A 113,163-nucleotide genomic window follows, 5' to 3' on the forward strand; every position below is an offset into this window, starting at 1 on the left:
AGGGTCATGTAGTGCAGGCGCTTGCCCAGGCTGCTGTCGATGTTGCTAAGTGCCAGTTCATCCAGCGACATCTTGCTACGCTGGAGGCTGGGGGTGGTTTTCATCTTGAAGGGCGTTCCGCCGACGCCGCTGCCCCCTTCGACAGGATCCCTGGCTTCTGTTGTCGAGTCAGGCAGCTCCAACTGCACGGTAAAACCCTGGGTGATAGAAAAATCCTCGCGCAGGCGTGAGTCGATCTTCAGCCTGACGAACTCATCACGTGGCGCCAGTGACCGATCGAGCAGCGCCTGTGCGCGCTTGAGTGCCGGAATGTAAGCCTTGAGCCGACTCTTGAGTAGCTCGCGTTGGTCCTCTGCTTGTATGCCAAGCCAGGTCGGTAGTTTTTCCGCCAGGTGGCTGCTGTTGTTCTGTTCCACGATCTGCAAAAAGGCCGCTTCGCGGGCGCTGTGTTCAGGGACCTGGAGTTGTTCGAAGGTCTCTTCGCGTAATGTTTTCAGGTGTTCGGCCAGCGTGTCGGCATCGTCGGGGCTGGTATAGGTCGAGCGCAACTGCGCCGCATGCTCCTCGAACTCGGCCTGCTGAAGGCTTAGGCTGTGTTCAAAGGGGTTGCCGGTCAGCTCCTTGAGCATCAGGGCAAGCCGGTCGTCCTGAGGGGCGATGTTGAACAGGGCAGCTTCCAAGGCGTGTCGGGAGGTGAAGCGTTGCAAGGCGCCGCCGGCGCCGGGCCAGTAGACCAGGTAACTGGCGGCGGATGTGGGCAGCGGTTTCAACGCCGTTACGGCAGTGAACACCAGAGGCCCTTTGAGCTCGCTTTCGGTAATTTTTTTCGTGGCATTGGTTTGTTCGGTGACCGAGAGGGTCATTGAATAGGCCGCTACTTCAACAAGGCGGTCTTTGGCCACGGGCGAATCAAGCACGACCTCCAGCAATTTCAGTTCATCGGCGCTGATCTGGTTCAGAGCCTGCTGAATCTGCGCTTCGATTCTCAGCCCCGCCACGCGCGCATTGTAAAGAGCGGTAAATTGGGTGTTGAGGGTCGCTACATCGCTGGGGCGTCTTTCAAGCATGAGGCGTGCCGCAACGGCTGACGCTTGCTGGTGTACCCGCAACTCATCGAGTTGCTGCTTGAATCGCTGCACCTGTGCGTTCCGGTCGGCTGCAGCCGTGGTTTCGCCAAACAGAGTATCCAGGGCCTGGCGTTGTTGCTGAACTCGGGCCTGGCGGTGGCTCAATGGCAGGCTGGCATAGAGCAGGCCGAACTGCGCAAACGGATCGTCCTCAAGTGGGTGGCGCGCTGGCAGTTCAGGTGCCTGTGCAAACAGCGAATGGCTCTGACGCTGTTTATCGAACGCTTCGACAGGCAGCCGCGCCAGGTTGGCATTATCGATTTCGACACCCGGGACAGGCTTGATCGCCTCGCGAAATTGGGCATCGGCCAAGAGGTTAAGCCAGTCGCTGATACCGGTTTGCAGCAGGCGGGTCTTGAGACGGTAGCCAATCGTGGCCAGGGGGTCGAAGTTCGCGGTCGAAAACAGGACCTGTTGGTGAGTGATCAACCAGCGTTCCATGTCCGTGCGTTTGGCGAACGTGCGCCAAGCCGGTTGATGGGCGGGCAAATACACCAACTGGCTGACCGGTTGATCGGTATCCAGGGTTAACACCCATGCTCCAGGCAGGACGAGAGCGTCGGCAGCAGGGCGCATGAGTACGATTTGTTCAGTGCAGATCTTTTCGGCTCCAGGCTCTGCCAGGAGAGGATCGATAATGGCAAACAGTGGGTTGAGCGCCGCGGCGCTGATTGCACCTTGGGCCAACAGCGCTTCGCCAGAGGCCTCGAAGTGGATCTTGTACAGCTCGGTTGCCCTTGCACGGCATGACACAGGCTGGTCGGGCGCGCGGTTGTTCAAAAAGTGCCGGGTCCAGGCATCCTTGATTGCCTGCTCCAGATCCAGCCCTTTGAGTTCATCCAGCACCATGGGCACCGTGTACCCTGAAAGCCGGTGGTTGGACGGTAAGATGAGTTGCCCCTCAGGCACTTGTGTCGTATCCAGGGAGGGGTGCTGCTGCATGTAAAGGCACGCTTCGTTTATAGATAGGATGCTTGATCCCCGCGCCTGAGTGGGCAGGAACTTCAGGGCGGTGCGCTCACCGTCCAGTTGTAAATGCTCCAGGAGCATCTGGTTGACCACTGTGCGTACCGATGGCGTGCCCGCCATCAACTCGCGCATTTCCTTGCAGCAGTCTTGCCAGCGCTGTGTGGCGTCCAGCAGCAGGTTTTCTTCAATATTCGCGGGCGGTAGCAGGAGTGATAATCCGAAATCGTTCAGGTTGACGTCTGGGGTGTCGGTCATGGCAGTGGCTCATTCATAAAAAATGATTAGAGAGCGATCGCCATAATCGGTGGTGGGACATAACTATCGGACGACCGTTGAGCGGCCTTCATCAAACTGTCACGCAACCGTGGCAGCGCGCTTGAACAAACTTCATCAGACTCGCGCTCTACTGGGGTTCTGTGTTTCGGTGTTTTTCATGCGCGTGTTGTTTTTACTGGCCGCTCTCTTATTCGGCCTGCCGTCTCTTGCGGCGTCTCGATGTGATGTCAATGTCCCGACCCAAACGGTCGACCTGGAACAGGTGAGCATCGCCTACCAGAGCATCGGCCGTGCGTCTGACCCTGCCTTGCTGCTGGTAATGGGCCTGGGCGGGCAGTTGATCCATTGGCCAGACGAGGTCGTGGTGGCCCTGTGCGAACAAGGTTTTCGGGTCATTCGCTATGACAACCGTGACGTGGGCCTGTCGACTTGGCGCCAGGCTCCGGCCAGCGCCAACCTGACCTTCGAAGTGCTGCGCTACAAACTCGGCCTGCCGGTGGCGGCCCCTTACACGCTGACGGATATGGCCGACGACGCCCTGGGCTTGATGGATGCCTTGCAGGTGCGCCAATTCCATGTATTGGGCGCGAGCATGGGCGGCATGATCGCCCAGCACCTGGCGGCGATGGCGCCGCAGCGGGTGGAAAGCCTCACGCTGATCATGACCAGTTCCGGCGCCGAAGGCCTGCCGGCACCCAACGCGGCGCTGGTGCAGTTATTGTCGCGACGCAGCGCACCTAACCGTGAGGTGGCGCTGGAACAACAGGCGGATTTGCTCGCTGCGCTGGGCAGCCCGGACGTGAAGGATGATCGCCAGGCACTCTTGCACCAGGCGGCACTGTCTTATGACCGCGCCTTCAACCCCGAAGGCGTCAAGCGCCAGATCATGGCGATCCTCGCCGAACCCAGCCGTGTGCCGTTGCTCAACCAATTGCGCGTGCCGACCCTGGTGGTGCACGGCACCGCAGACCCGCTGTTGCCGGTGATGCACGGCGTGCACTTGGCGGCGCATATCCAGGGTAGCCAACTGAAACTGATTCCTGGCCTGGCCCATCGTTTCCAGGAGGCGTTCAAGGCGCCGTTGCTGGCGGCGGTGCTGCCTTACCTGCAAGCCCATCGCGAAGATGCCGCCCACTGGGCGCAGATTGACCTGGGCGAGCCTGCGAAGGTGCTGTGAAGTTGGTGTATCGTGCAACCTTTATGGCGCACATTAATGCCAGCGAGGTTGCCTACCATGAGTACTCCCCTGAAAATCGATTTCGTCAGCGACGTGTCCTGCCCCTGGTGCATCATCGGCCTGCGTGGCCTGACCGAAGCCCTTGACCAACTGGGCAGCGAGGTGCAGGCCGAGATCCATTTCCAGCCCTTCGAACTGAACCCGAACATGCCCGCCATCGGTCAGAACATCGTCGAGCACATCACTGAAAAATACGGCTCCACCGCTGAACAATCCCAGGCCAACCGCGAGCGTATCCGCGACATGGGCGCTGCGTTGGGCTTTGCCTTTCGCACCGACGGCCAGAGCCGCATCTACAACACCTTCGATGCGCATCGTCTGCTGCATTGGGCCGGGTTGGCAGGCTTGCAGTACAACCTCAAGGAGGCATTGTTCAAGGCCTACTTCAGCGATGGCCAGGACCCGTCCGACCACGCAACCCTGGCGATCATCGCCGAAAGCGTCGGCCTGGACCTCAAGCGCGCCGCCGAGATTCTTGCCTCTGATGAATACGCTGCCGACGTGCGCGAGCAGGAGCAACTGTGGATCTCCCGTGGGGTGACATCGGTGCCGACCATCGTGTTCAACGACCAATATGCGGTGAGTGGTGGTCAGCCGGCTGAAGCCTTTGTGGGGGCGATTCGCCAGATCATCGCCGAGGCCAAAAACTAACGCCAAACACAGATCAAAATGTGGGAGCGGTGCCAGATCAGTCCTGGCCCATCCCTTGCATTACCCCCCTAAAGCCCACCCGGTCTGCGGTTGGGCGCTGCCATTAGGGGTGAAACACTACCTTGAATATTCTCGACCTCGACCACAGCCTCACCGGCCAGGCCCCGATTGCCCGGCGGTTGGCCAGCGGTCGGGCCACGCGCCTCGACCTGCTGGACCTGGGCCCGAAACTGCGTTTGTGGTCCACCGAAAAAACCTGGAAACGCTTTGTCGCGCGTCTGGCCCAACGGCCACGGCCCAGGGACGCACGCCCGGAGATTCTGTTTGTCGGTTCCGGCGACTATCACCACCTTACGCCGGCCTTTTTGGCCGACCTGAAAGAACCCATCAGCGTGATCCACTTCGACAACCACCCCGACTGGGTACGCTTTGCACCCAAGCGCCACTGTGGTTCGTGGGTCAACCGTGCGCTGAAGATGCCGGCGATCAAACGCATCGTTACCCTCGGCCCGTGCAGCGATGACCTGCATAACCCGCAACTGCGCGGCGGTAACCTCGGCGCCCTCAAGCGCGGGCACTTGCAGCTTTTTCCCTGGCAGCACCCGCCATCGAAAGTCTGGGGCCGGGTGGGCGACGGTGCCGGTCACCAGCAGCAGGAAAACCACCTGCACTGGCGCAACCTGGCCGACCTGGATTGGGCAGCATTCCTCGACCAGATGATCGCCAGCCTGCCCACCGAAGCGATCTGGATCACCATCGACAAAGATGTGCTGGCCAGTGAAGACGCCGCCACCAACTGGGACCAGGGCGGCATGCGCTTGACCCATTTGCTCCAGGCCCTGCGGGCATTGGCGGCGCATAAACGCATCATTGGTATCGACGTGTGTGGAGAGTTCGCCGTGCCCGCGTTCAGCAACGCGTTCAAGCGCTGGGAGGCCAAGTCCGACCAGCCACCACCGGAGCGTTGGACCGCGCAGGATTTGCAGCGCAATGCCGCGACCAATGAAGCCTTGATCGACCTGTTTGAGGAGCTGTTCCCGTGACCCTGACTGTAGTGTTGTTGCTGGCTTTTTCCATCGTCCTCGATGTGATTGGTCAGTTGTGTTTCAAACTGGGCGTGGACCGTTTGCCGCAACTCGATGGCGGGTTCCGCCTGCGCGCATTCTGGGGCCAGGTGTTCAATGCGCCATTGCTCTGGGCCGGCGTCGGGGCCTATGTCATCGAATTTTTCGTCTGGCTCGAAGCCTTGTCCCGCGCGCCGTTGAGCCTGCTGTTTCCGCTGGCGGCATTGGCGTATTGCCTGGTGGTCCTGGCGGGCAGAGTGGTGCTCAAGGAAACCGTCAGCCCACGTCGCTGGCTGGGCACGCTGGTGATTACTTTTGGCGTGATGTTGGTGGCGATTGCCGGGAGCCAGGCATGACGACGCAGACAATCGATACCGGCTGGTTGCATGGGCGTGTTGGCACATTGGTGCTGTGGGCACTGTTGATCGCGACCGAAAGCGCCGGGCAGTTGTTTACCAAGGTGGCCGGTGATCAATTGGGGCAGATGGACTTTACCTGGCAGTGGCTGGCTGACGTGGCACGCAACCCCGGGATTCTGGCGGCAATCGCCAGTTATCTCGGCGCATTTTTTGTGTGGATGCTGATCTTGCGGCGCAGCAGTTTGTCCTTGGCGTTTCCGTTGAGCTCGCTGGTGTTTGTGGCGGTGTTGCTCGGATCGTGGTTGGGGTTGGGGGAACACATCAGCGTGTTGCACTGGGTGGGAGTGGTGGTGATTGTGGCGGGGATTGTGTTGCTGGCGGAGGGGGAGGAGAGCTGACTGCTAAAGTGTGGGAGGGGCAAGCCCTCTCCCACATTTCGATTTCCTTATATCAGGCTGATCTGCGCCTGCTTTTTGCGCTGGCTTTTAATCGAAGGTATAGCTGATCGCAGTCTGCACCTGGCCCTGGTTCACGTCACCCGCCTGCTTGACGATGCTGCTCTTGGCCGCCGAGCCCACCAGGTGCACCCAGCTGGCGCTGGTCAACAGGGACCAGTGGGGCGCCAGGGGGAAGGCAAAGCTTTGGCTCAGTGTCACGTTTTGGAAGCCACCGCTGGCGTTGTAGGGCCGAAAGCCGGTAGCGGCGGCTTCGTTGTTGTCGACGCCGAAGAAGGTGTTGGTCTGGCGCGCATCGGCAAAATGCGCGACCAGGCCGCTGCTGCCAATAATCCCACCGCCCAGCGGGTAGCCCAGCTCGCCACCGATTTTACCCAGGGTGCCGCTCTGGGAATGCCCGCCGCCCACGGCCTGGCCCACTTGTGCGTAGACCCGCCAGAAATCGGCCGGGGCGTACTGGACGAAACCGCCGACCTCGGCCATGTCCGACACATTGCGCAAGCCCTGCAACTCGCCGTTGGAAGTACGGCCCGCCAGGTAATTGATATAGGGCCCGGCGGTGATGCCGTGGCTGTTCAGCGCGCTCCAGGTCAGGCCGTCATCGGTGCTCAGGCTGACGTTGCCCCAATCCAGGTCCAGGTAGGGCACGGGCCGGGTTTCGTAGCGGCTGCCGGTGGGGTCGTGGGGCTGATAGCTGAGGCCCGCGCCCACGTCGCCGCTGATGCCGCCTGCCCACGCGGCACTGGAAAAGCTCCACAGCCCAAGTAAACCGGTGAATACAGCAGACGTGATGTTGGACATGATGCGTTTTCCTAAGGTGGGCAGGCGCGCATGAACGCGCGAACCCTCAGGTCTGCGCAAGCACTCATGTTGTTTGTAGCAAGCTACAAAAATTGTAGCTCCCACGACACATTTTCCTCTGAATATTCGGCAAACCCCCAGCCCCGCTGGGCTTTGGCCAGTTGGCACAGTCCCTGCTCTATCCCTTGGCAAGCGCATACAGCGCGCCCTCTAAGGCCCTTTACCTAAAGGAAAGGCAGATGATCAACTGGCATATCGTGTGTGACTTCGATGGGACCATTACCCCCACGGATGTCATCGACAACGTCCTCCAACGCTTCGCAGGCCCCGAGTGGGAAACCATTGAGCAGCAATGGCTGGATGGGCATATCGGTTCACGCGAATGCCTGAGCCTTCAACTGGCGCTGATCAAAGCCACCCCAAGTGAATTGCTGGCGTATTTCGACAGCGTCGAGATCGACCCGGACTTCCCGGATTTCGTCGATCACGTCATGGGCCTTGGCGCCTCCATCGAAGTGGTCAGCGACGGCATCGAGCAGGGCATCGCCCGCATCCTGTCGCGCAACTACGTGACCCTGCTGCCGATCCTGGCCAACCGCCTGCGCCAGGTCGACCAGAACAGCTGGCGCATCGACTTCCCGTATGCCAGCGATGCCTGCCGTGCTGCTTCCGGCAACTGCAAGTGCAAATCCACCCCGCGTAACAAACGCGTGCTGGTGATCGGCGACGGCAAGTCCGACATGTGCGTGGCCTCCACCGCCGACTTCGTGTTTGCCAAGGGCAGCCTCGCCAGGTACTGCGAAGCCAACAACATTCCTCACGCGCGCTTCGACACCTTTGCCGAAGTGCCTGCATTGCTGGCCAAGCTGCCACAAGGCATCGCCGCCAACGCCACCACCTTCAACACCTCTTCTGACAATCAGGAACTCTTCCATCATGTCTGATATCCGTATCGCCACCCCCGAAGACCAGGTTCTCCTGGATAAAGAAGCCAAGTACTGCTCGTACGGCGACACCGTCCACTACATCGAACCGCCGCGTATTTTCAGCCGTTGCGAAGGCTCCTACGTATGGGACACCGAAGACCAGGCCTACCTCGACCTGCAAATGTGGTACTCGGCGGTCAACTTCGGCTACGCCAACCCGCGCTTGAACAACGCGCTGAAAAAGCAGATCGACACCCTGCCGCAAATCGCCAGCCAGTACCTGCACAAAGGCAAGATCGAGCTGTCGGAAATGATCGCGGTCGACGCCAAGAACAAGTTCGGCCTCGACGGTCGCGTGCACTTTAACGTCGGCGGTTCGCAGTCGATCGAAGACTCGTTGAAAGTGGTGCGTAACGCCTCCAACGGCAAGAGCCTGATGTTCGCCTTTGAAGGCGGCTACCACGGTCGTACGCTCGGCGCCTCGTCGATCACCTCCAGCTTCCGCTATCGCCGCCGTTACGGCCACTTCGGCGAGCGCGCCAACTTCATTCCGTTCCCATACCACTTCCGTGGCCCAAAGGGCATGACGAAAGAAGAATACGGCAGCCACTGTGTGCAGCAGTTCGCGCGTTTGTTCGAGACTGAATACAACGGCGTCTGGGATCCGAAAACCAACCAGTGCGAATACGCAGCCTTCTACGTCGAGCCGATCCAGGGCACCGGCGGCTACGTGATCCCGCCGATGAACTTCTACCGCGAACTCAAGCATGTGCTGGACCAGCACGGCATCCTGATGGTGTCCGACGAAATCCAGATGGGCTTCTACCGCACCGGCAAGCTGTGGTCGATCGAGCACTTCGACGTACAACCGGACGTGATCGTGTTCGGCAAGGCACTGACCAACGGCCTCAACCCACTGGGCGGCATCTGGGCCCGTGAAGAGTTGATCAACCCGACGGTCTTCCCGCCAGGCTCCACTCACTCCACGTTCGCCTCCAACCCGTTGGGTACGGCGGTGGGCCTGGAAATGTTCAAGATGACCAGCGAAGTCGACTACGGCGCGATGGTCATGGCCAAGGGCAAATACTTCCTGGAAGGCCTGCAGGACCTGCAGAAACGTTTCCCGATCATCGGCGACGTCGATGGCCTGGGCCTGGCGCTGCGCTGCGAAATCTGCGGGCCGGACGGTTTCACCCCGGACAAGGCGACCCTGGACTACATGGTCGAAGAAGGCATGAAAGGCGACATGGTCGTAGACGGCCAGAAACTCGGGCTGATCCTCGACGTGGGCGGTTACTACAAGAACGTGATCACCCTGGCACCGTCCCTGGAAATCAGCTACCCGGAAATCGACCTGGGCCTGAAGCTGCTCGAGCAATTGCTGGTGCGAGCGACCAAGCGGTGAGTACGTACGGTATTGACCTCGGTGAAGGCGATGCCGGCTTCGTTCTCGGTGACGGTCCGGTCGGGATCCTGTTGATCCACGGCCTGACCGGCACTCCGACGGAATTGCGCCAGGTCGCCAAGGGCCTGGCCAAGGCGGGTAACTGCACGGTGTATGTACCCACGTTGGCCGGGCATTGCGGCGATAACAGCGACCTGCAAGCCACCGGTTGGCTGGACTGGTACGAAGGCGTGCGCAAGACCTTCGTACAGGTCAGGCAACGCCACGAGCAGGTTTTTGTCGGTGGCTTGTCCATGGGCGCGGTGATGTCGATGTACGTGGCCGCCGAACACCCAGGCCAAGTCGCCGGGCTGCTGATGTATTCCACGACCTTGAAGTACGACGGCTGGAGCATTAACAAGCTGGCGTTCCTCACGCCGTTGCTGATGAAGATTCCGTTCGGCGTGCACATCTGCCGCTTCGAAGAGAAGCCGCCCTACGGCATCAAGAACGAGCGCCTGCGGGCTATCGTCGAGCGGCAGATGAAGGAAGGGGAGAGTAGCGAGGCAGGGTTGCTGACCATGGAAGGCATCACTGTGCGCGAGTTGCACCGTATGAATGCCGTGGTCAAGAAACGCATGCCCCAGGTCAAGGTGCCGGCGCTGGTGTTGCATTCCATCGAGGATGACATCACCAGCCGCTGGAACGCCGACTACGTGGAGCGCCACCTCGGCGGGCCGGTGACCAAGATCCTGCTGGATAACTGCTACCACATGATCACCGTCGACCTGCAATACCGGCGCGTGATCGAGTTGAGCGCCGAGTTTATCGAGCAACACGCGGTGCAACTCAATCGTGTGGCCTGATCCGCTTACCTGTAGGAGCGGTGTTGATAAGGAAAAACTGTGATAACCACCCAAGCCTTCCCGACCATCCGGGCTATCCAGCGCGATGCCTGGAACGACTGTTTTCCCGGTGCCCTGGAGGATTGGGATTACTATCTGGCCGTGGAAAACGCCGCGATTGCTGACTTTCAGTGGCGTTACCTGGCGGTCTACGACGATGAAACGCTGGTGGCTGTTGCGGCCGCGTTCATCACCCATTATCGCCTCGACACCACGGTGTCGGGGGCTGGCAAGCGCTTGACCGAGCGCCTGGATCGACTGTGGCCGGGTGCTTTGCAACTGGCGCTGTACGCCATCGGTTCGCCGGTGGCCGAACGCTGTGATGCGGGCGTCGCCAGCCATGTGCCAGCGGCCCGGCGCCCGATGTTGTTGCAGCAGTTGCTGGCGGCTGCGCGTGGCGATGCCGATCAATTCGGTATCGGGCTGGTGGCGGTCAAGGACGCGCCGGCCAACGACCCGCACTGGGCTGACAGCTGCCGCGCCGCAGGCTTTCAAAGCATGCCGAGCCTGCCTACTGGTGTGTTGCCTTTGCCCTACGGTTCGGTGGACGCGTACCTGGGTTCGCTGGGAAAATCCACGCGCAAGGACCTGCGCCGCAAGCTGCGCGCGCCTGGGCCACGGGTCGAGTGGCGCCGCAATATTGATGACGTGTTGCCTGAGGTCATGCGCCTGTATGAAGCCACGCTCACGCGCGCGGACTTGCAGTTCGAGCGCCTGCCCGCCGGTTACTTCACGGGTGTGCTCGAACACCTTCACGAGCGGGCGGTCTGTGTTCTTTACTGGGTGGACGAACGCCTGGTGGCGTTTAACCTGATGCTGCTGGACGAGCATCGGCTGGTAGACAAGTTCTTTGGCCATGACATCGAGTTCAGCCGTGACTACAACCTGTACTTCCGCAGTTGGCTGACCAATGTCGACTACTGTATTGAACACGATATACCGGTGTACGAGTGCGGCCAGGCGGGGTATGCCAGTAAACTGCGCCTGGGGTGCGAGTTCCAGGGCAACAGCCTGTTCTTTCGTCACCGCAACCGGCTGGTCAACGGCCTGCTCAAGCTTGTAAAACTGTTTATTCGACCGGATCGTTCCGACCCTGCCATGGCTGCTGCGATAAGCGAAACCTGATGATCACCAAGACCCGCCAGAAAGCCCGCCCCTTTGCCATTTCGCGTTGGAGCGTCCAGCGCAAGCTGGTGCTGGCGTTCTGGCTGGTCAGCGTTATTCCGACCATGATTGCAGCTGAGTTGGCCGCCACCACGCTGTCGCAGATTTTCGACAGCAACGTGCGTATCTGGCTGCAAGAGTCGACCAAGATCGTCAAGGATGAGATAGGCGACATCCTTCATGACAACGCACGCATGGCCAAGCTGTTCCTGCGCTACACCAGCCCGCCGTCGTCCAAGCAGGCCGCCAAGCATGACCGGCTCACCGCCGACATTGCCGATGCCACCGATATCGACGTGGTGGCGCTGATTCGCACCAGTGACCATAAAGTGGTGTTCAGCACGGCCTCCGATGACATCGTCAGGCAGATCAGCCTGACCAGCAACGCGGTGCTGCAGACTGTGCAAGTCGCCGGGGTGAGCACGGGGCTGGTGGTCTCGACCTTCGAAACCAGCCGTGACGGCGTTGACTATTTGTTGTTGGTGGCCACTTACCTGGACAGCAGCTTCCTTACCAGCGTGGCCGATGTGCATTCCCTCGACCTGCGCCTGTACCTGGCTAACCCGGCGGGTTTTTCCGAGATATTCTCCACCCAGCGCTTCGAGAATCATCCGTCGCGCATTCCGAAAAACGTTGAGGCCGCGCTGCGCAGCACCAAGCAGCCGAGCGAGCAATTCACCAACCAGTACAGCGGTTTGTACTGGCCGATCTTCAATGACGCCGGCGAGTTGCAAGGGGTGATCTTCAGCGGCCTGTTGCGTCATACCAGCCTGGTGGGGCTGGTGAACCAGAGCAACCTGTTCGTGCTGATTTTCCTGCTCAGCTCGGCGCTGTCCCTGGCGGCGGGGCTGCTGGTGTCGCGGCGCCTGACCAAGCCGCTGCGGGACTTGTCCCAGGGCGTGGACGCGGTGATCTCGGGCAGTTACGCCCACCGTGTGGTGGTCACTGGCGGTGACGAGCTGGCGCAATTGAGCAGCACTTTCAACCACATGACCGAGCGACTGGGTGAGTTGCATCACCTCGAGGCCCAACTGCGCCGACGTGATCGCCTGCATGCCCTGGGTGAAGTCGCGATGGGCCTGGCCCACGAAATCCGCAACCCGCTGGGCATCATCAAGACCGCCACCCAACTACTGCACCGGCGCGCCGACTTGGCAGAAACCGACAAGCGCCACTTGGAATATGTCATCAGCGAAGTCAGCCGAATCAACGACCTGATCACCGAATTCCTCGACTTCGCCAAGCCCAACCCGCCGATCCGCGTGCTGCAGCCGGCACGCGCTTTGGTGGAAGAGATCCTCGGCTTCTGCGGCCCAGAGCTGAGCACTCACAACATTGATGCACAGATTGACGACCAGGCGCCTGACGCCACGATCTATGCGGATGCCAAGCAACTCAAGCAGGCTTGCCTCAACCTGATTCTCAACGCCATCGACGCAATGCCCGACGGCGGGCGCCTGACCCTGGGGATTCGCAGCGTGGGCGACAATACGGTGATCAGCATCGGCGACACCGGCCAGGGCATAGCCGCGGATATGGTAGAGCGCATCTTCACGCCGTTCGTCACCACCAAGGCATCGGGCACCGGCCTGGGCCTGGCCAAAGTCTATTCGATCATGGAAAGTCACGACGGCAGCATCGAATGCGCCAGTGAGAAAGATGCCGGCGCCACCTTCAGCCTGTACATTCCGGCTCACGGTGAAGACGACGGCGAGGATGAGGACGGGCATGACGCATAACGTATTAGTGGTCGACGACGAGCCCAAGCTCTGTGATTTGCTGACCCAGGCCTTGAGCCAGAACGGCATCCAGGTGTTCAGCGCGGGCAATGGCCTGCATGCGCTCAAGGTGCTGGGAGATGAGGACATCGACCTGGTCATCAGCGACTGGCGCATGCCGGGCATGGATGGCCCGGCGCTGCTGGCAGAGATCAAGCTGCGCTACCCACAGGTGCCGGTGATCGTGATGACTGCCTACAGCACGGTAAAAAATGCCGTGCACTCGATGCGCAACGGCGCCTATGACTACATCGCCAAGCCGTTCGATATCGACGAGTTGGATATCACTGTGGCCAAGGCCCTGCAATTTCGCGACATCATGCGCGATAACGCCCGCATGCGCGCCGAGCTGGACGAGCACGCGCAGTTCGACAGCCTGGTGGGCGACAGCCCGGCGTTTCGCACGGTGTTGCAGGCCGTGGATTCGGTGCGTGACAGTAGCGCCACCATCCTGCTGACTGGCGAAAGCGGTACCGGCAAGGAAATGGTCGCCCGCGCCATCCACAAGCATGGCAGCCGCGCCGACAAACCCTTCGTGGCGGTCAATTGTGCGGCGATTCCCGAAGGCTTGCTGGAAAGCGAGATGTTCGGCCATCGCAAAGGCGCCTTCACCGGCGCCGTGGCCGACCGGGTAGGGCGTTTCATGCAGGCCGACAAGGGCACTTTGTTTCTCGACGAAGTCGGGGATATGCCCCTGGCGTTGCAGGCCAAGATTTTGCGTGCCTTGCAAGAGCGGGTGATCGAGCCGGTGGGCGACCCTCGGGAGCGCAAGGTCGACGTGCGAGTGATCGCCGCCACCAACAAGAACCTGCTGGACGCGGTGGCCAATAAAGAGTTTCGCGAAGACCTGTATTACCGCCTCAACGTCTTTCCGATTCCGCTGCCGGCCCTGCGCGAGCGTGTGGAAGATATTGCACCCCTGGCCCGACACTTCGCGCAGACCTTGAGCGCGACCGCCGGCAAGCGCATCACCGGCTTCAGCCCCGAGGCGTTGCAGGCCATGGCGGCGTATCACTGGCCGGGCAATATCCGCGAGCTGCAGAACTGTGTGGAGCGCGCGACCATCGTGGCGGCCTCGCCTGTGATCGAGGATATTGATTTGCCGGGGTATCTGTTTGCTTCCAGGCCTGCCGAGGCTGGCGTGACGGCGATTCTCAGCGAAGGCCCGGGCGTGCCACAAGACCTGGATGCGGCGTTGGCGGAAGTGGAGAAAGCCTACATCCTCGCGGCGTTGCAAGAGAGCAATGGCGTGCAGGCCGCGGCGGCACAGCGCATCGGGATTTCCGAGAGGAGCTTCTGGTATCGCCTGAAGAAGCTGGGCATCCAAGTCGACAAAATAGTCCGCTGATGCCGCGTAGCTAAAAAATGTGGGAGGGGGCTGCTCCCGATAACGGTATGTCAGTCAGTACATATTTCACTGACCCACCGCTATCGGGAGCAAGCCCCCTCCCACATTTCTTACCGAGTTGAGTCAGGAGTGGAGGCGAACCCAGATGCTGACCAGGATCGAGGCGGCCATCAACCAGGCCACGGCGGCCACTGCCAGTGACGCTTCGAGCCGCATCCGATCCACCATCACATACAAGGTTGCCAGGTACACAAAATAAGGAATGATCGACCACATCCCAAACACGATGGTGGTCTTCAAATCCTCCACCGAACGGCCTTTACCGACGATGTAATGGGCAATCAGCGCAAAGGTCGGAAACAGCGGCACCAGCCCCGCGATGTAATAGTTCTTGGTCTTGGCCAGCGCCGCCAGGATCAGCACCACCGCCGCGCCCAGGGCGGCCTTCAGAAAAAGATCCATCAGTGACTCAACCCGTATTTCTTGACCTTGTCGAACAGGGTGGTCTTGGCCATCCCCAGTTCCTGGCTGGCCTGGGTCAGGTTGCCGCCGCTGCGTTGCAGAGCGTCAACCAGCAGGTTGCGCTCGAAGGCCTCTACTGCTTCAGTAAAGGCCAGGCCATGGTTGCCGCTGCTCGAGCCGCTTTTCTTGAAGGCGGGCAAGCCCAGGGCGAAGCGCTCGGCGACGTTGCGCAGTTCCCGCACGTTACCCGGCCAGTCGTGGCTCATCAGGCTCGACAAGGTCTGGTTGTCGAGGTCCGGGACGCTGCGGTCGAAGCGCAGTGACGATTGCTGCAGGAAGTGTTCGAACAGCTGCAGGATGTCTTCACGCCGTTCGCGCAGCGGTGGCAGTTCCAGAGTCACCACGTTGAGGCGGTAGTAGAGGTCGCTGCGGAACTGGCTGGCGCGGCTCAGTTCGTCGAGGTCGGACTTGGTAGCGGCGATTACCCGGCAATCCACCGCCACGCTCTGGTTCGAGCCCAGGCGTTCCAGGGTGCGTTCCTGCAGCACTCGCAGCAGCTTGATCTGCAGGTTGATCGGCATGCTTTCCACTTCATCGAGGAACAGCGTGCCTTCGTGGGCATGCTCGATCTTGCCGATGCGGCGTTTGCCTGCACCGGTAAAGGCGTTGGCTTCGTGGCCGAAAATTTCGCTTTCGAACAGGTTCTCCGGCAGGCCCCCGCAGTTCAAGGCGACGAACTGGTGGGAATGACGCCGGCTGAAATCATGCAGGCAGCGCGCGACCAGTTCCTTGCCGGTGCCGGTCTCGCCTTCGATCAGCACGTTGGCCGACGTGTCGGCGACGTTGGCGATCAGTTCGCGCAGGTTTTGCATCGCTGGCGAGCGGCCGATGATGCGGCCTTCCAACGAGTCACGCTCGGCCAGTTGGCGACGTAGCGACCAGACTTCCCGCGCCAGCCCGCGTTGCTCCAGGGCGCGGCGCGCCACGTCCACCAGGCGTTCGGGGGAAAAGGGTTTCTCCATGAAATCGTAGGCGCCGTTGCGCATGGCGCCGACGGCCATAGAGATATCGCCGTGCCCGGTGATCAGCACCACCGGCAGGCTTTTATCCATCGCCTTGAGGCGGGTGAGCAGCTCCAGGCCGTCGATGCCCGGCAGGCGAATGTCGCTGATAACAATCCCGGCAAAGTTCTCGCCGATACGCTTGAGCGCTTCTTCGGCACTGCCCACGCCGACACTGGGTATGTCTTCCAGCGCCAGGGCTTGCTGGCAGCCGAGCAGTACATGGGGGTCGTCTTCGACGATCAGCACGGTGAGGTCGTCGTTCGGGGCTGTAGTGTCTGTATTCATGTCGACTCAGTGTGTTGAGCGCCCACCAGCGGCAGGCTCAGGACAAAGGCAGTACCACCACCGGCCGGGTGTTCCACGGCGAGGTTGCCGCCGGTTGCCGCCGCGAGGCTGGCCGACAGCGTCAGGCCCAGGCCCAGGCCCTGCTCGCCAGGCTTGGTGGTGAAAAATGGTTCGAACAAATGCTTGCGCGTCTCGAGGTCGATGCCATGGCCGTTGTCGCGTACGCGCAAGCGGTATTTGCCGTCGCTGACCTGGCCTTCCAGCCACAGTTGCGGTGCCGGCTGTGCTTGCATCGCATCGAGGGCGTTGCTGATCAGGTTCACCAGGATCTGCTCCAGGCGTGTCTGGTCGATCTGCAATTGAGCGTTGTCGAAGTCACGGTGCAAGGTCAGCGGCAGGCCGTCCAGGCGCGCACCCAGTACCTGGAATGCGGCGTCGACGGCCTTGCCGAGGTTGGCCTCGCCCTGGTCGTCACCGCGCCGGGCAAAGGAGCGCAGGCTGGCGGTGATGCGGCCCATGCGGTCGATCAGTTCGTTGATGGTCTTGAGGTTGGTACTGGCGGTGTCCAGGGCCCCGCGCTCGAGGAAGCGCACGGTGTTGCCCGACAGCGTGCGCAGGGCCGCCAGCGGCTGGTTCAATTCATGGGCGATGCTGGTGGACATCTGGCCGATGGCCGCGAGCTTGCCGGCCTGGACCAGTTCGTCCTGGGCGTGGCGCAGGGTTTCTTCGGCCTGGCGTCGTTCGCGGATCTGGCCCTTGAGCCGTTCATTGCTGGCGCGCAGGTCGGCGGTGCGTTCGGCAATTCGCCGTTCCAGTAGGCTGTTGGCTTCCTGCAAGGCTTCCCGCGCGGCGAGGCGGGTGGCGATGACCTTGCGCCGCTCGTTCCAGGCAATCAGCAAGAAGGCGACCAGGCCAAAGGCGACGGCCACCAGGATGCCCTGGTTGATCGCGGCGCGGCGCAGGTCGTTGAGCGGGGTGAGCAGAGTGAAACTCCACGGCGTGTCATTGAGCGGGCGGGTTTGCGCCAGGTAGCTGACGGCGTGTTCGTCGTTGACCACTTCCGTGTTGGCCGGGAAGGTCAGTTTCTCGGTGCCTTCGTTCAGGCGCTCACGAGCCAGGGGCTCCAGTTCGTTGAGCGTCGCCCAGTAATATTGCAGGCTGTGGGCCAGGCGTTCCTTGGTGTCATCGCTCAGCGGGCGCACGGCCTTGAGGCGGCGGGCCGGGTCGCTGGAGAGGATGATGATGCCGTTCTCGTCACTCACGAAGGCTTCGAGGCGGGCGCGCTGCCAGCGTTCTTCAAGGGCTTCGAGGCGGACCTTGACCACCGCGACGCCGATGATCTTGCCGTGCTCTTCAAGGCCATGGGCCAGGTAGTAACCGGGTTCGCCGTTGGTGCTGCCAATACCGTAGAAACGGCCGGGCTGACCGCGAACGGCGTTCTGGAAATAGGCGCGAAAGGACAGGTCTTCACCTTGGTAACTGTCCGCATCGCGCCAGTTACTGGTGGCCAGCACGCGGCCGGTGGTGTCCATCACGTAGATGGCTCGGCTGCGACTGCGACGGTTTAGGCCTTCGAGGTAGTCGTTGACCGTTTTGCGGGCTTCCTGGTTCGGGTCGGCCAGCAATCGGGAAACGCTCGACTCCAACTCCAGGAGGCTGGGCAGGTAGGTGTATTTGCTCAGTTCGCTTTCGACAGTGCGGGCATGCAGCTCCAACTGGCGTTCGCCGTTGTCGCTGAGGGTGCGGATGCCATAGTACTCACTGACCCAGAAGCCGATATAACCCAGGCCGACCATCAGGGCGATGATCAACGGCGGCAGGAACAGTTGGCGTATCAGACGAGGCTTCACGGCAAGTGATGGCGGCGCGGCGCGATATTGATTGGGGTCGCATTTCATCACAGATGCCTTGGGTCAACCAGAGCTGCCAGCCTGTGTGGTCCAGTGTGGGAGGGGGCAAGCCCCCTCCCACAGTGGCCATGTTTCTACAGTGGGAGCTGTTTAGTACTTAGTGCTGCAGGATTTTCTCAAGGAAGTGCTGCGCACGTTCGGAGCGGGCGCTGATATCGCCGAAGAACTCTTCCTTCGGGCAGTCTTCGATGATCTTGCCGGCGTCCATGAAGATCACGCGGTCGGCCACTTTGCGCGCAAAGCCCATTTCGTGGGTCACGCACATCATGGTCATGCCTTCGTGGGCCAGTTGCACCATCACGTCGAGCACTTCGTTGACCATTTCCGGGTCCAGCGCCGAGGTCGGTTCGTCGAACAGCATGACGATTGGGTCCATGGCCAGGGCGCGGGCAATCGCCACACGTTGCTGCTGGCCACCGGAGAGTTGGCCAGGGTGCTTGTGGGCGTGTGCCGACAGGCCCACGCGGTCGAGCAGTTGCAGGCCCTTCTTGGTGGCTTCTTCCTTGCTGCGGCCCAGCACCTTGATCTGCGCGATGGTCAGGTTTTCAGTGATGGTCAGGTGCGGGAACAGCTCGAAGTGCTGGAACACCATGCCCACGCGCGAACGCAGTTTCGGCAGGTTGGTCTTCGGGTCGGCGATGGAGGTGCCATCGACCACAACGTCGCCCTTCTGGAACGGTTCCAGCGCATTCACGCACTTGATCAGAGTGGATTTGCCCGAGCCGGACGGCCCGCATACCACGATCACTTCGCCTTTTTTAACCTCGGTGCTGCAATCGGTCAGCACCTGGAAGTCGCCATACCACTTGTTGATGTTCTTGATAGAGATCATACGGCAAACCTTTTTTGCAGACGCTTGACCAGCAGCGAGGCGGAAAAGCTGATGATGAAGTAGACGACACCGGCAAAGATCAGGAACTCATTGGAGCGGCCGATGATGTCGCCGTTGGAGCGGGCGGAGTTGAGGAAGTCCACCAGGCCCACGGTGTAGACCAGCGAAGTGTCCTGGAACAGGATGATCGACTGTTGCAGCAGCAACGGCGTCATCTTGCGGAACGCCTGGGGCAGGATGATCAGGCGCATGGTCTGGCCGTAGGTCATGCCCATGGCTTGTGCTGCGGCCATCTGGCCCTTGGGGATCGACTGCACGCCGGCCCGCACGATTTCGCAGAAGTACGCGGCCTCGAACATCATGAACGCCACGACGCAGGAGGTGAACGCGCCGATCGGTGTGTCTTCGCCGGTGATCCAGCGCAGCACGAACGGCACCGCCAGGTAGAACCAGGTGATCACCAGCAGCAGCGGGATCGAGCGGAAGTAGTTCACGTAGGCGCCAGCCACGCGGGACAGCAGTTTGTTGGACGACAGGCGCATGAGCGCCAGGACGGTGCCCAGCGCGATACCGCCAACCACACCCATGACCATCAACTGCAAGGTCATGACCATGCCGTTCCACAGGCCCGGGATAGCGGGGATGATGCCGCTGAAATCGAAGTCCATTATTTACCCCCCACGGAGATCAGGCCGGGCACCGCGACTTTCTTCTCCACTACGCGCATCAGCAACATCAGGCTCATGTTCAGGGTGAAGTAGATCAGCGTGGCCAAGGTGAAGGCTTCGAACAGGTTGGCCGAAAACTCGGCGGTCTGCTTGGTTTGCGCCAGCAGTTCCATCAAGCCGATCAAGGACGCCACGGAGGAGTTCTTGAACACGTTGAGGAATTCCGAGGTAAGCGGCGGAATGATGATGCGATAAGCCTGGGGCAGCAGCACGTACCAGTAGATCTGCGGCAGCTTGAAACCCATGGCGCGTGCAGCGGATTCCTGGCCACGGGGCAGCGCCTGGATGCCGGTACGCACTTGTTCACACACACGGGCGGCGGTGAACAGGCCCAGGCACACCACCACGCTCAGGTAGGCCGAGGTGGTCGGGTTCAGGTCCTGTTTGTACCAGTCCTGCAGGTTCTGCGGCAGCATGTCGGGTACAAGGAAGTACCAGATAAACAGCTGAACCAGCAGCGGCACGTTACGAAACAGTTCCACGTAGCAGGTCGCGATGCCCGATACGATGCGGTTTGGCACGGTGCGCATGACCCCCAGAATGGAGCCCAGCAGCAAGGCGATGATCCATGCCACGACAGCGATGGCAATGGTCCAGCCCAGGCCGGCGATGTACCAGTCGAGATAAGTCTCGCTGCCCACGCCGGTGGACTTGAAGAACACGCCCCAGTCCCAGTTGTAATTCATTAGGGTCTCCCCTCAAGATCGATCGATATACAAGCACCTGCTTGGGAAGATCCTTTCCCGCCTGGCGTTGAATGCCAGGCACACGCGATCGGCTCGAAAACCGCCAGGTCGAGTGTTCCAAATTAAAGCCAGCAAGTAGTAACAGATGCCTGAGGGAGGGTTGGCTCCCTCAGGAATAAGCTTAGTCAGGTATTAGATTTTTACGTCAGGCGCTGGTTTGTCGCTTGGGGTAGCGATCAGCTCCTTGACCTTGTCGCTCATCGGGAAGTTCAGGTTCAGGCCTTTAGGTGGAATCGGGCTTTCGAACCACTTGCTGTAGATCTTGTTGATCTCGCCGGACTTGTACAGGGCGACAATGGCGTCATCCACGGCTTTCTTGAAGTCAGGATCGCCTTTGCGAACCATGCATGCGTAGGCTTCAAAGGACTGCGGAGTACCGGTAATGACCCAGTCGTCCGGCTTCTTGGCCTTGGCTTCTTCACCGGCCAGCAGCGCGTCATCCATCATGAACGCGACAGCGCGGCCGCTCTCGAGCATCTGGAAGGATTCGCCGTGGTCTTTGGCGGAGATGACGTTCATGCCCATCTGCTTGTCGGCGTTCATCGCCTTGATGATGCGCTCGGACGTGGTGCCAGCAGTGGTCACGACGTTTTTGCCTTTCAGGTCGGCAAAGTCAACGTAGGACGGCTTGCCATCCTTGTCTTTCTTGACCAGCAGGCGGGTGCCGATTTCGAAGATGTTGACGGTGAAGTCGACTTGCTGGGCGCGTTCGGCGTTGTTGGTGGTGGAGCCGCACTCCAGATCCGCGGTGCCGTTCTGGATCAGCGGGATACGGGTTTGCGAGGTCACCAGGTTGTACTTGGCTTTCAGGTCGGGTTTGTTCAGGTCTTTTTTCAGTTGTTCAACGACGGCCAACTGAATGTCGTGGGAGTAGCCCACGGGTTTGCCCGAACCATCCGCGATGTAGGAAAACGGAATGGAGCTGTCGCGGTGAGCGAGAGTGATGGTGCCGGAGTCGTTGATTTTCTTCAGTGTGCCGGTGAGTTCGGCGGCGAAAACTGGAGTGCTGATCAGAGCAGCAGCGATAGCTGCGCCCAGGATATGGGGAACGATACGCATCAATACTTCCTCGACATTTGTTTTTTTTATGAAGCCAGGTGAACGGCTCTCTTGTATAGCGAATGCCCGTGACGGCTCCTAAGGCGCCCCAGGCAATCGTCGAAGAGTGTAGAGCATGAGTCGTGCCATACCGAAAATAAAAGGTTAACTTCATGATTTATATGGAGATTAACTTTGTGTTGCAACAAGGGTTTCAGCGTTTAGTCCGGCAAACCGAATAGGGTGTGAGCTCGCGTTCGGAAAACCGAATACGAGATCGCCTGATCCGCAGGCATAAAAAAGCCCCCGCACCTTTCGGTGCGAGGGCTTTTTGGGGCTGGGCGATCAGGCCGCTTCGATCTTGCTACGGTTCTGCTCGACCTTCGACAGGTAACGCTGCACGTTCTCCTGCTCCTGCGGGGTGGTGAACAGGCCAAGCTTGGTGCGGCGCCACAGCACGTCCTGCGGTTGCGTCACCCATTCTTCGGCGCACAGGTAATCGACTTCGCGGGTGTACAGGCCGCCACCCAGGTGATCACCCAAGTCGGTCAGCGATTGAACGCCCTCCAGCAGGCGCCAGGTGCGGCTGCCATAGGTGGTGGACCAGCGACGGGCAATTTCGCTCGGCACCCAGTCGTACTTGGTGCGGATGGCTTCGGCCAGGGCTTCAGGCGTGGTCATGTTTTCGCCGCCGGGCAGGCTGGCCGTGGCGGTCCAACTTGGGCGCATCTGGGTGAAGTACGGCGCCAGTTGGGCCATGGCTGACTCAGCCAGCTTGCGATAGGTGGTCAGCTTGCCGCCGAACACCGACAGGATCGGTGCTTCGCCGGTAGCGCCGGACAGTGCCAGGGTGTAGTCACGGGTGATGGCCGACGGGTTGTCCGACTCGTCGTTGCACAGTGGGCGCACGCCGGAGTAGGTGTGGACGATATCGTCGCGGCTCAGCTGTTTCTTGAAGTGTGCGTTGACCACGTTGAGCATGTAGTCGGTTTCACCTTCGGTAATCGCTACTTTTGCCGGGTCGCCGGTGTATTCGCGGTCGGTGGTGCCGATGATGGTCAGGTGGTTCAGGTACGGAATAGTGAAGACGATGCGTTGGTCTTCGTTCTGCAGGATGTGCGCATGGGCACCTTCGTACAGTCTTGGCACGATCAAGTGACTGCCCTGGATCAGGCGGATGCCGTAGGGCGAATCCAGCTTGAGGTCGTCCCGGATGAATTTGGCCACCCAAGGGCCAGCAGCGTTCACCAAGGCGCGGGCGCGGATGGAGAACAGGCTGCCGTCGGCACGTTCCATGTTCATTTCCCACATGTCGTTGCTGCGATGGGCGCTGATGCAACGGGTCTGGGTGTGGATGTGCGCGCCTTTCTCGCGGGCAGCCATGGCATTGAGCACTACCAGGCGGGCGTCGTCGACCCAGCAGTCGGAGTATTCAAAGCCCTTGGTGATTTCGCTTTTCAGCGGGCTGTCGGCGCCAAACTTGAGGCTTTTGGAACCCGCCAGTTTCTCGCGCTTGCCCAAGTGGTCATAAAGGAACAGGCCGGCGCGAATCATCCACGCCGGGCGCAGGTGCGGGCGGTGTGGCAGCACGAAGCGCATTTGCTTGACGATGTGCGGGGCCTTGGCCAGCAGCACTTCACGTTCGGCCAGGGCTTCGCGCACCAGGCGGAATTCGTAATGTTCCAGGTAACGCAGGCCACCGTGGATCAGCTTGCTGCTGGCCGATGAGGTGTGGCTGGCGAGGTCGTCCTTTTCGCAAAGGAATACCGACAAACCGCGACCGGCTGCGTCTGCTGCAATGCCGACGCCATTGATCCCGCCACCGATTACGGCAACGTCATAGACTTCGGCAAGCGGTGGAGCAGGCAAGGTGGAAGGGTTCATCGGCTAGCCTCGCGATCTTTTTCGTATTGGAATTCGAACATTAATGTTCATTTGCGAAAATGGTAGCTGATAAACGCGGGCACAGCCACCCGACTTCGATTGAAAAAACTCATCGAAGGGCGGGAAAAGGAAAATTTGTGAACATTTACCCGGGCAAGCCCGAGGAAAAGGGCGCGGGGTAGATCGCCTTCGCGAGCAAGCCCGCTCCCACACTCGACCGAGTTCCGGCTTGGGAATTCGGTCAACTGTGGAGGCGGGCTTGCTCGCGAAGGCGCCAGTGCAGACGCCGGAGAGACTACTGGGCTATACGACTTCCAGGCGCACCTTATGGTCATTCAGCAACTGCACCAACGCCGGCACCGGCTGCTGATCAGTCACCAGGCAATCCACCAGACTGATCGGCCCCAGGCGAATCATGGCATTGCGCCCGAACTTGCTGGAGTCCGCCGCCAGGATCACCTGCCGCGCATTGGCAATGATTGCCTGGGAAACCCGCACTTCCTGGTAGTCGAAGTCCAGCAGGCTGCCGTCCTCGTCGATCCCACTGATGCCCACCAAGGCAAAGTCGACCTTGAACTGGTTGATGAAATCGACACTTGCCTGGCCCACCACACCGCCGTCGCGGCGCACGTTGCCGCCGGTGAGCAACACATCGAAGTCGTCCTTGGCACTGAGCATGGTGGCGACGTTGAGGTTGTTGGTGATGATTTTCAGGTGGTTGTGATTGAGCAGCGCACGGGCGATGGATTCGGTCGTGGTACCGATGTTGATGAACAGCGAGGCGTGATCGGGGATTTGCGCGGCAATCGCTTCGCCGATGCGTTGCTTCTCGTCACGCATCTGGTCGGCACGCATGGCGTACGCGGTGTTCTCGACACTGGAGTCATAGGCCGCGCCGCCGTGGTAGCGGCGCAACAGATTGGCGTCCGCCAACTGGTTGATATCGCGGCGGATGGTTTGCGGGGTGACAACGAATAGCTGCGCCATTTCCTCGATGCTGACGTAGCCGCGTTCGCGGACCAGTTCGAGGATTTGTTGTTGGCGGGGAGGCAGATTCATGGGGCGTCCTTTGGGCTGCCATACAAAAGTGGCCCATGATGACGCAGGAATCCGCTCCCTGCCAGTTACAACCCTATCTGGGTCCGGCGCTTGGCTTATTCAGCGCCTTCGTGAGGTTCCCAGTCACGGGTGCGGCTCACCGCTTTTTGCCAACCGGCGTAGAGCTTCTCTTTGGCTGTTTCATCCAGCTGTGGTTCGAATTCGCGCTCGATCACCGCCTTGCCGCGCAACTCGTCCAGGCTGCCCCAGAAGCCACACGCCAGGCCGGCCAGGTAGGCGGCGCCGAGGGCAGTGGTTTCGCGCATTTGCGGGCGCTCGACCCGGGTGCCAAGGATGTCGGCCTGGAATTGCATCAGGAAGTTATTGGCAACTGCGCCGCCGTCCACACGCAGGGCCTTGAGGCGTTCGCCCGAGTCCTGTTGCATGGCGTCGAGTACGTCGCGGGTCTGGTAGGCAATCGACTCCAGGGCCGCGCGAATAATGTGGTCCACGCGTACGCCGCGGGTCAGGCCGAACAGCGCGCCACGGGCATACGGGTCCCAGTATGGAGCCCCCAGGCCGGTGAAGGCCGGGACCAGATACACGCCGTTGCTGTCCTTGACCTTGCCGGCAAAGTATTCGGTGTCGTGGGCGTCGTTGATGATTTTCAGCTCGTCACGCAGCCATTGCACGGTGGAGCCGCCGTTGAAGACCGCGCCTTCGAGGGCGTAGGCCACTTCACCGCGTGGGCCGCAGGCGATGGTGGTGAGCATGCCGTGCTTGGACTTCACCGCCTTGTCGCCGGTGTTCATCAGCAGGAAGCAGCCGGTGCCGTAGGTGTTCTTGGCCTGGCCGGCTTCTACGCACATCTGGCCGAAAAGCGCGGCTTGCTGGTCGCCGGCAATGCCGCCGATGGCGATACCGCTTTTGGTGCGGCCGTAGATTTCGGAGGAGGACTTCACTTGCGGGAGCATTTCCCGCGGAATGTCGAGGATCTCCAGCATCTTCGCATCCCACTCCAGGGTGTGGATGTTGAAGAGCATGGTGCGCGATGCGTTGGTGTAGTCGGTGACGTGGGTCTTGCCGCCGGTAAATTTCCAGATCAGCCAGCTGTCGATGGTGCCGAACAGCAGTTCGCCGTTGCGCGCACGTTCGCGGCTGCCTTCGACGTTGTCGAGGATCCACTTGAGCTTGGTGCCGGAGAAATACGGATCGGTGACCAGGCCGGTGGTGTCGCCGATGTATTGCTCATGGCCGTCGCGCTTGAGCTGCTGGCAGATCTCGGTGCTGCGTCGGCACTGCCAGACGATGGCGTTGTAGATCGGGCGGCCGGTGATCTTGTCCCAGACCACGGTGGTTTCACGCTGGTTGGTGATACCGATGGCAGCGACCTGGTCATGGTGCAGGCCGGCCTGGGCCAACGCCTCGACCATCACCGCGCTTTGGGTAGCGAAGATTTCCATCGGGTCATGTTCTACCCAACCGGCCTGCGGGTAATGCTGTGCAAATTCACGCTGGGCAGTGCACACCACGTTGGCGTCACGATCGAAGATGATCGCCCGGGAACTGGTGGTGCCCTGATCAAGGGCAATGATGTAGTTCTTATTCTGAAGGTCGGTCATGTCAATTGCCTTGGACGAAATAAGGAAGTCAGAAATCAGCCTGGGCCGCGAAGGGCAGTGGACCAGGCTGGCGCTTTCAGGAAATACGAGTCTTGCCGTTGACAGCCGTGTCAGGTGTTTCAGCTATAGCAGGTGCGGCGCTCGGCAGGTGGCGAGCAATCAGCCCGCGATAGGCCGCAGCACCGAGGCATGCACCAACAATCGGGGCGAAAATCGGAATCAGGAAGTAAGGGATATCGCGACCACCAGTAAAGGCCATTTCACCCCAACCAGCGAAAAAGGTCATCAGCTTGGGCCCGAAGTCCCGTGCCGGGTTCATCGCAAAGCCGGTCAGTGGGCCCATGGCGCTACCAATCACCGCGATCAGCAAACCGATCAGCAGCGGGGCCAACGGGCCGCGTGGCAGGCCGTTGTTGTCGTCGGTGAGGGCCATGATCACGCCCATCAGGATCGCGGTGATGACCATTTCTACCAGGAACGCTTGGGCCGTGCTCAGCAATGCGTGGGGGTAAGTGGAGAACACTGACGCCAACTCCAGGCTGGCTTGGGAACCGCGAACCATGTGGTGGGTTTGTTCGTAATCGAAAAACAAGTTGCTGTAGAACGTGTAAACCAAGGCGGCAGAGCAAAAGGCGCCGGCGACCTGGGCGAGAATATAGAAGGGCAGTTTGCGTTTTTCAAAGTCGGCAAAAATGCACAGGGCGATACTGACCGCCGGGTTGAGGTGAGCTCCGGAAATACCGGCACTCAGGTAGATCGCCATGCTCACGCCGATCCCCCAGATGATACTGATTTCCCACAAGCCAAAGCTCGCACCCGCGACCTTGAGCGCAGCGACGCATCCGGTGCCGAAGAAGATCAGCAGCGCAGTGCCCAGGAATTCGGCCATGCATTGGCTCGAAAGTGAAGGCTGTTGAAGAGCAGTTGTCATGGAAAACCTCGATTGTTGTTCTTGTCTGGCGCACTGCCTCAACGGGCGGTTGTGCGATGTTCACCGTGGCTAGGATCCCCATCCTTGGCCGTGGCTTGCTGCTGGCACTCCGATGGCTATTCCTACAGCATTCGGAAACGAAAAAATATAGACAAGAATGACCGCTGTCAAAGGTCGAAAGTGAACTGTCGGTCATTTACTAACTATTGGTATGGTGAATGATCATGGTTGGGGCGCTGCACGTCGGCTGTAGGAGGTCTGTGCTAGAGCGTTTTCGGTAAGCTTGGCCTAGAATTGGCCATCAGTTTGCCTACCCGGAGCCTCTATGACCCCCGCATTGGACCTGTTGAAAAAAGTTCGCGCCGAACATCGTATTCACAGTTATGAACATGATCCCAAGGCAGCATCGTATGGGCTGGAGGCCGCGGAAAAATTGAGCCTCGATCCGGCGCAGGTGTTCAAGACGCTGCTGGCGAGCAGCGAAAAGGGGGAATTGTTGGTGGCGGTGGTGCCGGTCGTCGGAAGTCTGGATTTAAAGGCCCTGGCCCATGCGGCAGGTGTCAAAAAAGTCGAAATGGCCGACCCGGGTGCAGCGCAACGGTCCACCGGCTATTTGTTGGGCGGTATCAGCCCGTTGGGGCAGAAGAAGCGCTTGCGTACGTTTATCGATGAGACGGCGCAGCCGTTTGCGACGATCTTCGTGAGTGCGGGGAGGAGGGGCTTGGAGGTTGAATTGGCCGCGAGCGTGCTGGCTGAGCATACCCAGGCCAGATTCGCGTCGATTGGCCGCGCCTGATTTTCAGCCTTGTGGAGATCCTCATGTGGGAGGGGGCAAGCCCCCTCCCACATGTTTAACCCAGTTTCTTCAGGTAACTGGTTACGCCTGGAACAACACCAGATGCTCGGCAGCCACTCGAATGCCCACCTGCGCCCCGACCTGATGATCGGCATGGCTGGGGAAAATCGACTCCAGCTGTGCACCGGTCGGTAGTTGCAGGCGATACAGGGTGGATGCGCCAAGGAACGTCTTGCCGACAATCCGGGCTTTTAATGCACTGTCCGGTGCGTAGACGATGTCGTCCGGGCGTAGCAAAACATCCACCGCACCGCCGGTAGGCCAGGTATAGGCGCGATTGCCGCGCAGGTCACCCAGTTCGGTGCTCACTGACTCAGGCGAGTTCAAGCGACCACGAATGAAGTAACCCTGGCCGATAAAGCTGGCGACATAGGGGGTTTGTGGTTCGTGATAGAGGTTGTAGGGCGTATCCCATTGTTCAAGGCGACCTTCCTTGAACACACCCACATGGTCACTGACCGCGAAGGCTTCTTCCTGGTCATGGGTAACGAGGATCGCACTGGTGCCTCGCGCCTTGAGGATGTCGCGCACTTCATGGCTGAGCTTGCGGCGCAACTCGCCATCCAGGTTGGAGAACGGTTCATCCAGCAGCAGCAGTTGCGGCTCCGGCGCCAAGGCGCGGGCGAGGGCGACACGTTGTTGCTGGCCACCGGAAAGCTCGTGGGGGAAACGCTTACCCAGGTTCTTCAGGTTGACCAGTTCCAACAGTTCGGCGACCACGCGGTCTTTTTGCGGATGTTTGCGGATGCCGAAGGCGATGTTGTCGGCCACGCTCAAGTGTGGAAATAGCGCGTAGTCCTGGAACACCATGCCGATCCGGCGTTTCTCCGGTGACAGGGTGAAACCGGCGCTGGAGATGATTTCGCCCGCCAGGCTGATTTCACCTTCGTGTACCGGTTCAAAGCCGGCAATGGCGCGCAAGGTGGTGGTCTTGCCGCAGCCCGAGGAGCCGAGCAGGCAGCCGATGTCGCCGGCGTTGAGGTGCAGGTTGAGGTTCTGCACCACTCGTTGGTCTTGATAGCCGCATGCCAGATTGCGTAGGTTCAGCAGTAATGGCTGGCTCATGCGTGGTGGTACGAAGGTTCGACGAGAAATTCCAGCAGGGCTTTTTGCGCATGCAGGCGGTTTTCGGCCTGGTCCCAGGCGACCGAACGCGGGTCGTCGAGCAGGTCGAGGCTGATTTCTTCACCACGGTGAGCGGGCAGGCAGTGCATGAACAGCACGTCCGGCGCAGCCATATCGAGCAGCGCGCGGGTCACCTGGAACGGTGCGAACAGGGCCAGGCGCTTGGCCGTTTCGTCTTCCTGGCCCATGGAGGTCCAGACGTCGGTGCTGACCAGGTGCGCGCCAACCACGGCATCTTTCGGGTCGCGCAGCAGTTGTACACGGCCATCGGCCTTGGCCATGAACTCGGCGCTCGGCTCGTAGCCTTCAGGGCAGGCGATACGCAGGTGGAAGTCGAACTGGATGGCCGCTTCTATATAGCTGTTGCACATATTGTTGCCGTCGCCGACCCAGGCCACGGTCTTGCCCTGGATCGAGCCACGGTGTTCGAGGAAGGTTTGCATGTCGGCCAGCAACTGGCAGGGGTGCAGGTCATCGGACAGGCCGTTGATCACTGGCACGCGGGAGTTGGCGGCAAATTCTGTCAGGGTGCTGTGGGCGAAGGTACGGATCATCACCGCGTCGAGCATGCGCGACATTACCCTGGCGCAGTCGCTGATCGGCTCACCACGACCCAGTTGGGTATCACGCGGCGACAGGAAGATGGCCTGGCCACCCAGCTGGATCATGCCGGCTTCGAATGACAAGCGTGTACGCGTCGAGGACTTCTCGAAGATCATCCCGAGTACGCGGTTTTTCAAAGGCTCAAACAGTACACCGCGGTTACGCAGGTCTTTAAGCTCAATGCCTCGACGGATCACGCTGACCAGCTCTTCGGGCGTGCAATCCATCAGGGAGAGAAAGTGCCTTGCGCTCATCATTAACTACCTTTTTGCAACAGACCGCAGATACTCAAAGCCTTGTTTATTGTGACAACGGGCGAGACCTGCGGCGAAAGCCGCACGGGGCGACGAAATAGGGGGAGGCGCGATATTGACATTAAATGTCGCGTCTTACCAATAGGGCTACGGTTTTTAAGGGTGTTCAAGCAGAGCGCTGATGCGCGTTTGAAGACGATTTCCTGACAGCAGCGGGTCATTTGTACACTGGCGTCGAGACCTTTTGCAATGCGTGCAGGCGCGCCCAGGCCAGGTTACGTCGGTTTCGGAAGGGTGTCGCAAGCTTGAAACATTTGCTCATGCTTAGCCATGGCTTGGCCTATGCCCGCTGATTCACAGCGCGAAGGTTACTGGCGGCTCGGATCGCGGCGACCCATAGTTGTTTCAAAGCCCTTATAAAGAGACTGGCCATGACCAAGACTCTCCATCACCGTGCCTGCCACCTGTGCGAAGCCATCTGCGGCCTGACCCTGGAAACCACCCAAGCCGAAGACGGTAGTCTGGCAATCACCTCGATCAAGGGCGACCCCCTGGACAGCTTCAGTCGCGGGCACATCTGCCCCAAGGCAGTGGCCTTGCAGGATATCCAGAATGATCCAGACCGGCTGCACCAGCCGATGCTGCGGGTGGGCAGTGAATGGCAGCCGATTGCATGGGATGAGGCTTTTACGATGGTGGCCGAGCGGCTGGCGGGCATCCAGGCCCGGCATGGGCAGAATGCGGTGGCGGTGTATCAAGGCAACCCCAGCGTGCACAACTATGGGTTGATGACCCACAGCAACTACTTCCTAGGGCTGTTGAAGACGCGCAATCGCTTTTCCGCGACCTCGGTAGACCAACTGCCCCATCACCTCACAAGCCACCTTATGTACGGCCATGGCCTGCTGCTGCCCATCCCGGACATCGACCACACCGACTTCATGTTGATCCTCGGCGGCAACCCGTTGGCCTCCAACGGCAGCATCATGACCGTGCCCGATGTTGAAAAACGCCTCAAGGCCATCCAGGCGCGGGGCGGTAAAGTCGTGGTGGTCGACCCTCGGCGTAGCGAAACTGCAGCCATTGCAGACCAGCATCTGTTCGTGCGCCCTGGCGGCGATGCGGCGTTGCTGTTCGGGGTGCTCAACACCTTATTTGCTGAAGGGCTGACCCGCGATAGCCATCTGCCGGTCGAAGGGCTGGAAGACGTGCGCCGGGCAATTGCCGGATTCAGCGCCGAGGCCATGAGCCGCCAATGTGCGGTGCCGGCAGAACAGATTCGCCAGTTGGCCAGGGACTTTGCTGGCGCTGACAAAGCCGTATGCTATGGCCGTATGGGCGTCTCGACCCAAGCGTTCGGAACGCTATGCCATTGGCTGGTGCAACTGATCAACCTGGTGACTGGCAATCTGGACCGTGTAGGCGGCGCGCTGTGCACCAGCCCGGCAGTAGACCTGGTGGCTTCCACCAGTGGCGGCCATTTCAACCGTTGGCAGAGCCGCGTGTCCGGGCGCCCGGAGTACGCAGGAGAGTTGCCGGTGTCGGCCCTGGCGGAAGAAATGCTTACCGAGGGAGAGGGGCAGATCCGCGCCCTGGTCACGGTGGCCGGCAACCCGGTGCTCTCGACGCCTAACGGTCGTCAGTTGGAGCAAGCCCTGGACGGGCTGGAGTTCATGGTCAGCATCGACCTCTACATCAACGAGACAACGCGTTACGCCGACCTGATCCTGCCCTCCACCTCAGCGTTGGAAAACGATCACTACGACACCACCTTCAACCTGTTCGCGGTGCGCAATGTCACCCGCTTCAATCACGCGATCCTGCCTAAGCCAGAGGGCGCCTTGCATGACTGGGAGATCTTTGTGGGCCTGGCCAAGGCATTTGCTGCGCAGACCGGCGTGGTGCTCAAGCCTACGCTGCCGCCAGCGCAGATGATCGACTTCGGGCTGCGTGCGGGCGCCTACGGTGATGCATCCAGGCATAAACTGTCGGTATCGATGTTGGCGGATCATCCTCATGGTGTTGATCTGGGCCCGCTCAAGGCTAACCTCGCGGCGCGTTTGAAAACTACGGATGGCAAAGTGCAGTCTGCCCCGGCGGTGATCCTGGCTGATCTGGTGCGCTTCGCCGCGCAGCCGGAGCCGGAGGCCGACGAACTGCTGCTGATTGGCCGTCGCCATGTGCGCAGCAATAATTCCTGGATGCATAACTATCACCGGCTGGTGAAAGGCAAGCCACGCCATCAGTTGCTGATGCACCCTGATGACCTCGCCAGCCGGCAGCTAAGCGACGGCCAGCGGGTGCGGGTGAGTTCACGCATTGGCATGATCGAGGTGGAAGTGCTGGCCAGCCTGGACATGATGCGCGGCGTGGTCAGCCTGCCCCACGGTTGGGGCCATGGCCGTCCGGGTGTACAGATGACGATTGCCAGCCACCAGCCAGGTGCGAGCGCTAATGATTTGACCGACGAGCGGCAGTTGGATGAGCTATCCGGCAACGCGGCGTTGAATGGCGTACCGGTGCGGGTAGCGGCTGCCTAAGGCGCCTGAGTACTGCGCTGGAATTTTGCGTTACAATGCGCCACCGTGCCGACCTGTGAGTCGCAAAGTTCCAGCCGAGGTGTTCCATGGATATCATCGAAACGATCAAAGAGCAGATTGCCAACAACACCATTCTGCTTTACATGAAGGGCGCCCCTAACGCTCCTCAGTGCGGTTTCTCCGCAAAGGCGTCCCAGGCCATCATGCAATGTGGCGAGAAATTCGCTTACGTGGATATCCTGCAAAACCCGGAAATTCGCGCCAACCTGCCTAAGTACGCCAATTGGCCGACTTTCCCGCAGCTGTGGGTAGCCGGCGAGCTGGTTGGCGGTAGCGACATCATCACTGAAATGGCAGCTGATGGTTCGTTGCAAGCGTTGATCAAAGATGCAGCGGAAAAAGCGGCAGCCAAGACTGAAGCTTGATTCGTTTGCAAGAAAAAGCCCCGCTTCTCATATGAGAGCGGGGTTTTTTTGTACATGCGCGCTAAGGGTTATTCACCCATCTGCGACTGCAGGTAATTCTCCAGGCTGACCTTGTCGATCAGGCCCAGTTGGGTTTCAAGCCAGTCGATATGCTCTTCCTGGTCTTCCAGGATATCTTCCAGCAGTTCACGGCTGCCGAAGTCACCCTTGGTTTCGCAGTGGGCAATGGCGGCCTTGAGGTCGCTGTGGCTCTTGCGCTCAAAGCCCAAGTCGCTGCTGATCATTTCCTGGGTGTGCTCACCGATGTTCAGCTTGCCCAAGTCCTGCACGTTCGGCAGGCCTTCCAGGAACAGGATCCGCTTGATCAGTGCGTCGGCGTCCTTCATGGCCTTGATCGATTCTTTGTATTCACGCTTGCCAAGCTTTTCCAGGCCCCAATCGTCGTACATGCGCGCATGCAGAAAGTACTGATTGATCGCGACCAGTTCATTGGCAAGGATTTTGTTGAGTTGCTGGATGACTGAGATGTCGCCTTTCATGACTGGGGTCCTGCCCTGTAATAGCTGTGTATAGGGCGGAGTCTGAGCGGTGAAATTCCTAGTGTCAAACCTAAGTTATTGAATAATAAATGAAAATTAATCGGAATAAGAATGTTTGTGTTCCGCGTCTTGGCGCTAACTAATTGAATTGCGGGCATAAAAAAACCGGACACTGGGTCCGGTTCTTTAAAACGCGCCGATTTAGGCGTGTGTAAATTCTGCTGAGTAGGGGAGCGCGGCCTGGGCTGTTTGCAACTGCGTCAGGGTTTCCCGTACCACTTGCTTGGCGAGGCAGGCACACTTGCCACACTGGCTGGCAACGCCGGTGGTTTCACGCACTTCTTTGTAGCTGCAGCAACCTTCGTAGATTGCTTCGCGGATTTGTCCGTCGGTGACGCCAGTGCAGAGGCAGACATACATAAGGGAGAACCGTCGCGGGTTTAAGGCTTAAGTGCGATGGATCTTAATGTTAACGAGAATGATTGTCAAAATAGTTTCATCAGCAATTTGGCACGTATTCCCCGTGCGCTGACGAACGGTTTTTTCGGTGTATGATGGTCGGTCTTCACGAAGCGTGATTGCGTCATGTTTCTGTCAGCTTTTACAGGCAGGCTCGACCGGTCCTTTTACTTCAATCTTCACCCCTCACATCAGGAGATATCCAATGAGCGTACTCGTCGGCAAACAAGCCCCGGATTTCGACGTTCCAGCCGTCCTCGGCAATGGCGAAATCGTTGACAGCTTCAAACTGTCTGAAGCCATCAAAGGCAAATACGGCCTGGTGTTCTTCTACCCGCTGGACTTCACCTTCGTCTGCCCTTCGGAGCTGATCGCCCTGGACCACCGCATGGACGATTTCAAGGCGCGCAACGTTGAAGTGGTTGCTGTTTCCATCGACTCCCATTTCACCCACAACGCCTGGCGTAACACTGCCATCAATGATGGCGGCATCGGCAAAGTCAAATACACCATGGCTGCCGACATGAAGCACGACATCGCCAAGGCGTACGACGTTGAGTCCGAAGGCGGCGTGGCATTCCGTGGTGCGTTCCTGATCGACGATAAGGGCGTTGTTCGCTCGCAGATCATCAACGACCTGCCGCTGGGCCGTAACATGGAAGAGCTGATCCGTCTGGTCGACGCCCTGCAATTCCACGAAGAGCACGGTGAAGTCTGCCCTGCCAACTGGAAAAAAGGCGACAAAGGCATGAATGCTTCGCCAGAAGGTGTAGCGGCTTACCTGACCGAGAACGCTGGCAAGCTGTAAGCCAGGGTTGAGGCAAAAAAAACCGGCCTGAGAAGGCCGGTTTTTTTATGCGTGGGAGTAGGGGGGCGTTCTCAATTAGTTTCCCCCCCGCGTTGTCGCCTTAAAGCGGGCCAGGCAAGGCGCAGGCCGCTGGGAATGGTTGTTCCCTTTCCAAGGCCTGCAACGCAGCATGGCCCGCTTTAAGGCACAACCCGAAGGGCCGGGCCTGCTGCTGTGCAGGGCTGCGTTGCTCGAAGCTTATTTGGAATGACCAAACCACGCTTCTCGCGCCTTGCCCTGCACAGCAGCAGACCCGGCGCGGGGGGGAAACTAATTGAGAACGCCCCCTAAACCTCAGTCGTTGAAGTCTTCCCAGCCACCCATCTGTTTCCAGCGATTGACGATGCCGCAAAACAGATCGGCAGTCTTCTCGGTGTCGTAGCGGGCCGAGTGGGCCTCACGACCGTCGAAGTCGATACCGGCTGCCTGGCAGGCTTTGGCCAGTACCGTCTGACCGTAGGCCAGGCCGGCAAGGGTCGCGGTGTCGAAGCTGGAGAACGGGTGAAACGGGTTGCGCTTCATGTCCAATCGCGCCACGGCGGCATTCAGGAAACCCAGGTCGAAACTGCTGTTATGGCCGACCAGGATCGCGCGTTTGCAGCCATTGGCCTTCAATGCCTTGCGCACGCCACGGAAGATATCGGTCAACGCCGCTTCTTCACTGACGGCCATGCGCAGCGGATGGTCGAGCTTGATCCCGGTGAACTCCAGGGCAGCGGCTTCGATATTGGCGCCTTCGAACGGCTCGACACGGAAGAAGTGGGTGTGTTCCGGGAACACGAAACCCTGTTCGTCCATGCCGATGGTGGTCGCGGCGATTTCCAGCAAGGCGTCGGTGGCGCAGTTGAAACCACCGGTTTCTACGTCGATGACAACCGGCAGATAACCGCGAAAGCGTTCGGCCATCGGGTGGCGCGAGCCGCCGCCACTGTGCTCTTGTTCGTCGTCGTAATGGTCTTCACTCACTTGCTTTCCTCCAGCAGGCGCCAGCGCAGTGTTTCACCGGCGCGCAGCGGGATAACAGTCAGCTCGCCAAACGGCAGGCTGGCAGGGGCGGTCCAATCTTCACGAACCAGGGTAATGCGGTCGGTATTTGCCGGCAGGCCGTAGAAACGCGGGCCATTGAGGCTGGCAAAGCCTTCGAGTTTGTCCAGGGCGTTGCGCTGTTCGAATGCCTCGGCATACAACTCGATGGCGGCGAACGCCGTGTAGCAGCCGGCACAGCCGCATGCAGCTTCCTTGGCATGCTGGGCGTGGGGTGCCGAGTCGGTGCCGAGGAAGAACTTCGGATTACCGCTGGTGGCGGCATCCAGCAGCGCCACCTGGTGGGTGTTGCGCTTGAGGATCGGCAGGCAATAGAAGTGCGGCCGGATCCCGCCCACCAGCATGTGGTTACGGTTGTAGAGCAGGTGATGCGCGGTGATGGTCGCGCCCACGTTGGCCGAGGCCTCGGTGACGAACTGCACGGCATCAGCGGTGGTGATGTGTTCGAACACCACCTTGAGCGTCGGGAACAGCTCGACCAGGCGGCGCATATGCTCGTCGATGAAGATCTTCTCACGATCGAACACATCCACATCGCCACGGGTAACTTCACCGTGGATCAGCAGCGGCATGCCGATGTCGGCCATGGCTTCGATCGCCGGCAGGATCTTGTCGATACTGGTCACGCCGGAGTCGGAGTTGGTGGTCGCGCCCGCCGGGTACAGCTTGGCGGCATGCACGAAACCGCTGGCCTTGGCCTGGCGAATTTCTTCAGGCTGGGTGCGGTCGGTCAAGTAGAGCACCATCAGCGGTTCGAAGCGGCTGCCTGCCGGTCGTGCAGCGAGGATGCGCTGGCGATAGGCGTCGGCTTCTGCGGCATTGCGAACCGGAGGTACCAGGTTAGGCATGATGATGGCACGGCCAAACGTGCGCGCCACATCGGCCACGGTTTGGGGTAACGCAGCACCATCGCGAAGATGAATATGCCAGTCGTCGGGACGCAGCAGGGTCAGGCGGTCGGACATTGGGGATTCCAGGCGGGTCAATCTGGTGGGAATGCTACCGGAAAAGACTCTTGCAGGCACTCGCTATCAAGTTTTGCCGGATGCGACCGATATCCCCGGGTATGCCTTAACGATGTATGACGCTTTGAAGTGTTGTAGAAACCAGTGGAGCCTCCCGTGCGCCAGCATTATCTAGCCCTGCTCAGTGTGTTCGCCAGCCTGCCTGCGATGGCTCTCACGTTCCAGACGCGCCTGGAGAATATTGAGTGGAAGGTAGAGGGCGACCAGTTCGAGTGCCGCCTGACCCAGCCGATCGCCGATTTCGGTTCGGGTGAGTTCGTGCGCCGCGCCGGCGAGCAGGCGACGTTTCGCCTGAAAGCCTATAACGGCTCGCTGGGCGTGGGTTCGGCGACCTTGTTGGCTGCCGCCGCACCTTGGCAGCCGGGCCGTGCTGATATCAACCTTGGCGCGGTGCGCGTCGGCAGTGGTGATGTCTTGTTCAATAGCTCTCAGGCCCAGGCCGGGCGTCTGTTCACCGGATTGCTCGAAGGGCGCAGCCCGACCGTGCGGCATTACGGGCGCGAAGGCGGTTACTCGGAAATTCGCTTGCTGCCAGTCAAGTTCAACAAGGCCTATAACGACTATCAGTTGTGCACCACCAAGCTGCTGCCAATGAATTATGACCAGGTCAAACAGACAGAAGTCGGTTTTCCAGGTGGTGGCATCGAGTTGGATGCGGCGGCCAAAAAGAAGCTGGACGTGATTCTCGCATTCATGAAAGCCGACCCTACCGTCAATCACATCGAGTTGAATGGCCATTCCGACAACAGCGGCAACCGCTTGACCAACCGCGATATTTCGCGCCGTCGTGGGCTAGCGGTGATGGACTACTTCAAGGCCAATGGGCTCCAGGAGTCGCAGATCACTCTGCGCTTCCATGGGGAAAGCTACCCCCTGGCGCCCAACACCAATGCCGTCAATCGCGCCCGCAATCGTCGTGTGAATATTCAACTTGAGCGAGTGGCTGCCCCCGAGAAACCGGCCCCCCAGGCCACCGCGCCGAATAACCCAGCAGCCACGTCATAGGTGCGACCATCGGTCGCCCACTCGACATAATCTGTCGCTTTATCTTCATTTGCTGTCGCGCCCCTGTAATTTCACGGTTTTGATCGGTAGAATCGACGCCTTTCCGTACAACCCCGTGGAGTGATGGCATGGCCGACGTAAACAAGGTCGTTCTCGCGTATTCCGGCGGCCTGGACACTTCGGTGATCCTCAAGTGGCTGCAGGATACTTATAACTGTGAAGTGGTGACCTTCACCGCTGACCTGGGTCAGGGCGAAGAGGTCGAACCTGCACGTGCCAAGGCGCAAGCCATGGGCGTGAAAGAGATCTACATTGATGACCTGCGCGAAGAGTTCGTCCGCGATTTCGTTTTCCCGATGTTTCGCGCCAACACTGTCTACGAAGGTGAGTACCTGCTGGGTACCTCCATCGCACGCCCGCTGATCGCCAAGCGCCTGATCGAAATCGCCAACGAAACCGGCGCCGACGCCATTTCCCATGGTGCCACCGGCAAGGGCAACGACCAGGTACGTTTCGAACTGGGTGCCTACGCACTCAAACCCGGTGTAAAAGTGATTGCCCCTTGGCGTGAGTGGGACCTGCTGTCCCGTGAAAAGCTGATGGATTACGCTGAAAAGCACGGGATCCCGATCGAGCGCCATGGCAAGAAGAAGTCGCCGTACTCGATGGACGCCAACCTGCTGCACATCTCCTATGAAGGTGGCGTGCTGGAAGACACCTGGACCGAGCACGAAGAGGACATGTGGAAATGGACCGTCTCCCCGGAGAACGCTCCTGACAAGCCGCAATACCTGGAACTGACCTACCGCAACGGCGATATCGTCGCGCTGGACGGCGTTGAAATGACCCCGGCCACCGTATTGGCGACCCTGAACCGGATCGGTGGCCAGCACGGTATCGGCCGTCTCGACATCGTCGAGAACCGCTATGTGGGCATGAAGTCCCGTGGCTGCTACGAAACCCCGGGCGGCACCATCATGCTGCGCGCCCACCGCGCTATCGAATCCATCACCCTGGACCGCGAGGTCGCCCACCTCAAAGACGAGCTGATGCCCAAGTACGCTAGCTTGATCTACACCGGTTACTGGTGGAGCCCTGAGCGCCTGATGCTGCAACAGATGATCGACGCCTCCCAGGCTCACGTGAACGGTGTGGTGCGCCTGAAGCTGTACAAGGGCAACGTGATCGTCACCGGCCGCAAGTCCGATGAGTCACTGTTCGACTCTAATATCGCCACCTTCGAAGAAGACGGCGGGGCCTACAACCAGGCGGACGCGGCCGGCTTTATCAAGTTGAATGCGCTGCGCATGCGTATTGCTGCCAACAAGGGCCGCTCGTTGTTCTGACTATTAGATGCGTTGTGAAAATGGCCTCTTGCTCAAGGGGCCATTTTTTTTGCCTGGATATTGGTGGGCGAGCGTTAACTAGGTGTCAATGTTTAATGGCGTTTAGCATGTGTAAGTTTTCCGTAACTTGAGAGGGGGATTTCTGTTGTTGCCTTTATTTTCAGGGATGAATGATTTTTTACATCTGATGAGGAACTATTTCTGACAGAAAATTCACTCATGTAAGTGCAAGTGGTATGTGAATTGTTGAATTTTCTGTAGGAACTTTGAGTGTGTGTAAAAATGTTAAATGGAACTAACCTAAAGGGCCCGTGCGCGCCACTTTGCGTGCGTCATGATCAGAAGCAAGGGGCATTTCCTGAAAGTCATGTGCGGCACGTTTACCTTTCGTGGCTCATACCCAGGATATTTCACTCAAAATATGTATGCGTCGAGAAAGGTCTGAAAGGAAGCGTAAAGCCACACACCCATAAGTTGGCGATTTTTTGTAGGTTAATTCCTATCTTCTTGTGGGTTGGGTCTCTGCCTGCTGTTGCTCGGGGGGGAATGCTATGCCAACTAGTAATCGACTAGGCTATTGTGCTTGCTCTAAATAATTCGAACAGCGAAATTGGACTTTCTCATGAATAAAGTGCTGATCGTGGATGATCATCCCGTCATTCGTCTTGCTGTGCGCATGCTAATGGAGCGTCATGGTTATGAGGTCGTTGCCGAGACTGATAACGGTGTCGATGCGTTGCAACTTGCACGGGAACATATGCCGGACATTGTCATACTGGATATCGGAATTCCCAAGCTCGATGGCCTGGAAGTTATTTGCCGGTTGGCTTCAACCAAGCAGGCTGTATCGTTCAAGGTGCTGGTTCTGACGTCCCAGGCTCCCGGCCATTTTTCCATGCGCTGCATGCAGGCGGGGGCGGCCGGCTATGTGTGCAAGCAGCAGGATCTCACAGAACTGCTGAGTGCCATCAAGGCGGTGCTGTCCGGCTATAGCTACTTCCCGAACCAGGCGCTTAATTCGGTGCGCTCAACCATGGGCAACGCCAGTGAAGCCGACATGGTCGAGCGCCTTTCGGGGCGAGAGATGATGGTGCTGCAACAGCTGGCCCGCGGCAAAACCAACAAGGAGATTGCCGACGGTATGTTCCTCAGCAATAAAACCGTCAGTACCTACAAGACTCGCCTGCTACTCAAGCTCAATGCCCGCTCCCTTGTGGACCTGATCGAACTGGCCCAGCGCAACGGTCTGGTCTAGGAGGGCTTTGTACCGCACCAACACCCGTGTAACCGGCAGAAAAAAGCCTCCGTCAGGGAGGCTTCCGGTCATTAACGCATCGATCAGAGATCGAAGTCGTAATCGGCCAGCTGTTTTTGCAAGCGTCGCTCTTCCAGAAGATTGTCGATAGTGCGGCGTTTGCTCAAATTGGTCTTGGCCACCTCTGCCACAGGCGCCTCTGGCCCATCGTCATCCGACTCAACGAGGTCGTCTTCCACTTCCAGTTGTTCTTTGCCAGTGCTCATAAGGTTAACTCCGGGCTAAGACTGCCGTTGGGGCTCCTTATAGCGATAATCCGCGAAAGGGTAAAAAAGATTTTTTCAATCGACAGATGGATAAAACCAATGGTCGCTCAATCGTCGGACGTCTTGTCCTTGTATTCACACAGGTCTTCGATCCGACAGCTGCCGCACCGCGGCTTGCGGGCCTGGCAAACGTAGCGTCCGTGCAGGATCAGCCAGTGATGGGAGTCGAGCAAATACGGCTTGGGTACGAACTTCATCAATTGCTTTTCCACCTCAACCACGTTTTTGCCGCGGGCGATACCGGTTCGGTTGCTCACCCGGAAAATGTGCGTATCCACCGCCATGGTCAACTGTCGGAATGCCGTATTGAGTACCACGTTAGCGGTTTTTCGGCCCACGCCGGGTAACGCCTCAAGGGCTTCGCGGGTTTGCGGCACCTCACCACCATGCAACTCCATCAGCAGGCGGCACGTCTCGATCACGTTCTTGGCCTTGCTGTTGTACAGGCCAATGGTCTTGATGTATTCGGACAAGCCCTCCACACCCAGGGCATGAATCGCAGCGGGTGTATTGGCCACGGGGTACAACTTGGCCGTGGCCTTGTTGACGCCAACGTCTGTGGATTGGGCCGATAGGATCACCGCGATCAGCAACTCGAACGGCGAGGAGTAGGCCAGTTCGGTTTTGGGTTCAGGATTGTCTTCGTGAAACCTGCGGAAAATTTCCAGGCGTTTTGCGGCGTTCATGGGCAGAGCGGTTCCTTGCGGGTGGTCTACGTCATTTGGAAAAAAGGATTCGGGCCTGGAGCCTTGCGAGCAATAACCGGGGCAGGATAAACCCGGCAGGTATCAATGTGGAGGCGGCCATGTCGCGTAGCAAGGCCCGGCTCATTCGGAGCGTGGCATATGGGCTTCTACCTGACGCTGTGCCTCGTCCAGTTTGCGTTGCGCTGCGTTCAACTCATCTGCATGGGTGCCCGGTTGGCGTTGTAACTTGCTGAAATCGGCACGGGCGTAGGCTAAAGCGGTTTTCAACTGGCGCAGTTGGCTGTCGATAGGGCGCTTTTCCAAACGCTGCCAAACGGGCGCAGGCTGCTCGGAGGCAGCTTCGGCCTCATGCAGGTTTTGCTCGGCGGCGGTCAGCGCGGCACTCAACGTAGCCAGTTGTTGCGTATCAGCGCTCTGCTCCTGCGCCCTTTTCAACTCGGCGCGACGCATCGCTAGCTGGATCTTGGCGCGCTTGAGTTCTGGGTCCTTGGGGGTTGATGTCGCTGGCGGGCTGCCCACTTCAAGCGTGGCCAGTGCCTGCTCCGCGGCTTCGAATTGTTGTTGCAGGACGATCAGTCGCGACTGCTGTTCAAAGGTCGGAGGGTGACCAAATGCCTTCAAGGATTTGTGCAACTGAGCGCGGCTCATCGCGACAGTGATTTTGGCTTTCTTGATCGCGGCATCCTGAACAACCTGATGGTTATCTACAGGGGTTACGTCCATCGGCGTCGAGCGCTTGGCCCGCGCCAGGCGTTCTGCGAGCTTGTGCTCTTCTTCCCGTTGCAGTCGTGCGTTGCGCTGTTCATAGCGCAGCCGTGCCCGATCACGCTTGAGGCGGCGTTCATGGCGCTCGAGATCGTTGGCCGCCAGGCCACCCACTATTGGCACCACGCTGACCAGTGGGCGCATCTCAATGCAGTCGACCGGGCAGGGGGCGACACACAGATCGCACCCTGTGCACTCGTCGATTATCACCGTATGCATCAACTTGGCAGCACCGACAATGGCATCCACTGGGCAAGCCTGAATGCATTTAGTACAACCGATGCATTCGGCTTCGCGGATATAGGCGAGCTGTGCCGGCGCTTCTCCGCGGCTGGTATCCAGGTCGAGCACCGGTACGCGCAGCAAGTGCGCGAGCCCTGCGATGGTTTCCTGCCCACCCGGCGGGCACTTGTTGATTGCCTCGCCTTTAGCGATGCCCTCGGCGTAAGGCTTACAGCCCGGGTGCCCGCACTTGCCGCATTGAGTCTGCGGTAGCAGCGCGTCGATACGTTGAATGAGGTTCATGCTTTGATCATAGCGTTGACGCCCGGCCCTGTGAGGTGGGCAAGCTGAAAAGCCCCGTCGTTGGAACGGCGGGGCATTTTGCAGGATTTACTTGATGCGTTGACCCGGCTTTGCGCCGCTGTCCGGGCTCAGCAGGTAGATTTCGTCGCCGCCAGGGCCAGCCGCCATCACCATGCCTTCGGAGATACCAAACTTCATTTTCCGTGGCTTGAGGTTGGCGATCATCATGGTCAGGCGGCCATCGAGCTTGGACGGGTCCGGATAAGCGCTCTTGATCCCGGAGAACACATTGCGCTGTTCGTCACCGATATCCAGTGTCAGGCGCAGCAGCTTGTCGGCACCTTCCACGGCTTCAGCCTTGATAATCAGCGCCACACGCAAGTCCACGGCGGCAAAGGCGTCGAAATCGATTTCCGCGGAAATCGGGTCCTTGGCCAGTTCGCCATTACCCGCAGGTGCGGATTGACCGGTGTCGGTCTGGCTGGCAACCAGGTCTTCTTTCGAAGCGTCAGTCATGGCCTGGACTTTCACCGGGTCGATACGGGTCATCAGCGGCTTGAACGCGTTCAATTGATGATTGCTGAGCAAGGTCGCGTGATCGTTCCAGGTCAACGGCGCCACATTGAGGAACGCCTCGGCGTCGGCGGCCAGCAATGGCAGTACCGGCTTGAGGAAGATCACCAGCTGGCGGAACAGGTTGACGCCGGTGGCGCAGATTGCCTGGACTTCAGCTTCCTTGCCTTCCTGCTTGTTCAGCGACCACGGCGCCTTGTCGGCAATCCAGGCGTTGGCGCGGTCGGCCAGGCCCATGATCTCGCGCATGGCACGGGCGAAGTCGCGGGCTTCATAGGCGTCGGCGATGCTTGGCGCAGCCGCCAGGAAGGCGTCGGTCAGTTCTGGTGCGGCATTCTCCGCCACCAGTACACCGGCGTTGCCCTTGTGGATAAACCCGGCGCAACGGCTGGCGATGTTGACGACTTTGCCGACCAGGTCCGAGTTGACCTTCTGCACGAAGTCTTCCAGGTTCAGGTCAAGGTCGTCGACGCCACGGCCCAGCTTGGAGGCGTAGTAATAGCGCAGGTATTCCGGCGACAGGTGGTCCAGGTAGGTGCGCGCCTTGATAAAGGTGCCACGGGACTTGGACATTTTCTGGCCGTTGACCGTCAGGTAGCCGTGTACGGCGATACCGGTTGGCTTGCGGTAGCCCGAGCCTTCGAGCATCGCTGGCCAGAACAGGGCGTGGAAATTGACGATGTCCTTGCCGATGAAGTGGTACAACTCGGCGGTGGAGTCTTTGGCCCAGAACGCGTCGAAGTCCAGCTCCGGCGTGCGGTCGCACAGGTTCTTGAAGCTGGCCATGTAGCCGATCGGCGCGTCCAGCCACACATAGAAGTACTTGCCCGGCTCGTCCGGGATCTCGAAGCCGAAGTACGGTGCATCGCGGGAGATATCCCACTGCTGCAGGCCGGCATCCAGCCACTCGGCGATCTTGTTGGCCACGGCGTCCTGCAGGGTGCCGCTGCGCGTCCAGGTTTGCAGCATTTGCTGGAAATCCGGGAGCTTGAAGAAGAAATGCTGGGAATCCTTGAGCACCGGGGTGGCACCGGAGATGGCCGATTTCGGATTCTTCAGGTCAGTCGGCGCGTAGGTGGCACCGCACTTCTCGCAGTTGTCGCCGTACTGGTCTTCAGTGCCGCATTTCGGGCAGGTGCCCTTGATGAAGCGGTCGGCCAGGAACATTTTCTTGTCCGGGTCGAAATACTGCGTGATCGAGCGTGTGGCAATGTGCCCGGCGTCACGCAGGCGCTTGTAGATCTGGCTCGACAACTCGCGGTTTTCTTCGGAGTGGGTCGAGTGGAAGTTGTCGAAATCCACCAGGAACTCGGCAAAGTCGGCGCTGTGTTCAGCCTTTACATTGGCGATCAGTTGTTCCGGGGTGATGCCTTCCTTTTCGGCGCGCAACATGATGGCCGAACCGTGGGCGTCGTCCGCGCAGACATAAATGCATTGATTGCCGCGATGCTTCTGGAAGCGCACCCACATATCGGTCTGGATGTACTCAAGCATATGGCCAAGATGGATGGAACCATTGGCATAGGGCAGGGCGCTGGTGACGAGGATCTTGCGTGGCTCGGACATGGGGCTCGGCTACTTGATGAAACGGAGGTCGGCCACTATAAAGCGCCGGGAAATTTATTTCACCCCGTGACGCTGTTTCAGAATCTTCCGCGCCGTCGAAAGCATGCCGTTCGGCGGCCGGAACGGTTAGGATAGCCGCCTGTTTCAGTCAGTCTTTTTTCGGGAGTAGCCCATGAGCGCCGTCAATCGCGCAGCGGTGGAAGCCGTTCTTCGCCAGTACACCGACCCTTATTTGAACCAGGACCCGGTCAGTGCCGGCTGTGTACGCGCCATCGAGATCCAGGGCGACCAAGTGTCGGTACAGTTGCAACTGGGCTATGCCGCCGGCCTGTTCAAAAGCGGTTGGGCGCAGATGCTGCAAATGGCCATCGAGGGCCTCGACGGCGTGGGTTCGGCCCAGGTCGACATCCAATGCGTGATCGCGCCGCATAAGGCCCAGGCGCAGATCCCGGGCCTGGCCAACGTCAAGAACGTGGTGGCGGTGGCCTCCGGCAAGGGGGGCGTGGGCAAGTCCACCACCGCAGCCAACCTGGCGCTGGCGCTTGCCCGAGAAGGTGCGCGGGTAGGTATCCTCGACGCCGATATCTATGGCCCAAGCCAAGGCGTGATGTTCGGTATCGCTGAAGGCACGCGGCCGAAGGTCAAGGACCAGAAATGGTTTGTACCCATCGAGTCGCTGGGCGTGGAAGTGATGTCCATGGCCTTCCTCACCGATGACAACACACCGATGGTCTGGCGTGGGCCGATGGTCTCTGGTGCGTTGCTGCAATTGGTCACGCAGACGGCCTGGGGCGATCTCGACTACCTGGTGATCGACATGCCGCCAGGCACCGGCGACATTCAGCTGACCCTGGCACAGAAAGTCCCGGTGGCCGGTGCGGTGATCGTCACCACCCCCCAGGACCTGGCGCTGCTGGACGCCAGGAAAGGCGTGGAGATGTTCCGCAAGGTCAATATTCCGGTGCTGGGCGTTGTGGAAAACATGGCGATCCACATCTGCTCCAATTGTGGGCATGCCGAGCATTTGTTTGGTGAGGGCGGCGGTGTGAAGCTCGCCACCCAGTACGGTGTGGAACTGCTCGCCTCGTTGCCGCTGGCGATGGAGATCCGTGAACAAGCCGATGGTGGCAAACCCACCGTGGCAGCCGAACCCGATGGGCAGGTCGCGATGATCTACCAGGAACTGGCCCGTCACGTGGGCGCGCGCATTGTCCTGCAAGAAGCGGCTGCGCCAGCGATGCCGACCATTACGGTCAGCGACGACTGATCCAGTTGAAGGGCGAGAGCCTCGACGTTGTCGGGGCTTTTTTATGCCCGCCAACGCGGCAATCGGGTGACATTGAGCTTTTACGCAATTGTGCGTGTAAGCATTCGCTTACTTATTCGTAAGTGTTTGGTTTTTTTGCCGGGTGTGTACGTCTCGAATCTGCGCGAGAGTTTTCTATCTATTTGAAAAATAACAATTATTTAAACTTATTTTAGCGCGCAAGCGTGTCAACCCGCCTGTTGGATCCCGTTGAACTTCTCTTCGAACCCTCTAACATCAGCCCTGTGTCCACGGATTGACACAGCCATCAAGGAACGATGGTTTGAAGGAACGTCGCAGGATGCGATTCATCAGGATGATGAAAAGGAATACAGGGACTAGGGAAAAAATGTGGGCGGGTCATACCGCCCCTTTTTTTGCCTGCAGGAAAGTGAAACCCATCCTCAGAAACGCAAAAAGGCCCGGAAGGGGCCTTTTGGGGGCGACGACGCTATCAGCGCTCGAGGTCTGCAATCTTACCTTTCTTGCCATCCCACTCCGCTGCATCCGGCATCGGGTCTTTGCGTTCAGTGATATTCGGCCAGATTTCCGCCAACTCGACGTTCAGCTGAATAAACTCCTGCATCTCCGCCGGGACTTCGTCCTCGGAGAAAATAGCGACGGCCGGGCATTCTGGTTCACACAGGGCGCAGTCGATGCACTCATCCGGGTGGATAACCAGGAAGTTCGGGCCTTCGTAGAAGCAGTCCACCGGACACACTTCTACGCAGTCGGTGTACTTGCACTTGATGCAGTTGTCGGTGACGACGAAGGTCATTTCTAATTTTCTCCTCAGGCGGCGGCAGCGAAACCCCTTGTGGTGGGGTTCGCGAGGTTTGAGAGCGATAGTCTGCGGACCAGGCTAAAAGCCCGCAGCATCCCAAACCGCGCGAGATTCTATCAGCTTGCAAGCGTCTGCGTTATATCCGAGTCTGCAGTGCATATAACATTTCGAGCGCTTTACGCGGCGTCAAGCCATCCAAGTCAAGCTTAGCCAACTCATCCAGCACCGGATGGGGCAGGCTGGCGAACATATCGCTCTGGTGCGGCGCACTGGGTTTGCTCGCTGCCTTGGCTGGGCTGGCGACCACGGTTTCATGGGGCAGGGCCGTGGTTTCCAGACGGCTGAGGTGCTCGCGGGCGCGGGTGATCACGTCATTCGGCACCCCGGCCAGTTGCGCCACGGCCAAGCCATAACTCTGACTGGCCGGGCCCGGCAACACATGGTGCAGGAACACGATGCGCTCATTGTGCTCGGTGGCATTGAGGTGCACGTTGGCCACCAGCGGCTCGCTTTCCGGCAATACGGTCAGTTCGAAGTAGTGGGTGGCAAACAGCGTATAGGCGCGCAAATGCGCCAGGCGCTCGGCCGCCGCCCAGGCCAGGGACAGGCCATCGAAGGTGCTGGTACCGCGGCCCACTTCATCCATCAGCACCAGGCTGCGTTCGGTGGCGTTGTGCAGGATGTTGGCGGTTTCGCTCATTTCCACCATAAAGGTCGAACGGCCACCGGCCAGGTCATCACTGGAACCGATCCGCGTGAAAATGCGGTCCACCAGGGACAGCTCGCAACTGGCCGCCGGTACAAAGCTGCCGATATGGGCCAGCAGCACGATCAGCGCGGTCTGACGCATGTAGGTGGATTTACCGCCCATGTTCGGACCGGTGATCACCAGCATGCGGGTATCGTCGTCCAGCGACAGGTCGTTGGCGACAAACGGCGTGGTCAGTACCTGCTCCACCACCGGATGGCGGCCTTGCACGATACGCATGCACGGCTCGCTGACAAAGCGTGGGCAATTCAAATCAAGGTTCAGCGCGCGCTCGGCGAGGTTGCTCAACACATCCAGTTCAGCCAGGGCGGCGGCGGTGTCTTGCAACGGCGCCAGGCGGCTGATCAAGTCCTCGAGCAAGGCTTCGTAGAGCATTTTTTCCCGGGCCAGGGCGCGGCTTTTGGCCGACAGCGCCTTGTCTTCGAACTCTTTGAGCTCCGGCGTGATAAAGCGCTCGGCGCCCTTGAGGGTCTGGCGACGTTGATAGTCGATAGGCGCCGACTCGGCTTGCTTGCTCGGCAGCTCAATAAAATAGCCGTGAACACGGTTGTAACCAACCTTCAGGTTAGCCAGACCGGTGCGGGCTTTTTCGCGGGCCTCCAGGTCAATCAGGAACTGCCCGGCGTTCTCGCTCAGGGATTGCAGCTCATCCAGCTCGCTGTCGTAGCCGGTTTTCAGCACGCCGCCATCACGGATGATCGCTGGCGGGTTATCGATGATGGCTTTTTCCAGCAGCGCCGCGAGGTCCGGGTAAGTGCCGGCAGTCACCGCCAGCTGTTGCAGGTGCGGCGTGTCCAGTTCGGTCATCGCCACTTGCAACTGCGGCAGGGCACTCAATGCATCGCGCAGGCGCGCCAAGTCACGGGGCCGCGCATTGCGCAGGCCGATCCGCGCCAGGATGCGCTCGATATCGCCGATTTCTTTCAGTTGCGGCTGCAGCTTTTCAAAGCGATAGCCGTCGAGCAGGCAGGTAATAGAAGTTTGACGCGCTTGCAGCACAGTCAAATCGCGCAGTGGACGGTTCAGCCAACGGGTCAGCAAGCGGCTGCCCATGGCGGTCTGGCAACGGTCGACCACCGATTGCAGCGTATTGTCACGTCCGCCGGCCAGGTTGGTGTCCAGTTCCAGGTTGCGACGGCTGGCGCCATCAAGCACCACGGTATCGTCCAGACGCTCATGACGCAGGCTGCGCAAATGCGGCAGGGCGGTGCGCTGGGTTTCCTTGGCGTAGCTGAGCAGGCACCCAGCGGCGCCAATGGCCAGGGTCAGGGTCTCGCAACCGAAGCCTTTGAGGTCTTGCACCGAGAATTGCTGGCACAGGCTTTTGAGCGCCGAATCGCGCTCGAAATCCCACGGCGCACGCCGCTTGGTCCCCCGACGCTTCTCCGCCGGCAAGTCCTTGGGCCAATCATCCGGGATCAACAACTCCACCGGATTGATGCGCTCCAGTTCCGCCAGCAGATTCTCCCAGCCCTTGATCTCCAGCACGCTGAAATTGCCGCTGGTGATATCCAGCACCGAAAGGCCGAACAGACGCTCATCGCCCAGAACCGCAGCGATCAGGTTATCCCGACGCTCATCCAGCAACGCCTCATCACTCACCGTGCCCGGGGTAATGATGCGCACCACCTGGCGTTCCACCGGCCCTTTACTGGTGGCCGGGTCGCCGATCTGCTCACAGATCACCACCGACTCACCCAGCTTTACCAGCTTGACCAGGTAGCCTTCCAACGAGTGATAAGGAATCCCACACATCGGAATCGACTGCCCCGCCGACTGCCCGCGTGCGGTCAGGGTGATATCCAGCAGCTTGGCGGCCTTCTTCGCGTCTTCATAGAAGATCTCGTAGAAGTCGCCCATGCGGTAGAACATCAACTGATCAGGGTGCTGGTTTTTGAGGCGCCAGTACTGCTGCATCATCGGGGTGTGGGAGGACAGATCTGAAGTGTTTTTACTCATTGGGTAGTAGGCAAATTCGTTGAAAGTGATGGGGCAAAGGGGGCGCTTGGCCCAACATTTTTTGCGATGGCGGCAAGGTTAACACGCGAGGTCGGGGGTTCGCAGGTCGCAAACGGATAGGTAAAAAGCAAAAGCGGTGCCGCCCCGATACCAATCGTTAAAAGGGGAAGCGCGCCTGCCATAGCGTCAATCCCAGGCTTGGTCGCCTCCCGCAAGAAAGGAGTCGGCCTAGTAAATGCATAAAATATGCAAATTAGCATTTGCCAACCTCCCAAACACCCGCCATTATCCCCGTTATGCAAAAACGCAACGTTTCTATCGTCTTAAGAGAGCTGCTGGATCGCGACCGGATCTCCCCCACGGAGCTTCACCGGCGCACCGGTGTGCCTCAATCCACACTGTCCCGGATCCTCAGCGGCAAGATCGTTGATCCGTCGGATAAACACATCTCGCGCATCGCCGAGTACTTCCGCGTCAGCACCGACTACTTGCGCGGGCGCGCGACGCTGGGTGCTGTGCGTGATGACGGGCGCGACCCGATGCATTCGGAACTCAAGGACATAAGCCTGTGGGACGACGACACGCCTGTTAATGATGACGAGGTGTCGATCCCCTTTCTGCGCGAGGTTGAATTGGCTGCTGGATCAGGAAGATTCGTCATCGAGGAAAGCGAGAAGGCCAGCCTGCGCTTCGGCAAGCGCAGCCTGCGGCATAACGGTGTGCAGTTCGACCAGGCCAAGTGCGTGACTGTGCGCGGCAACAGTATGTTGCCGGTGTTGCGCGACGGCGCGACGGTTGGGGTGAACGCCGGCAAGAGCGGCATTGGCGATATCGTCGACGGCGATCTTTATGCCATCAATCACAACGGCCAGCTGCGGGTTAAACAGCTCTACCGCCTGCCTTCCGGGATTCGCCTGCGCAGTTTCAATCGTGATGAGCATCCGGATGAGGACTACAGCTTCCAGGATATCCAGGATGAGCAGATCAGCATCCTCGGTCATGTTTTCTGGTGGGGCATGTACGCCCGTTAACCTCCCCGCGTAAGACACAGCCCGCCAATGAGCGGGCTTTTTTTCGCCTGGAGAAAACCAGCAAACCCCTGGCCCACAAGGCCGCCAATGCATCTGCGCATTTCCACAGCAAAAATAAATGCATTTGTGCATTGACTGTATATGCATACATGCATATTCTTCACCTCAAGCCAGCCAACAAGGCCTGGTGGAGGCAGCAAGGATGCTGCCAAGGACGACAAGGAAGGCACGCAACATCGGCAAGGACGCCATCGAAGCGATGGCAGGGATGCCAGGCAATACCGGCAAGGATGCCGACGCTCTTTAGTAGTACCGCTTCAAGAAAACAGGCAGCGATGAACCGGCCTTAACGGTTCAGAGGGTTGGCAACTGACCCGGGTGTGCAGCGTAAAGCACCAGAAACAGTTATCCGGCAGACAGGGATCGTGGTCGGAAAAAACATTGAGGAAAGGACCGTACCGCGCCAGTAGCGCCGAAAGTCCGAGGACATCATTACTGAAAAGCCCGGGCAACCGGGCTTTTTGGAATGCCTACCTATCGAAGCGTTTGTATATGAAAAATGGACTATCTAGTGCTCAGCCAGGAGGCGTGACATGACAAATGAACAGCAAGCGTTAGCGGAAATGCCTATCTGGCTGGTCATCATATTGGCCGTGATCGGCGGTGTTTCTGGAGAAATGTGGCGTGCAGATAAAGAAGGCGCCCGCGGCTGGTCGCTGATCCGCCGTCTGGCGCTGCGCTCCGGGGCCTGCATGGTCTGCGGGGTTTCAGCCCTGATGCTGTGCTACGCCGCCGGCATGTCGATCTGGACGGCCGGCGCCATTGGTTGCCTGACCGCCATGGCCGGTGCAGATGTAGCCATCGGCCTTTATGAACGGTGGGCGGCCAAGCGCATAGGCGTCAACGAAGGCTCCCACCAGGACCCGCAGTAACCGTTGCAAGGACGCTACTTAAAATGACCTTTATCGAAAAGCCATCCCAACTGCCCCAGGCCATCGGCGCAGCGCTGCATGCTGCCTTCCCGGACCTCAAGGTCGGCAGCCACCAGGACTTCCAGGGCGACGCTGAGAAAACCGGCGTGCGGGTCACGGTCGAAGGCAATGGCCCGGGCATTCGCTCCCGCGAAGGGCGTAAGGCCCACGTGTTGGCCATTTCACTCAGGGCCATGGTCGCGCCGGGTGCATTGCCTTTTGATGCCTGCGACCTCGCCAGCCAACTCATGGACCTGGTGCTGGATAACCGTTGGAACCTGCCCCAGGCGCAGTGCGATTTGCCGGCGAACATCGTCGCCGCCCCCGCGGTGCGTAGCACCCTCGATTCGGACTACGACACCTGGACCGTTTCCTTCACCCAAACCCTCTATCTGGGGCCGGCGTTACTCAACGATCCTACAGGCCAACCGCTGTTCGCCTGCACCTGGGACGTCTCGAACATCGACGACCCGGATCAATACAAGCCACTGGCGGAGTAGCCCATGTTCGACGCGCTGTTACGCATGCAGTTGGGACCGATTGTCGAGCGGCTGGCGGAGATGGAAACCCAACTCGAAGACCTTTACCGACGCGCCGAAAGTTTCTGCCGGATTGGCGTCTGCCAACAGGTAGACGCTGCCAGCAACACCTGCAAGGTCAGCCATGGTGACTTGCTCACGCCGGCGATCCGCTTTTTCAACCCCAGCGCCGGCGCGCAAACGGAAACCCGCATTCCAACGGTAGGCGAGCAATGCCTGTTGCTTAACTACGGCGGTGGGGAGGGCGGTGCACAGTCCGTAGCGCTGTTCGGTCTCAACAGCGATCGCTTTCCGCCGGTCTCCAGCGTTGCGACGCTGACCCGGCGCCGCCATCAAGACGGTACCCAAAGCGACTACGACGACGCCAGCCACACCTTTAACTGGGCCAACGGCCCCACCACGGTCAGCGGTTCCCGTGAGCAGGTCGACATTAAAGTCGGTGCCGCCAGCCTGACCATGAGTGCCCAGGGCATCACCTTGCAAATCGGTGGTACCAGCCTGTCGCTGGATGCCGGCGGCGCGCACTTCAGCGGCCCGGTGGTGGACCATCAAGGACGCGTCATCAGCCCCCGATAAGGACCTCCCATGATCGGAATCGATAGGAACACCGGGGCAGCCGTCGATGACTGGCTGCAATTCGTGCAGCGCGCCACCCGAGCGCTGACCACCCCAGTGGGCACTCGGCAAAAGCGTCCGTTGTATGGCTCGCTGATCCCGCAACTGCTTGGGCAAAACCTCGGTGACGACCTGCTGATCCTCGCCCAAAGCCACGCCGCCCAGGCGTTCTACAACACCCACAACGGTATCAGCGATTTTGACCCTCAGGTCATCGTCGCCACTCGCCAGGGCGCCGGCCTGTTGCTGCGGTTCGCCGGCACCTGGAAAAACCGCCAACAATCCTTCGAGGTCGTGACATGAGTATGTTGATCCCCGGCCAGAACCAACTGGCGGAACCGGCCATCATCACGGTGGATGAGTTCGAACCGTTGCTGGCCGAGTTCAAGGCGTTCGTCATCGACTACGTCGCCACCCGCGCGCCGCAAAGCGCGGCCAAACTCAAGGTCAGCCTCGACAACGAAAGTGAACTGCTGACCCTGGCGCTGGAAGCTTTTTGCGTCCGCCTGCAAACCCATGAGCGCAAATACAACACCCGTATCAAGCAGATGCTGGCGTGGTGGGCCACCGGCAGCAACCTGGATGCGCGCCTGGCTGATATGGGCCTGGAACGCCAAGTGCTCGACCCCGGCGACCCAGCGGCTTTCCCGCCTGTGCCGCCCACCCTGGAAAGCGACGACGACGCTCGCCTGCGTTATTACCTGGCACCCCACGCCCCGGCAGCAGGTTCACGGATGCAGTATCGCCGCGAAGTGTTCACCCTCGGCGAGCGCCCTGCGGTGAAAGTGCAAAGCGCGACGCCAGGCGTGGTGACGGTCACCTACACCTTCGATCCGGACGGTTATGCAGCCCAGATCAAAGACGGCAACGGTCGACGCACAGCGCCGGGTGAAGTGATGGTCACCGTGCTTTCCAGGGAAGGCGACGGCACGCCATCTGCTGACTTGCTTGACGGCGTACGTCGACATTTCGCACGCCCGGATGTACGGCCCGAAACCGACCTTGTCACTGTCCAGGGCGCTCAGATTCAACCTTACAAAATTCGCGTGGTGGCCAAGATCAACGCCGGCCCGGATTCGGGGCTGACGCAAGTGGCCGCGCAGAAACTGCTTCAAGACTACGCAGAGTCCTGCCATCGCCTGGAAGGGCGGGTTGACCCCAGTTGGATCGACTACGCCATCCACAGTGCCGGCGCCGCGCAACTGCACATCCTTGAACCGCTGGCGCCGATTGTCAGCACCGCGTTCCAGGCCCCGTATTGCACGGGTGTCGAGGTGGAGGTGCGCACGCTATGAGTGGACCCAAAGCGAGTTTGTTGCCGGCCAATAGTTCGTCACTGGAAAAGGCCCTGGAGCTGGGCTTCGGCAAATTGCTCGAGCGCGTCACGCCGCCGTTTCCAGCGTTGATGAACCCGCTGCAAACCCCCAGCGAATTTCTTCCTTACCTGGCCGCCGACCGTGGCGTCAGCGAATGGGATGCCGACGCCAGCGAAGCGGAAAAGCGCCTGACCGTGGCCTTGTCCTGGCAGATCCAACGCCAGGCCGGTACACCCAAGGCACTCAGTTATGCGGTGGAGTCATTGGGCTTCACCCCCAACATCAGCGCCTGGTATCAGCAGCGGCCACTGGGTGTGCCTTACACCTTCGATGTGCAGGCGATCATCGGGCGCAGTTGGTCCAGCGGCGATCACAACCGGCTGATCCGGCGTATCAATGCGGCCAAGAGTGAGCGGGATCAGGCGACGATTACCATCGTGCATGAAACCAGCCAAGGCTTGCGTGTCGCCGCCGCAGCGGACCCGGCACTGAGCATCGGTGACGACAGCCGACCCGGCGCCTTGCCCGAGGTGAAGCTACACGGTGCCGTCTCCTTCAACAGCGCCGCCCACATACCCCTGAGCGATGGCGAGTTGCAGCTTGAAGGTGCGCTACCTGAACTCGGGCTTGCCGCCCGACTAAACAGTGCCGGGGTTGCCCGGCACTACACCATTAACGACTACGACCTCAGGGCGCAGCCATGACAGATGAAATCACGCGCCTGGTGCGCTTCACCTCCAAGGGTTTGGATGAAGTGCTGCAGGCAAAGAACCAGGGCCTGAAAGGCGAAATCACCCACATCGGCGCCGGTACCGGCCGCTACAACCCCGACGGCACAGAAGTGGCCTTGCGTGATGAGCGCCAGCGAGTTGCCATCGTGGATTACGAAGACCTGGGCGACCGGCAACTCAGGATGGCCGCGCTGTTTGATGGCGACGCAGAGTATGAGATTGGCGAGTTCGGTTTTTACCTCGCCAGCGGGACCTTGCTGGCGGTGTATTCCGTGGCGGGGAAGTTGCTGACGTATAAAGCGGCGGCGGCGAGGGTGCTGCAGAAGTTCACGCTGGATATTTCGCCGTTGCCGGCGGATAGCGTGACGATTGTGGTGGGGAGCGAAAATTTGAATGTGTTGTTAGCTGAGGAGATCGCGATTATGGCGGCGGCTTCGGTTGGCAATATGTCCCGCCATGTGGATTTGATGTTGCGGGTTATGCACATCGAGGCGAAGTAATCGCACTGATAAAAGTGCTGGAAAGATTAATTGACAGGGAGTTGAAGATGGGAATTGAAGCGACTATCACGAAAGTTGTGGATGCATGTAATAAGCTTACCGATACGGTGACTAATCAGATCGGAAAAATTGATGCTCGGATGGACGCTGCTCAAGAACAGTTTTCTGCTTGGCGAGGCCGCGTGCAGGCCAAGGACCTTAATGGTCGCGCGTCTTACTCACAGATGATTGATCTTACTGGGTTGTCCACCGATATTTTTTACCCGGTCTGGTGGCGTATGCCAGGTAACGAGCAGGGGATATCTGAAATAATCATATCTAGGAACCACGCTCAAAACCACGAATTGAATCCCTTTAATAATAACTTTGAACCTCATGTTGCTGGCTTGAACCTCCAAATGGAAGGGTGCGGAATTCCTTGGAATGGAGATGCAAATTTTTTGACAGTCAAGCGTATATCCCAAACGTATCGTGAAACTGTTCGATGCGCTCAATTTGGGATGCTTTCCTATGTTCGTCCGGTAACTGGGTTGAAGCCTATTTGGCTTAATCAGCCTGTGGGTACGTTAGTAAGTTCTCCACAAGAGTCTGGCTGCTACTTGCGAGGGGGGCTGAGTTATATTGTTACTAAGAGCTTTGAGGAGCCTGTGAAGTTCAGCCGCTCAGACGCCGAGGTTGAGTTGAGTCAGGCGGTTACGGCTGACTATGAGATATCTTGGAAGGTAAAACCTTTCGTTATGACCGCGCCTGAAATGGGCGTCACCTATCCTGAAAGTAGAATGGCCTATACGTTGGATAACGATCAACGCTATGCAGTCAAAGGAGTTTGAATATGGCTGGCTCTATTAAAACGCTACTGCTTGACTCTGGCGAAGTACTCATCAATGTTCCGGCTGATCGACCGACACTTATTTCGCTAGGGTTTAGCGAAGCTCGCGCCGACGAACTCTGTGAAGAAGCTACACGCACTGAAAAGCTGGCAAGCAACATTGCTGCACGTCGCGCGCTTTATGAGATCCAAGCTGACCCACTGTTTCTAGAGTGGCAGTACGACGAAACCCCGGAAAAAGAAAAGGCTTGGCGTGACAAAGTCGCCGAAATCAAGGCGCTCTACCCCCTGCCTGACCGCACCTGATACCCACCGCGAAAGCGGTTTTTTTTCGCCTCCCCAAAGCCCCTTCCATAGGGGCTTTGGCATTTTCCACCCGGAGATTTCCACCCATGCCCACCCGCCAAACCTACACCGTCCTCATCCCATTCCCCATCGGTAACGGCCACTGGTCCACCGCTGGCGAAGAACTGGAACTGCTCGACGTCGAAGCATCTGCCCTGCGCACCGCTGGCCGCCTGGAACTGACCAGCGTCCTCAACTCCACCCCCAAGAAGGCTGACTAATCATGGCTGAGGTTTTGAACTTCGAGCACAACGGCATCACCGTGAATGCCACTGAATCCCCCGAGGCCATGGGTGGCCTGGGCGATAACGTCATTGGCCTGGTGGGCACCGCCCCCAATGCCCATGCATCGATCCCGAAAAACGCCCCGTTCCGCATCAACAGCTTCACCACCCAGGCGTTGCTGGACCCTACCGGCGCGGAGACTGGCACGCTGTTTCAAGCCGTCTACCAGATCCTGAAAGTGGTCAAAGTGCCGGTCTACGTGGTCATTGTGGAGGAGGGCGCTACGCCAGCTGACACGATCAACAACGTGATCGGCGGCAACGACCCGGTCACCGGTCGCAAGCTGGGCCTGGCTGCCTTGAGCAGCGTCCCTGAAGACCTGACCATCATCGGCGCCCCAGGCTTTACCGGCACCAAGGCCGTGGCCGGTGAGTTTGCCTCGTTTGGCAAGCGCATCAAGGCCCGTGTGGTGCTGGATGGCAAGGACGCTCCGGTCGCAGACCAAGTGACCTACAGCGGCGAGCTGGGTGGTGCCGACCTCGGTTTCGACCGCTGCCTGCTGGTGCACAACATGCCGGCGGTGTACTCCAAGGCTGCAAAGAAAAACGTGTTCCTGTCGCCCTCCTCGCTGGCCATCGCCGCATTGGCCAAGGTCAAGCAGTGGGAAAGCCCGGGCAACCAAGTGACGTTCGCCGAGGACGTTTCCCGCGTGGTCGAGTACAACATCCTCGACACCTCCACCGAAGGCGACCTGCTCAATCGCTATGGCGTGAGCTACTACGCTCGCACCATCCTTGGCGGCTTCTCACTGCTGGGTAACCGCTCCATCACCGGCAAGTTCATCAGCTACGTCGGCCTGGAAGATGCCATCAGCCGCAAGCTGGTCAAGGCCGGCCAGAAAGCCATGGCCAAGAACCTCACCAAGTCCTTCATGGACCAGGAGGTCAAGCGCATCAACGACTGGCTGCAAACCCTGGTCGCCGACGAAACCATCCCCGGCGGCAGCGTGTACCTGCACCCGGAATTGAACAGCGTCGAGAAGTACAAGAACGGCACCTGGTTCATCGTTATCGACTACGGCCGCTACGCGCCAAACGAACACATGGTTTATCAACTCAACGCCCGCGATGAAATCATCGAGCAATTCCTGGAGGACGTTCTCTAATGTTTACCAACCGAGTCAGACAGGCCATTGCGGCCACCCTTCAAGGCCTGCCGTTGTCCGCAACCGTGGAAGAGTTCACCCCGCCGAAGATCGAGTTCGACATGGAAGCCATGTCCGGCGGGCGTTTCATCGCCGAAGAAATGGCCAAGAGCGGCAAGGTGCTGAATGCCAAGTTGGTTCTCCAGGGCGCCGGTCCGGAAATCATGCTCGCCCTAGGCGTACGCATGGGCGACGACATCCTGCTGAACGTGCGTGAAGCCGGCCAGGACCAGGATGGCAAGACCTACTTCACCTACCACACCGTCGGCGGCAAGCTCAAATCCCTGGAGGAGGCGAAGCTGAAGATGGGCGACAAGGCGCTCACCACGCTGGAACTGGCCTGCCGTACCTACAACCGTCTGGAAAATGGCATTTCGGTAATCGATATCGACGTGCGCACCCAGAAATTCGTGCTCAACGGTGTCGACATTCTTGGCGATGCCCGCCGCGCCGTTTTGATGCCGTAAACCTCGGGGGCGGGCGTGCTCGCCCCCATACTTCACCAAGGAATTGCCCCATGGCCTGGATGCCACCGCTGCACCTCCTGCTGTCCCCGATCACCGCCGACACCGGCGCGACGATCCAGCAGGTTCAACTCAAGCCGTTGTTCTACGCCGCGCAAAAAGACGCGCTGGCCCGGGCCGGTGACGACGAGGACGACCAGTTCTTTGAACTGGCGAAACTCGCCACCGGCCTGTCGGAAAAAGAGCTCGATCAGCTCAAACGCCCGGACTACGTGAGTATTGCCCAGTACGTACACGAAATGTCGACGCGCCCGGCGTCGTTCTTCATGGATGAGCACGAGCCGACGCCCCACGACCAACCCGTCCAACTGCTATTGCCCCTGGATGCAGCCGGCCGAACCCTGACCGAACTGCCCCTGGAGATGCCGGCCTTGCGCGCCACCAAAGTGATGAAAAAACTCGCCACCAACAAAGAGCGTGCCGAGTTCATCACCGCCCATTGCACTGGCCTGATGATCCCCGACCTGGCCGGTTTGACCGTGCCCGACTGGACGGAACTGCAGGAGCGTATCGACGATTTTTTAAATCAACCGGCGGACTTCTTTCGCAGCGCGACATCGAAGTAATCCTCGATGTGGTGCCGCTGATCTATTCGGTCAATGAGGCGGAGATCCTCGACTGGGACGCCGGAAAAGCATTGCGCCGCTACGACATTGCGATCACTCGCCTTGGCGTTAAACAGGAGTAAGCGGGATGCAGAACAGTTATTCGCTCGCATATGCCGTCGCCAAGAATGGCCGGGATGCGTTCGGCAGTACAGACGGCGCACTTGACGCCGATATCGTCAGCCCTGGCGCTTTGTCGGTTGGCAGCTCAACCCCATCAACAGGTTTGGCTGACTTGTCCGGAACAGTTGCCGCGCTCACTAACGCGACGCTCAAACTTGATGAGCTGGCACTGTCGCTCGGCTCATTGCGTGAGGGTGTGCATTCTCTCGATACCGCCTTGTCGTCGCTGAGGGCGATTGCTATGCGTTCGTCCAAAGGGGATGAGCGAACAGAATCGAAGACCGTGTCTGAGTCCGCTTCGACCACCTCGGAGGATATGCGCCATACCCGCGAGGCCATGACGCTGGGCAGCGCGCAGATAATCGACCTGGCAAGTGCGCTGCAGCATTCAGGCAGCCAGTTGAAATTTGACCAAACAGCGACTTCGGAAAAGTCGATCAAGGTGCTGCGCGAGGAGTCCAGCGAAAGCGGCAAGCGTTTCTCTAAGACCCTGGATGCCACACCAGTATGGGGCGAAACGCTTTGGCTGAAAGCCAAGACGAGCCTGGTGGATAGCGCCAATGGCGCTGCTGAAGAGTCACCGGCTCTGGCGGGTGCGATTAAAACGGCTGGCGCTGTTACGCCGGTGTTTTCCGAATTTTTCTCAGGTTTGGGAGACACGATCAAAACCCGCGTTGCAGGCAACGTAGTCGATGCGACCCTGGGTAGGCTTCCCGGTGTTGGCAAGCTGTTCAAGGAGGGCGGTGCTGAGAAAGACAAGTCATGCTGCTGTGCAGCGGCAACTCAGCACCCTATCGAAGGTCGCCGTTCGCGCTCACAGGGTTCCCGCGGGAAAAAGAGCGCTCGTCAGTCAAAGTCGCAACAAAAGCAGAGCTCTCAAAACACTCAGAACTCGCAGAACTCGCAGAACAGGCAAAGCAGGCAAAACACTCAGAACAGGCCGAAAAAACAACGGGTTGCACCGAAGACAGCCTCGACCAAACGATCGCCCGCCACCAAGAACGGCGGGGTGTTTGCGCGGATCCTGACCAGCCTCGAACGTGATGCAAAGGCATTGTTGCCTGCGCCGTTTTTAGGTTTCGATGCCGGTGGCCCGGTTCGACGGTTGCAACCTCGTGTGGCCGTGGCGAACAGTCGAAGGAAGAACGGATCTGCGGGCCAGTCGACCGCGAGCAGAGGCCCAGGGCTGATCGAAGCCTTGGAGCGCAAGCTCATCCCCATGCCTTCCGAAGGTCGGGTAACTGCCCCGCCACAGGCTCGCAATTTCACACGTGAGCCTCTGCCTGGCCCGCTGAAGATGCCCGCCAACCCGCTGGGAACAGTGAGCAAACTGGGGTTGGCCGGTGCTCGTCGGATTGGCCCGCTGAAGTATGTCGACACCGCCATGGATGTGGTCCAGGGCGTACGCAACGGCGACGCCAAGGCTGTTGGTGTTGGCCTGAGCACTGCCGGTGGTGCCTGGGCCGGAGCTTCCGCCGGCGCCGCTATCGGCACCCTGATCTTCCCCGGTGTCGGCACTGCAATCGGCGGCGCTATCGGTGGCTTGCTGGGCAGCGAAGCGGGCAGTTGGCTCGGTGATAAACTGCTCGGCTCAAATGATCGCCTGCCCGCGCCCAATGCGCTGAGCAAGGAACTCAACAGTGCCCGTACCGACAACGTTCAGGTCACGATCTCACCCAGTATCCAGATCACCGGCGTCAACCCCGCCGATGCCCAGCAGGTCGTCAGCCAAGTGATCCAGGCCCTGCAATTTCAATGCATGCCGATGGTTACCGACTCCCTTGGCATTCGGCGCAACGCGGCACTGGCCGATCCTCCAGGAGGTGATTGATGCGACAACAAATGGTGCTCGGCGACTTTATCTTTGGCTTGTCTCGAGGGTTTGCCTATTCATCGTTGATTCGCAACAGCGATGGCGGCTGGAGTGACCTGGCGATTATCGCCAGCAAACCCCAGTCGCGGCAGAACGGCCAGAAGCTGGAAAAACTCACGTTCAACGGCACGGCCATGTACGCCACCGGCATGCAGCGCCTGGACGAATTGCGCGCCCTGCAAAATGCGCGGGCGCCTTTGCCGCTGGTCGATGGCATCGGCCGTAACTGGGGCCTGTGGCGCATCAACTCGGTGGTGGAAACCCAAAGCAACGTGATTGATGACGGCACCGCCATGGTCATGACCTGGGCCCTTGAGCTGGAGGAATTCGTCAATGCGTAAAGTGCGAAGTATCGCCGGTGATTCGGTCAACCTGTTGCTCTACCGCGAGATGGGGCGTTGCGATGATGCGGCGGAAGAAACCCTCTGGCGCCTGAACCCCGAACTGGCCGAATACGGCCCGGTACTGCCGGCTGGCGTCTGGGTGATCGTGCCTGAGATGCAAACACGGCCGGCTGCGGTACGACCCGTTCTGGCCTGGGATTAAGGAGGCTGCATGGCACAGGGATTTACCCCGATCGTAGAGTTCTACGGCGCCAACGCGGCGCTGCTCAATCAACGCCTGATGCACTGGAGCCACACCGACGCCGCAGGCATCGAGACCGACCGCCTGGAACTGACCCTCAATATCGAGGGGCTTGAGGGCTTGCCCAGCCTGAGTGGCAAGATCGGTTTGCGCGTCGGCTACCAGGAAACCGGGCTGGTAGAAAAAGGCGAATTTATCGTCACCCAACGAACCCCGGTGCTGTTTCCGATGCGCTTGATGATCGTGGCCACCGCCGCGCCCTTCAGCGAGGTGGATAAAAGCGGCTATCGCCAGCGCCGCTCCGCCAGCCATGGGCCGACCACCTTGGGCGCGTTGTTTCGCCAACTGGTCAGCCGTCACGGTTTTTCACCGCGTGTGGCGCCGGCGCTGGACGGTATTGCGATTGCACATATCGACCAGTCCAACGAAAGCGACATGGCCTTCATCACCCGCCTGGCCAAGCGCTACAACGCGGTCACCAAACCGTTCAACGAACTCTATGTGCTGGCCGAAGCGGGGCAGGCCAAGTCACTCTCCGGGCAGCTATTGCCGCCAGTGAAATTGTCGGTAACCGAGGACAATCGGCCCGGTGAGCACGCCTTCATTACCGCCAAGCTCGACGAAAAGTCGCGCTCCAAATACATGGGCAGCCGCGTCAGTTGGTGGGACGCTGCCGCCGGCAAACAGCGCGTGGTCCAGGTCGGAATTGCCCCGTTCAAGACCTTGCGCCAGCGCTGCCAGAACGAAGCCGAAGCCCGCGCTGTGGCCGAAGGCGAGCTGCGCCGGGTGGGCCGTGAAGGTTTGAAGCTGCAGATCGATTGCCCAGGTAACCCGTTGCTCGCCGCCGAAGGCTTGCTGGTGCTGGATGAAACCTGGCCTTCGTATATGCAGGGGCGTTGGTCGATCACCAAAGTGATCCACGTCGGCGACCCGGCGACGGGGTATCGCAGTTCGATCATGGCGGCGGGGTTGGCATCTTAGCGGCAGGGGAAAGATGGAACTTTAAAACGCGGTGAAGACGCCGTAGCGCAGGGTTAGCCTGCGAGTAATTCAAGGCGTTTGTGCTGCGTAATATTTAAAAGGACTTATAGGAAAGAGGTATGTTCTATGTTTACGATTGACTACAACGCTTATCGCACTCTGGAGCCTTACGGCAAACGTGTACGGTTCCTGGTGTTGCATTACACCGCTTTGGACTTTGCTGGCTCGGTCAAGGCTCTGACCACCGGGGCTGCAAGTGCTCACTACCTGATCCCTGACCCGACTGATCCGAGCTACCGTGCGGCGGGCTTCAAGGGGCAGAAGATTTTCAATCTGGTGGCGGAAGAGGACCGGGCTTGGCATGCAGGTGTTAGCCAGTGGGCCGGTCGCTCAGGCTTGAACGACACCTCTATCGGCATCGAGATCGTCAATCAGGCTACGGACGTCGATGGCGTATTCACGTTCCCCGACTACCAGGCTTCGCAAATCCGAGCGCTCAAGCAATTGGCGAGGAACATCCTGCAACGTTACCCGGACATGACGCCGAAAAACGTGGTCGCCCATTCTGATATTGCGGTCGGTCGCAAGTCAGACCCGGGTCCGAAGCTTCCGTGGAAAGACCTTGCTGAGGCCGGCATTGGCGCCTGGTACGACGAAGCAGTGAAAGGCAAATACCATCAGCAATTCAGTGACGGAATGCCTGGGCGCGAACAAGTGATTCAGGTGTTTTCCCGTTATGGCTACGGCGTTGAAACACCGGCCTCGGACGTGTTTTTTAGTAACCTGGTGCGGGCCTTTCAACTGCACTTTCGGCCTGAAAACTATGATGGCGTACTTGATGCAGAAACCTGCGCGATCTTGTACGCACTGAATGAAAAATACGCTTGAGTTCGTGTGTTACTGAAAGCTCGACCTCAAGGAGGAGGGCTGTATGGTCCTATCTGAGCAACAGCTAGTTAAAGTCTTGCCAAGCTCCCGCCTTAAAGCGGGAGTTTTTATTTCTGCGTTAAACGCGGCCATGTCCCACCACCAAATCACCACACCTGAGCGCACTGCCGCGTTCCTCGCCCAGATCGGCCACGAATCTGGCCAGTTGCTCTATGTGCGAGAACTGGGCAGCGATCAATATTTGAGCAAATACGATACCGGTGCGCTGGCCGCCCGCCTGGGCAATACGCCCGAGGCGGATGGCGATGGCCAAAAGTATAGGGGCAGGGGGCTGATCCAGATTACGGGGCGGCGTAATTACCTGGCCTGCAGCCAAGGGTTATTTGGCGACGATCGCCTGCTGCAACAGCCGCAATTGCTGGAGCAACCGCAATGGGCTTGTGAATCGGCAGCCTGGTTTTGGCAGAGCAACGGTCTGAATGAACTGGCCGATAGGGGCCAGTTCACTTCCATCACTCGGCGTATCAATGGCGGCCTCAATGGCCTGGACGAGCGTTTGCGGCTATGGGCACGGGCGAGGGCGGTGTTATGCGGTGGCTAGGTGCGTTGCGCTGGATCGGTGCGAGCTGCCAGGCGTATGTGCGGGCCGTCGGGCGTTAGTCTCTTGATGCACTCAGTACCTTGCAAGGCCTATAGGCTCCTGTAGGGTAGGCGAACCCCCGCCCACTCCTGGAGACGACCGTGAAGGAAATCACTCAACTGGCTGCTGAACTGGGTCGCCGTTTGCAGGTGCTCAGTGCCCACGTCACCACTGCCGAGTCCTGCACCGGCGGCGGGATTGCCGAGGCCATTACGCGGATCCCGGGCAGCTCGGCCTGGTTCGAGGCGGGCTATGTCACCTATTCCAACCGGCAGAAGACCCGGCAGTTGAATGTGCCGGAAAAACTGTTCGGTAAAGTAGGCGCTGTCAGCCAGGAAGTGGTCGAGGCGATGGCCCGTGGTGCGCAGGAAAAAAGCCTGGCGCGTTTTGCCGTGGCGGTCAGCGGTGTCGCCGGCCCGGATGGTGGTTCGCCAGACAAGCCGGTGGGTACGGTTTGGCTGGCCTTTGCGGTGGGCGACGAGGTCACGGCCGAGCTTGCGCACTTCCCCGGCAACCGCGACGAAGTCCGCCGACAAACGGTAAAGGCCGCGCTAGAGGGCTTGTTGCGACGAGCTGCAGCAGAAATAGAAAATCAGGGGTAGGCGATCTCGGATCTTTGTGGAACAATACTGTCTACTTATACAGGTGTTGGCCGTCAGGCCTTATTGATTACGTGAGGACTTTAATGGACGACAACAAGAAGAAAGCCTTGGCTGCGGCCCTGGGTCAGATCGAACGTCAATTCGGCAAGGGTGCCGTAATGCGTATGGGCGATCACGACCGCCAGGCGATCCCGGCTATTTCCACTGGCTCTCTGGGTCTGGACATCGCGCTCGGCATTGGCGGCCTGCCAAAAGGCCGTATCGTTGAAATCTACGGTCCTGAATCTTCCGGTAAAACCACCCTGACCCTGTCGGTGATCGCCCAGGCGCAAAAGATGGGCGCCACCTGCGCGTTCGTCGACGCCGAGCACGCCCTGGATCCTGAATACGCCGGCAAGCTGGGCGTCAACGTTGATGACCTGTTGGTTTCCCAGCCGGACACCGGTGAGCAAGCCCTGGAAATCACCGACATGCTGGTGCGCTCCAACGCCATCGACGTGATCGTGGTCGACTCCGTGGCCGCCCTGGTACCCAAGGCTGAGATCGAAGGCGAAATGGGCGACATGCACGTAGGCCTGCAAGCCCGCCTGATGTCCCAGGCGCTGCGTAAAATCACCGGTAACATCAAGAACGCCAACTGCCTGGTGATCTTCATCAACCAGATCCGTATGAAGATTGGCGTGATGTTCGGCAGCCCGGAAACCACCACCGGTGGTAACGCGCTGAAGTTCTACGCTTCGGTCCGTCTGGACATCCGCCGTACTGGCGCGGTGAAGGAAGGTGACGAGGTTGTCGGTAGCGAAACCCGCGTCAAGGTCGTGAAGAACAAAGTGGCGCCGCCATTCCGTCAAGCCGAGTTCCAGATTCTCTACGGTAAGGGTATCTACCTGAACGGCGAGATGATCGACCTGGGCGTGCTGCACGGTTTCGTCGAGAAGTCCGGTGCCTGGTATGCCTACAACGGCAGCAAGATCGGTCAGGGCAAGGCCAACTCGGCCAAGTTCCTGGCGGACAACCCGGATATCGCTGCCACGCTTGAGAAGCAGATTCGCGACAAGCTGCTGACCCCAGCGCCAGACGTGAAAGCTGCCGCCAACCGCGAACCGGTTGACGAAATGGAAGAAGCCGACACTGACATCTGAAGCAAACGATGACTGTTGTACTGGATACACTTGTCGCCGTTCGGCGCACTGCGATGGACCTGCTCGCTCGCCGCGAGCATGGTCGAGTCGAGCTGACGCGTAAGTTGCGTCAGCGCGGCGCAGAGCCTGAGATGATCGAAACAGCCCTCGACCGGTTGACGGAAGAAGGCCTGTTGTCGGAAGCCCGTTACCTTGAAAGCTTTGTGTCTTACCGAGCGCGCTCTGGCTACGGCCCGGCGCGAATTCGCGAAGAGCTTAGCCAGCGCGGCCTGCAACGTGCTGATATTGACCTTGCCCTGCGTGAGTGCGGTATCAGTTGGCAGTCGCAGTTGGAAGATACGTGGCGTCGCAAGTTTGCGGGCCATCTTCCGATTGATGCCAGGGAGCGTGCGAAGCAGGGGCGCTTCCTGAGTTATCGCGGGTTTTCCATGGACATGATCAGTCGCTTGTTAAGCGGCCGGGATATGGACGACTGAAAGCCACAAAACAAAAGGCCCACTATGAAAATAGTGGGCCTTTTTTTTCGCCTGCAAAAAATCACGCGGGTTCTGGCGTCACCCGTTGCTGCGTTTTGCCCTGGGCCTGTGCCCAGTTTTCCGGCAGGTTGATGTAATCCACCAATTCCCGCAGTCGCCCTTGGTCGCGGCCGTTGAAGTTGAACACCAGGCGTGTCAAATGGCTGAACCTCGGTTCGTCATGATCCTCGCCCGTATAGGCGAGTTGCTGGAATTCACCATTGAGTCGCAGGCTGGCAAACTCTTCCTGCAAGTGGGCCAGGGCGCTATCACTCAGAGGATGATGCATGCGCACCACAAACTCGCGTTTCAACCAGCGTGTGGAGTGGAAGTTGGCGTAAAACTGGTTGATCTCGTCGACTGCTTCTTCGGCGCTGTAGACCAGGCGGATCAGCTTGAGGTCGGTGGGCAGGATGTAGCGATTGGCTTCCAACTGGCTGCGGATAAAGTCCAGGGCGCCTTGCCAGAAACCACCGCCCGGCGCATCCAGCAACACCACTGGTACCAGCGGGCTCTTGCCGGTCTGGATCAGGGTCAGGACTTCCAGTGCCTCGTCGAGAGTGCCGAAACCACCTGGGCACAACACCAGCGCGTCGGCCTCCTTGACGAAGAACAGCTTTCGGGTAAAGAAGAAGTGGAACGACAGCAGGTTGTCAGTGCCATCAATGGTCGGGTTGGCGTGCTGTTCAAACGGCAGCGTAATGTTGAACCCCAGGCTGTGCTCCAGGCCCGCGCCTTCGTGGGCTGCGGCCATGATGCCTCCGCCACCGCCGGTGATGACCATCAGGTCGGAACGCGCCAACGCAGCACCCACTTCTCGGGCTAACGCATACAGTGGGCTTTCCACGGGCGTGCGTGCCGAGCCGAACACGGTCACCTTGCGCCGCCCCTTGAACTGTTCCAGCACACGAAAGGCATGGTCCAGTTCGCGGATGGCGCGCAGGGTGATCTTGGCGTTCCAGCGGTCGCGGTCATCCTGGGCCATGCGCAGGACGGTGAGAATCATGTCGCGATAAAGGGGGATATTCGGACTGTTTGGAGCGACCAGCTGGATTTGTGCGTCGACCTGCTGCGTGAGGTCGGTCCCGTTTTCTTCAAAATGACGGAGCAACTGCTCATTCGATTCATAAGGCATTCAACTTCTCCTTCTTTACAGGGCCTGGGTAGTCGACGAAAGCGTCGTCGGGGCCACGACACTGCATGTGTCGCTGCATGCCGAAGGACGGCAGGACTCTTTTGCCCTGAAAGTGTTACAGAACAGCATTGAAACTGCTGTGTATGGGCGTATCGGGATGGCTTGATCATGGGCCGAAAAACCCTTGGCTGGCAACCGCTTATTGGTTACTCATCACGGAGTTTAGTCGTTGGCAGGAAATGGAGCGGGGGAGTGCGCGCCGCTGAACAGCAGCGCGCGAAGGTCAAGCAGAGGTTACTTTTTCTTCTTTGCCGGAGCCGGGCAATCAGCCTCAACGAACTTGACTGACGCCACAGGGCGGTTGGTCTTGTTCTCGGTGATTTCGTAGCGCATCACCGCGCCCTTGGCCATCAACTCGCGGTAGCCCGGGTTGGTACACACACTGCGGCCCAGCTGGAAATACACAGCCTTGGGGTTGGCACGCATCTGTTCGGCGCGATCAGGTTGCACGCTGAGGTGGTCAATCAGCTGCATGCCTTCAACGGTGTAGGCCACTTCCAGGGTTTTTTCATCGATTTCCCGGGGCAGGTCCTTGTTGCTTTCGGCCGCGACGCTTTGCAGCTTCCTGTTCATTTGAGCCTCCAGCAGCGAGGCCGCGTGGGCGCCCATAGGCAAGACCAACGCAAGGGCGACGGATGGGGCAACAAGGCGCAGCATGGAACGCAGCATGAAACTCTCCTGATTCGGTTACTGGTGCATAGACCAGCCACTGCGCTGTGCGTTCAGTGGCGCGCAATTATAGGTGAGCCCTTGCCACTACAGCCAGGCGTATCGCTGGTAAACTGCCGTCACTTCTGTTTTCCACGAGTTTCTTCCGTGTCGATTACCTTTTCCTCGCCGCGTGCCCGATGAGTCACGCTGTTTCTCGCTTGCGCACTGAGCGCTTGGCGCGTGCCGTCAGGCCGTTTCTAAATCGTGGTTCCCGAGCTGAGCGCTGCCCCGGCTGTCGGGTAATTCCCGAATACTGTTTGTGCGCGTGGAGACCCAAAGTTGCGGCCAAGTCCGCCATGTGCCTGCTGATGCATGATGTTGAACCGATGAAACCCAGCAACACTGGTTGGCTGATCGCCGATGTAATTGACGACACCACTGCATTCGCCTGGTCGCGTACCGAAGTCGATCCCGAATTGCTCAGGTTGCTGGCCGACCCGCAGTGGCAGCCATACATCGTCTTCCCCGGTGAGTTCGTGGCGCCGGAAAGGGTGGTCAGTCAAGTCCATGTGGAGGCGGGCAAGCGTCCGCTGTTTATCCTGCTGGACGGTACCTGGAGCGAAGCGCGCAAGATGTTTCGCAAAAGCCCTTATCTGGAGCATTTGCCGGTGCTGAGCCTGGCGCCAGAGCAGTTGTCGCGCTACAAACTGCGGCGCTCCAAGCGTGATGACCATTTCTGTACAGCCGAGGTGGCGGCACTGTGTCTGGAGTTGGCCGCAGACGTGGCTGCCAGCGAAGTGTTGGATGCCTACCTCGATGTATTCAGCACCCATTACCTGGCTGCCAAGTTCCAAATGCCTCTGGACCCGACTGACGCTGTTCATGCGCGCCTCGCACCCTATATCCCGGCAGTCTAGCCAGACGACGTTTGCATGATGGCACCGTAAACTTGTAACCCGCTAAAATGCCCGCGGGCGTAGTGCTTGACCCTCCAGGCTGCGCTGGGCATGCTGGGCGCCGATTGGGGCGCAACCGTGAATTCTCGACGTCGTTTCAAAGGCTTTTTGACGTTGAGCGGGCCCTGTGGCGATAGCTGCCTGGCCGTCGCCTCGTGTATTGGTGAACCCTGAACCCATCAGGGCTCCCATAAAAAACAGGATCATTTAACCAATGGCCACATACGAAATCCTGATAGCCGATGATCACCCGCTGTTTCGCAGCGCACTGCATCAGGCGGTAACCCTGGGCCTGGGCCCTGATGTACGCCTGGTCGAAGTGGCCAGCATCGCCGAACTGGAAGCCCGCCTCACCGAAAAATCCGACTGGGACCTGGTACTGCTCGACCTGAACATGCCCGGCGCCTACGGCTTCTCCGGGCTGGTGCTGCTGCGCGGGCAATACCCGCAGATCCCTGTGGTAATGGTTTCGGCCCAGGAAGAAGCCGACGTGGTGGTGCGCTCCAAGGAGTTTGGTGCCAGCGGTTTCATTCCCAAGTCCAGCGCGATGGAAGATATCCAGAAAGCCGTGCGCACGGTGTTGGATGGCGATGTGTCGTGGCCGCCCCAGGCGTTTGAAGAAATCAATGTGTCCGATGAAGCCAAGGCTGCCCGTGACGGTCTTGCCAGCCTGACGCCCCAGCAGTTCCGGGTGCTGACCATGGTCTGCGAGGGGTTGTTGAACAAGCAGATAGCCTACGAGCTGAGCGTGTCGGAAGCGACCATCAAGGCTCACGTCACGGCGATCTTTCGCAAGCTGGGGGTTCGTACGCGGACCCAGGCGGCGCTGCTCTTGCAACAACTTGAGTCAATTTCGCAGCATTAAGTTACAACCGATTCACGCTTTTTTGACTTTGCGTGATCTAGCTTCCCCACTTCTTTGGTTCAGTTGCCTACGTCTATGTCGCCTTTCAAGGGTCAAACCGGTATCAAACGTATCTTCAATGCAGGGGGCTATTCCCTGGATGGTCTGCGCGCGGCTTTCACCGGCGAGGCGGCATTCCGCCAACTGGTGTTGCTGAACGTTATCCTGATCCCAGTGAGCTTTTTCCTGCAGGTCAGTCGGGTTGAACGGGCGCTGCTGATTGCGGTGTGCCTGTTGGCCTTGATCGTCGAATTGCTCAACTCAGCGGTAGAAGCAGCGATCGATCGCATCTCCCTGGACCGTCACCCCTTGTCAAAAAACGCCAAGGACATGGGCAGCGCCGCGCAATTCGTGGCCCTGACCATGATCACCCTGGTGTGGGCCGTGATCCTGATCTGAGGATCAGGCGATGCTCGGCAGCACGATCTCGTCGCTGCGCTGCACCCCAGCGGTGAAGGCGCGGCACAGTTCGAGAAACTCGCGCATCGCCGAGGTCTGGTACTTCTGTTTATGCCAGATGAAGTAGAACTGCCGGGCCAGGTCCAGGTCCGGGGTTTCCACCGGCACCAGGCTGCCACGGCGGAACGCATCGCGTAGCGCCAGCCGCGAAATGCAGCCAATCCCCAGCCCCGACTCCACCGCCCGCTTGATTGCCTCGGTGTGTTCCAGCTCCAGGCGGATATTCAACGCGCTGCGGTGATGACGCATGGCCTGGTCAAAGGTCAGGCGCGTGCCCGAGCCTTGTTCCCGCAGTATCCACGCTTCATGGGTCAATTCGTCCATGCTCGCCACGCCACGCTTGGCCAAGTGATGCTGGGGTGCACAAAACACTACCAACTCGTCTTCTACCCAGGTCTGCACTTCGATATCCGGGTGGCTGCAGTCGCCTTCGATTAGACCCAGGTCAATTTCGTAGTGCGCTACCTGATGCACGATATGTGCAGTGTTCTGCACATGTAGCTTCACTTGGCTCTCGGGGTGTTGCTGCATAAAGCTGCCAATCAGCAGCGTCGCCAGGTAATTGCCGATGGTCAGGGTGGCGCCGACCGCCAGGGAGCCGAAGCCGGACTTGCCGTTGAGCAGGTCCTCGATCTCCTTGGCCTGGTCGAGCAGGGCCACGGCCTGGGGCAATAGCTGATGGCCGAGGGCGTTGAGGCTCAGGCGTTTGCCGGCGCGGTCGAATAATTGGCAGCTGGATTGGCGCTCCAGCTCGGTGATCGACGTGCTGGCGGCGGATTGGGATAAGGCCAGAAGGCCAGCAGCGCGGGAGACGCTTTCTTGCTGGGCGACGGCGACGAAGACTTGCAGTTGACGGAGAGTAAATCGCATATCGATATAACCGATAACCCTTATCTTAATAATCCAGTTAACAGATATTGTCGCCGCCATTAGAATGCTGTGCAATTGCGCACCTATCATTTGGCGCAGACCCATTTCCAGGAGTTCCCCGTACATGAGCAACATGAACCACGAGCGTGTCCTCAGTGTTCATCACTGGAACGACACTCTGTTCAGCTTCAAGTGCACCCGCGACCCGGGCTTGCGCTTCGAGAACGGTCAGTTCGTGATGATCGGCCTGCAACAGCCCAACGGCCGCCCGCTCATGCGCGCTTACTCGATTGCCAGCCCGAACTGGGAAGAGCATCTGGAGTTCTTCAGCATCAAGGTGCCCGATGGCCCGCTGACTTCCCAATTGCAGCACTTGAAGGAAGGCGACGAGATCATCATCAGCAAAAAACCGACAGGCACCCTGGTGCTTGACGATTTGAAGCCGGGCAAACACCTGTACCTGCTCAGCACCGGTACTGGCCTCGCCCCATTCATGAGCGTGATCCAGGACCCGGAAACCTATGAGCGTTTCGAAAAAGTGATCCTGTGCCACGGCGTGCGTTACGTCAACGAAGTCGCCTACCGCGAATTCATCACCGAGCACCTGCCGCAGAACGAATTCTTCGGCGAGGCCCTGCGTGACAAGTTGATCTACTACCCGACCGTGACCCGCGAGCCGTTCGAAAACGAAGGCCGCCTGACCGACCTGATGCGCAGCGGCAAGCTGTTCAGCGACATCGGCCTGCCGCCGATCAACCCCGAAGACGACCGTGCCATGTTGTGCGGCAGCCCAAGCATGCTGGACGAGACCAGCGAAGTGTTGAACAGCTTCGGCCTGAAAGTTTCGCCACGGATGCGTGAGCCTGGTGATTACTTGATCGAGCGTGCGTTCGTCGAGAAGTAAAGCAGTCAGTCCATGCGCTGACTGGGCAACACAGAAGATCTGAATGTGGGAGGGGGCTTGCTCCCGATGGGGGGTGGGTCAGTCGACATGTAAGTTGACTGAATCACCCCCATCGGGAGCAAGCCCCCTCCCACATTTGGTTTCCGGTTTATTCAGTTAGCGCAAACCACTTCCAGCACACAGATCATCCCGGGCTCTGGATAGTGCCAGCGCACATCCACATCCCAGAATTGTGCTCCATACTCCCGTTCAGAGGTAGGAACCTGGTAAGCCGGCCGCGGATCCTGCGCCAAACACTGCTCAATCAACGCCACCAACGGCTCGTCCAGGCGCTGAGCGTGGCCTTGCGCCTGTTGCAGCGCTGTCTTGAGCCACTGCACAGCAATCAACTGCGGCGCGCTGCTGGCGATGCTGTTAGTGGCGCTGTCGATAATGTCGGCATACGGCACATACGGCTTGATATCCAACACTGGCGTGCCGTCAAGCAGATCAATCCCGGATATCCACAGCCGCCCAGGTTCCACCTTGTCCAACTTCACCACCGACTGGCCAATGCCGTTGGGGCGATGGGTGGCGCGTGTGGCAAACACGCCCATGGAGGTGTTGCCGCCCAGGCGCGGCGGGCGCACTTTCAGGCGCGGCTTGTCTTCCAGGGCCTGATGGAACAGGAACAGCAGCCACACATGGCTGACCTGCTCCAAGCCCTGCACCGCCTCGCCCTGGTCGAACGGCGCCACCAGCTCCAGCACGCCGCGGGCGGCTGGCGCCAGTTGCGGTTGGCGTGGGATGGCGAACTTCTCCTTGAAGCAGGAGCGTACGAAGCCGACGGGCGAGACCTGATAACTCATGGCTTAAGCGCGAACCCGCAGCGTCAGGCCCTTGAGGAAGTTGCGCAGCAACTGGTCGCCGCACGGACGATAGTTGGTGTGGCCGAACTTACGGAACAGTGCGCTCAGCTCAGGCTTGGATACCGGGAACTCCGCAGCCTTGAGGATCGCATGCATGTCGTCTTCCTTCAGTTCGAAGGCCACGCGCAGTTTTTTCAGGATGATGTTGTTGGTCACCGGCGTTTCGATCGGCTGCGGCGGACGGCTTTCGTCCTTGCCGCGCTTGAAGATCACCAAGCCATCGAGGAAGTGCGCCATGACGTCGTCCGGGCAGAATACAAAGCCTTCTTCCTCATCTTTCTTGAGGTAGGTCAGCAGGTCTTCCTTGGTCACGTCCATGCCGCCGAGCTTGATGATCTCGACCATCTTGTTGTCGCTGATGTCGAGCATGTAGCGCACGCTGCGCAGTACGTCGTTGTGAATCATGGTGGGCAATCCTGGTATTCAACTGAGGGCACCGCGCAACTATGTCGGTGCCGAGAAAGGGGGAACGGCTTAGAACTTCTCTTTGGCGGACAAGTAGCGCCATTGGCCCACTGGCACCTTGCCGATGGACACGCCGCCGATGCGGATACGGCGGATGGCGATGACTTTCAGGCCAACCGCTTCGCAGAACAGCGCGATCACGCCGGGTTGCGGATTTTTCATCGCAAAACGCAGGCGGTTTTCGTTCTGCCAGCTGGCTTTGACGGCCGGCAGCTCTTTGCCTTTGTAGGTCAGGCCGTGGTTCAGGCGGTTGAGGCCGTGGGCAACCATGTCGCCTTCGACTTCCACCACATATTCCTGCTCGATCTTGGCGGCATCGGCAGTCAACTTGCGCAGAATCTTCCAGTCCTGGGTGAACACCAGCAGGCCGCTGGCCTTGGCTTGCAGGTCGGCGCTGGCGGTCAGGCGCAGGAAGTGCCCCTTGAGCGGGCGCTTGCTGAAGCGGTGTTCTTCGGACAAGGTCTCGGCGCTGATCGAGGCCATGGCGGTTTCAGCATCCACACCCACCGGTGCGTGCAGCAGGATGGTCACCGGCTCGGGCGCGGTGGCTTTGGCCTGCGGGTCGAGCTCGACTTTCTCCGTAGTGACCTTGAACTGCGGCTCGTCGATCACTTCGCCGTCCACCGAGACCCAGCCGCCTTCGATAAACAGCTCGGCCTCCCGACGGGAGCAACCGACCAGTTCGATAAGGCGTTTGGAGAGGCGTATGGGGTCAGTCATGACAAGGGCCGTAACAAAAGGGGGCAGCTATTGTACCTGCCTGGCGCCGGTTAATCCCGAGCCCATTTCATTTAACCCTGGCGCGCCTGTTGCTGCAGCTGGCGCAAACGCATATGCAGCAACGGGTAAGGCCGTCCAAGGCCATCATGCTCCGTGCGTCCGATCACTTCGAAGCCTTGCTTGAAGTAGAAACCCAAGGCCTGGGGGTTCTGTTCGTTGACGTCCAGCTCATCGGCATTCATATGTTCGATCGCATAGCGCAACAGTTGCCGCCCCAGGCCCTGGCCACGGTGTTGCGGGTCGATAAACAGCATCTCCACTTTGCCCGCTGCCACCCCGGCGAACCCGGTGATGTGCTGGCGTGAGTCCTTGGTGCAGATCAGCATCACCGCGTCCAGGTAGCGAGTCAGCACCAGGTTTTTCAGCAAGTCGATATAGCTGCCCGGCAGAAAATCGTGGGTGGCGCGTACCGAGTCTTCCCAGATCTGCGCCAAGCGCGTGTAATCGCTGGTTTTAGGTGTGTGGATAACCGAATGCTGACGCATGCCCGCTGCCCCTTGCCGTAATTGGCGTTGATGGGCAAAACGATAGACCGAAAAAAGCCCCGCATCTTGTCAGAGGCGAGGCTTTTTCAAAATATTACGCAAACGCTATCAGTCGCGCTTTTCAGCCCACAAGTCGTACTCGTCGGCGTCGGTCACGGTGCACCAGACCTTGTCGCCCGGCTTCAAGCCGCTGGCATCGTCGATAAACACGTTACCGTCGATTTCCGGGGCATCGAAGAAACAGCGGCCAACCGCGCCCTGCTCGTCGACTTCGTCGATCAGCACTTCGATTTCCTTGCCGATGCGCAGTTGTAGGCGCGCCGAGCTGATCGCTTGCTGGTGCGCCATGAAACGCTCCCAACGGTCTTGCTTGACGTCGTCCGGCACCACGGCCAGGTCCAGCAGGTTGGCTGGGGCGCCTTCCACCGGTGAGTACTGGAAGCACCCGACGCGATCCAGCTGCGCTTCGGTCAGCCAATCCAGCAGGTACTGGAAGTCTTCTTCGGTTTCGCCGGGGAAGCCGACGATAAAGGTGGAACGGATGATCAGTTCCGGGCAGATCTCGCGCCAGTTCTTGATGCGTGCCAGGGTCTTGTCTTCGAAGGCCGGGCGTTTCATCGCCTTGAGTACTTTCGGGCTGGCGTGCTGGAACGGGATGTCCAGGTACGGCAGGATCTTGCCGGCGGCCATCATCGGGATCAGCTCGTCCACGTGCGGGTACGGGTAAACGTAGTGCAGGCGTACCCACACGCCCAGGCTGCTGAGGGCTTCGCAGAGTTCGGTCATGCGGGTTTTCACCGGCGCGCCGTTCCAGAAACCAGTGCGGTATTTCACGTCGACGCCGTAGGCGCTGGTGTCTTGGGAGATCACCAGCAACTCCTTGACGCCGGACTTGACCAGGCGCTGGGCCTCGTCGAGTACGTCACCGACCGGGCGGCTCACCAGCTTGCCGCGCATCGACGGAATGATGCAGAAGCTGCAACTGTGGTTGCAGCCTTCGGAAATCTTCAGGTACGCGTAGTGGCGCGGGGTCAGCTTGATGCCTTGGGGCGGCACCAGGTCGATCAGCGGGTTGTGGTCCTGGCGAGGCGGCACCACTTCGTGCACGGCGTTGACCACCTGCTCGTACTGCTGCGGGCCGGTCACGGCCAGCACACTCGGGTGTACGTTGCGGATATTGCCTTCTTCCACACCCATGCAGCCGGTGACGATGACCTTGCCGTTTTCCTTGATGGCTTCACCGATCACTTCCAAAGACTCAGCTTTTGCCGAATCGATGAAGCCGCAGGTGTTGACCACCACCACATCGGCGTCCTGGTAAGTGGACACGACGTCATAGCCTTCCATACGCAATTGCGTGAGGATGCGCTCGGAGTCGACCAGGGCCTTCGGGCAACCCAGGGAAACAAAGCCAACCTTGGGGTTGGCTTTTGCGATGGTGGTGGACATGTCTAACCTCGGTATTGAATGACGCTGCCGGTCGTGCACGACACGGCAACGGACGGGCGCTTGGTGCGCCTCTGATCAAAAAGTGCGCAATTCTAGCGACGGGCAACGCACTTGACCAGCTTTATGCAGGGAAATGCGACGAGTGCTGCGCTATGCTTCGCGCCGTTGCGCATGGGTAAAGCCCTTGGGTCAATAAAACGTCTGTTACGAGAAGTAAAACAGCGCATGCTAGGGTCAGCTTAGACGTGCTGTTTATAAAAGACCTCAGGTCAAAGGGCAGGAGTGGTTGATGGGTCAGGCAAGTAGTCAGGCAGCAGGTGCCGAGCATTCAAACGCCAAGCCGATTGGCATGCTGGTGGCAGCGGTCGGGGTGGTTTATGGCGATATCGGGACCAGCCCGCTCTACACCCTTAAAGAGGTGTTCAACGGTGGTTATGGGGTGCAGGTCAACCATGACGGCGTCTTGGGGATCCTGGCGCTGATTTTTTGGTCGCTGATCTGGGTGGTATCGATCAAGTACATGCTGTTCGTGCTGCGCGCCGATAACCAGGGCGAGGGCGGCATCATGGCGCTCACAGCGTTGGCGCGGCGAGCGGCCGGGGAGCGCGCTAAATTGCGCAGTTTCCTGGTGGTTTGCGGCCTGTGTGGCGCGGCGCTGTTCTATGGCGACAGCATGATCACCCCGGCCATTTCCGTGTTGTCGGCCATCGAGGGCCTGGAACTGGCGTTTGACGGTCTGGAAAAATGGGTAGTGCCCATCGCGTTGATCGTGCTGGTGGCGCTGTTCCTGATCCAGAAGCACGGCACCGATCGTATCGGCAAGCTGTTCGGCCCGGTGATGGTCACCTGGTTCCTGGTGCTGGGTGGCCTGGGTGTGTACGGCATCCTGCAGCAGCCGGAAGTGCTGAATGCGCTGAACCCGGTATGGGGCGTGCGTTTCTTTATGGTGCACCCCGGCATTGGCGTGGCGATCCTCGGCGCGGTGGTGCTGGCGTTGACCGGCGCCGAAGCGCTGTATGCCGACATGGGCCACTTCGGTCGCAAACCCATTGCCCGCGCCTGGTTCTTGCTGGTGCTGCCGGCGCTGGTGCTCAACTATTTCGGCCAGGGCGCGATGCTGTTGGGCGATCCGGAAGCCGCACGCAACCCGTTTTATCTGCTGGCGCCGAGCTGGGCGCTGATCCCGTTGGTGGGCTTGTCCACACTGGCCACGGTGATCGCGTCTCAGGCGGTGATCTCCGGTGCGTTCTCGTTGACCCGCCAGGCCATCCAGTTGGGTTACATCCCGCGCATGCATATCCAGCACACCTCCAGTGCCGAGCAGGGCCAGATCTATATCGGCGCCGTGAACTGGTCGCTGATGGTGGGCGTGATCCTGCTGGTGCTGGGCTTCGAATCCTCAGGCGCCCTGGCCTCGGCCTACGGTGTAGCCGTAACGGGCACCATGCTGATGACCACCATCCTGGTGTCGGCGGTCATGCTGCTGCTGTGGAAATGGCCACCAGTGCTGGCCGTGCCGGTGTTGCTCTGCTGCCTGTTGGTGGACGGCCTGTTCTTTGCCGCCAACGTGCCCAAGGTGATTCAGGGCGGCGCCTTCCCGGTACTCGCGGGGATCGTGTTGTTCGTGCTGATGACCACCTGGAAGCGCGGCAAGCAATTGCTGGTCGAGCGGCTCGATGAGGGCGGCCTGCCGTTGCCGATCTTTATCAACAGTATCCGCGTGCAACCGCCCCATCGGGTGCAGGGCACCGCCGTGTTCCTGACCGCTCGCCCGGACGCCGTCCCCCACGCGCTGTTGCACAACCTGCTGCATAACCAGGTGCTGCACGAGCAAGTGGTGCTGCTGACAGTGGTCTACGAGGACATTCCACGGGTGCCTGCCGCACGGCGCTTTGAGGTGGACTCCTATGGCGAAGGCTTCTTCCGGGTGATCCTGCACTTCGGCTTTACCGACGAGCCGGATGTGCCCGAGGCGCTGAAGCTGTGCCACCTGGATGACTTGGACTTCAGCCCCATGCGTACCACCTATTTCCTCAGCCGTGAAACGGTGATCGCCTCGCGTATCAAGGGTATGGCGCGCTGGCGCGAAGCCTTGTTCGCCTTCATGTTGAAGAACGCCAACGGCAACCTGCGCTTTTTCAAGCTGCCGGTAAACCGTGTGATCGAACTGGGCACCCAGGTCGAAATGTAAGGCGCTGCACCACGGGAGCCGGCAATCGGCTCCCGCTTTCCTTTCTGAACCCTGTGCAATCGAAGGTTGTCGACTAGGCTCTAAGCACTGTTGAACAGTGCCCATAGAACCCAGAAGAGGTGCGCCATGAGTCAGCTGCTCGAACCCTATACCCTGCGCCAATTGACCCTGCTCAACCGCATCGCGGTCTCGCCGATGTGCCAATACTCAAGTGACGATGGCCTGGCCAATGACTGGCACCTGGTGCATCTCGGCAGCCGCGCCGTGGGGGGCGCCGGGCTGATTTTCACTGAAGCCACCGCCGTGACTGCCGATGGGCGTATCACCGCCCAGGATTTGGGCTTGTGGAACGACGCCCAGATCGAACCACTGCAGCGCATCACGCGCTTTATCGCCGCCCAGGGGGCAGTGGCGGGTATTCAACTGGCCCATGCCGGGCGCAAGGCCAGTACCTATCGGCCATGGATCGGCAAGCATGGCAGCGTCAAGCCGCAAGAGGGCGGCTGGGTGCCCGTGGGCCCATCGCCGATTGCCTTCGACCCTAACCACACCCAGCCCAAGCCACTGGACGAAGGGCAGATCCAGCAAGTGATCGCCGACTTCGTCGCCGCCGCCAAGCGCGCCTTGACCGCAGGTTTTGAAGTGGTGGAAATCCATGCGGCCCATGGTTACCTGCTGCATCAGTTTCTTTCGCCGATCAGCAACCAGCGCCAGGATCACTACGGCGGCTCGTTCGAAAACCGTATTCGCCTGGTGCTGGAGGTGACCAAGGCCGTGCGCGCCGCCTGGCCCCAGGAGCTGCCGCTGTTCGTGCGGGTATCGGCCACCGATTGGGTGGAAGACGGCTGGAACCCGGATGAAACCGTGGAATTGGCGCGCCGCCTGAAAGACTTGGGCGTTGACCTGATCGATGTGTCCTCTGGTGGCACCGCTGCCAATGCCGAGATCCCCACCGGCCCCGGCTACCAGACACGCTTCGCCGAACGGGTACGCAAGGAGTCGGGCATCGCCACCGGCACGGTCGGCATGATCACTGAGCCGGCCCAGGCCGAGCATATCCTGCGTACCTGCCAGGCCGACATTATCTTCCTGGCTCGTGAACTGCTGCGTGATCCTTATTGGCCGCTGCATGCGGACGATGATCTGGGCGGGCGCAAGGCAATCTGGCCTGCGCAGTATCAACGGGCGACCCACAGGGATCAGCCCATCCATGAGTCGGACCTCAGGGATTGATCTTGCGCAGCATGCTGAAAAACCCACCCTGAAACGGTGGGTTTTTTCTTGCTCGCGTTACAGCAACCCCATCCCGCACTGTTTGCGCAGGCACCCTGTGGCATTCACCTGTATCGACTACTGCGTGAGTAATAACTGTAGGTTTTTATGACTGAGGTTATTTATTTAAGTTAATACTCTAAAAAAATCCCACGCGGGACGAGATAGTTTCTACGCTTAGGGTAAGCCCGACTTCTGGCCCAGGGAGGCAGGCTGCTGGTCCGCAGAGGCATTGCGCTTCACGGGAGATGGGAAATGGGCAACAGGAGTTTTGACTGACATCAGGAGTAAACGGTCCATGGCCAAATCCTATGGCGTAGCGGGTGTAGTGGCGTCTTTCCTTAGCCGCCGGATGCCCTTGCGGGGGCGAAGGTTGAGTTCAGATGAAGTGGAGCTGCTGGCGCAGTACCGGGCGCTGACCGAGAACGATCAGGTGGCGATGCGCTATCTGATTGGGGCGATGAAGAGCGTGTCGCGGTTTTGAGTCATATACGATCATTCCCACGTTCCCGCGTGGGAATGATCCGTTTGGTTGGCGTCAGGTGTACTTACGTTGCTCCGGCGCGGGCGGGAAGTATTGATAGAGCCAGGTTTCGCTCAAGGTGCGGTCCTGTGTGCGAATGAACAGGCGCAGTTCCACGGGTTCCACACTGTCACTGGTAGGGTACCAATCGAACAGGATGCGATAGCCCTTGATGTTGTCCAGCACCAGCACGCTGAAATCTTTCACCTCGCCATGGGAGCAGGTCACTACCGGTTCGATGCCGGTACCCGGTGGCAGGCGATCCAGGCCGCCGCCCTTGAAGTCTACGGCGAAACGCCGCGCCCAGACTTTCGGGTAATGTTCGCCGGGGGCCCAACCTTCGGTAAAGCCGCCCATGCCTGAACGTGTCGCGTCGACCTGCGCCAGCGGTGTGCTGACTGGCGGTAGGGCGCTCCAGTACAGCTTGTAGCCGTAGTTGAGGGAATCACCGGCGGCCACGGGCTTCTTCGGGGTCCAGAAGGCCACGATATTGTCCAGGGTTTCGCCAGTGGTGGGGATTTCCAGCAGGTCGATCGAGCCTTCGCCCCACGCCGTGGTAGGTTCAACCCACAGGCTAGGGCGCTTGCTGTACCAGTCGACCGTGTCCTGATAGCTGGCGAACTCATGGTCGGTCTGCACCAGGCCAAAGCCTTTGGGGTCGGTGTCGGCGAATGCATTGAATTGCAGCTTGGCCGGGTTGTTCAGCGGGCGGCAGATCCACTCGCCGTTGCCACGCCACATGGCCAGGCGGTCCGAATCGTGGATCTGCGGGTGGATGGTGTCGCACATGCGCCGCTCATGGGTGCCGCAGCTGAACATGCTGGTCATCGGCGCGATGCCTAGTTGTTCGATGGCGGTACGCGCATTGATGTGCGCATCGATTGCCATCACCACTTGGTTGGCCTGGCAGTCGATATCAAAGCGGTAGGCGCCGGTCGCGCTTGGCGAGTCGAGCAGGGCGTAGACCACAAAGCGGGTGGCGTTCTTGTCCGGGGTTTCGAACCAGAACTGCGTGAAATCGGGGAATTCCTCGCGTTTTTTCGCGTAGGTATCAATTGCCAGGCCACGGGCCGACAGGCCGTATTGGCCGGTGGAGTCTACTGCGCGGAAGTAGCTGGCGCCGAGAAACGACAGCACGTCATGGCGGTCCAGCTCCGGCGCCTTGAACAGCTTGAAGCCGGAGAAACCCAGGTCGCCGGTCAGTTGCTGGGTGTCCACTGTGGTTTTTTCATAGTTGAACAGCGAAGGGCGGAAATGCACCTCGCGGGCTTCACGGGTCTTGGGATCGACGCTGTGCATGCGCACCGGTGTCTTGAAGCCCATGCCGACGTGGAAAAACTGCACGTCCAGTTGGCCGTTCAACTCCTTCCACAACGAATGGTTGCCGTCATAGCCGATGGCGTTGAAATTCTGCGGGGTCATGGTGGCCAGGGTCGGTGGCAGCACCTGCTTAGTGTCCTGATAGCCCCGAGTGGCCAATTGCTTGGCTTGCGCCTTGAGCGATTCGAAATCGAACGCCACGGCCTTGCCATCGGCGGCTCGGTTTCCGGCCCAAGCCTGCGCGGCCAGCAGGCCACTGGCCGACAAACCGGTGTAAGCCGCAATGGCCATGGATGCTTTGAGCAAATTCCTGCGGTGCATAGAGACAACCTGTCGTGAGCAAATCCCGCGCCGTTCCTGGCACGTAGCGGATCAAAAATAACGGTTCGGACATGCCTTCGGCCAAACGCAACGGACAATAAACAGACGCCGGATAGCTTAAGCGGTTCGATGAACAAGGAAAAATGATTGATGGCGGGATGATGGCGTCACATGTGCAACAAGACATTTCCAGCATGGCAGTAGAACGTTACATCTGGAAGCACTCTAGATCGCGGCTTTTTGGCACTTAGTTTTACGCTGGAGGCCTATTGGTCCTATGAACCCAAGTGTCTGGAGGCTACGAATGAATACCCGTGGATTGCTCGATCAGTTGCTCAAATCTGGCCAGGACATGTTGCAAAACAAGGCTGGCGGCCAACGTAAGTCCAATGACAAAGGCGCCCTCGGCGGCTTGCTCGGCGGTGGCGGGCTCGGCAGCATGCTCGGCGGTGCCGGCGGCGGCGCCCTGGCGGCTGGGGCCATGGGCCTGCTTCTGGGCAACAAGAAGGCGCGCAAATTCGGCGGCAAGGCCCTGACCTACGGCGGCCTGGCTGCACTGGGCGTGATCGCCTACAAGGCCTATGGTAACTGGCAAGCCCAGCAGGCCAGCGCCCCCCAAGGCGAACCGCAAACCCTCGACCGCCTGCCACCGGCCCAGGTCGAGCAACACAGCCAGGGCATCCTCAAGGCGCTGGTGGCAGCCGCCAAGGCAGACGGGCATGTGGACGAGCGCGAGCGTGCGTTGATCGAAGGGGAATTCACCAAGCTGGACAACGACCAGGAGCTGCAACACTGGCTGCACGGCGAACTCAACAAACCCCTGGACCCCGCCGACGTCGCACGCGCCGCCAGCACCCCGGAAATGGCCGCCGAAATGTACATCGCCAGCGTGATGCTGGTGGACGAGGAAAACTTCATGGAAAAGGCCTACCTGGACGAGTTGGCCCGCCAACTGAAACTTGAGCCAGGTTTGAAGTTGGAGCTGGAAAAACAGGTGCGGCTTAACGCATAAGTATGGCTATCGACACCCTCTCCCTCGTAATCACGATGCGGAGCGAGCTGCTCTTGATCTGCTTTTGAGCCTAGGCAAGGTGCCGAGTGGTGGGGCGAGAGCGGTTTGGTTACTTTCGCCTGGGCCGGTATTCCGGCTCTTCGAAAGTGGCCCGCCGTAAGGGCGGAACCATAAGCAGCCGCTACCTGAATAACGGATATGCACCCCGTCTGATTCAACATCCTGTTCGGCTGTTAAGCCGCCTTCGCGAGCAAGCCCCCTCCCACATTTGCATTCTGTGGACACACCCTCAAAAGCGTTGATAAACGCAGGCATCCGCTCAGCTATACTCCCCTCCATTTGAATGGCCCTGCGAGGAATTACTGTGAAGAACTGGACCCTGCGCCAAAGGATTTTGGCGAGCTTTGCGGTAATCATCGCGATCATGCTGCTGATGGTGGTGCTCTCGTATTCGCGCCTGCTGAAGATCGAGGTCAGCGAGAATTCAGTTCGGGACGACGCGGTGCCCGGCGTCTTTTTCAGCTCGATGATTCGCAGCGCCTGGGTCGACAGCTACCTGCAAACCCAGGAAATTGTCGGAATCCACAAGAACCAGGCCATTTCCGAGGTCGACAAGCAGGACTACAAGTCCTTCGAGGCGCGGCTCGAGCAGCACATGGCCAGCTACGCCGGGACGATCAATATCGATCAGGACCGCACCGAATTCGACGCCTTCGAAAAACTGCACCAGAACTACAACCGAATTCTCGCCCAAGTGCTGGAGGCCCATCAGAGCAATAACCCGGTCGAGGCGCTGAGGTTGTTCGACGAACAACTGACCCCCGCGTGGACCGCAGGCCGCATGAAGCTCAATGACATTATCAATGAGAACAAACAGGTCGCCGACAATGCTACGGCCGCCATCGATGATGCCGTAGCGGCGGCGAAAATCAGCATGGGCGTCTCGCTGCTGCTGGCGATTCTCGCGGCGGCGCTGTGTGGCTTGTTGCTGATGCGCGCGATCATGGCGCCGATGCAGCGTATCGTCGAAATCCTCGAAGTCATGCGCACCGGCGACCTGAGCAAACGCCTGAACCTGGAGCGCAAGGACGAATTCAACGCGGTCGAGACGGGCTTCAACGACATGATGACCGAGCTGACCGCCCTGGTGTCCCAGGCACAGCGTTCGTCGGTGCAGGTCACCACCTCGGTCACCGAGATTGCCGCGACTTCCAAGCAACAACAGGCCACGGCCACCGAAACTGCAGCCACGACCACCGAAATTGGCGCGACTTCCCGCGAGATTGCCGCCACTTCCAAGGACTTGGTCCGCACCATGACCGAAGTGTCCACCGCCGCCGACCAGGCCTCGGTGGCTGCCGGCTCTGGCCAGCAAGGCCTGGCGCGCATGGAAGAAACCATGCACTCGGTGATGGGCGCCGCCGATCTGGTCAATGCCAAGCTGGCGATCCTCAACGAGAAAGCCGGCAACATCAACCAGGTGGTGGTGACCATCGTCAAAGTGGCTGACCAGACCAACCTGTTGTCCCTCAACGCCGCCATCGAGGCGGAGAAAGCCGGTGAATACGGTCGCGGTTTTGCCGTGGTGGCCACCGAAGTGCGCCGTCTGGCGGACCAGACCGCCGTGGCGACCTACGACATCGAGCAGATGGTGCGGGAGATTCAGTCGGCGGTGTCGGCGGGTGTGATGGGCATGGACAAGTTCTCCGAGGAAGTACGCCGGGGTATGTTCGAAGTGCAGCAAGTGGGCGAGCAGTTGTCACAGATCATCCATCAGGTGCAGGCCCTGGCGCCGCGGGTGTTGATGGTCAACGAAGGCATGCAGGCCCAGGCCACCGGCGCCGAGCAGATCAACCACGCGCTGGTGCAATTGGGCGATGCCAGCAGCCAGACCGTCGAATCCCTGCGCCAGGCCAGCTTTGCCATTGATGAACTGAGCCAGGTTGCGGTCGGTCTGCGCAGCGGCGTGTCGCGTTTCAAAGTCTGATGAGCGACCTTGCGGCCAAACGCGGCGCCGTCCCGGCAGCGAAAAAGGCGTTGTTCCTGGTGTTCCACATCGGCAGTGAACGCTTTGCCCTCAAGGCCACCGAAGTGGCCGAGGTGCTGCCGCGCCTGCCGCTTAAACCCATCGCCCATGCGCCCCTGTGGGTGGCGGGTATCTTCGCCCATCGCGGGGCGCTGGTGCCGGTGATCGACTTGAGTGCCTTGACGTTCGGCACCTCGGCCCAGGCCCGCACCAGTACGCGGCTGGTGCTGGTCAATTACCAGCCGCAGCCCTGGAGCGAAGCCCGTCGACTGGGGCTGATCCTGGAGCAAGCCACCGACACCCTGCGTTGCGACCCCGCGGAGTTCCAGCCCTATGGCCTGGACAACCAGCAGGCGCCCTACCTTGGGCCGGTGCGTGAGGATGCGCAGGGCTTGATGCAGTGGATCAGCGTCGCCGATCTCTTGACCGCTGAGGTGCGCGCCTTACTGTTTTCCGCCGAGTTAAGCCTATGAGCAGTGACCCACGATTTTCGGCGTTCTTGAAAGAGCGCATCGGCCTGGACGTCGCCTCGGTGGGCGAGGCGATCATCGAGCGTGCGGTGCGCCAGCGCTGCCAGTCATCCCAGGCGCCGTCGGCGGAGGCTTACTGGCAGCACCTGCAAAACTCCCATGACGAGCAGCAGGCGCTGATCGAAGCGGTGATCGTCCCCGAGACCTGGTTTTTCCGCTATCCCGAATCCTTTGCAACCTTGGCCCGTCTTGCCCAAGAGCGCCTGGCCGAGATCAAGCAGATGCGTGCCCTGCGTATTCTCAGCCTGCCGTGTTCTACCGGTGAAGAGCCCTATTCGATTGCCATGGCCTTGCTCGACGCGGGCTTGGCGCCCCACCAGTTCAAGGTGCAGGGCATGGACGTCAGCCCGCTGTCGGTGGAACGCGCACGGCGCGGTGTGTACGGCAAGAACTCCTTTCGTGGGGCGGATCCTGAATTTCGCGATCGACACTTCACTGAAGAAGAGGGCGGTTACCGCATTGCCGACCGGGTGCGCGAACAAGTGCGCCTGCAAGTCGGCAACTTGCTTGACCCGACGCTGCTGGCAAACGAGCCGACCTACGACTTTGTGTTCTGCCGCAACCTGCTGATCTATTTCGACCAGCCGACCCAAAAACAAGTGTTTAACGTGCTCAAGGCGCTGACCCATGTCGACGGCGTGCTCTTTATAGGCCCCGCCGAAGGCAGCCTGCTGGGGCGCCACGGCATGCGTTCGATCGGCGTGCCGCAATCCTTTGCCTTTAGTCGGCACGTGGAGCAGGCCCCACCGGTACCGGTATTCGTGCCGATGCCCGCGCCAATGCCGCAGCGTAGCGCGGCACCGATACCGATTAAGCCGCGTCCGTTCAGCACGGTCAGCCCCCCAGTGCCGCCGGTCAAGGCGCCACACACCGACGCAGGGGACTTGCTCGGCCAGATCGCGACCCTGGCCAATGAAGGCAAAAGCGCCGAGGCGCGTGCCGCCTGCGAGCGCTATTTGAGCAGCCATCCACCGGCCGCCCAGGTGTTTTACTGGCTTGGGCTGCTCAGCGATGTGGCCGGCAGCGCCTTGGAAGCCCAAGGGTATTACCGAAAAGCCTTGTACCTGGAGCCGCAGCATCCGCAGGCCTTGATGCACCTGGCCGCGTTGCTCGAGTCCCAAGGCGACAGTGCGGGGGCGCGCCGTCTGCAAGCACGCGCTGCCCGTAGCGAGCGAGCTGACAGTGAGTCCAAACGATGAGTAGCCCTGACGCGCTCGACACCGCAGGCCTGGACCTGACGCTGACCGATACCCAAGCCATCGACGACTGCTGGAACCGCATTGGCATTCATGGCGACAAGTCCTGCCCATTGCTGGCGGAACACATCCACTGCCGCAATTGCTCGGTCTATTCAGCCGCTGCCACGCGCCTGCTGGACCGTTATGCATTGCAGCAGGACGACCATCACCCGCAGGCAGCCGCCGAAGCAGATACCGAGGTGGTCACCCGTTCCCTGTTGATGTTCCGCCTCGGTGAAGAATGGCTCGGTATCGCCACCCGCTGCCTGGTGGAAGTCGCGCCGTTGCAGCCGATACATTCCTTGCCGCACCAGCGCTCCCGGGCGCTGCTGGGCGTGGCCAATGTACGCGGCGCATTGGTGGCGTGCCTGTCGCTGGTAGAACTGTTGGGCCTGGACAGCACCAGTACCGGCGCTACTGGCGGGCGCATCATGCCGCGCATGTTGATCATCGCCGCCCAGGACGGCCCGGTCGTTGTGCCGGTGGACGAAGTGGATGGCATCCATGCCATCGATGAGCGCACCTTGAAGGCGGCGTCGGCCTCCGGCACCCAGGCCAGCGCACGCTATACCCAAGGCGTGTTGCAGTGGAAAGGCCGCAGTTTGCGCTGGCTGGACGAAGCACAATTGTTGTCCGCCGTGACCCGGAGCCTCGCATGACCCCCGACCAGATGCGTGATGCCTCGCTGTTGGAACTGTTCAGCCTGGAGGCCGATGCGCAGACCCAGGTGTTGAGCGCGGGCCTGTTGGCCCTTGAGCGCAACCCGACCCAGGCCGACCAGCTTGAAGCCTGCATGCGCGCCGCGCACTCGCTCAAGGGCGCGGCGCGGATTGTCGGCGTGGATGCCGGGGTCAGCGTGGCCCACGTCATGGAGGATTGCCTGGTCAGCGCCCAGGAAGGCCGCCTTTACCTGCAACCCGAACATATCGACGCGTTGCTGCAAGGCACTGACCTGCTGATGCGTATCGCCACCCCAGGCAACGAGGTGGGGCCGGCGGATATCGAGGCCTATGTGGCGCTGATGGAGCGCTTGCTCGATCCGGCGCAACCCACCGCCATGCTCGCGCCAAAGCCCGAGCCCGAGCCAGAGCCTGCCCCCGCGCCCATCGTTGAAGCGTTGCCGGAGCCGGAGCCCGCACCGCCCGTCAGCAGTGAAGCGCCGCGCCAGAACAAGCGCATGACCGAAGGTGGCGAGCGCGTTCTGCGGGTTACCGCCGAGCGCTTGAACAGCCTGTTGGACCTGTCCAGCAAGTCCCTGGTGGAAACCCAGCGGCTCAAGCCGTACCTGGCCAGCATGCAACGCCTCAAGCGCATTCAAAGTAACGGTTTGCGCGCCCTGGATGCACTGGATGGCCAACTCAAGGCCCTGGACTTGAACCTGGAAGCCCAGGAGGCCCTGGCCGATACCCGTCGCCTGTTGAGCGAAGCCCAGGCGCTGCTGGCGGAAAAAAATGCCGAGCTGGATGAGTTCGGCTGGCAGGCCGGCCAGCGTGCCCAGGTGCTCTACGACACCGCACTGGCGTGCCGCATGCGCCCGTTTGCCGACGTGCTGGCCGGGCAAGCGCGCATGGTGCGTGACCTGGGCCGCAGCCTGGGCAAGCAAGTGCGCCTGGAGATCGAGGGCGAGAAGACCCAGGTCGACCGCGATGTGTTGGAAAAACTCGAGGCGCCGCTCACCCATTTATTACGCAATGCCGTCGACCACGGCATCGAAACCCCCGAGCAGCGCGTGCTGGCGGGCAAACCGGCGGAAGGTTTGATTCGCCTGCGCGCGTCCCACCAGGCCGGGTTGCTGGTGCTGGAGTTGAGCGATGACGGCAACGGTGTCGACCTTGAGCGTCTGCGCGGCTCGATCGTTGACCGGCACCTGTCGCCGGTGGAAACCGCCCTGCGTCTGAGCGAAGAGGAACTGCTGACGTTCCTGTTCCTGCCAGGGTTCAGCCTGCGCGACAAAGTCACCGAAGTGTCCGGGCGCGGCGTCGGCCTGGACGCCGTGCAGCATATGGTCCGCCAATTGCGCGGCGCAGTGGTACTGGAGCAGACGGCGGGGCAGGGCAGCCGCTTCCACCTGGAAGTGCCGTTGACCTTGTCGGTGGTGCGTAGCCTGGTGGTGGAGGTGGGTGAAGAAGCCTATGCCTTCCCCTTGGCTCATATTGAACGCATGTGCGACCTGGCTCCCGACGATATCGTGCAGTTGGAAGGCCGCCAGCACTTCTGGCATGAAGGCCGGCATGTTGGCCTGGTTGCCGCCAGCCAGTTGTTGCAGCGGCCGGCCGGGCAAAACCCTTCAGATACCTTGAAAGTGGTGGTGATCCGCGAGCGCGACGCCGTGTATGGAATAGCCGTGGAGCGCTTTATCGGTGAGCGCACTCTGGTGGTATTGCCGCTGGATGATCGCCTGGGCAAGGTCCAGGATATTTCTGCGGGCGCCTTGCTCGATGACGGCTCGGTGGTATTGATCGTCGACGTCGAAGACATGCTGCGTTCGGTGGACAAACTGCTCAACACCGGCCGCCTGGAGCGCATCGCCCGGCGCAGCCAGCAAGCCACCGAAGCACCACGCAAGCGCGTGCTGGTGGTGGACGACTCGCTGACCGTGCGCGAGCTGCAACGCAAATTATTACTCAATCGCGGTTATGAAGTCGCTGTTGCGGTCGATGGCATGGATGGCTGGAACGCACTGCGCTCCGAGGACTTCGACCTGCTTATCACTGACATTGATATGCCTCGCATGGATGGAATTGAATTGGTCACACTCTTGCGTCGTGACAGCCGCCTGCAATCGTTGCCGGTGATGGTGGTTTCCTACAAGGATCGTGAAGAAGACCGACGACGTGGACTCGACGCCGGCGCCGACTATTATTTAGCCAAAGCCAGTTTCCATGACGACGCCTTGCTCGACGCCGTGGTTGAACTGATTGGAGGTGCCCGGGCATGAGGATTGCGATCGTCAACGACATGCCCCTGGCAGTGGAGGCCTTGCGTCGTGCCTTGAGCTTCGAACCTGCCCATCAGGTGGTGTGGGTCGCCAGCAATGGCCTGGAAGCGGTGCAGCGTTGCGCCGAACTGACCCCGGACCTGATCCTGATGGACCTGATCATGCCGGTGATGGACGGTGTGGAGGCCACCCGGCAGATCATGGCCGAAACGCCATGCCCGATTGTGATAGTCACTGTGGATCGCCAGGCCAACGTCAGCCGTGTGTTCGAGGCGATGGGGCATGGAGCCCTGGACGTAGTGGATACCCCGGCGCTGGGCGTGGGCAACCCCAAGGATGCGGCAGCACCGTTGCTGCGCAAGATCCTCAATATTGGCTGGCTGGTCGGCCAGCGTGGCAGTCGCGTGCGTGCCGAAGCCCCGCCGCAGCGCGTCACCGGCAAGCGTCAACGGCTGGTGGCGATTGGTTCTTCAGCCGGTGGGCCGGCGGCCCTGGAAGTTCTGCTCAAGGCCTTGCCGCGGGATTTTCCCGCCGCCATCGTGCTGGTGCAGCACGTGGACCAGGTATTTGCCGCAGGCATGGCCGAGTGGCTCAGCAGCGCTTCCGGCCTGCCGGTACGCCTGGCCTGTGAAGGCGAGTCGCCCCAAACCGGCGTGGTATTGCTGGCTGGCACCAACCACCATATTCGCTTGTTGAAAAATGGCACGCTAGCCTATACCGCAGAGCCGGTAAACGAGATTTACCGGCCGTCCATCGACGTGTTTTTCGAAAGCGTCGCCAGCTACTGGAACGGTGACGCCGTCGGCGTATTGCTCACCGGTATGGGGCGCGATGGGGCCCAGGGCCTCAAGTTGATGCGGGAACAAGGATATTTGACCATCGCCCAGGACCAGCAGAGTTCGGCGGTGTATGGCATGCCCAAAGCGGCGGCGGCGATTGACGCTGCTGTTGAAATTCGCCCACTGGATAGAATTGCGCCCCGATTGCTGGAGGTCTTTGCAAAATGAACAAAATCTCCCGCCATGCTGGCTTGCAGGCAGTAGTTCAGGTGATTGCACATGAATGATTTACAGCTCGACGACTTCAAGACCGACGAAAACGCCGCCATGGTGTTGCTGGTCGACGACCAGGCCATGATCGGCGAGGCCGTGCGGCGCGGCCTGGCCCATGAAGAAAACATCGACTTCCACTTTTGCGCCGACCCGCACCAGGCGATTGCCCAGGCGATCCGCATCAAGCCGACGGTGATCCTGCAAGACCTGGTGATGCCAGGCCTCGACGGCCTGACCCTGGTGCGTGAATACCGCAATCACCCGGCCACCGCGAATATCCCGATCATCGTGCTTTCCACCAAGGAAGACCCGCTGATCAAGAGCGCGGCCTTTGCGGCCGGGGCCAACGATTACCTGGTCAAGCTGCCGGACAACATTGAATTGGTGGCGCGCATTCGCTACCACTCGCGCTCCTACATGACCCTGTTGCAGCGCGACGCCGCCTACCGCGCGTTGCGGGTCAGCCAGCAACAGCTGCTGGATACCAACCTGGTGCTGCAACGCCTGATGAACTCCGACGGCCTGACCGGGCTGTCCAACCGCCGCCACTTCGATGAATACCTGGAGCTGGAATGGCGCCGCGCCATGCGCGACCAGACTCAACTGTCATTGCTGATGATCGACGTGGACTTCTTCAAGACCTACAACGACAGCTTCGGCCACGTCGAAGGCGACGAAGCCCTGCGTAAAGTCGCCGCCGCTATCCGCGACGCCAGCAGTCGCCCCTCGGATTTGCCGGCGCGCTATGGCGGTGAAGAGTTCGCCCTGGTGCTGCCAAACACCTCGCCGGGCGGTGCGCGGTTGGTGGCGGAAAAACTGCGCATGGCGGTGGCGGCGCTGAAAATCCCGCACATTGCCCCGGCAGAAGGGGCGAGCCTGACCATCAGTATTGGCTTGTCGACCTTGACGCCGGTGCAGGGGACGGATTGTCGGCAACTGATCATGGCGGCGGACAAGGGGCTGTATACGGCCAAGCATAATGGGCGTAATCAGGTAGGTATCGAGTGAGCCGGGGCCAGCGTAAACCCAGGTAAGGGAGTAACTCCCCTCACACACCTGGAGCTTCAGGGCTTGCGGGTTGACTGCAACTGAAGAGTGGTTGAAACAAGATCTCCACCATCAATGCCTAATTGATGGTGGAGTTTACGGGGGGTTACTCTTCTTTAAAACCAGGCTTGCCATTAGCTGCGCGCCATTCTTTAACTTCTTTTACGATGCCTTCAGGGCTGTCTTCTCTGTCATCTCTTGGATAGTAGATTAGGTCTGCGCCATCAGGGTGCTCCGTCAGACGCTCAAATTCGAAAACCATTTCGATGTCTTCCTCTTCGGTGCGTATGCTGCTGTCACAAAGAGAAACTACAAAATTTAGAAATTCGGTCTCTGTATATTCACTGATTAAAGTTTTCATAATGTTAATTGCCTTTTCCGTGAATTTCTTTATGGCGTTTTGGAGTGACGACGTAGATGTTGTCAATGTCAAAAATAGCGCCGCCTTGAGAAACGAGATTCTTGTGGTGGATTTCGAACTTTACAGACTTTCCTACCCACTCTGACTTGCTTGAAAAGGGAGCCTTCCCATCTAGCATTATCGACAGGTTTTGACGATTGAACTGACTATTCAGTTCCGAGTCGTTCGCAACCGCTTTCCAGAAGGCTTCGCGAAATGCTCTGAAGTTTTTAAAATCCTGGCCTCTGAGCTTATCGGCAATTTGCGATGGTATAGGGGCGCCTTCACCTTGTGAGGCCGCTCCTAGCCAAGGACCGGTCATAGCTTGCCCGTCGCCTGTCACAATTCCGGGATCTTCTCGCCGATCCCTGAACATTATATAGAGCGGAGCTAATCCTGAATCTATTGGAAAGACCGTTATGAAGTCATCAAAGCTCGCCTCACTGATTCCTGGAAAGTAATCCACTCTGCCCTCTACCGGAGTCACTGTCGCTCCTACGTAAACAGGTGGCTCTGGTTGGTCGGTGGGCAGCGAGGTCGAACTATTCCCTGGTGCAGTAATAGGTGTCCAGATCAACGTCCTTGGTGGCGCGTCATTCGTCGTGACGGTATAAACCCTCTGCTCGACATCATAGCTGGCGGCAACAATATTGACCTTGGAGGGCACAGCCGTGCCGTCTGTCTTGACTATAAAAACTTCCGAGCGCCCATCTGCTGCTGTTTTTGAACTGATACGCACTGGTAGGTCGATTGTGCCGCCAGTGCTGGCAAGAGCGTTCAAATCGTGGGTGTGTGAGGGAACAAGGTCGGACAACTGTGTACTCAGAACATAACGTTCCGGCAGCTCTCCATTCGCCAACTTCGGGGAGTAGATCAGCGCAGACACACCTACCAAAAGGCCAGATGCCGTACCCGCCAATAGGCTACTTAATGCGCTAATGGCAGAGCGAATGGCCGCTTGCAACGTAGCGGCTGCGGTTTCAAGTGTGGAAATAGTCCCTGCCGCAGTTATGACCAGAGGCCCCGTTGCGGCAGCCGAGCCGGAAGAGCGGAAAGTATTGGCCGCTCGAACTGTCTGCGCGGCCTCGGCAGCTAATCGTTGTGCTTCAGCTTCACGGGTGAGACGGGCTTGCTCTTCGGCTATGGCGGTTGATAGCGCGTCATTTATAAGAGTAAGGTGATCATTCAGTATTTTTGCTTCTGCATTTAATAATTTTGCTTCATAGGCCGCTTTATGCGACTTAATCCAATCTTGTGCGAAATGATAATAAAAATCTCCTGGAAAGCTGCCGTTTGGGATTCTGAAGCCAGTGGTAGGATCAGCACCGTCATAAGATTTTGCGATGTCGAACTGAATTCTATAGGCGGCTGATCGTTCCGCTATTTTTGCTTCAATTTGTTTGACCTGAAATCCTAGCTTTTCAGTGAGGCTTTTACCAACGGCGTTTGCTTGCGCTTCGATGTCAGAAAATTCAGCTTCAGCCTTTTTCGGCAGTGCGGTAATGGCCGCTTCGTATTCCCTGCGTGATTTTCGGTATTCTTCGTGCACCATTTCGTCGGCACTGGCTACAAGATCGGCATATATCCCGATAAGCCAGCCAGGTATGGGGGGCGGACCATATCCACCTCCAAACCCATTTATAGAGTAATCGTTCTCTTTTCCTGCGGTGATAACAATGGGGCCGATTTCCAGTTGTCCTGACATTGTTTGCTCCTTAATCAAGTGCACGCTGCCAGATCAGAGTCTTAAAGTAGGCTAGGTTAACCTTTGAATGCTGAGAGGCATGCGGTGGTTGGCAGTTGGTAACTCACATGTGAGCTGCAAACTGAAGCTACTTGAATCAAAAAGTGCTACAAGATGGGGGCATGTGATTAGGAAGTGCCCTACGCTGATTTCGGAAATGAATTCTTTATCAGGCTAGCTGCGAAGGGGCGTGCTTCTACTTCTAGTTGGGTGTAGTGAGCATGCTTGATGGTGCTTCAGTGCAAACATTCCAGCCCCACTTTCACTGCCAGTCTGCCCATTTGTCGGGGCTTCAGGCGTGATCAATCCACTTGCAACTGACCAACCGGGCTGCCGTTTTCCTCCGCTTGCCGTTATACTCGCCGGCTTTCACAAGTTCGCCAACGAGTGCTGCCCGCCATGGAAATCAACCCGATCCTTAACACCATCAAGGACCTGTCCGAGCGCTCCGAAACTATTCGGGGGTATCTTTGACTACGATCAAAAGCATGAGCGTCTGACCGAGGTCAATCGCGAGCTTGAAGATCCGAGCGTCTGGAACAAACCTGAATACGCCCAGGAACTGGGGCGCGAGCGCGCTGCGCTGGCGCAGATCGTCGACACCCTCGACGAGTTGAACACCGGCCTGGGCGATTGCCGTGACCTGCTGGACATGGCCGTCGAAGAAAACGACGAAGGCGCAGTGGGCGATGTCGTCGCCGAGCTGGCCCGTCTCGAGGAAAACCTCGCCAAGCTTGAATTCCGTCGTATGTTCAGCCATGAAATGGACCCGAACAACGCCTACCTGGACATCCAGGCTGGTTCCGGCGGCACCGAGGCCCAGGACTGGGCCAACATCCTGTTGCGCATGTATTTGCGCTGGGCTGACAAGCGCGGTTTCGACGCGACCATCATGGAACTGTCCGCCGGTGAAGTCGCTGGTATCAAGGGCGCGACCGTACATATCAAGGGTGAATACGCCTTTGGCTGGTTGCGTACCGAGATCGGCGTGCACCGCCTGGTGCGCAAGAGCCCGTTCGACTCCGGCAACCGTCGCCATACCTCGTTCAGCGCGGTGTTCGTCTCGCCAGAGATCGACGACAAGGTGGAAATCGAGATCAACCCGGCCGACCTGCGCATCGATACCTACCGTTCCTCCGGTGCCGGTGGTCAGCACGTAAACACCACTGACTCGGCCGTACGTATTACCCACGTACCGACCAACACCGTGGTCAGCTGCCAGAACGAGCGTTCCCAGCACGCGAACAAGGACACCGCCATGAAAATGCTGCGGGCCAAGTTGTACGAGCAGGAAATGCAGAAGCGCAACGCCGCTTCCCAGGCGCTGGAAGACACCAAGTCGGATATCGGCTGGGGTCACCAGATCCGTTCGTACGTGCTTGATGCCTCGCGAATCAAGGATCTGCGCACCAACATCGAACGCAGCGACTGCGACAAGGTACTCGACGGTGATATCGACGAATACCTGGAAGCCAGCCTGAAGTCCGGCCTGTAAAAAGACTGTAGAAGCCGGCATGCCGGCGATCCCCGGCCTACGCCGGGGACAACGAACCTGATGGAAAATTTAAAGACATGAGCGACCAACAACTCGACCCGCAAGCCCTGCAACAGGAAGAAAACTCCCTGATCGCCCTGCGCAAGGAAAAGCTTGCTGCCGAGCGCGCAAAGGGTAACGCCTTCCCCAACGACTTCCGCCGCGACAACTACTGCGATGCCTTGCAGAAGCAATACGCGGACAAGACCAAGGAAGAGCTGGCAGAGGCCGCGATCCCGGTCAAGGTGGCGGGTCGCATCATGCTCAACCGTGGTTCGTTCATGGTGATCCAGGACATGACCGGGCGTATCCAGGTCTACGTCAACCGCAAGACCCTGTCCGAAGAAACCCTGGCCTCGGTGAAAACCTGGGACATGGGCGACATCATCGCAGCCGAAGGTACCCTGGCCCGTTCCGGCAAGGGCGACCTGTACGTCGAGATGACCAGCGTGCGCCTGCTGACCAAATCCCTGCGCCCGCTGCCAGACAAGCACCACGGCCTGACCGACACCGAGCAGCGCTACCGCCAGCGCTACGTTGACCTGATCGTCAACGAAGAGGTGCGCCAGACTTTCCGCGTGCGTTCGCAAGTGATTGCGCACATTCGCAGCTTCCTGATGCAGCGTGACTTCCTGGAAGTCGAAACCCCGATGCTGCAAACCATCCCCGGTGGTGCCGCAGCCAAGCCATTCGAAACCCACCACAACGCGCTGGACATGGAAATGTTCCTGCGTATCGCGCCTGAGCTGTACCTCAAGCGCTTGGTGGTGGGTGGTTTTGAAAAGGTCTTCGAGATCAACCGCAACTTCCGTAACGAAGGCGTCTCGACCCGTCACAACCCTGAATTCACCATGTTGGAGTTCTACCAGGCGTACGCCGACTACGAAGACAACATGGACCTGACCGAAGAACTGTTCCGCGAGCTGGCACAGCTGGTGCTGGGCAGCACCGACGTGCCGTACGGCGACAAGGTGTTCCACTTCGGCGAGCCGTTTGTGCGTCTGTCGGTGTTCGACTCGATCCTCAAGTACAACCCTGAGCTGACCGCTGACGACCTGAATGACATCGACAAGGCCCGCGCCATCGCCAAGAAAGCCGGCGCCAAGGTGCTGGGCTTCGAAGGCCTGGGCAAGTTGCAGGTGATGATTTTCGAAGAGCTGGTGGAGCATAAGCTGGAACAGCCGCACTTCATTACTCAGTACCCGTTCGAAGTGTCGCCGCTGGCCCGTCGTAACGACGACAACCCGAACGTCACCGACCGTTTCGAGCTGTTCATCGGCGGCCGCGAGATCGCCAACGCCTACTCCGAGCTTAACGACGCGGAAGATCAGGCAGAGCGCTTCATGGCCCAGGTGGCCGACAAGGACGCCGGCGATGACGAAGCCATGCACTACGACGCCGACTTCGTGCGGGCCCTGGAATACGGCATGCCGCCCACCGCCGGTGAAGGCATTGGTATCGACCGCCTGGTGATGTTGTTGACCAACTCGCCGTCGATCCGCGACGTGATCCTGTTCCCGCACATGCGGCCACAAGCGTAACCGTAGCGAAATCCGAAGCCGCCTTTTATAAGGCGGCTTTTTTATGTGGCGTATTCAAGCGTCACCTGTAAAGGAAGATGTGTGGTGAACCGCGTAATGGCTCAAGAAGGTGCCGCCGGCATTGCTGCCGCCGTGGCTGAAAGCGTTCAGTACCAAGGCCGAAAGGCCAGTCGCCGGGGCAGCGAGCAACGCCGCCAGGACATTCTCGATGCGGCCATGCGTATCGTGGTGCGCGAAGGCGTACGTGCCGTGCGCCATCGGGCCGTGGCGGCGGAAGCCGGCGTACCGCTGTCGGCCACCACCTACTATTTCAAGGATATCGACGACCTGCTCACCGACACCTTCGCTCAATACGTCGAGCGCAGTGCCGCGTTCATGGGCAAGCTGTGGGTGCGCAACGAGGGCTTGTTGCGCGAAATGGTTGCCTATGGCGATGGCAGCCCGCAGTCGCGTTCGCAATTGGCCGATGATATCGCCCGGCTGACTGCCGACTACGTGCTGCGCCAACTGACCAACCGTCGCGAATACCTGATGGCCGAGCAGGCCTTTCGCCAGGAAGCCCTGCTGAACCCGCGCCTGGCTGAACTGGTGCGCTCCCACCAGCAGATCCTGTTGCAGGGCACCGGGCAGTTTTTCCAGGTATTGGGCTCGCGCGAGCCGCAACAGGATGCCAGGGTGTTGACGGCTATTATCAGTCGGATGGAATATCAGGGCCTGCTCGGCGGCCCAGAGCCTCTGACCGGGGAAGAGATGCTTGAAATCCTCAAGCGTTACATGCATTTGGTGCTGGCTTCGGTCTGACACCGGAGGATGTCCAATGAAAGCCTGGCGTGTCGCGGTAATCGCCTTGTCATTCCTGTTGCTCAGCGGTTGCCTGGTGACGTTCAAAGACCCATTGCCGACGACTGAAGCTGCGCCCCAGGCGCTGTTGGGCAAATGGGCCAGCAAGAATGCCTGGGGCGAACCGCTGAACCTGCAAATCACCCGTGTCGGCGAGCATCGTTATAAAGCGGTGAGCTACCCCAGAGCCAAGCCGGGCCAGCGCGATGAGTATCTGTTTGGCGTCTCGCACCACGGCAACCGTTGGTATATGTCGGCGCCGCTGCCTGCAAAACTGGGCGGCCATTTCATCCTGGCGGGCTTTGAGTTTGATGAAAAGCACGAACTGGTGGTCTACAACCTCGATCTGGAGCAGATCCATCAGGCCATCGACCAACAGGCTTTGCACGGTAGCACCGTGGAAACTGCCGAAGGTGCCGGTGTGCTGGTGGACAGCCCCATGGACCAGGTGTTTACCTACCTGGATGACCCGGCCAATGCCGATGTGTTCGTTGAAGCCGTGCGCTACCGCCGCGTGGGTAAATAACGTTTAAAGAGGAAGCACCGGGTGGACGATTACCAGCAGACGATACGCACTTTGTCCGATCGCATTGTGCTGGCGCAAACACCGATCCGCGTACTCGATGCGGTGAAATGGGACGAGAATATTCGCCAGGGATTCCTCAAGGCCAAAGGCAAGGCCATGCCTGCCGTCGACCGCGATTACTACCTGAACCGGCCGCTGTCTTTCGATTCCAGCGCGGTCAAGCTGGAGTTCCAGAACATCGAGCGCGACATCACCCGCCGCCTTGGGCAATTCAGCCCGGTGGGGCAGATCATGCGCCGCATGTGCCGCGAATACCGCATGGTGGTGCGCATGCTTGAGGCGCGAGGCACCGAGGACTTTGGCCTGATTTCCCAGGAGCTGTACGGCGCCGCTTCGGATGCCTTCCACGCCGGCGACCCGACCCTGGCGGACCTGGGCCTGATGCTCTCGGACTACCTGAACAATATCGATGGCCGTGGCGACCTCAAGGACGAAGCCAAGACCCTCACCGCCAAGGATGCGGTAAGCCTGCTGCAAACGCGCCTGAACAAGGTGTTTGGTGAAGCGCAGGAGACCATTCGAGTGTTTGAGTCTGACGGGATCGTCGCCGATGCGGCAGCGGGCGCCGACTACATCAAGATCCGCGCCGATGCGATGTTCAATGATCGCGACGTGCGCGCCCTGGAAGTGCATGAAGGGTTGGTGCATGTGGGCACCACCCTCAACGGCCAGAACCAGCCGATCTGCACGTTCCTGTCCAAGGGGCCGCCGTCATCCACCGTCACCCAGGAGGGCCTGGCGATCCTGATGGAAATCATCACGTTCGCCTCCTACCCCAGCCGCCTGCGCAAACTGACCAACCGTACCCGGGCCATCCATATGGTGGAGGAGGGCGCGGACTTCCTGCAGGTGTTCGAGTTCTTCCGCGAGCAAGGCTTTGAAATGGCCGAAAGCTATGGCAACGCCAGCCGAGTGTTCCGTGGTTCGGTGCCTACCGGACTGCCGTTTACCAAGGATCTGTCCTACCTCAAAGGCTTTATCATGGTCTACAACTACATCCAGCTCGCCGTGCGCAAAGGCAAGCTGGAACAAGTGCCGCTGCTGTTCTGCGGCAAGACCACCCTGGAAGACATGCGCACCTTGCGCCAGCTGGTCGATGAAGGTTTGGTGATACCGCCCAAGTACCTGCCTGAACAGTTTCGCGACATGAACGCGCTGGCGGCGTGGATGTGCTTCTCCAACTTCCTTAACCACTTGAGCCTGGACCGGATCGAGGCGGATTACTCCAATATCCTGTAGGGGATTCTCCTGACGAAACCGTTGATCTCCACAGGGCTTTAGATTTTCAACCCACCACGAGGCTTACGGATGAGAATCCTCGGCATTCTGTGCCTGCTACTCACATTGAACGGCTGCAGCTCCTTGCTGTTCTACCCCGAGCCCGGCCTGCCTTTCACGCCGGAAAAAGCTCACCTGCAATACCGCGATGTCACCCTTGTGACGGCTGACGGCGTGAAACTGCATGCCTGGTGGCTGCCGGCTAAACTTGGGGTACCGCTCAAGGGTACGGTGCTGCACCTGCATGGCAACGGCGGCAACCTGGCCTGGCACTTGGGTGGCAGTTGGTGGTTGCCGGAGCAAGGCTATCAAGTGCTGTTGCTGGACTACCGAGGTTATGGGCTATCGGAAGGCAAGCCGTCGTTGCCGGCGATCTACCAGGATATCGACGCGGCGTTCAGCTGGATCGACAAGGCGCCTGAAACCCAGGGCCAACCACTGGTTGTGCTCGGTCAAAGCCTGGGCGGCGCACTGGCAGTGCATTACCTGGCGGCCCACCCTGAACGTCAAACCCAGCTCAAGGCCCTGGTACTGGACGGCGTGCCCGCCAGTTATCGTGACGTAGGACAATTCGCCCTGAGCACTTCCTGGTTAACCTGGCCGCTGCAGGTGCCCCTTTCATGGCTGGTGCCTGATGCCGACAGTGCGATCAATGCCATGCCCCAGTTGACCGGCGTGCCAAAATTGCTGTTCCACAGCCTGGATGACCCGGTCGTACCGATGACCAATGGTATCCGCCTGTATCAAGCGGCCCCCCCGCCAAGGGTGTTGCAGCTGACCCGTGGCGGTCATGTGCAGACCTTTGCCGACAAGACCTGGCAAACCGTCATGCTGCGTTATCTGGACGACCCGCAGCACTTCAATGGCCTGCGTCGCCTTGGCGAAATTCCGAATTATCCTGTTCCTAAAATTGATTCATCAGAGAGCCCGCAATGAGTGAAGAACGCAACATGATCCCGCTGATTCTGACCGGTATCGGCACCATCATCGGCACTGTCGGTTGCCTGTGGTATTACGGCTACCTGCACTTCGCCAAGCCGGAAGACGCCTTGCTGCTCAGCGACTTTACAATGCTCAAGACCGTGCCGGGTGAGGATTACAAACTATCCCTGACCCCCGCTGCACAAGTGGCGCAGTGCGTCGACGGTGTGTTGGTGATGTTTGATACCGAACAAAAAGGCCTGAGTGGCGTACTGGTCAATAACAAGAAGCAAGCCGTTCGTTGCATGGGGCAGGAAACTCCGCAGCTGCAACAGTGACTCGCTGCACTGTTGGTGTGGGAAAACTCCGTTATACAGGCCGATTAGTCATTCCACGTAGTTCAGATCCTTTACCGACTGGAACCATATTGATTCGCTCACCACAGATTACGGACTGATTGGCATCGCTGATCGGTCCACCCTGTTAATCAATCTGGAGTCAGCGTTATGGAAGGTATCAGTGGAGTGTCGGGTGCAGGCAATGTCGGCAGCCCAGGTGGCGCTGGGGGCCCTCAGCAAGGCGTCGATCAGCAAATTCAGCAGCTCAGGGATCAAATTCAATCCAAGCTTGGTGAAGGTTCCCAGGGGGGCGGAGGCTCGCAGGGCGCTGGTGGCTCGCAAGGTTCCGGAGGCGCCCAAGGCGCTGGAGGCGGTGATAGCCTTGAGGAACTGCTTGAGAAGTTGAAACAGCTGCTTGCTCAAGTCGGCCAAGGTGTGGAGGGCGGTCAGGATGGCACGCAAGGTGGTGGCCAGATTCAAGCGGGTGGGGCCGAAAACCAAGGCCCGATCAACTACTAATCGATGGTTAGTCAATAACCCGCCGGTCATAGGCGGGTTTTCATGCGCGCAGGGGTAAGCCGGTGCTTGCGGCTGCTCCGCGCTGAAGCTTGCGTGTAACAAAACTGCCTGGAACCGTTTTGCGTAAATAGCCACACAGGGCGATATGACTTTTACACGGAGCGGGGCCGGGAAGCAGTGATAAAGATTGATGCGATACACAACATGGTGGCCATGGCCAGGGCCCATCAGGCATTGGAGCGGCGAAACGCGCAAGAGCAAGCGCGTAGCAATGAGGCGGACAGTTTGCCCGATACCCACCATCGTGGAGCGATGATAACGCCGCCTGATGACGATATAGAGCGCAAGATCACATATCCCTAGTCAAAAAAAACCCACCGAAAGGTGGGTTTTTCTATCCAGCATCAATCAATAAGCAACGGAAGACCGTGGCTTGACCGGCTGGTTGTCGTTGGAGATGGTCACTTCAACGCGGCGGTTCATGGCACGGCCAGACACGCTGCCGTTATCGGCAACCGGGTATTCCTTGCCGTAGCCCTGGGTCACGATGCGCGAGATATCCACGCCCTGTTGAGCCAGCGCACGTTGCACGGAAGCTGCACGACGCTCGGACAGGCTCTGGTTGTACGAGTCTGAACCGGTGCTGTCGGTGTAGCCTTCGACGATGACTTTACGGTCCGGGTTATCACGCAGGAACTGAGCCAGCTTGGTGATATTCACCAGGCCGCTGGATTTCAGGTCGGACTTGTTGGTGGCGAACAGCACGTCACCGAAAGTCACCAGAGTACCGCGATCGGTTTGCTTGGCATTCAAGCTGTTTTGCAGCTGCTTGATCTGCGCATCGCGAGCGTCCAGCAGGGCACGGGCACGTTCGTCACCGGCGTTTTTCAGCTTGGCTTCGTTTTCGCGCAGGGCAATGGTGTCCTTGGCGACTACAACACGCTGGTTGGTCAGGTAGGCGAGCTGGTCGACTTTCTTCTCGTCTTCTTTGTCGCGGTATGCCTTGTCAGCCTTGTCCAGCCATTCGCTGGCATCCTTGGTTTCCAGCGCCGCCAGCTTGGTGGCTTGCGGGTTGGTTTGCAGAGACGAGAAATTGGTCCGTGCATTTTCCAGGTTCGCGTTCGGCGGGGTGGAGCAGGCCGCCAAGGCAACGCTCATCGCCAGCAGGGCAGGGATCATCAATTGTTTACGCATAGTCGTGTCGTCCTTTCAATTCGATATCAGGTGCGATGCAGTCAAGGTGCTGCGGCTTACTTCTGCATGATTGCAGCCGGGCGCATGCCTTCCTTACGCAACTCGTCAACAGCCTTCTGGGAATCCTTCACAGCTTGTTCTGCCTTGGCTGCCTGGGATTTGCGCTCAGCGACGCGAGCGTCCCACTCGGCTTGCTCGGCCAACATACGAGCCTTGTCGTAGTTCTTGTCGTGCATGGCAATTTCGGCTTCTTTGAGCTTGTCCTGGGCCGACTTCATTTCCACGGCCGCGTACTCAGTACCGCCAGCGCTGACTGCGCTGTTAACAGCCGATTGGGTCACGGCGTACTGCTCGGTTGGAGGGTTGCCGGCGCAGCCCGCCAAAACGAAGCTGGTGCCGATTGCCAGCGCGGCCAATTTAAGCCCGCGCAGGTGGTTAAACGAGGATTTGGCAGTGCTGGTGTTCATCGTCTTCAACTCCATTGGATAACTCCTGAAAAACATCAAAATCCATCGTGGCGTATCGGTTGCGGGCCCGGCGATAAAGCACATGACGCCAGTTTCAAACGACCGTTCCACAAGTGATGGCTTACTGGCTGTGACCGGAGGCTTTTTTCAAAAGTTCAGCAAAGATGGCGATTTGCCTAAAAAAATATCTGACTGAGCGGTCAGTGTTTAAAAAATGGAACTTTCGCCGCGCCAGAATGTACGCCGAGCCTCTTAGAGGCTCGGTATAAAGGGGGGTATATTGGGTTCACGGATGTTTATCAGTGCTTTTGTTCGTCGGCACTGGCTGACAGGTCATGCAGGTAGCGACGGGACAAAGTGAGAAACCTTGGAGTGGGGCCGACGTCCTCATACAGCGGATCACCCTCTTCATCGGTGGCGACCACCTGTTGGCCCTGGACGTAGGGAAAGCTGGCTTCCAGCTCTTCAAGGGCGGCGCCGATCAGTTCGCCGAGCAGTTCTTCGGTGTGGCGCTTGGGGTACATCTCGGCAATGGCCGCCAGCCGTGCGGCGGATTCCACATCCAGATGAATCGCGTATTCGGTCTTGGTCAGGCGACCTTTGGCGGTTTCTTCCCAATGCTGGGGCAATTCTCGAATCTTCATGGCAACCTCAATAAGCCCGCGATGGCAGGCGGTGATGAGTGACCGGCCGCCTGCGTGGAAAACGTGGCGACTCATCCTTGAGACTAGCTGTAAGCAGCAAGGTTTAAAGTGTCTTGTCAGAAACGGGTGTGGGCGGCACTCTGGAACACCTGCGCGTCCCGGAATTCTGGCTGGAGATTGGCTGATGAGTGATATCGATGCACGCTTGCGTGAGGATGTTCACCTGCTGGGTGAGCTGTTGGGCAACACTATTCGAGAGCAGTACGGCGATGATTTTCTCGACAAGATCGAGCAGATCCGCAAAGGCGCCAAGGCTGATCGCCACGGCGCCGGCGACGAACTGAGCACCCGACTCAACCAATTGCAGGAAGACGAACTCCTGCCCGTGGCCCGGGCCTTCAACCAGTTCCTCAACCTGGCCAATATTGCCGAGCAATACCAGTTGATTCACCGGCGTGATGAATCGCAACCGGCACCGTTCGAATCCCGGGTCTTGCCGGAATTGCTGGCCCGCCTGCAAAGCGAAGGCCACAGCAATGAATCCCTGGCCCGGCAGTTGGCGCGGTTGCAAATCGAACTGGTGCTCACTGCCCACCCCACTGAAGTCGCCCGCCGTACCCTGATCCAGAAATACGATGCCATTGCCGCACAACTGGCCTTGCAGGATCACCGCGACCTCACCACCGCCGAGCGCGAGCAGATCCGCGAGCGCTTGCAACGGCTGATCGCCGAAGCCTGGCACACCGAAGAAATCCGTCGCATCCGACCCACACCCGTGGATGAGGCCAAATGGGGCTTTGCGGTCATCGAGCATTCGCTGTGGCACGCCATCCCCAATTACCTGCGCAAGGCTGACCAGGCCCTGTACGCCGCTACCGGGCTGCGCCTGCCTCTGGAGGCGGCGCCGATTCGCTTTGCTTCGTGGATGGGCGGCGACCGTGACGGCAACCCGAATGTCACCGCTCCGGTTACCCGCGAAGTGCTGTTGCTGGCGCGCTGGATGGCCGCGGATTTGTATTTGCGCGACATCGATCACCTGGCTTCCGAGTTGTCGATGCAACAAGCCAGTCCAGCGTTGCAGGCCAAGGTTGGCGACAGCGTCGAGCCCTATCGCGCCTTGCTCAAACAACTGCGTGAACGCCTGCGCGCCACGCGCCAGTGGGCACACACTTCGTTGACCGCCAACACGCCGGCGCCTGCCGAGGTGTTGCAGGACAACCGCGATCTGCTGGACCCGCTGGAGCTGTGTTACCAGTCGCTGCACGAATGCGGCATGGGCGTGATTGCCGATGGTCCGCTGCTCGACTGCCTGCGACGAGCGGTGACTTTCGGCCTGTTCCTGGTGCGCCTGGATGTACGTCAGGACTCCAGTCGTCATTCGTCGGCCATGACCGAAATCACCGATTACCTCGGTTTGGGCCGTTATGAGGACTGGGACGAAGACGCGCGCATCAGTTTCCTCACCCAGGAACTGGCCAATCGTCGGCCGCTGCTGCCGGGTTATTTCAAACCGTCGGCGGACACTGCCGAGGTACTCAATACCTGCAAGGAAATCGCCGCCGCACCGGCTGCCTCGTTGGGTTCCTACGTTATCTCCATGGCGGGCGCCGCGTCGGATGTGCTGGCGGTGCAACTGCTGCTAAAGGAGTCGGGCGTACAACGGCCCATGCGTGTGGTGCCGCTGTTCGAGACGCTGGCCGACCTGGATAACGCCGGGCCTGTGATGGAGCGGCTATTGCAGCTGCCGGGCTATCGCGCACGGTTGCAGGGCCCGCAGGAAGTGATGATCGGCTACTCGGACTCGGCCAAGGACGCTGGCACCACCGCCGCGGCCTGGGCGCAGTACCGGGCGCAGGAACGCCTGGTGGATATTTGTCGCGAGCGACAGGTGGAGCTGCTGTTGTTCCACGGTCGTGGCGGTACTGTCGGTCGTGGCGGCGGCCCGGCTCACGCGGCCATCCTGTCGCAGCCGCCGGGCTCGGTGGCGGGGCGTTTCCGTACTACGGAACAAGGCGAGATGATCCGCTTCAAGTTCGGCTTGCCGGATATCGCCGAGCAAAACCTCAATCTCTACCTGGCAGCGGTGCTGGAAGCGACGCTGTTGCCGCCGCCACCACCGGAGCCGGCCTGGCGTCATCTGATGGATGAGTTGGCCGCCGACGGCGTCAGCGCTTACCGCGCCGTGGTGCGCGAAAACCCGCAGTTCGTCGAGTATTTCCGCCAGTCTACGCCGGAGCAGGAGTTGGGCCGTTTGCCCCTGGGCAGTCGCCCGGCCAAGCGCCGTGCCGGCGGTATTGAAAGCCTGCGCGCGATCCCGTGGATCTTCGGCTGGACTCAGACTCGCCTTATGCTACCCGCCTGGCTGGGTTGGGAGGCAGCATTGAGCAAGGCGCTGGAACGAGGTGAAGGTGAGTTGCTGGGGCAGATGCGTGAACAGTGGCCGTTCTTCCGCACCCGCATCGATATGCTGGAAATGGTGTTGGCCAAAGCGGATGCCGATATCGCCCGTCTTTATGACGAGCGCCTGGTGCAGCCAGACCTGCTGCCATTGGGTGCGCACTTACGCGACCTATTGTCGCAGGCGTGTGATGTGGTGCTTGGCCTGACCGGCCAGTCGCAACTGCTGGCTCATAGCCCGGACACCCTGGAGTTCATCCGCCTGCGCAACACCTACCTCGACCCGTTGCACTTGCTGCAGGCCGAGTTGCTGGCACGCTCCCGTCAGCAGGAGGCGGCGCAGGACAGCCCTCTGGAACAGGCGCTGCTGGTATCCGTTGCCGGTATTGCCGCCGGTTTGCGCAACACCGGTTGAGGTTTCCTGCGTGTTCTCAATGGCTTGCAGATACACCCGGATGGCCGCCCTGAAAAGGGCGGTTATTGTTTGGGCGCTGGGGTTGCACTCAGCTACACCCTGCCTATGACGCATGTGCGGCGCGGGTTTCTCCTACTTTTGGCGGCTTGTATGGTGAGGGCCTGCTGTGTATCTTGATCAGCCTTTGGCCGTTTGATCGGCTTGGAATCCTATTTTTACGAGATTGGCCCCACGCGGCGAATCCGAGCGTCATCTCTATAAAAAATTGAGGAGCACATCGATGCGCGTCATTCTGCTGGGAGCTCCCGGGGCCGGTAAAGGTACTCAGGCAAAGTTCATCACTGAAAAATTCGGCATTCCACAAATCTCCACCGGCGACATGCTGCGTGCGGCCGTCAAGGCTGGCACCGAGCTGGGCCTGATCGCCAAGAGCGTGATGGACAGCGGCGGCCTGGTCTCCGATGACCTGATCATCAACCTGGTCAAGGAACGCATCAGCCAGGACGATTGCAAGAACGGTTTCCTGTTCGACGGCTTCCCGCGCACCATTCCCCAGGCTGAAGCCCTGGTGAAGGCTGGTGTCGAGTTGGACGCCGTGGTTGAAATTGCGGTTGAAGATGAAGAAATCGTCCAGCGTATCGCCGGCCGTCGCGTTCACGAAGCCTCTGGCCGCGTCTACCACACCGTCTACAACCCGCCGAAAGTGGAAGGCAAGGACGATATCACCGGTGAAGACCTGGTGCAGCGTAAAGACGACACGGAAGAAACCGTGCGTCATCGCCTGTCGGTCTACCATTCCCAGACCAAGCCGCTGGTGGATTTCTACCAGAAGCTGTCCGCAGCCCAAGGCAAGCCGAAGTACAGCCATATCCCTGGCGTGGGTTCGGTAGAAGCCATCACCGCCAAGGTACTGCAAGCGTTGAGCTGATCCCGATTGGCTTCACCTACAACGGCCCGCTTGCGGGCCGTTGTTGTTTGCGTCGAGCCGGTGCGCAATGTTTACGCGCCACGGGAACTACTAGAAAGAATAGGAATGGAAACAACTTCTGACGAATACCCAGGCGCTTGTTTATTGTATGGCGCTTCATGGCGTCACTAATATTTTGAATCGATCAAAATAGGATGAATGCCATGAGTGAATACGTCAGTTCCACCAAGCCGGGCCAATTGACTCGGTTTGTCGGTAAGCATGTCATGTATGTCTATGACGCCAGTTGGCAGTACGAAATGTATATCAAGAATGACCGCACCATAGACTATCGTGTCCACAGCGGTATTGTCGGTGGCCGTTGGGTGCGCGACCAGCCCGTTCATCTTGTGCGGCTTAGCGATGACGTTTGCAAAGTATCCTGGGAAGAGCCTACCGGCACTACCGTCAGTGTTTCGATTAACTTTGCCGAGCGCCGGGCCCATGGTGTTATTTTCTTTCCACAATGGCTGGCAATGGAACCGCAGAAAACCGCGTGTTTCCAGAATGAACATCTGGACGCTATGCGGCAGTACCGCGATGCAGGCCCCACTTATCCGAGAGTAATAATCGACCAGTTCGCCACCGTCGTGTTCGTGGAAGATGCCGGTGTTGATAACGAGGATGTTGTCGCCTGCGCGCCCTGCGAGTTGCCTGAAGGTTATGCTTTACGACGTAACTGATCAAAAAGTCTGCCAGGCTCAACCGGATGGTTTCGCTGGGGGCTGCGAGGGCTGCATGGGCTATGGAGACCGTCCTTCATGCCGACTATACTGGCGCACTTTTTTCTACCTGGACACAATCACCCATGAGCACCTTGCTGGCCCTGGACACCGCGACTGAAGCTTGCTCCGTTGCCTTGCTGCACGATGGCAAGGTAACGAGCCACTACGAGGTGATCCCGCGCCTGCATGCGCAGAAGCTGTTGCCGATGATCAAGCAGTTGCTTGAAGACGCTGGGACCACCCTGGCTGCCGTGGATGCCATCGCCTTCGGCCGTGGGCCCGGGGCGTTCACCGGAGTGCGCATCGCCATTGGTGTAGTGCAGGGCCTGGCATTTGCGTTGGAGCGTCCGGTATTGCCGGTGTCCAACCTCGCCGTTCTGGCCCAGCGCGCACTGCGTGAACACGGCGCTACGCAGGTGGCAGCGGCGATTGATGCGCGGATGGATGAAGTCTATTGGGGTTGCTACAGCGAGATCGCTGGCGAAATGCGCCTGGTCGGTGTGGAAGCGGTGCAGCCGCCGGAAGCGGCGCAGTTGCCGCATGACGCCAGCGGTGATTGGTTCGGTGCCGGCACGGGCTGGGGTTATGGCGAACGTATCAATGTGCAACTGGTGGGGCAGGACGCTGCAATGTTGCCCCATGCCGAGGATCTGTTGGCATTGGCACGTTTTGCTTTCGAGCGCGGCGAGGCCATTGCGGCGGACCAGGCGGCACCGGTGTACCTGCGCGATAAAGTGGCGCAGACCAAGGCCGAACGCGGGATTATTTGACGCCAAAAATGTGGGCATTCGGTGGCAAATTTCGCCAATCGTCAGAATTTGCCCGGGTTTCTAAACCTTTTACAAATTATGTGTTCTAGTTATCACCAGAGCATTTGCGCACTACGGAAAGTGCCGCTAAATTGCCATCATTGATACCGAGTCTGCATGTATGCGTATAGACGGCTTCTCCTCACAGTCCTACCCTCTCAAGCGTAAGCCGCGCAAGGCGAACGTGACGGTAGACGAGTCCGTCGAGGATTCGCCGGACTTCATTGAAGTCCACGCTGATACACCATCGCGCGCCCAAGGCTCAGGGAGCGCACGTACCAGCGGCGTACCCGCCCGTCAGCAAGACATGGTCTTCCCCCGTTCCATGAGCAAAAGCGTTGCCACCGCCCTGGCCAGCTACTTGACCACTGCCGGCTTTGTCGAATGGGATATGGAAGTGCTGGGTCTCGACATCCATATCTGATGCGTTTGCCTTACTACATCGGCTGCCCATCCTGGAGTGAAAACGCCTGGCGCGAGTACCTGTATCCCATCGATGCACGCTCCAGCGATTACCTCGGGCTCTATTCCCAAGTCTTCAACGCCGTTGAGGGCAATACCACTTTTTATGCCCGACCCTCGGCCGCCACCGTGCAGCGCTGGGCCGAAATCATGCCCGATGACTTCCGCTTCACGGCCAAATTCCCGGGCGATATCAGCCATGCTGGCGACTTGCGTGAGCAATTGCCGGCGGCAGAAAGTTTTGTCGGGTTGATGAAACCTCTGGGTGAACGCGTTTCACCGTTATGGCTGCAACTATCAAAGGGCTTTACACCGCAACGCCTCGCTGAACTGGCCGGGTTCATGGATGGCATTGATCGGCCACTGGCTGTGGAAGTCAGGCATGAGCAGTTCTTCGCTAAAGGCGACGCCGAGCGCATGCTTAACCGCCTATTGCGTGATCGCGGTGTCGAGCGCATTTGCCTGGATCCTCGCGCCCTGTTCAGTTGTACGTCCACCTCGGCGGCGGTACTGCATGCCCAGGCAAAAAAGCCCAGGGTGCCTGTGCGCCCGGCGGCGCTGACCCAATTTCCTCAGGTGCGTTTTATCGGCCATCCTCAGCTTGAAGCCAATGACCCGTTCCTGATCCCGTGGGTGGAAAAGATCGCCAGTTGGATCGAAGAGGGACGCACGCCCTACATGTTCCTGCACACCTCGGACAACCGCCTCGCGGCACAACTGGCCCTGCGCTTTCACGCAAAGCTGATGACGCGCCTGCCAGGCTTGCCGCCGCTGCCCACCTTGCATCGAGAGCCCGTCGCGCAGCAACTGGGGTTACTCTAGACCTCCTGTTTTTCAAGGATTAAGCCGTGGCTCTGATAAAAGTTCTGGGCGCGTTCTCGTTGCTGCTGGGCGTCTTCGTGTTGGGTGTCTGGCGTGGTTGGGTGCCGATGCCCGCTGAGTGGAACCCTTGGGCGCCCTTGGATGTGCGCGCAAATCCGAACCTGCTGACGCGCTACAAGCTCAGTCGTTTGCAAGATGATCCGGCGTTGTGTGATCAGGTATTGAAAACCTCCGGGCTGCGCGTGAGCCGCCAGGCGGATACCGCGGCGGATTCGGCATGCCCCTTGCGCAATGTCCTGCGCGTGCAGGGTGCTGACGCAGCCTTGAGCAGTAGCTTTCTCGCCAGTTGCCCGCTGGCCGTGGCGTTCGCCTTGTTCGAACGCCACAGCCTGCAACCGGCGGCCCAGGCGATTTTTGGCCAGAGGGTGAGTCGGGTCGAGCACCTGGGCAGCTTTGCCTGTCGCAATATCTATAACCGTGCCGACGGGCGACTCAGCCAGCACGCCTCGGCCAATGCTCTGGACATCGCCGGTTTTCGCCTGGCGGATGGGCGCAGCGTCAGCGTACTCAAGGATTGGCCGGGGGAGGGCGACAGTGCGAGTTTCCTGCGTCAGGTACGCGATGGCGCCTGTGATGATTTCAACGTGGTATTGAGCCCGGACTACAACGCGGCGCATCGCAACCACTTCCATTTGGATATGGGGCGCTGGTGGGTGTGTCGCTGAGGCTTAAGCGGCCAGGCGCAGGTTGTGGGTAACCAGCGGGCGCGCCCAGTAGTAGTCAAAGTCCAGGGCCTTTTGTTGCGCCACAAGCTCTTCTTCGGGGTATGGCGTGGCGGCCGGTGGCAGCAGGTCCAGTTCGAACTCGGCAATCGGCAGGTGCAGTGGGCGCGGCTGCGGCGCCGGGCCTGGCGCTGGTAGCGATTGGCCGGCGTTCAGGACGATCGGGCGCACCCAGCCACTGTCGAAATCCTGCTGGCGCTGCTGGGCAACAATTTCTTCCTCCGGGAACGGCTGCGCGGCCGGTGGCAGCAGCTCGGTTTCGAATTCGGCAATCGGCAGGAACAGCGGCTCAGGCGGGGCGATCTCGGTGTCTTTCACGTCGCACTCACGCTGGGTGAGGATCTGCGACAGCAGGTCGGCGCCTTCGCAGGGTTCGACCGCTGGGTCCCTTGGTGCAGGTGCCTTGGCGGCGAGCGCGTCCGGCGTTTCACCGAGCTGCTCGGCCAACGCACGGGCGAAGAAGTCTTGCCACACATGACTCACCCCGGCCAGCGCTTGAGTATTGCGCAGGCCGTAGTGGTTATGGGTCGGCAGTACACCGATGGTTAGGGGAAGAATGTCTGACATTTTTCTCGGTCGACGCTCAGCTCTGGCAAAATACCTGACTGTTGTTTTTATCGGCCGTTATTTGCCGATCCTTAATATTTTTGAGCGTGGCGATTGATGAACGAACAACCAGCGGCCAGCCGCATCCAGGTCGAGGCGTTGGCCGACAGTTTCCAGGCCCGCGCCGAGCAGTGGGCTTCGCTGTTGGGCTTGCCTCTACACGTGGCGGATGCGGATTTTTCCCTGCAAGTCGGTGAGCATGGCCTGCAACTGCAACAGCTCGGGCCTGATGCGCCGGGGCCTGTGCGGGTCGACTTTGTCGAAGGTGGCGCGGCGCACCGGCGTTTATATGGTGGTGGCAGCGGGCAAATGATCGCCAAGGCCGTGGGCATTGCCCAAGGCGTGCGGCCCCGGGTGCTGGACGCCACGGCCGGCCTGGGCAAGGACGCGTTTGTACTCGCCAGCCTGGGGTGCGAGATGAGCCTGATCGAGCGCCAGCCGTTGATCGGCGCCTTGCTCGAAGACGGCCTTGCACGCGCTGCAGAAGATTTTGAAGTGGCGCCGATTGTGGCGCGCATGAAGCTGCTCAAGGGCAACTCCATCGACGTGATGCTCAATTGGCAGGGTGAGCCGCCGCAGGTGATCTATCTGGATCCGATGTTCCCGCACCGTGAGAAAACGGCCCTGGTCAAGAAGGAGATGCGCTTGTTCCGGCCATTGGTAGGCGATGATCCGGATGCACCGGCCTTGCTCGCTGCAGCCCTGGCCCTGGCCAGCCACCGCGTGGTGGTCAAAAGGCCGCGCAAGGCGCCGTGCATTGACGGGCCGAAACCGAGCCACGCGCTGGATGGTAAATCCAGCCGTTATGACATCTATCCCAAGAAAGCGCTCAAGTCTTAAGCTGCAAGCTGCAAGCCAAAGCGCTTTTCACCTGCGGCTTGCAGCTAAAAGCTTGCCGCTGCCTACCTCCGGTAGGCGCGCATGAACAACCTCACCACATCCTGCACATGCGCCTCGGCTTCTGCCGCGCTCAGTTGCCCGCCGCAGCCATACAACAAGCGAAAATTCGCCGTGCCCTTGAGCAGGCAAAAGAAGTGTTCGGCTGCCTTGAACGGTTTGTCGATGTTCAGGGTGCCGCTCTGGTCAATCTTGCCGAGCAGGCGCTCCATGCCTTGCAGCATGCGCATGGGGCCGGCTTCAAAGAAGATTCGCGAGAGTTTCACGTCTTGATTGCCGGTGGTCATCATCAGGCGATGCAGGTTCACCGACTCTTCGCTGTTGATCAGCCGATGGAAGCCTCGTGCGATGTTCAGCAACACCGTCTCGACGGGCATGCCTTCGGGGAGCTCGAAGTACATCACCGGC

114 protein-coding genes (2 of these 114 running past the window's edge) are annotated in these 113,163 nt (G+C 59.4%); 72 read left to right on the forward strand and 42 right to left on the reverse strand.

The genetic code is table 11. The annotated features are described in order from the left end of the window. Positions 1-2,351: the start of a dermonecrotic toxin domain-containing protein gene (locus JFT66_RS10535; protein ID WP_198859232.1), read on the reverse strand. It extends 3,262 nt beyond the left edge of the window; the window shows 2,351 of its 5,613 coding nt (coding positions 1-2,351); it begins with the start codon at positions 2,349-2,351; its stop codon lies beyond the left edge, outside the window. Between the two features lie 178 nt (positions 2,352-2,529). On the opposite strand from JFT66_RS10535, the gene JFT66_RS10540 reads away from it, so the two are divergent. From JFT66_RS10540 to JFT66_RS10560, 5 genes are all read left to right on the forward strand, one after another. After that, a complete protein-coding gene (locus JFT66_RS10540) occupies positions 2,530-3,549 on the forward strand; it encodes an alpha/beta fold hydrolase (protein ID WP_034118333.1) in 1,020 nt (339 codons plus the stop codon). A 57-nt stretch (positions 3,550-3,606) separates the two neighbouring features. Beyond that, a complete protein-coding gene (locus tag JFT66_RS10545; protein WP_198859233.1) occupies positions 3,607-4,260 on the forward strand; it encodes a DsbA family oxidoreductase in 654 nt (217 codons plus the stop codon). Positions 4,261-4,382: 122 nt separating this feature from the next. Beyond that, on the forward strand, positions 4,383-5,303 hold the full coding sequence (locus tag JFT66_RS10550; protein ID WP_198859234.1) for an arginase: 921 nt from the start codon (positions 4,383-4,385) through the stop codon (positions 5,301-5,303). Continuing rightward, positions 5,300-5,680 (forward strand): EamA family transporter, encoded by a 381-nt coding sequence (locus tag JFT66_RS10555; protein ID WP_162524983.1) that lies wholly within the window; start codon positions 5,300-5,302, stop codon positions 5,678-5,680. Before JFT66_RS10550 ends, JFT66_RS10555 begins: the two co-directional genes overlap by 4 nt. Beyond that, a complete protein-coding gene (locus JFT66_RS10560) occupies positions 5,677-6,081 on the forward strand; it encodes an EamA family transporter (protein ID WP_198859235.1) in 405 nt (134 codons plus the stop codon). The genes JFT66_RS10555 and JFT66_RS10560 overlap by 4 nt, the downstream gene beginning before the upstream one ends. Before the next feature lie 87 nt (positions 6,082-6,168). Here the strand turns inward: JFT66_RS10560 and JFT66_RS10565 are convergent, their stop codons facing one another. Beyond that, positions 6,169-6,939 (reverse strand): MipA/OmpV family protein, encoded by a 771-nt coding sequence (locus tag JFT66_RS10565; protein WP_198859236.1) that lies wholly within the window; start codon positions 6,937-6,939, stop codon positions 6,169-6,171. Between the two features lie 239 nt (positions 6,940-7,178). On the opposite strand from JFT66_RS10565, the gene JFT66_RS10570 reads away from it, so the two are divergent. The 6 genes from JFT66_RS10570 to JFT66_RS10595 are packed head-to-tail and all read left to right on the forward strand — an operon-like array spanning position 7,179 to position 14,444. Continuing rightward, positions 7,179-7,883, forward strand: coding sequence for an MtnX-like HAD-IB family phosphatase (locus JFT66_RS10570; RefSeq protein WP_034118327.1), 705 nt, complete (start codon positions 7,179-7,181; stop codon positions 7,881-7,883). Beyond that, positions 7,876-9,270 (forward strand): aspartate aminotransferase family protein, encoded by a 1,395-nt coding sequence (locus tag JFT66_RS10575; RefSeq protein WP_034118326.1) that lies wholly within the window; start codon positions 7,876-7,878, stop codon positions 9,268-9,270. Before JFT66_RS10570 ends, JFT66_RS10575 begins: the two co-directional genes overlap by 8 nt. Then, positions 9,267-10,115: an alpha/beta hydrolase gene (locus tag JFT66_RS10580; RefSeq protein WP_034118325.1), complete on the forward strand. Its 849-nt coding sequence runs from the start codon at positions 9,267-9,269 to the stop codon at positions 10,113-10,115. Before JFT66_RS10575 ends, JFT66_RS10580 begins: the two co-directional genes overlap by 4 nt. Before the next feature lie 39 nt (positions 10,116-10,154). After that, complete coding sequence (locus JFT66_RS10585) at positions 10,155-11,279, forward strand: GNAT family N-acetyltransferase (RefSeq protein ID WP_198859237.1); 1,125 nt, start codon at positions 10,155-10,157, stop codon at positions 11,277-11,279. After that, on the forward strand, positions 11,279-13,057 hold the full coding sequence (locus JFT66_RS10590) for a sensor histidine kinase (RefSeq protein ID WP_034118323.1): 1,779 nt from the start codon (positions 11,279-11,281) through the stop codon (positions 13,055-13,057). Before JFT66_RS10585 ends, JFT66_RS10590 begins: the two co-directional genes overlap by 1 nt. Further along, on the forward strand, positions 13,047-14,444 hold the full coding sequence (locus JFT66_RS10595) for a sigma-54-dependent transcriptional regulator (protein ID WP_034118322.1): 1,398 nt from the start codon (positions 13,047-13,049) through the stop codon (positions 14,442-14,444). Before JFT66_RS10590 ends, JFT66_RS10595 begins: the two co-directional genes overlap by 11 nt. Before the next feature lie 123 nt (positions 14,445-14,567). Here the strand turns inward: JFT66_RS10595 and JFT66_RS10600 are convergent, their stop codons facing one another. The 11 genes from JFT66_RS10600 to JFT66_RS10650 form a co-directional block, all read right to left on the reverse strand. Beyond that, on the reverse strand, positions 14,568-14,906 hold the full coding sequence (locus JFT66_RS10600) for a GlpM family protein (RefSeq protein WP_034118321.1): 339 nt from the start codon (positions 14,904-14,906) through the stop codon (positions 14,568-14,570). Further along, on the reverse strand, positions 14,906-16,255 hold the full coding sequence (locus JFT66_RS10605) for a sigma-54-dependent transcriptional regulator (RefSeq protein WP_153839774.1): 1,350 nt from the start codon (positions 16,253-16,255) through the stop codon (positions 14,906-14,908). The genes JFT66_RS10600 and JFT66_RS10605 overlap by 1 nt, the downstream gene beginning before the upstream one ends. Then, positions 16,252-18,153 carry a sensor histidine kinase gene (locus JFT66_RS10610; protein ID WP_034118319.1) on the reverse strand — a complete coding sequence of 634 codons (1,902 nt, stop codon included), beginning with the start codon at positions 18,151-18,153 and terminating at the stop codon, positions 16,252-16,254. Before JFT66_RS10610 ends, JFT66_RS10605 begins: the two co-directional genes overlap by 4 nt. A gap of 109 nt (positions 18,154-18,262) precedes the next feature. Then, positions 18,263-18,997, reverse strand: a complete 735-nt coding sequence (locus JFT66_RS10615) for an amino acid ABC transporter ATP-binding protein (protein ID WP_033896404.1) — start codon at positions 18,995-18,997, stop codon at positions 18,263-18,265. Next, positions 18,994-19,665, reverse strand: coding sequence for an amino acid ABC transporter permease (locus tag JFT66_RS10620; RefSeq protein ID WP_034118318.1), 672 nt, complete (start codon positions 19,663-19,665; stop codon positions 18,994-18,996). Before JFT66_RS10620 ends, JFT66_RS10615 begins: the two co-directional genes overlap by 4 nt. Further along, entirely contained in the window at positions 19,665-20,411 is a 747-nt protein-coding gene (locus tag JFT66_RS10625) for an amino acid ABC transporter permease (RefSeq protein ID WP_198859238.1), read from the reverse strand. The genes JFT66_RS10620 and JFT66_RS10625 overlap by 1 nt, the downstream gene beginning before the upstream one ends. Before the next feature lie 192 nt (positions 20,412-20,603). Next, positions 20,604-21,530 (reverse strand): glutamate/aspartate ABC transporter substrate-binding protein, encoded by a 927-nt coding sequence (locus JFT66_RS10630; protein WP_034118317.1) that lies wholly within the window; start codon positions 21,528-21,530, stop codon positions 20,604-20,606. 324 nt (positions 21,531-21,854) lie between these two features. Beyond that, entirely contained in the window at positions 21,855-23,393 is a 1,539-nt protein-coding gene (glpD, locus tag JFT66_RS10635; protein ID WP_198859239.1) for a glycerol-3-phosphate dehydrogenase, read from the reverse strand. Between the two features lie 303 nt (positions 23,394-23,696). Then, the gene (locus JFT66_RS10640) at positions 23,697-24,452 is read right to left on the reverse strand and encodes a DeoR/GlpR family transcriptional regulator (protein ID WP_034118315.1); all 756 of its coding nucleotides are present in this window, start codon (positions 24,450-24,452) and stop codon (positions 23,697-23,699) included. A gap of 95 nt (positions 24,453-24,547) precedes the next feature. Then, entirely contained in the window at positions 24,548-26,053 is a 1,506-nt protein-coding gene (gene glpK, locus JFT66_RS10645) for a glycerol kinase GlpK (RefSeq protein ID WP_153839776.1), read from the reverse strand. A gap of 76 nt (positions 26,054-26,129) precedes the next feature. Continuing rightward, positions 26,130-26,984 carry an MIP/aquaporin family protein gene (locus JFT66_RS10650; RefSeq protein ID WP_198859240.1) on the reverse strand — a complete coding sequence of 285 codons (855 nt, stop codon included), beginning with the start codon at positions 26,982-26,984 and terminating at the stop codon, positions 26,130-26,132. 325 nt (positions 26,985-27,309) lie between these two features. On the opposite strand from JFT66_RS10650, the gene ybaK reads away from it, so the two are divergent. Then, positions 27,310-27,780, forward strand: a complete 471-nt coding sequence (ybaK, locus tag JFT66_RS10655; RefSeq protein ID WP_034118312.1) for a Cys-tRNA(Pro) deacylase — start codon at positions 27,310-27,312, stop codon at positions 27,778-27,780. A gap of 81 nt (positions 27,781-27,861) precedes the next feature. Here the strand turns inward: ybaK and JFT66_RS10660 are convergent, their stop codons facing one another. Both JFT66_RS10660 and argF read right to left on the reverse strand, forming a co-directional pair. Further along, positions 27,862-28,905: an ABC transporter ATP-binding protein gene (locus tag JFT66_RS10660; protein WP_034118311.1), complete on the reverse strand. Its 1,044-nt coding sequence runs from the start codon at positions 28,903-28,905 to the stop codon at positions 27,862-27,864. Continuing rightward, positions 28,902-29,822 carry an ornithine carbamoyltransferase gene (gene argF, locus JFT66_RS10665; protein ID WP_153839777.1) on the reverse strand — a complete coding sequence of 307 codons (921 nt, stop codon included), beginning with the start codon at positions 29,820-29,822 and terminating at the stop codon, positions 28,902-28,904. Before argF ends, JFT66_RS10660 begins: the two co-directional genes overlap by 4 nt. Before the next feature lie 431 nt (positions 29,823-30,253). Here argF and JFT66_RS10670 point away from each other — a divergent pair, with 431 nt between their 5' ends. Further along, entirely contained in the window at positions 30,254-32,362 is a 2,109-nt protein-coding gene (locus JFT66_RS10670) for a molybdopterin oxidoreductase family protein (protein WP_198859241.1), read from the forward strand. A gap of 86 nt (positions 32,363-32,448) precedes the next feature. Then, positions 32,449-32,787 (forward strand): Grx4 family monothiol glutaredoxin, encoded by a 339-nt coding sequence (grxD, locus tag JFT66_RS10675; protein WP_034118308.1) that lies wholly within the window; start codon positions 32,449-32,451, stop codon positions 32,785-32,787. 68 nt (positions 32,788-32,855) lie between these two features. On the opposite strand, the gene bfr is transcribed toward grxD, so the two are convergent. Both bfr and JFT66_RS10685 read right to left on the reverse strand, forming a co-directional pair. Further along, the gene (gene bfr / locus JFT66_RS10680) at positions 32,856-33,326 is read right to left on the reverse strand and encodes a bacterioferritin (RefSeq protein WP_012722487.1); all 471 of its coding nucleotides are present in this window, start codon (positions 33,324-33,326) and stop codon (positions 32,856-32,858) included. Positions 33,327-33,527: 201 nt separating this feature from the next. Beyond that, on the reverse strand, positions 33,528-33,746 hold the full coding sequence (locus tag JFT66_RS10685) for a bacterioferritin-associated ferredoxin (RefSeq protein WP_010564137.1): 219 nt from the start codon (positions 33,744-33,746) through the stop codon (positions 33,528-33,530). Between the two features lie 244 nt (positions 33,747-33,990). On the opposite strand from JFT66_RS10685, the gene JFT66_RS10690 reads away from it, so the two are divergent. Continuing rightward, the gene (locus JFT66_RS10690; protein WP_003172097.1) at positions 33,991-34,593 is read left to right on the forward strand and encodes a peroxiredoxin; all 603 of its coding nucleotides are present in this window, start codon (positions 33,991-33,993) and stop codon (positions 34,591-34,593) included. 333 nt (positions 34,594-34,926) lie between these two features. On the opposite strand, the gene rnt is transcribed toward JFT66_RS10690, so the two are convergent. Next, entirely contained in the window at positions 34,927-35,598 is a 672-nt protein-coding gene (rnt, locus tag JFT66_RS10695) for a ribonuclease T (protein WP_005785271.1), read from the reverse strand. Continuing rightward, positions 35,595-36,641, reverse strand: a complete 1,047-nt coding sequence (gene pyrC, locus JFT66_RS10700) for a dihydroorotase (RefSeq protein WP_034118346.1) — start codon at positions 36,639-36,641, stop codon at positions 35,595-35,597. Before pyrC ends, rnt begins: the two co-directional genes overlap by 4 nt. 156 nt (positions 36,642-36,797) lie before the next feature. Here pyrC and JFT66_RS10705 point away from each other — a divergent pair, with 156 nt between their 5' ends. The 3 genes from JFT66_RS10705 to JFT66_RS10715 all read left to right on the forward strand — a co-directional run bounded on the left by JFT66_RS10705 (position 36,798) and on the right by JFT66_RS10715 (position 40,307). After that, positions 36,798-37,706 (forward strand): flagellar protein MotY, encoded by a 909-nt coding sequence (locus JFT66_RS10705; RefSeq protein ID WP_198859242.1) that lies wholly within the window; start codon positions 36,798-36,800, stop codon positions 37,704-37,706. Positions 37,707-37,834: 128 nt separating this feature from the next. After that, on the forward strand, positions 37,835-39,052 hold the full coding sequence (locus tag JFT66_RS10710; protein ID WP_034118348.1) for an argininosuccinate synthase: 1,218 nt from the start codon (positions 37,835-37,837) through the stop codon (positions 39,050-39,052). Positions 39,053-39,674: 622 nt separating this feature from the next. Beyond that, a complete protein-coding gene (locus JFT66_RS10715; protein WP_003188986.1) occupies positions 39,675-40,307 on the forward strand; it encodes a response regulator transcription factor in 633 nt (210 codons plus the stop codon). 83 nt (positions 40,308-40,390) lie between these two features. On the opposite strand, the gene JFT66_RS10720 is transcribed toward JFT66_RS10715, so the two are convergent. The 4 genes from JFT66_RS10720 to metG all read right to left on the reverse strand — a co-directional run bounded on the left by JFT66_RS10720 (position 40,391) and on the right by metG (position 44,769). Next, entirely contained in the window at positions 40,391-40,573 is a 183-nt protein-coding gene (locus JFT66_RS10720; RefSeq protein WP_153839779.1) for a PA3496 family putative envelope integrity protein, read from the reverse strand. 107 nt (positions 40,574-40,680) lie between these two features. Beyond that, positions 40,681-41,319, reverse strand: coding sequence for an endonuclease III (gene nth, locus JFT66_RS10725; protein ID WP_034118351.1), 639 nt, complete (start codon positions 41,317-41,319; stop codon positions 40,681-40,683). Between the two features lie 141 nt (positions 41,320-41,460). Next, a complete protein-coding gene (gene rsxB, locus JFT66_RS10730) occupies positions 41,461-42,630 on the reverse strand; it encodes an electron transport complex subunit RsxB (RefSeq protein ID WP_198859243.1) in 1,170 nt (389 codons plus the stop codon). Positions 42,631-42,717: 87 nt separating this feature from the next. Then, positions 42,718-44,769 carry a methionine--tRNA ligase gene (metG, locus tag JFT66_RS10735; protein ID WP_034118353.1) on the reverse strand — a complete coding sequence of 684 codons (2,052 nt, stop codon included), beginning with the start codon at positions 44,767-44,769 and terminating at the stop codon, positions 42,718-42,720. 172 nt (positions 44,770-44,941) lie between these two features. On the opposite strand from metG, the gene apbC reads away from it, so the two are divergent. After that, positions 44,942-46,036 carry an iron-sulfur cluster carrier protein ApbC gene (gene apbC / locus JFT66_RS10740; RefSeq protein ID WP_198859244.1) on the forward strand — a complete coding sequence of 365 codons (1,095 nt, stop codon included), beginning with the start codon at positions 44,942-44,944 and terminating at the stop codon, positions 46,034-46,036. Positions 46,037-46,529: 493 nt separating this feature from the next. On the opposite strand, the gene fdxA is transcribed toward apbC, so the two are convergent. Continuing rightward, entirely contained in the window at positions 46,530-46,853 is a 324-nt protein-coding gene (gene fdxA, locus JFT66_RS10745) for a ferredoxin FdxA (RefSeq protein WP_003208688.1), read from the reverse strand. A 142-nt stretch (positions 46,854-46,995) separates the two neighbouring features. Next, entirely contained in the window at positions 46,996-49,587 is a 2,592-nt protein-coding gene (gene mutS, locus JFT66_RS10750; protein ID WP_153839782.1) for a DNA mismatch repair protein MutS, read from the reverse strand. A 296-nt stretch (positions 49,588-49,883) separates the two neighbouring features. Here mutS and JFT66_RS10755 point away from each other — a divergent pair, with 296 nt between their 5' ends. From JFT66_RS10755 to recX, 23 genes are all read left to right on the forward strand, one after another. Continuing rightward, entirely contained in the window at positions 49,884-50,618 is a 735-nt protein-coding gene (locus JFT66_RS10755) for a LexA family transcriptional regulator (RefSeq protein ID WP_080752939.1), read from the forward strand. A gap of 593 nt (positions 50,619-51,211) precedes the next feature. Further along, complete coding sequence (locus JFT66_RS10760) at positions 51,212-51,550, forward strand: phage holin family protein (RefSeq protein WP_198859245.1); 339 nt, start codon at positions 51,212-51,214, stop codon at positions 51,548-51,550. 23 nt (positions 51,551-51,573) lie between these two features. Further along, positions 51,574-52,089 carry a hypothetical protein gene (locus tag JFT66_RS10765; protein WP_034118371.1) on the forward strand — a complete coding sequence of 172 codons (516 nt, stop codon included), beginning with the start codon at positions 51,574-51,576 and terminating at the stop codon, positions 52,087-52,089. Between the two features lie 3 nt (positions 52,090-52,092). Next, on the forward strand, positions 52,093-52,704 hold the full coding sequence (locus JFT66_RS10770) for a phage baseplate assembly protein V (protein ID WP_034118372.1): 612 nt from the start codon (positions 52,093-52,095) through the stop codon (positions 52,702-52,704). Positions 52,705-52,713: 9 nt separating this feature from the next. Next, positions 52,714-53,046 carry a phage baseplate protein gene (locus tag JFT66_RS10775; protein WP_034118373.1) on the forward strand — a complete coding sequence of 111 codons (333 nt, stop codon included), beginning with the start codon at positions 52,714-52,716 and terminating at the stop codon, positions 53,044-53,046. Further along, on the forward strand, positions 53,043-54,038 hold the full coding sequence (locus JFT66_RS10780; protein WP_198859246.1) for a baseplate J/gp47 family protein: 996 nt from the start codon (positions 53,043-53,045) through the stop codon (positions 54,036-54,038). The genes JFT66_RS10775 and JFT66_RS10780 overlap by 4 nt, the downstream gene beginning before the upstream one ends. Continuing rightward, on the forward strand, positions 54,035-54,763 hold the full coding sequence (locus JFT66_RS10785) for a phage tail protein I (protein ID WP_198859247.1): 729 nt from the start codon (positions 54,035-54,037) through the stop codon (positions 54,761-54,763). Before JFT66_RS10780 ends, JFT66_RS10785 begins: the two co-directional genes overlap by 4 nt. Next, the gene (locus tag JFT66_RS10790) at positions 54,760-55,290 is read left to right on the forward strand and encodes a hypothetical protein (protein ID WP_198859248.1); all 531 of its coding nucleotides are present in this window, start codon (positions 54,760-54,762) and stop codon (positions 55,288-55,290) included. Before JFT66_RS10785 ends, JFT66_RS10790 begins: the two co-directional genes overlap by 4 nt. A 47-nt stretch (positions 55,291-55,337) precedes the next feature. Further along, on the forward strand, positions 55,338-56,120 hold the full coding sequence (locus tag JFT66_RS10795) for a phage tail protein (RefSeq protein WP_198859249.1): 783 nt from the start codon (positions 55,338-55,340) through the stop codon (positions 56,118-56,120). Positions 56,121-56,122: 2 nt separating this feature from the next. Continuing rightward, the gene (locus tag JFT66_RS10800) at positions 56,123-56,425 is read left to right on the forward strand and encodes a hypothetical protein (RefSeq protein WP_167524244.1); all 303 of its coding nucleotides are present in this window, start codon (positions 56,123-56,125) and stop codon (positions 56,423-56,425) included. Between the two features lie 86 nt (positions 56,426-56,511). Further along, entirely contained in the window at positions 56,512-56,685 is a 174-nt protein-coding gene (locus tag JFT66_RS10805; protein ID WP_164484513.1) for a hypothetical protein, read from the forward strand. 2 nt (positions 56,686-56,687) lie between these two features. Further along, positions 56,688-57,854 carry a tail protein gene (locus JFT66_RS10810; RefSeq protein ID WP_034118379.1) on the forward strand — a complete coding sequence of 389 codons (1,167 nt, stop codon included), beginning with the start codon at positions 56,688-56,690 and terminating at the stop codon, positions 57,852-57,854. Next, positions 57,854-58,360, forward strand: a complete 507-nt coding sequence (locus tag JFT66_RS10815; RefSeq protein ID WP_153839789.1) for a phage major tail tube protein — start codon at positions 57,854-57,856, stop codon at positions 58,358-58,360. Before JFT66_RS10810 ends, JFT66_RS10815 begins: the two co-directional genes overlap by 1 nt. A gap of 50 nt (positions 58,361-58,410) precedes the next feature. After that, on the forward strand, positions 58,411-58,983 hold the full coding sequence (locus JFT66_RS10820; RefSeq protein WP_034118381.1) for a phage tail assembly protein: 573 nt from the start codon (positions 58,411-58,413) through the stop codon (positions 58,981-58,983). A gap of 127 nt (positions 58,984-59,110) precedes the next feature. Next, positions 59,111-60,976, forward strand: coding sequence for a phage tail tape measure protein (locus JFT66_RS10825; protein WP_198859250.1), 1,866 nt, complete (start codon positions 59,111-59,113; stop codon positions 60,974-60,976). Beyond that, positions 60,976-61,359, forward strand: a complete 384-nt coding sequence (locus JFT66_RS10830) for a phage tail protein (protein WP_034118383.1) — start codon at positions 60,976-60,978, stop codon at positions 61,357-61,359. Before JFT66_RS10825 ends, JFT66_RS10830 begins: the two co-directional genes overlap by 1 nt. Then, complete coding sequence (locus tag JFT66_RS10835) at positions 61,352-61,564, forward strand: tail protein X (RefSeq protein WP_198859251.1); 213 nt, start codon at positions 61,352-61,354, stop codon at positions 61,562-61,564. The genes JFT66_RS10830 and JFT66_RS10835 overlap by 8 nt, the downstream gene beginning before the upstream one ends. A gap of 9 nt (positions 61,565-61,573) precedes the next feature. Then, positions 61,574-62,584: a contractile injection system protein, VgrG/Pvc8 family gene (locus JFT66_RS10840; RefSeq protein ID WP_198859252.1), complete on the forward strand. Its 1,011-nt coding sequence runs from the start codon at positions 61,574-61,576 to the stop codon at positions 62,582-62,584. Between the two features lie 126 nt (positions 62,585-62,710). Beyond that, the gene (locus tag JFT66_RS10845) at positions 62,711-63,472 is read left to right on the forward strand and encodes an N-acetylmuramoyl-L-alanine amidase (protein ID WP_198859253.1); all 762 of its coding nucleotides are present in this window, start codon (positions 62,711-62,713) and stop codon (positions 63,470-63,472) included. 43 nt (positions 63,473-63,515) lie between these two features. Then, entirely contained in the window at positions 63,516-64,073 is a 558-nt protein-coding gene (locus tag JFT66_RS10850) for a glycoside hydrolase family 19 protein (RefSeq protein ID WP_153870332.1), read from the forward strand. 140 nt (positions 64,074-64,213) lie between these two features. Beyond that, positions 64,214-64,714 carry a CinA family protein gene (locus JFT66_RS10855; protein WP_198859254.1) on the forward strand — a complete coding sequence of 167 codons (501 nt, stop codon included), beginning with the start codon at positions 64,214-64,216 and terminating at the stop codon, positions 64,712-64,714. A gap of 83 nt (positions 64,715-64,797) precedes the next feature. Next, the gene (recA, locus tag JFT66_RS10860) at positions 64,798-65,856 is read left to right on the forward strand and encodes a recombinase RecA (protein ID WP_005785454.1); all 1,059 of its coding nucleotides are present in this window, start codon (positions 64,798-64,800) and stop codon (positions 65,854-65,856) included. Positions 65,857-65,864: 8 nt separating this feature from the next. After that, complete coding sequence (gene recX, locus JFT66_RS10865; protein ID WP_034118389.1) at positions 65,865-66,332, forward strand: recombination regulator RecX; 468 nt, start codon at positions 65,865-65,867, stop codon at positions 66,330-66,332. A 61-nt stretch (positions 66,333-66,393) separates the two neighbouring features. Here recX and JFT66_RS10870 read toward each other — a convergent pair whose 3' ends face one another. Together JFT66_RS10870 and JFT66_RS10875 are read right to left on the reverse strand one after the other, a co-directional pair. Then, on the reverse strand, positions 66,394-67,506 hold the full coding sequence (locus JFT66_RS10870) for a TIGR00730 family Rossman fold protein (protein WP_034118390.1): 1,113 nt from the start codon (positions 67,504-67,506) through the stop codon (positions 66,394-66,396). Between the two features lie 294 nt (positions 67,507-67,800). Further along, complete coding sequence (locus JFT66_RS10875) at positions 67,801-68,235, reverse strand: PA3611 family quorum-sensing-regulated virulence factor (protein ID WP_153870336.1); 435 nt, start codon at positions 68,233-68,235, stop codon at positions 67,801-67,803. Positions 68,236-68,414: 179 nt separating this feature from the next. Here JFT66_RS10875 and JFT66_RS10880 point away from each other — a divergent pair, with 179 nt between their 5' ends. From JFT66_RS10880 to JFT66_RS10890, 3 genes are all read left to right on the forward strand, one after another. After that, a complete protein-coding gene (locus JFT66_RS10880; protein WP_198859255.1) occupies positions 68,415-69,134 on the forward strand; it encodes a tRNA-uridine aminocarboxypropyltransferase in 720 nt (239 codons plus the stop codon). 253 nt (positions 69,135-69,387) lie between these two features. Then, complete coding sequence (gene erdR, locus JFT66_RS10885) at positions 69,388-70,038, forward strand: response regulator transcription factor ErdR (RefSeq protein ID WP_003189050.1); 651 nt, start codon at positions 69,388-69,390, stop codon at positions 70,036-70,038. A 75-nt stretch (positions 70,039-70,113) separates the two neighbouring features. Continuing rightward, on the forward strand, positions 70,114-70,476 hold the full coding sequence (locus tag JFT66_RS10890; RefSeq protein WP_019817716.1) for a diacylglycerol kinase: 363 nt from the start codon (positions 70,114-70,116) through the stop codon (positions 70,474-70,476). Between the two features lie 3 nt (positions 70,477-70,479). On the opposite strand, the gene JFT66_RS10895 is transcribed toward JFT66_RS10890, so the two are convergent. Continuing rightward, positions 70,480-71,406 (reverse strand): LysR family transcriptional regulator, encoded by a 927-nt coding sequence (locus tag JFT66_RS10895; RefSeq protein WP_010212678.1) that lies wholly within the window; start codon positions 71,404-71,406, stop codon positions 70,480-70,482. Positions 71,407-71,530: 124 nt separating this feature from the next. On the opposite strand from JFT66_RS10895, the gene fpr reads away from it, so the two are divergent. Beyond that, the gene (fpr, locus tag JFT66_RS10900; protein ID WP_003189055.1) at positions 71,531-72,310 is read left to right on the forward strand and encodes a ferredoxin-NADP reductase; all 780 of its coding nucleotides are present in this window, start codon (positions 71,531-71,533) and stop codon (positions 72,308-72,310) included. A 152-nt stretch (positions 72,311-72,462) separates the two neighbouring features. Here the strand turns inward: fpr and tsaA are convergent, their stop codons facing one another. The 5 genes from tsaA to rimO form a co-directional block, all read right to left on the reverse strand. Next, positions 72,463-73,158: a tRNA (N6-threonylcarbamoyladenosine(37)-N6)-methyltransferase TrmO gene (gene tsaA / locus JFT66_RS10905; protein ID WP_153839799.1), complete on the reverse strand. Its 696-nt coding sequence runs from the start codon at positions 73,156-73,158 to the stop codon at positions 72,463-72,465. Between the two features lie 3 nt (positions 73,159-73,161). Continuing rightward, positions 73,162-73,623, reverse strand: coding sequence for a DUF1456 family protein (locus JFT66_RS10910; protein ID WP_034118394.1), 462 nt, complete (start codon positions 73,621-73,623; stop codon positions 73,162-73,164). 69 nt (positions 73,624-73,692) lie between these two features. Further along, a complete protein-coding gene (locus JFT66_RS10915; protein ID WP_034118395.1) occupies positions 73,693-74,403 on the reverse strand; it encodes an rRNA pseudouridine synthase in 711 nt (236 codons plus the stop codon). Positions 74,404-74,474: 71 nt separating this feature from the next. Next, complete coding sequence (locus tag JFT66_RS10920; RefSeq protein ID WP_034118396.1) at positions 74,475-74,948, reverse strand: GNAT family N-acetyltransferase; 474 nt, start codon at positions 74,946-74,948, stop codon at positions 74,475-74,477. Between the two features lie 108 nt (positions 74,949-75,056). Beyond that, a complete protein-coding gene (gene rimO, locus JFT66_RS10925; protein ID WP_233097072.1) occupies positions 75,057-76,397 on the reverse strand; it encodes a 30S ribosomal protein S12 methylthiotransferase RimO in 1,341 nt (446 codons plus the stop codon). A gap of 289 nt (positions 76,398-76,686) precedes the next feature. Between rimO and JFT66_RS10930 the strand changes: the two genes are divergently transcribed. The 3 genes from JFT66_RS10930 to JFT66_RS10940 all read left to right on the forward strand — a co-directional run bounded on the left by JFT66_RS10930 (position 76,687) and on the right by JFT66_RS10940 (position 80,344). Beyond that, positions 76,687-78,588 (forward strand): potassium transporter Kup, encoded by a 1,902-nt coding sequence (locus tag JFT66_RS10930; protein ID WP_034118398.1) that lies wholly within the window; start codon positions 76,687-76,689, stop codon positions 78,586-78,588. 126 nt (positions 78,589-78,714) lie between these two features. Beyond that, positions 78,715-79,821 (forward strand): NADH:flavin oxidoreductase/NADH oxidase, encoded by a 1,107-nt coding sequence (locus JFT66_RS10935; RefSeq protein ID WP_153837594.1) that lies wholly within the window; start codon positions 78,715-78,717, stop codon positions 79,819-79,821. A 337-nt stretch (positions 79,822-80,158) separates the two neighbouring features. Then, positions 80,159-80,344 (forward strand): hypothetical protein, encoded by a 186-nt coding sequence (locus JFT66_RS10940; RefSeq protein WP_153837595.1) that lies wholly within the window; start codon positions 80,159-80,161, stop codon positions 80,342-80,344. 54 nt (positions 80,345-80,398) lie between these two features. On the opposite strand, the gene JFT66_RS10945 is transcribed toward JFT66_RS10940, so the two are convergent. Then, complete coding sequence (locus JFT66_RS10945; protein WP_153837596.1) at positions 80,399-82,024, reverse strand: glucan biosynthesis protein D; 1,626 nt, start codon at positions 82,022-82,024, stop codon at positions 80,399-80,401. A 304-nt stretch (positions 82,025-82,328) separates the two neighbouring features. Here JFT66_RS10945 and JFT66_RS10950 point away from each other — a divergent pair, with 304 nt between their 5' ends. The 8 genes from JFT66_RS10950 (at position 82,329) to JFT66_RS10985 (ending at position 91,828) form a co-directional block, all read left to right on the forward strand. Further along, positions 82,329-83,036 (forward strand): tellurite resistance TerB family protein, encoded by a 708-nt coding sequence (locus JFT66_RS10950; RefSeq protein WP_034118402.1) that lies wholly within the window; start codon positions 82,329-82,331, stop codon positions 83,034-83,036. Positions 83,037-83,400: 364 nt separating this feature from the next. Further along, a complete protein-coding gene (locus JFT66_RS10955) occupies positions 83,401-85,023 on the forward strand; it encodes a methyl-accepting chemotaxis protein (protein WP_034118403.1) in 1,623 nt (540 codons plus the stop codon). Further along, complete coding sequence (locus JFT66_RS10960) at positions 85,023-85,535, forward strand: chemotaxis protein CheW (protein ID WP_034118404.1); 513 nt, start codon at positions 85,023-85,025, stop codon at positions 85,533-85,535. Before JFT66_RS10955 ends, JFT66_RS10960 begins: the two co-directional genes overlap by 1 nt. After that, a complete protein-coding gene (locus tag JFT66_RS10965; protein WP_198859256.1) occupies positions 85,532-86,791 on the forward strand; it encodes a CheR family methyltransferase in 1,260 nt (419 codons plus the stop codon). The genes JFT66_RS10960 and JFT66_RS10965 overlap by 4 nt, the downstream gene beginning before the upstream one ends. Then, entirely contained in the window at positions 86,788-87,489 is a 702-nt protein-coding gene (locus tag JFT66_RS10970; RefSeq protein WP_198859257.1) for a chemotaxis protein CheW, read from the forward strand. The genes JFT66_RS10965 and JFT66_RS10970 overlap by 4 nt, the downstream gene beginning before the upstream one ends. Further along, entirely contained in the window at positions 87,486-89,768 is a 2,283-nt protein-coding gene (locus JFT66_RS10975; protein ID WP_198859258.1) for a hybrid sensor histidine kinase/response regulator, read from the forward strand. The genes JFT66_RS10970 and JFT66_RS10975 overlap by 4 nt, the downstream gene beginning before the upstream one ends. Further along, positions 89,765-90,775 carry a chemotaxis response regulator protein-glutamate methylesterase gene (locus tag JFT66_RS10980; protein ID WP_198859259.1) on the forward strand — a complete coding sequence of 337 codons (1,011 nt, stop codon included), beginning with the start codon at positions 89,765-89,767 and terminating at the stop codon, positions 90,773-90,775. The genes JFT66_RS10975 and JFT66_RS10980 overlap by 4 nt, the downstream gene beginning before the upstream one ends. Before the next feature lie 51 nt (positions 90,776-90,826). Beyond that, the gene (locus JFT66_RS10985; RefSeq protein WP_032877485.1) at positions 90,827-91,828 is read left to right on the forward strand and encodes a response regulator; all 1,002 of its coding nucleotides are present in this window, start codon (positions 90,827-90,829) and stop codon (positions 91,826-91,828) included. A 145-nt stretch (positions 91,829-91,973) separates the two neighbouring features. On the opposite strand, the gene JFT66_RS10990 is transcribed toward JFT66_RS10985, so the two are convergent. Then, complete coding sequence (locus JFT66_RS10990) at positions 91,974-92,228, reverse strand: bacteriocin immunity protein (RefSeq protein ID WP_080752940.1); 255 nt, start codon at positions 92,226-92,228, stop codon at positions 91,974-91,976. Between the two features lie 4 nt (positions 92,229-92,232). Next, positions 92,233-93,972, reverse strand: coding sequence for an S-type pyocin domain-containing protein (locus JFT66_RS10995; protein WP_198859260.1), 1,740 nt, complete (start codon positions 93,970-93,972; stop codon positions 92,233-92,235). Positions 93,973-94,410: 438 nt separating this feature from the next. Here JFT66_RS10995 and prfB point away from each other — a divergent pair. The 7 genes from prfB to JFT66_RS11030 all read left to right on the forward strand — a co-directional run bounded on the left by prfB (position 94,411) and on the right by JFT66_RS11030 (position 101,049). After that, positions 94,411-95,506, forward strand: a protein-coding gene (gene prfB, locus JFT66_RS11000; RefSeq protein ID WP_096001736.1) for a peptide chain release factor 2 whose coding sequence is annotated in 2 segments (ribosomal slippage) — positions 94,411-94,482 and positions 94,484-95,506 — 1,095 coding nt in all. Because the reading frame shifts where the segments join, the coding sequence is not laid out codon by codon here. A 77-nt stretch (positions 95,507-95,583) separates the two neighbouring features. Next, a complete protein-coding gene (gene lysS / locus JFT66_RS11005; protein ID WP_034118409.1) occupies positions 95,584-97,086 on the forward strand; it encodes a lysine--tRNA ligase in 1,503 nt (500 codons plus the stop codon). Positions 97,087-97,170: 84 nt separating this feature from the next. Beyond that, the gene (locus JFT66_RS11010) at positions 97,171-97,887 is read left to right on the forward strand and encodes a TetR/AcrR family transcriptional regulator (protein WP_080752942.1); all 717 of its coding nucleotides are present in this window, start codon (positions 97,171-97,173) and stop codon (positions 97,885-97,887) included. Between the two features lie 16 nt (positions 97,888-97,903). Next, on the forward strand, positions 97,904-98,452 hold the full coding sequence (locus JFT66_RS11015; RefSeq protein WP_153837600.1) for a hypothetical protein: 549 nt from the start codon (positions 97,904-97,906) through the stop codon (positions 98,450-98,452). Between the two features lie 21 nt (positions 98,453-98,473). After that, the gene (locus tag JFT66_RS11020; protein ID WP_162524810.1) at positions 98,474-99,751 is read left to right on the forward strand and encodes a flavohemoglobin expression-modulating QEGLA motif protein; all 1,278 of its coding nucleotides are present in this window, start codon (positions 98,474-98,476) and stop codon (positions 99,749-99,751) included. Positions 99,752-99,820: 69 nt separating this feature from the next. Continuing rightward, positions 99,821-100,726, forward strand: coding sequence for an alpha/beta hydrolase (locus JFT66_RS11025; protein WP_198859261.1), 906 nt, complete (start codon positions 99,821-99,823; stop codon positions 100,724-100,726). After that, on the forward strand, positions 100,723-101,049 hold the full coding sequence (locus JFT66_RS11030) for a hypothetical protein (protein ID WP_034118415.1): 327 nt from the start codon (positions 100,723-100,725) through the stop codon (positions 101,047-101,049). The genes JFT66_RS11025 and JFT66_RS11030 overlap by 4 nt, the downstream gene beginning before the upstream one ends. Before the next feature lie 108 nt (positions 101,050-101,157). Here JFT66_RS11030 and JFT66_RS30015 read toward each other — a convergent pair whose 3' ends face one another. The 4 genes from JFT66_RS30015 to JFT66_RS11050 all read right to left on the reverse strand — a co-directional run bounded on the left by JFT66_RS30015 (position 101,158) and on the right by JFT66_RS11050 (position 103,873). Continuing rightward, entirely contained in the window at positions 101,158-101,598 is a 441-nt protein-coding gene (locus tag JFT66_RS30015; RefSeq protein ID WP_198859262.1) for a hypothetical protein, read from the reverse strand. Between the two features lie 378 nt (positions 101,599-101,976). Beyond that, positions 101,977-102,762 carry an OmpA family protein gene (locus JFT66_RS11040; protein WP_034118418.1) on the reverse strand — a complete coding sequence of 262 codons (786 nt, stop codon included), beginning with the start codon at positions 102,760-102,762 and terminating at the stop codon, positions 101,977-101,979. A 56-nt stretch (positions 102,763-102,818) separates the two neighbouring features. Continuing rightward, positions 102,819-103,244 (reverse strand): DUF4398 domain-containing protein, encoded by a 426-nt coding sequence (locus tag JFT66_RS11045; protein ID WP_034118419.1) that lies wholly within the window; start codon positions 103,242-103,244, stop codon positions 102,819-102,821. 284 nt (positions 103,245-103,528) lie between these two features. After that, complete coding sequence (locus tag JFT66_RS11050) at positions 103,529-103,873, reverse strand: hypothetical protein (RefSeq protein ID WP_034118420.1); 345 nt, start codon at positions 103,871-103,873, stop codon at positions 103,529-103,531. Positions 103,874-104,057: 184 nt separating this feature from the next. On the opposite strand from JFT66_RS11050, the gene ppc reads away from it, so the two are divergent. From ppc to JFT66_RS11085, 7 genes are all read left to right on the forward strand, one after another. After that, positions 104,058-106,685 (forward strand): phosphoenolpyruvate carboxylase, encoded by a 2,628-nt coding sequence (gene ppc / locus JFT66_RS11055; RefSeq protein ID WP_034118421.1) that lies wholly within the window; start codon positions 104,058-104,060, stop codon positions 106,683-106,685. A 280-nt stretch (positions 106,686-106,965) separates the two neighbouring features. Further along, positions 106,966-107,613 (forward strand): adenylate kinase, encoded by a 648-nt coding sequence (gene adk, locus JFT66_RS11060; protein ID WP_198859263.1) that lies wholly within the window; start codon positions 106,966-106,968, stop codon positions 107,611-107,613. Between the two features lie 203 nt (positions 107,614-107,816). Next, positions 107,817-108,335, forward strand: coding sequence for a phenolic acid decarboxylase (locus JFT66_RS11065; RefSeq protein ID WP_034118423.1), 519 nt, complete (start codon positions 107,817-107,819; stop codon positions 108,333-108,335). 125 nt (positions 108,336-108,460) lie between these two features. Further along, a complete protein-coding gene (gene tsaB, locus JFT66_RS11070) occupies positions 108,461-109,147 on the forward strand; it encodes a tRNA (adenosine(37)-N6)-threonylcarbamoyltransferase complex dimerization subunit type 1 TsaB (protein WP_034118424.1) in 687 nt (228 codons plus the stop codon). 160 nt (positions 109,148-109,307) lie between these two features. Further along, positions 109,308-109,610, forward strand: coding sequence for a hypothetical protein (locus JFT66_RS11075; protein ID WP_034118425.1), 303 nt, complete (start codon positions 109,308-109,310; stop codon positions 109,608-109,610). Next, positions 109,610-110,470 (forward strand): DUF72 domain-containing protein, encoded by an 861-nt coding sequence (locus JFT66_RS11080; protein WP_034118426.1) that lies wholly within the window; start codon positions 109,610-109,612, stop codon positions 110,468-110,470. Before JFT66_RS11075 ends, JFT66_RS11080 begins: the two co-directional genes overlap by 1 nt. Before the next feature lie 26 nt (positions 110,471-110,496). Then, entirely contained in the window at positions 110,497-111,195 is a 699-nt protein-coding gene (locus JFT66_RS11085; protein WP_034118427.1) for an extensin-like domain-containing protein, read from the forward strand. A 3-nt stretch (positions 111,196-111,198) separates the two neighbouring features. On the opposite strand, the gene JFT66_RS11090 is transcribed toward JFT66_RS11085, so the two are convergent. After that, positions 111,199-111,819 (reverse strand): hypothetical protein, encoded by a 621-nt coding sequence (locus tag JFT66_RS11090; RefSeq protein WP_034118428.1) that lies wholly within the window; start codon positions 111,817-111,819, stop codon positions 111,199-111,201. A 96-nt stretch (positions 111,820-111,915) separates the two neighbouring features. On the opposite strand from JFT66_RS11090, the gene JFT66_RS11095 reads away from it, so the two are divergent. Continuing rightward, complete coding sequence (locus tag JFT66_RS11095; RefSeq protein WP_034118429.1) at positions 111,916-112,698, forward strand: class I SAM-dependent methyltransferase; 783 nt, start codon at positions 111,916-111,918, stop codon at positions 112,696-112,698. Positions 112,699-112,760: 62 nt separating this feature from the next. Here JFT66_RS11095 and JFT66_RS11100 read toward each other — a convergent pair whose 3' ends face one another. Next, on the reverse strand, positions 112,761-113,163 hold the 3' portion of the coding sequence (locus JFT66_RS11100; RefSeq protein ID WP_198859264.1) for a TetR/AcrR family transcriptional regulator. Its footprint extends 233 nt past the window's final position; the window shows 403 of its 636 coding nt (coding positions 234-636); its start codon lies beyond the right edge, outside the window; it ends in the stop codon at positions 112,761-112,763.

The organism is Pseudomonas sp. MF6755 (assembly GCF_016405635.1).
Lineage (GTDB): Bacteria > Pseudomonadota > Gammaproteobacteria > Pseudomonadales > Pseudomonadaceae > Aquipseudomonas > Aquipseudomonas haemolytica.

Bases quoted from the DNA above. Each gene is read 5' to 3' on its own strand.
- JFT66_RS10540 (WP_034118333.1), top strand. From the start codon at position 2,530: ATGCGCGTGTTGTTTTTACTGGCCGCTCTCTTATTCGGCCTGCCGTCT.
- JFT66_RS10545 (WP_198859233.1), top strand. From the start codon at position 3,607: ATGAGTACTCCCCTGAAAATCGATTTCGTCAGCGACGTGTCCTGCCCC.
- JFT66_RS10560 (WP_198859235.1), top strand. From the start codon at position 5,677: ATGACGACGCAGACAATCGATACCGGCTGGTTGCATGGGCGTGTTGGC.
- JFT66_RS10565 (WP_198859236.1), bottom strand. From the start codon at position 6,939: ATGTCCAACATCACGTCTGCTGTATTCACCGGTTTACTTGGGCTGTGG.
- JFT66_RS10570 (WP_034118327.1), top strand. From the start codon at position 7,179: ATGATCAACTGGCATATCGTGTGTGACTTCGATGGGACCATTACCCCC.
- JFT66_RS10575 (WP_034118326.1), top strand. From the start codon at position 7,876: ATGTCTGATATCCGTATCGCCACCCCCGAAGACCAGGTTCTCCTGGAT.
- JFT66_RS10590 (WP_034118323.1), top strand. From the start codon at position 11,279: ATGATCACCAAGACCCGCCAGAAAGCCCGCCCCTTTGCCATTTCGCGT.
- JFT66_RS10595 (WP_034118322.1), top strand. From the start codon at position 13,047: ATGACGCATAACGTATTAGTGGTCGACGACGAGCCCAAGCTCTGTGAT.
- JFT66_RS10600 (WP_034118321.1), bottom strand. From the start codon at position 14,906: ATGGATCTTTTTCTGAAGGCCGCCCTGGGCGCGGCGGTGGTGCTGATC.
- JFT66_RS10605 (WP_153839774.1), bottom strand. From the start codon at position 16,255: ATGAATACAGACACTACAGCCCCGAACGACGACCTCACCGTGCTGATC.
- JFT66_RS10610 (WP_034118319.1), bottom strand. From the start codon at position 18,153: ATGAAATGCGACCCCAATCAATATCGCGCCGCGCCGCCATCACTTGCC.
- JFT66_RS10615 (WP_033896404.1), bottom strand. From the start codon at position 18,997: ATGATCTCTATCAAGAACATCAACAAGTGGTATGGCGACTTCCAGGTG.
- JFT66_RS10620 (WP_034118318.1), bottom strand. From the start codon at position 19,665: ATGGACTTCGATTTCAGCGGCATCATCCCCGCTATCCCGGGCCTGTGG.
- JFT66_RS10625 (WP_198859238.1), bottom strand. From the start codon at position 20,411: ATGAATTACAACTGGGACTGGGGCGTGTTCTTCAAGTCCACCGGCGTG.
- JFT66_RS10630 (WP_034118317.1), bottom strand. From the start codon at position 21,530: ATGCGTATCGTTCCCCATATCCTGGGCGCAGCTATCGCTGCTGCTCTG.
- glpD (WP_198859239.1), bottom strand. From the start codon at position 23,393: ATGAACCCTTCCACCTTGCCTGCTCCACCGCTTGCCGAAGTCTATGAC.
- JFT66_RS10640 (WP_034118315.1), bottom strand. From the start codon at position 24,452: ATGAATCTGCCTCCCCGCCAACAACAAATCCTCGAACTGGTCCGCGAA.
- glpK (WP_153839776.1), bottom strand. From the start codon at position 26,053: ATGACCGACCTTCAGAATAAGAACTACATCATTGCCCTTGATCAGGGC.
- JFT66_RS10650 (WP_198859240.1), bottom strand. From the start codon at position 26,984: ATGACAACTGCTCTTCAACAGCCTTCACTTTCGAGCCAATGCATGGCC.
- ybaK (WP_034118312.1), top strand. From the start codon at position 27,310: ATGACCCCCGCATTGGACCTGTTGAAAAAAGTTCGCGCCGAACATCGT.
- JFT66_RS10660 (WP_034118311.1), bottom strand. From the start codon at position 28,905: ATGAGCCAGCCATTACTGCTGAACCTACGCAATCTGGCATGCGGCTAT.
- argF (WP_153839777.1), bottom strand. From the start codon at position 29,822: ATGAGCGCAAGGCACTTTCTCTCCCTGATGGATTGCACGCCCGAAGAG.
- JFT66_RS10670 (WP_198859241.1), top strand. From the start codon at position 30,254: ATGACCAAGACTCTCCATCACCGTGCCTGCCACCTGTGCGAAGCCATC.
- grxD (WP_034118308.1), top strand. From the start codon at position 32,449: ATGGATATCATCGAAACGATCAAAGAGCAGATTGCCAACAACACCATT.
- bfr (WP_012722487.1), bottom strand. From the start codon at position 33,326: ATGAAAGGCGACATCTCAGTCATCCAGCAACTCAACAAAATCCTTGCC.
- JFT66_RS10685 (WP_010564137.1), bottom strand. From the start codon at position 33,746: ATGTATGTCTGCCTCTGCACTGGCGTCACCGACGGACAAATCCGCGAA.
- JFT66_RS10690 (WP_003172097.1), top strand. From the start codon at position 33,991: ATGAGCGTACTCGTCGGCAAACAAGCCCCGGATTTCGACGTTCCAGCC.
- pyrC (WP_034118346.1), bottom strand. From the start codon at position 36,641: ATGTCCGACCGCCTGACCCTGCTGCGTCCCGACGACTGGCATATTCAT.
- JFT66_RS10710 (WP_034118348.1), top strand. From the start codon at position 37,835: ATGGCCGACGTAAACAAGGTCGTTCTCGCGTATTCCGGCGGCCTGGAC.
- JFT66_RS10715 (WP_003188986.1), top strand. From the start codon at position 39,675: ATGAATAAAGTGCTGATCGTGGATGATCATCCCGTCATTCGTCTTGCT.
- JFT66_RS10720 (WP_153839779.1), bottom strand. From the start codon at position 40,573: ATGAGCACTGGCAAAGAACAACTGGAAGTGGAAGACGACCTCGTTGAG.
- nth (WP_034118351.1), bottom strand. From the start codon at position 41,319: ATGAACGCCGCAAAACGCCTGGAAATTTTCCGCAGGTTTCACGAAGAC.
- rsxB (WP_198859243.1), bottom strand. From the start codon at position 42,630: ATGAACCTCATTCAACGTATCGACGCGCTGCTACCGCAGACTCAATGC.
- metG (WP_034118353.1), bottom strand. From the start codon at position 44,769: ATGTCCGAGCCACGCAAGATCCTCGTCACCAGCGCCCTGCCCTATGCC.
- apbC (WP_198859244.1), top strand. From the start codon at position 44,942: ATGAGCGCCGTCAATCGCGCAGCGGTGGAAGCCGTTCTTCGCCAGTAC.
- fdxA (WP_003208688.1), bottom strand. From the start codon at position 46,853: ATGACCTTCGTCGTCACCGACAACTGCATCAAGTGCAAGTACACCGAC.
- mutS (WP_153839782.1), bottom strand. From the start codon at position 49,587: ATGAGTAAAAACACTTCAGATCTGTCCTCCCACACCCCGATGATGCAG.
- JFT66_RS10755 (WP_080752939.1), top strand. From the start codon at position 49,884: ATGCAAAAACGCAACGTTTCTATCGTCTTAAGAGAGCTGCTGGATCGC.
- JFT66_RS10760 (WP_198859245.1), top strand. From the start codon at position 51,212: ATGACAAATGAACAGCAAGCGTTAGCGGAAATGCCTATCTGGCTGGTC.
- JFT66_RS10765 (WP_034118371.1), top strand. From the start codon at position 51,574: ATGACCTTTATCGAAAAGCCATCCCAACTGCCCCAGGCCATCGGCGCA.
- JFT66_RS10770 (WP_034118372.1), top strand. From the start codon at position 52,093: ATGTTCGACGCGCTGTTACGCATGCAGTTGGGACCGATTGTCGAGCGG.
- JFT66_RS10775 (WP_034118373.1), top strand. From the start codon at position 52,714: ATGATCGGAATCGATAGGAACACCGGGGCAGCCGTCGATGACTGGCTG.
- JFT66_RS10780 (WP_198859246.1), top strand. From the start codon at position 53,043: ATGAGTATGTTGATCCCCGGCCAGAACCAACTGGCGGAACCGGCCATC.
- JFT66_RS10785 (WP_198859247.1), top strand. From the start codon at position 54,035: ATGAGTGGACCCAAAGCGAGTTTGTTGCCGGCCAATAGTTCGTCACTG.
- JFT66_RS10790 (WP_198859248.1), top strand. From the start codon at position 54,760: ATGACAGATGAAATCACGCGCCTGGTGCGCTTCACCTCCAAGGGTTTG.
- JFT66_RS10795 (WP_198859249.1), top strand. From the start codon at position 55,338: ATGGGAATTGAAGCGACTATCACGAAAGTTGTGGATGCATGTAATAAG.
- JFT66_RS10800 (WP_167524244.1), top strand. From the start codon at position 56,123: ATGGCTGGCTCTATTAAAACGCTACTGCTTGACTCTGGCGAAGTACTC.
- JFT66_RS10805 (WP_164484513.1), top strand. From the start codon at position 56,512: ATGCCCACCCGCCAAACCTACACCGTCCTCATCCCATTCCCCATCGGT.
- JFT66_RS10810 (WP_034118379.1), top strand. From the start codon at position 56,688: ATGGCTGAGGTTTTGAACTTCGAGCACAACGGCATCACCGTGAATGCC.
- JFT66_RS10815 (WP_153839789.1), top strand. From the start codon at position 57,854: ATGTTTACCAACCGAGTCAGACAGGCCATTGCGGCCACCCTTCAAGGC.
- JFT66_RS10820 (WP_034118381.1), top strand. From the start codon at position 58,411: ATGGCCTGGATGCCACCGCTGCACCTCCTGCTGTCCCCGATCACCGCC.
- JFT66_RS10825 (WP_198859250.1), top strand. From the start codon at position 59,111: ATGCAGAACAGTTATTCGCTCGCATATGCCGTCGCCAAGAATGGCCGG.
- JFT66_RS10830 (WP_034118383.1), top strand. From the start codon at position 60,976: ATGCGACAACAAATGGTGCTCGGCGACTTTATCTTTGGCTTGTCTCGA.
- JFT66_RS10835 (WP_198859251.1), top strand. From the start codon at position 61,352: ATGCGTAAAGTGCGAAGTATCGCCGGTGATTCGGTCAACCTGTTGCTC.
- JFT66_RS10840 (WP_198859252.1), top strand. From the start codon at position 61,574: ATGGCACAGGGATTTACCCCGATCGTAGAGTTCTACGGCGCCAACGCG.
- JFT66_RS10845 (WP_198859253.1), top strand. From the start codon at position 62,711: ATGTTTACGATTGACTACAACGCTTATCGCACTCTGGAGCCTTACGGC.
- JFT66_RS10850 (WP_153870332.1), top strand. From the start codon at position 63,516: ATGGTCCTATCTGAGCAACAGCTAGTTAAAGTCTTGCCAAGCTCCCGC.
- recA (WP_005785454.1), top strand. From the start codon at position 64,798: ATGGACGACAACAAGAAGAAAGCCTTGGCTGCGGCCCTGGGTCAGATC.
- recX (WP_034118389.1), top strand. From the start codon at position 65,865: ATGACTGTTGTACTGGATACACTTGTCGCCGTTCGGCGCACTGCGATG.
- JFT66_RS10870 (WP_034118390.1), bottom strand. From the start codon at position 67,506: ATGCCTTATGAATCGAATGAGCAGTTGCTCCGTCATTTTGAAGAAAAC.
- JFT66_RS10875 (WP_153870336.1), bottom strand. From the start codon at position 68,235: ATGCTGCGTTCCATGCTGCGCCTTGTTGCCCCATCCGTCGCCCTTGCG.
- JFT66_RS10880 (WP_198859255.1), top strand. From the start codon at position 68,415: ATGAGTCACGCTGTTTCTCGCTTGCGCACTGAGCGCTTGGCGCGTGCC.
- erdR (WP_003189050.1), top strand. From the start codon at position 69,388: ATGGCCACATACGAAATCCTGATAGCCGATGATCACCCGCTGTTTCGC.
- JFT66_RS10890 (WP_019817716.1), top strand. From the start codon at position 70,114: ATGTCGCCTTTCAAGGGTCAAACCGGTATCAAACGTATCTTCAATGCA.
- JFT66_RS10895 (WP_010212678.1), bottom strand. From the start codon at position 71,406: ATGCGATTTACTCTCCGTCAACTGCAAGTCTTCGTCGCCGTCGCCCAG.
- fpr (WP_003189055.1), top strand. From the start codon at position 71,531: ATGAGCAACATGAACCACGAGCGTGTCCTCAGTGTTCATCACTGGAAC.
- tsaA (WP_153839799.1), bottom strand. From the start codon at position 73,158: ATGAGTTATCAGGTCTCGCCCGTCGGCTTCGTACGCTCCTGCTTCAAG.
- JFT66_RS10910 (WP_034118394.1), bottom strand. From the start codon at position 73,623: ATGATTCACAACGACGTACTGCGCAGCGTGCGCTACATGCTCGACATC.
- JFT66_RS10915 (WP_034118395.1), bottom strand. From the start codon at position 74,403: ATGACTGACCCCATACGCCTCTCCAAACGCCTTATCGAACTGGTCGGT.
- JFT66_RS10920 (WP_034118396.1), bottom strand. From the start codon at position 74,948: ATGCGTCAGCATTCGGTTATCCACACACCTAAAACCAGCGATTACACG.
- rimO (WP_233097072.1), bottom strand. From the start codon at position 76,397: ATGTCCACCACCATCGCAAAAGCCAACCCCAAGGTTGGCTTTGTTTCC.
- JFT66_RS10930 (WP_034118398.1), top strand. From the start codon at position 76,687: ATGGGTCAGGCAAGTAGTCAGGCAGCAGGTGCCGAGCATTCAAACGCC.
- JFT66_RS10935 (WP_153837594.1), top strand. From the start codon at position 78,715: ATGAGTCAGCTGCTCGAACCCTATACCCTGCGCCAATTGACCCTGCTC.
- JFT66_RS10940 (WP_153837595.1), top strand. From the start codon at position 80,159: ATGGCCAAATCCTATGGCGTAGCGGGTGTAGTGGCGTCTTTCCTTAGC.
- JFT66_RS10945 (WP_153837596.1), bottom strand. From the start codon at position 82,024: ATGCACCGCAGGAATTTGCTCAAAGCATCCATGGCCATTGCGGCTTAC.
- JFT66_RS10950 (WP_034118402.1), top strand. From the start codon at position 82,329: ATGAATACCCGTGGATTGCTCGATCAGTTGCTCAAATCTGGCCAGGAC.
- JFT66_RS10960 (WP_034118404.1), top strand. From the start codon at position 85,023: ATGAGCGACCTTGCGGCCAAACGCGGCGCCGTCCCGGCAGCGAAAAAG.
- JFT66_RS10965 (WP_198859256.1), top strand. From the start codon at position 85,532: ATGAGCAGTGACCCACGATTTTCGGCGTTCTTGAAAGAGCGCATCGGC.
- JFT66_RS10970 (WP_198859257.1), top strand. From the start codon at position 86,788: ATGAGTAGCCCTGACGCGCTCGACACCGCAGGCCTGGACCTGACGCTG.
- JFT66_RS10975 (WP_198859258.1), top strand. From the start codon at position 87,486: ATGACCCCCGACCAGATGCGTGATGCCTCGCTGTTGGAACTGTTCAGC.
- JFT66_RS10980 (WP_198859259.1), top strand. From the start codon at position 89,765: ATGAGGATTGCGATCGTCAACGACATGCCCCTGGCAGTGGAGGCCTTG.
- JFT66_RS10985 (WP_032877485.1), top strand. From the start codon at position 90,827: ATGAATGATTTACAGCTCGACGACTTCAAGACCGACGAAAACGCCGCC.
- JFT66_RS10990 (WP_080752940.1), bottom strand. From the start codon at position 92,228: ATGAAAACTTTAATCAGTGAATATACAGAGACCGAATTTCTAAATTTT.
- JFT66_RS10995 (WP_198859260.1), bottom strand. From the start codon at position 93,972: ATGTCAGGACAACTGGAAATCGGCCCCATTGTTATCACCGCAGGAAAA.
- lysS (WP_034118409.1), top strand. From the start codon at position 95,584: ATGAGCGACCAACAACTCGACCCGCAAGCCCTGCAACAGGAAGAAAAC.
- JFT66_RS11015 (WP_153837600.1), top strand. From the start codon at position 97,904: ATGAAAGCCTGGCGTGTCGCGGTAATCGCCTTGTCATTCCTGTTGCTC.
- JFT66_RS11025 (WP_198859261.1), top strand. From the start codon at position 99,821: ATGAGAATCCTCGGCATTCTGTGCCTGCTACTCACATTGAACGGCTGC.
- JFT66_RS11030 (WP_034118415.1), top strand. From the start codon at position 100,723: ATGAGTGAAGAACGCAACATGATCCCGCTGATTCTGACCGGTATCGGC.
- JFT66_RS30015 (WP_198859262.1), bottom strand. From the start codon at position 101,598: ATGACCGGCGGGTTATTGACTAACCATCGATTAGTAGTTGATCGGGCC.
- JFT66_RS11040 (WP_034118418.1), bottom strand. From the start codon at position 102,762: ATGCGTAAACAATTGATGATCCCTGCCCTGCTGGCGATGAGCGTTGCC.
- JFT66_RS11045 (WP_034118419.1), bottom strand. From the start codon at position 103,244: ATGGAGTTGAAGACGATGAACACCAGCACTGCCAAATCCTCGTTTAAC.
- JFT66_RS11050 (WP_034118420.1), bottom strand. From the start codon at position 103,873: ATGAAGATTCGAGAATTGCCCCAGCATTGGGAAGAAACCGCCAAAGGT.
- ppc (WP_034118421.1), top strand. From the start codon at position 104,058: ATGAGTGATATCGATGCACGCTTGCGTGAGGATGTTCACCTGCTGGGT.
- adk (WP_198859263.1), top strand. From the start codon at position 106,966: ATGCGCGTCATTCTGCTGGGAGCTCCCGGGGCCGGTAAAGGTACTCAG.
- JFT66_RS11065 (WP_034118423.1), top strand. From the start codon at position 107,817: ATGAGTGAATACGTCAGTTCCACCAAGCCGGGCCAATTGACTCGGTTT.
- tsaB (WP_034118424.1), top strand. From the start codon at position 108,461: ATGAGCACCTTGCTGGCCCTGGACACCGCGACTGAAGCTTGCTCCGTT.
- JFT66_RS11075 (WP_034118425.1), top strand. From the start codon at position 109,308: ATGCGTATAGACGGCTTCTCCTCACAGTCCTACCCTCTCAAGCGTAAG.
- JFT66_RS11080 (WP_034118426.1), top strand. From the start codon at position 109,610: ATGCGTTTGCCTTACTACATCGGCTGCCCATCCTGGAGTGAAAACGCC.
- JFT66_RS11090 (WP_034118428.1), bottom strand. From the start codon at position 111,819: ATGTCAGACATTCTTCCCCTAACCATCGGTGTACTGCCGACCCATAAC.
- JFT66_RS11095 (WP_034118429.1), top strand. From the start codon at position 111,916: ATGAACGAACAACCAGCGGCCAGCCGCATCCAGGTCGAGGCGTTGGCC.